At 39.0% G+C, this 115,343-nt stretch carries 87 protein-coding genes, 6 tRNA genes and 1 pseudogene (1 of these 94 cut by a window edge); 31 read left to right on the forward strand and 63 right to left on the reverse strand.

Annotated elements, in window-relative coordinates:
- Window positions 1-150 precede the first annotated feature (150 nt).
- Together yihI and A3Q33_RS07095 are read left to right on the forward strand one after the other, a co-directional pair.
- The gene (gene yihI / locus A3Q33_RS07090) at window positions 151-723 is read left to right on the forward strand and encodes a Der GTPase-activating protein YihI (RefSeq protein WP_081179350.1); all 573 of its coding nucleotides are present in this window, start codon (window positions 151-153) and stop codon (window positions 721-723) included.
- Between the two features lie 9 nt (window positions 724-732).
- Window positions 733-1,233 carry a DUF2489 domain-containing protein gene (locus tag A3Q33_RS07095; protein ID WP_081179351.1) on the forward strand — a complete coding sequence of 167 codons (501 nt, stop codon included), beginning with the start codon at window positions 733-735 and terminating at the stop codon, window positions 1,231-1,233.
- Between the two features lie 9 nt (window positions 1,234-1,242).
- Here A3Q33_RS07095 and A3Q33_RS07100 read toward each other — a convergent pair whose 3' ends face one another.
- Entirely contained in the window at window positions 1,243-1,791 is a 549-nt protein-coding gene (locus A3Q33_RS07100) for a DUF1285 domain-containing protein (RefSeq protein WP_081179352.1), read from the reverse strand.
- A 214-nt stretch (window positions 1,792-2,005) separates the two neighbouring features.
- Between A3Q33_RS07100 and A3Q33_RS07105 the strand changes: the two genes are divergently transcribed.
- Window positions 2,006-2,081 (forward strand) — tRNA-His (locus tag A3Q33_RS07105).
- Window positions 2,082-3,141: 1,060 nt separating this feature from the next.
- Window positions 3,142-4,206, forward strand: coding sequence for a hypothetical protein (locus tag A3Q33_RS07115; RefSeq protein ID WP_081179354.1), 1,065 nt, complete (start codon window positions 3,142-3,144; stop codon window positions 4,204-4,206).
- Window positions 4,207-4,904: 698 nt separating this feature from the next.
- Here the strand turns inward: A3Q33_RS07115 and A3Q33_RS20725 are convergent.
- Window positions 4,905-5,057, reverse strand: coding sequence for a YMGG-like glycine zipper-containing protein (locus A3Q33_RS20725; RefSeq protein WP_196798064.1), 153 nt, complete (start codon window positions 5,055-5,057; stop codon window positions 4,905-4,907).
- Window positions 5,058-5,308: 251 nt separating this feature from the next.
- Between A3Q33_RS20725 and A3Q33_RS07120 the strand changes: the two genes are divergently transcribed.
- From A3Q33_RS07120 to A3Q33_RS07135, 4 genes are all read left to right on the forward strand, one after another.
- A complete protein-coding gene (locus tag A3Q33_RS07120) occupies window positions 5,309-5,581 on the forward strand; it encodes a type II toxin-antitoxin system Phd/YefM family antitoxin (protein ID WP_081179355.1) in 273 nt (90 codons plus the stop codon).
- Window positions 5,578-5,865 carry a type II toxin-antitoxin system RelE/ParE family toxin gene (locus A3Q33_RS07125; protein ID WP_081179356.1) on the forward strand — a complete coding sequence of 96 codons (288 nt, stop codon included), beginning with the start codon at window positions 5,578-5,580 and terminating at the stop codon, window positions 5,863-5,865. The genes A3Q33_RS07120 and A3Q33_RS07125 overlap by 4 nt, the downstream gene beginning before the upstream one ends.
- A 385-nt stretch (window positions 5,866-6,250) precedes the next feature.
- Complete coding sequence (locus A3Q33_RS07130) at window positions 6,251-6,442, forward strand: NF038104 family lipoprotein (RefSeq protein WP_081179357.1); 192 nt, start codon at window positions 6,251-6,253, stop codon at window positions 6,440-6,442.
- A gap of 531 nt (window positions 6,443-6,973) precedes the next feature.
- A complete protein-coding gene (locus A3Q33_RS07135; RefSeq protein ID WP_081179358.1) occupies window positions 6,974-7,534 on the forward strand; it encodes a lysozyme in 561 nt (186 codons plus the stop codon).
- A gap of 124 nt (window positions 7,535-7,658) precedes the next feature.
- Here the strand turns inward: A3Q33_RS07135 and A3Q33_RS07140 are convergent, their stop codons facing one another.
- Window positions 7,659-8,603: a response regulator gene (locus A3Q33_RS07140; protein WP_081179359.1), complete on the reverse strand. Its 945-nt coding sequence runs from the start codon at window positions 8,601-8,603 to the stop codon at window positions 7,659-7,661.
- Between the two features lie 188 nt (window positions 8,604-8,791).
- Complete coding sequence (locus A3Q33_RS07145; protein ID WP_081179360.1) at window positions 8,792-9,283, reverse strand: NYN domain-containing protein; 492 nt, start codon at window positions 9,281-9,283, stop codon at window positions 8,792-8,794.
- Between the two features lie 262 nt (window positions 9,284-9,545).
- On the opposite strand from A3Q33_RS07145, the gene plsB reads away from it, so the two are divergent.
- The 4 genes from plsB (at window position 9,546) to A3Q33_RS07165 (ending at window position 20,121) form a co-directional block, all read left to right on the forward strand.
- Window positions 9,546-11,990 carry a glycerol-3-phosphate 1-O-acyltransferase PlsB gene (gene plsB, locus A3Q33_RS07150; RefSeq protein WP_231295799.1) on the forward strand — a complete coding sequence of 815 codons (2,445 nt, stop codon included), beginning with the start codon at window positions 9,546-9,548 and terminating at the stop codon, window positions 11,988-11,990.
- A 639-nt stretch (window positions 11,991-12,629) separates the two neighbouring features.
- On the forward strand, window positions 12,630-17,237 hold the full coding sequence (gene gltB / locus A3Q33_RS07155) for a glutamate synthase large subunit (protein ID WP_081179361.1): 4,608 nt from the start codon (window positions 12,630-12,632) through the stop codon (window positions 17,235-17,237).
- 20 nt (window positions 17,238-17,257) lie between these two features.
- Entirely contained in the window at window positions 17,258-18,748 is a 1,491-nt protein-coding gene (locus A3Q33_RS07160) for a glutamate synthase subunit beta (RefSeq protein WP_081179362.1), read from the forward strand.
- 356 nt (window positions 18,749-19,104) lie between these two features.
- Window positions 19,105-20,121 (forward strand): IS110 family RNA-guided transposase, encoded by a 1,017-nt coding sequence (locus tag A3Q33_RS07165; RefSeq protein WP_081178271.1) that lies wholly within the window; start codon window positions 19,105-19,107, stop codon window positions 20,119-20,121.
- 982 nt (window positions 20,122-21,103) lie between these two features.
- Here A3Q33_RS07165 and tuf (A3Q33_RS07175) read toward each other — a convergent pair.
- From tuf (A3Q33_RS07175) to argC, 31 genes are all read right to left on the reverse strand, one after another.
- A complete protein-coding gene (tuf, locus tag A3Q33_RS07175) occupies window positions 21,104-22,288 on the reverse strand; it encodes an elongation factor Tu (RefSeq protein ID WP_081179363.1) in 1,185 nt (394 codons plus the stop codon).
- A gap of 68 nt (window positions 22,289-22,356) precedes the next feature.
- The gene (fusA, locus tag A3Q33_RS07180; RefSeq protein ID WP_081151033.1) at window positions 22,357-24,453 is read right to left on the reverse strand and encodes an elongation factor G; all 2,097 of its coding nucleotides are present in this window, start codon (window positions 24,451-24,453) and stop codon (window positions 22,357-22,359) included.
- 140 nt (window positions 24,454-24,593) lie between these two features.
- Complete coding sequence (rpsG, locus tag A3Q33_RS07185) at window positions 24,594-25,067, reverse strand: 30S ribosomal protein S7 (protein WP_081151031.1); 474 nt, start codon at window positions 25,065-25,067, stop codon at window positions 24,594-24,596.
- A 109-nt stretch (window positions 25,068-25,176) separates the two neighbouring features.
- Window positions 25,177-25,551 (reverse strand): 30S ribosomal protein S12, encoded by a 375-nt coding sequence (gene rpsL, locus A3Q33_RS07190; protein WP_011045492.1) that lies wholly within the window; start codon window positions 25,549-25,551, stop codon window positions 25,177-25,179.
- A gap of 215 nt (window positions 25,552-25,766) precedes the next feature.
- Window positions 25,767-29,972, reverse strand: coding sequence for a DNA-directed RNA polymerase subunit beta' (rpoC, locus tag A3Q33_RS07195; protein ID WP_081179364.1), 4,206 nt, complete (start codon window positions 29,970-29,972; stop codon window positions 25,767-25,769).
- Window positions 29,973-30,078: 106 nt separating this feature from the next.
- Window positions 30,079-34,107 (reverse strand): DNA-directed RNA polymerase subunit beta, encoded by a 4,029-nt coding sequence (rpoB, locus tag A3Q33_RS07200; protein WP_081179365.1) that lies wholly within the window; start codon window positions 34,105-34,107, stop codon window positions 30,079-30,081.
- A 198-nt stretch (window positions 34,108-34,305) separates the two neighbouring features.
- Window positions 34,306-34,668 (reverse strand): 50S ribosomal protein L7/L12, encoded by a 363-nt coding sequence (gene rplL / locus A3Q33_RS07205; RefSeq protein ID WP_081151025.1) that lies wholly within the window; start codon window positions 34,666-34,668, stop codon window positions 34,306-34,308.
- Window positions 34,669-34,782: 114 nt separating this feature from the next.
- On the reverse strand, window positions 34,783-35,277 hold the full coding sequence (gene rplJ, locus A3Q33_RS07210; protein ID WP_081179366.1) for a 50S ribosomal protein L10: 495 nt from the start codon (window positions 35,275-35,277) through the stop codon (window positions 34,783-34,785).
- Window positions 35,278-35,577: 300 nt separating this feature from the next.
- Window positions 35,578-36,273 carry a 50S ribosomal protein L1 gene (gene rplA / locus A3Q33_RS07215; protein ID WP_081151021.1) on the reverse strand — a complete coding sequence of 232 codons (696 nt, stop codon included), beginning with the start codon at window positions 36,271-36,273 and terminating at the stop codon, window positions 35,578-35,580.
- 3 nt (window positions 36,274-36,276) lie between these two features.
- Window positions 36,277-36,705, reverse strand: a complete 429-nt coding sequence (rplK, locus tag A3Q33_RS07220) for a 50S ribosomal protein L11 (protein ID WP_081182378.1) — start codon at window positions 36,703-36,705, stop codon at window positions 36,277-36,279.
- Between the two features lie 637 nt (window positions 36,706-37,342).
- On the reverse strand, window positions 37,343-37,921 hold the full coding sequence (nusG, locus tag A3Q33_RS07225; protein WP_081151019.1) for a transcription termination/antitermination protein NusG: 579 nt from the start codon (window positions 37,919-37,921) through the stop codon (window positions 37,343-37,345).
- A 9-nt stretch (window positions 37,922-37,930) separates the two neighbouring features.
- Window positions 37,931-38,314, reverse strand: coding sequence for a preprotein translocase subunit SecE (secE, locus tag A3Q33_RS07230; protein ID WP_081151017.1), 384 nt, complete (start codon window positions 38,312-38,314; stop codon window positions 37,931-37,933).
- Between the two features lie 108 nt (window positions 38,315-38,422).
- Window positions 38,423-38,499 (reverse strand) — tRNA-Trp (locus A3Q33_RS07235).
- Between the two features lie 246 nt (window positions 38,500-38,745).
- The gene (locus A3Q33_RS07240; RefSeq protein WP_081179367.1) at window positions 38,746-40,461 is read right to left on the reverse strand and encodes a potassium/proton antiporter; all 1,716 of its coding nucleotides are present in this window, start codon (window positions 40,459-40,461) and stop codon (window positions 38,746-38,748) included.
- A 928-nt stretch (window positions 40,462-41,389) separates the two neighbouring features.
- Window positions 41,390-42,574 (reverse strand): elongation factor Tu, encoded by a 1,185-nt coding sequence (tuf, locus tag A3Q33_RS07245; protein ID WP_081179368.1) that lies wholly within the window; start codon window positions 42,572-42,574, stop codon window positions 41,390-41,392.
- 82 nt (window positions 42,575-42,656) lie between these two features.
- Window positions 42,657-42,732 (reverse strand) — tRNA-Thr (locus A3Q33_RS07250).
- 16 nt (window positions 42,733-42,748) lie between these two features.
- A tRNA-Gly gene (locus tag A3Q33_RS07255) sits at window positions 42,749-42,823 on the reverse strand.
- 27 nt (window positions 42,824-42,850) lie between these two features.
- Window positions 42,851-42,935, reverse strand: a tRNA-Tyr gene (locus tag A3Q33_RS07260).
- A gap of 35 nt (window positions 42,936-42,970) precedes the next feature.
- A tRNA-Thr gene (locus A3Q33_RS07265) sits at window positions 42,971-43,046 on the reverse strand.
- A gap of 134 nt (window positions 43,047-43,180) precedes the next feature.
- Complete coding sequence (locus A3Q33_RS07270) at window positions 43,181-43,915, reverse strand: type III pantothenate kinase (protein ID WP_081179369.1); 735 nt, start codon at window positions 43,913-43,915, stop codon at window positions 43,181-43,183.
- Entirely contained in the window at window positions 43,912-44,886 is a 975-nt protein-coding gene (gene birA / locus A3Q33_RS07275; protein WP_196798065.1) for a bifunctional biotin--[acetyl-CoA-carboxylase] ligase/biotin operon repressor BirA, read from the reverse strand. The genes A3Q33_RS07270 and birA overlap by 4 nt, the downstream gene beginning before the upstream one ends.
- On the reverse strand, window positions 44,886-45,917 hold the full coding sequence (gene murB / locus A3Q33_RS07280) for a UDP-N-acetylmuramate dehydrogenase (protein ID WP_081179371.1): 1,032 nt from the start codon (window positions 45,915-45,917) through the stop codon (window positions 44,886-44,888). Before murB ends, birA begins: the two co-directional genes overlap by 1 nt.
- 70 nt (window positions 45,918-45,987) lie before the next feature.
- Complete coding sequence (locus tag A3Q33_RS07285) at window positions 45,988-48,147, reverse strand: GumC family protein (protein ID WP_081179372.1); 2,160 nt, start codon at window positions 48,145-48,147, stop codon at window positions 45,988-45,990.
- Window positions 48,144-48,653: a polysaccharide biosynthesis/export family protein gene (locus A3Q33_RS07290; protein ID WP_231295800.1), complete on the reverse strand. Its 510-nt coding sequence runs from the start codon at window positions 48,651-48,653 to the stop codon at window positions 48,144-48,146. The genes A3Q33_RS07285 and A3Q33_RS07290 overlap by 4 nt, the downstream gene beginning before the upstream one ends.
- A gap of 36 nt (window positions 48,654-48,689) precedes the next feature.
- Window positions 48,690-49,853: an outer membrane beta-barrel protein gene (locus A3Q33_RS07295; RefSeq protein WP_081179373.1), complete on the reverse strand. Its 1,164-nt coding sequence runs from the start codon at window positions 49,851-49,853 to the stop codon at window positions 48,690-48,692.
- 218 nt (window positions 49,854-50,071) lie between these two features.
- Complete coding sequence (gene argA / locus A3Q33_RS07300) at window positions 50,072-51,379, reverse strand: amino-acid N-acetyltransferase (RefSeq protein ID WP_081179374.1); 1,308 nt, start codon at window positions 51,377-51,379, stop codon at window positions 50,072-50,074.
- Between the two features lie 51 nt (window positions 51,380-51,430).
- Complete coding sequence (gene argH / locus A3Q33_RS07305; RefSeq protein ID WP_081179375.1) at window positions 51,431-53,392, reverse strand: argininosuccinate lyase; 1,962 nt, start codon at window positions 53,390-53,392, stop codon at window positions 51,431-51,433.
- A 22-nt stretch (window positions 53,393-53,414) separates the two neighbouring features.
- Window positions 53,415-54,659 carry an argininosuccinate synthase gene (locus tag A3Q33_RS07310; protein ID WP_081179376.1) on the reverse strand — a complete coding sequence of 415 codons (1,245 nt, stop codon included), beginning with the start codon at window positions 54,657-54,659 and terminating at the stop codon, window positions 53,415-53,417.
- A 116-nt stretch (window positions 54,660-54,775) separates the two neighbouring features.
- Window positions 54,776-55,684, reverse strand: coding sequence for an ornithine carbamoyltransferase (locus A3Q33_RS07315; RefSeq protein WP_081182384.1), 909 nt, complete (start codon window positions 55,682-55,684; stop codon window positions 54,776-54,778).
- A gap of 54 nt (window positions 55,685-55,738) precedes the next feature.
- Window positions 55,739-56,530 (reverse strand): acetylglutamate kinase, encoded by a 792-nt coding sequence (argB, locus tag A3Q33_RS07320; RefSeq protein ID WP_081179377.1) that lies wholly within the window; start codon window positions 56,528-56,530, stop codon window positions 55,739-55,741.
- Window positions 56,527-57,567: an N-acetyl-gamma-glutamyl-phosphate reductase gene (gene argC, locus A3Q33_RS07325; protein WP_081179378.1), complete on the reverse strand. Its 1,041-nt coding sequence runs from the start codon at window positions 57,565-57,567 to the stop codon at window positions 56,527-56,529. The genes argB and argC overlap by 4 nt, the downstream gene beginning before the upstream one ends.
- A 309-nt stretch (window positions 57,568-57,876) precedes the next feature.
- Between argC and argE the strand changes: the two genes are divergently transcribed.
- Window positions 57,877-59,037 (forward strand): acetylornithine deacetylase, encoded by a 1,161-nt coding sequence (gene argE / locus A3Q33_RS07330; RefSeq protein WP_081179379.1) that lies wholly within the window; start codon window positions 57,877-57,879, stop codon window positions 59,035-59,037.
- Window positions 59,038-59,107: 70 nt separating this feature from the next.
- Here argE and A3Q33_RS07335 read toward each other — a convergent pair whose 3' ends face one another.
- Window positions 59,108-60,556: a hypothetical protein gene (locus A3Q33_RS07335; RefSeq protein WP_081179380.1), complete on the reverse strand. Its 1,449-nt coding sequence runs from the start codon at window positions 60,554-60,556 to the stop codon at window positions 59,108-59,110.
- A gap of 274 nt (window positions 60,557-60,830) precedes the next feature.
- Here A3Q33_RS07335 and A3Q33_RS07340 point away from each other — a divergent pair, with 274 nt between their 5' ends.
- Window positions 60,831-61,022 carry a DUF2970 domain-containing protein gene (locus tag A3Q33_RS07340; RefSeq protein ID WP_081179381.1) on the forward strand — a complete coding sequence of 64 codons (192 nt, stop codon included), beginning with the start codon at window positions 60,831-60,833 and terminating at the stop codon, window positions 61,020-61,022.
- Between the two features lie 81 nt (window positions 61,023-61,103).
- On the opposite strand, the gene A3Q33_RS07345 is transcribed toward A3Q33_RS07340, so the two are convergent.
- The 9 genes from A3Q33_RS07345 to A3Q33_RS07385 all read right to left on the reverse strand — a co-directional run bounded on the left by A3Q33_RS07345 (window position 61,104) and on the right by A3Q33_RS07385 (window position 69,950).
- The gene (locus A3Q33_RS07345; protein ID WP_081179382.1) at window positions 61,104-61,919 is read right to left on the reverse strand and encodes a Dam family site-specific DNA-(adenine-N6)-methyltransferase; all 816 of its coding nucleotides are present in this window, start codon (window positions 61,917-61,919) and stop codon (window positions 61,104-61,106) included.
- A 79-nt stretch (window positions 61,920-61,998) separates the two neighbouring features.
- A complete protein-coding gene (locus A3Q33_RS07350; RefSeq protein WP_081179383.1) occupies window positions 61,999-63,348 on the reverse strand; it encodes an SPOR domain-containing protein in 1,350 nt (449 codons plus the stop codon).
- Between the two features lie 22 nt (window positions 63,349-63,370).
- Window positions 63,371-64,435, reverse strand: coding sequence for a 3-dehydroquinate synthase (gene aroB / locus A3Q33_RS07355; RefSeq protein ID WP_081179384.1), 1,065 nt, complete (start codon window positions 64,433-64,435; stop codon window positions 63,371-63,373).
- A gap of 11 nt (window positions 64,436-64,446) precedes the next feature.
- A complete protein-coding gene (gene aroK, locus A3Q33_RS07360; protein ID WP_081150979.1) occupies window positions 64,447-64,965 on the reverse strand; it encodes a shikimate kinase AroK in 519 nt (172 codons plus the stop codon).
- Between the two features lie 144 nt (window positions 64,966-65,109).
- Window positions 65,110-67,113: a type IV pilus secretin PilQ gene (locus A3Q33_RS07365; RefSeq protein WP_231295801.1), complete on the reverse strand. Its 2,004-nt coding sequence runs from the start codon at window positions 67,111-67,113 to the stop codon at window positions 65,110-65,112.
- A 53-nt stretch (window positions 67,114-67,166) separates the two neighbouring features.
- Window positions 67,167-67,700, reverse strand: a complete 534-nt coding sequence (locus A3Q33_RS07370; RefSeq protein WP_196798066.1) for a pilus assembly protein PilP — start codon at window positions 67,698-67,700, stop codon at window positions 67,167-67,169.
- On the reverse strand, window positions 67,700-68,305 hold the full coding sequence (locus A3Q33_RS07375; protein ID WP_081179386.1) for a type IV pilus inner membrane component PilO: 606 nt from the start codon (window positions 68,303-68,305) through the stop codon (window positions 67,700-67,702). The genes A3Q33_RS07370 and A3Q33_RS07375 overlap by 1 nt, the downstream gene beginning before the upstream one ends.
- Window positions 68,305-68,883 carry a PilN domain-containing protein gene (locus tag A3Q33_RS07380; RefSeq protein WP_081179387.1) on the reverse strand — a complete coding sequence of 193 codons (579 nt, stop codon included), beginning with the start codon at window positions 68,881-68,883 and terminating at the stop codon, window positions 68,305-68,307. Before A3Q33_RS07380 ends, A3Q33_RS07375 begins: the two co-directional genes overlap by 1 nt.
- The gene (locus A3Q33_RS07385) at window positions 68,871-69,950 is read right to left on the reverse strand and encodes a pilus assembly protein PilM (RefSeq protein ID WP_081179388.1); all 1,080 of its coding nucleotides are present in this window, start codon (window positions 69,948-69,950) and stop codon (window positions 68,871-68,873) included. Before A3Q33_RS07385 ends, A3Q33_RS07380 begins: the two co-directional genes overlap by 13 nt.
- A gap of 131 nt (window positions 69,951-70,081) precedes the next feature.
- Here A3Q33_RS07385 and A3Q33_RS07390 point away from each other — a divergent pair, with 131 nt between their 5' ends.
- Both A3Q33_RS07390 and pckA read left to right on the forward strand, forming a co-directional pair.
- Entirely contained in the window at window positions 70,082-72,658 is a 2,577-nt protein-coding gene (locus A3Q33_RS07390; protein WP_155866726.1) for a penicillin-binding protein 1A, read from the forward strand.
- Window positions 72,659-73,118: 460 nt separating this feature from the next.
- On the forward strand, window positions 73,119-74,729 hold the full coding sequence (gene pckA, locus A3Q33_RS07400; protein ID WP_081179391.1) for a phosphoenolpyruvate carboxykinase (ATP): 1,611 nt from the start codon (window positions 73,119-73,121) through the stop codon (window positions 74,727-74,729).
- Window positions 74,730-74,958: 229 nt separating this feature from the next.
- Here the strand turns inward: pckA and envZ are convergent.
- A pseudogene (gene envZ / locus A3Q33_RS07405) lies at window positions 74,959-76,256 on the reverse strand (two-component system sensor histidine kinase EnvZ).
- A gap of 140 nt (window positions 76,257-76,396) precedes the next feature.
- Window positions 76,397-77,122 (reverse strand): osmolarity response regulator transcription factor OmpR, encoded by a 726-nt coding sequence (gene ompR / locus A3Q33_RS07410; RefSeq protein WP_081150962.1) that lies wholly within the window; start codon window positions 77,120-77,122, stop codon window positions 76,397-76,399.
- A 172-nt stretch (window positions 77,123-77,294) separates the two neighbouring features.
- Here ompR and A3Q33_RS07415 point away from each other — a divergent pair, with 172 nt between their 5' ends.
- A complete protein-coding gene (locus A3Q33_RS07415; RefSeq protein WP_081179392.1) occupies window positions 77,295-77,660 on the forward strand; it encodes a hypothetical protein in 366 nt (121 codons plus the stop codon).
- Between the two features lie 16 nt (window positions 77,661-77,676).
- Here A3Q33_RS07415 and A3Q33_RS07420 read toward each other — a convergent pair whose 3' ends face one another.
- On the reverse strand, window positions 77,677-78,177 hold the full coding sequence (locus A3Q33_RS07420) for a hypothetical protein (RefSeq protein ID WP_081179393.1): 501 nt from the start codon (window positions 78,175-78,177) through the stop codon (window positions 77,677-77,679).
- A 219-nt stretch (window positions 78,178-78,396) separates the two neighbouring features.
- Here A3Q33_RS07420 and A3Q33_RS07425 point away from each other — a divergent pair, with 219 nt between their 5' ends.
- Entirely contained in the window at window positions 78,397-78,852 is a 456-nt protein-coding gene (locus A3Q33_RS07425; protein ID WP_081179394.1) for a TlpA disulfide reductase family protein, read from the forward strand.
- A gap of 130 nt (window positions 78,853-78,982) precedes the next feature.
- Here A3Q33_RS07425 and A3Q33_RS07430 read toward each other — a convergent pair whose 3' ends face one another.
- From A3Q33_RS07430 to A3Q33_RS07455, 6 genes are all read right to left on the reverse strand, one after another.
- Window positions 78,983-81,160, reverse strand: coding sequence for a TonB-dependent receptor family protein (locus tag A3Q33_RS07430; RefSeq protein WP_081182389.1), 2,178 nt, complete (start codon window positions 81,158-81,160; stop codon window positions 78,983-78,985).
- Window positions 81,161-81,305: 145 nt separating this feature from the next.
- Window positions 81,306-82,415, reverse strand: coding sequence for a glycosyltransferase family 4 protein (locus A3Q33_RS07435; RefSeq protein WP_081179395.1), 1,110 nt, complete (start codon window positions 82,413-82,415; stop codon window positions 81,306-81,308).
- Window positions 82,416-82,505: 90 nt separating this feature from the next.
- On the reverse strand, window positions 82,506-84,017 hold the full coding sequence (locus A3Q33_RS07440; RefSeq protein WP_081179396.1) for an oligosaccharide flippase family protein: 1,512 nt from the start codon (window positions 84,015-84,017) through the stop codon (window positions 82,506-82,508).
- A complete protein-coding gene (locus tag A3Q33_RS07445) occupies window positions 84,018-85,343 on the reverse strand; it encodes an O-antigen ligase family protein (RefSeq protein ID WP_081179397.1) in 1,326 nt (441 codons plus the stop codon).
- Window positions 85,340-86,434 carry a glycosyltransferase gene (locus A3Q33_RS07450; protein ID WP_081179398.1) on the reverse strand — a complete coding sequence of 365 codons (1,095 nt, stop codon included), beginning with the start codon at window positions 86,432-86,434 and terminating at the stop codon, window positions 85,340-85,342. The genes A3Q33_RS07445 and A3Q33_RS07450 overlap by 4 nt, the downstream gene beginning before the upstream one ends.
- Window positions 86,421-87,551, reverse strand: a complete 1,131-nt coding sequence (locus A3Q33_RS07455; protein ID WP_081179399.1) for a glycosyltransferase — start codon at window positions 87,549-87,551, stop codon at window positions 86,421-86,423. Before A3Q33_RS07455 ends, A3Q33_RS07450 begins: the two co-directional genes overlap by 14 nt.
- A gap of 320 nt (window positions 87,552-87,871) precedes the next feature.
- Between A3Q33_RS07455 and A3Q33_RS07460 the strand changes: the two genes are divergently transcribed.
- The 4 genes from A3Q33_RS07460 (at window position 87,872) to A3Q33_RS07475 (ending at window position 92,345) form a co-directional block, all read left to right on the forward strand.
- A complete protein-coding gene (locus A3Q33_RS07460; RefSeq protein WP_155866727.1) occupies window positions 87,872-88,474 on the forward strand; it encodes a sugar transferase in 603 nt (200 codons plus the stop codon).
- Complete coding sequence (locus A3Q33_RS07465) at window positions 88,471-89,109, forward strand: acetyltransferase (RefSeq protein WP_081179400.1); 639 nt, start codon at window positions 88,471-88,473, stop codon at window positions 89,107-89,109. The genes A3Q33_RS07460 and A3Q33_RS07465 overlap by 4 nt, the downstream gene beginning before the upstream one ends.
- A 17-nt stretch (window positions 89,110-89,126) precedes the next feature.
- On the forward strand, window positions 89,127-90,308 hold the full coding sequence (locus tag A3Q33_RS07470) for a DegT/DnrJ/EryC1/StrS family aminotransferase (RefSeq protein WP_081179401.1): 1,182 nt from the start codon (window positions 89,127-89,129) through the stop codon (window positions 90,306-90,308).
- A gap of 138 nt (window positions 90,309-90,446) precedes the next feature.
- Complete coding sequence (locus tag A3Q33_RS07475; protein WP_081179402.1) at window positions 90,447-92,345, forward strand: polysaccharide biosynthesis protein; 1,899 nt, start codon at window positions 90,447-90,449, stop codon at window positions 92,343-92,345.
- Between the two features lie 46 nt (window positions 92,346-92,391).
- Here the strand turns inward: A3Q33_RS07475 and A3Q33_RS07480 are convergent, their stop codons facing one another.
- Complete coding sequence (locus A3Q33_RS07480; protein WP_196798067.1) at window positions 92,392-93,504, reverse strand: MltA domain-containing protein; 1,113 nt, start codon at window positions 93,502-93,504, stop codon at window positions 92,392-92,394.
- A gap of 258 nt (window positions 93,505-93,762) precedes the next feature.
- On the opposite strand from A3Q33_RS07480, the gene A3Q33_RS07485 reads away from it, so the two are divergent.
- Window positions 93,763-94,368, forward strand: coding sequence for a DUF1294 domain-containing protein (locus A3Q33_RS07485; RefSeq protein ID WP_081179404.1), 606 nt, complete (start codon window positions 93,763-93,765; stop codon window positions 94,366-94,368).
- Between the two features lie 78 nt (window positions 94,369-94,446).
- Here A3Q33_RS07485 and A3Q33_RS07490 read toward each other — a convergent pair whose 3' ends face one another.
- Window positions 94,447-97,749 carry a DEAD/DEAH box helicase gene (locus A3Q33_RS07490; RefSeq protein ID WP_081179405.1) on the reverse strand — a complete coding sequence of 1,101 codons (3,303 nt, stop codon included), beginning with the start codon at window positions 97,747-97,749 and terminating at the stop codon, window positions 94,447-94,449.
- A 508-nt stretch (window positions 97,750-98,257) separates the two neighbouring features.
- Here A3Q33_RS07490 and A3Q33_RS07495 point away from each other — a divergent pair.
- From A3Q33_RS07495 to A3Q33_RS07515, 5 genes are all read left to right on the forward strand, one after another.
- Window positions 98,258-99,571 carry a DEAD/DEAH box helicase gene (locus tag A3Q33_RS07495; RefSeq protein ID WP_081179406.1) on the forward strand — a complete coding sequence of 438 codons (1,314 nt, stop codon included), beginning with the start codon at window positions 98,258-98,260 and terminating at the stop codon, window positions 99,569-99,571.
- Between the two features lie 105 nt (window positions 99,572-99,676).
- Entirely contained in the window at window positions 99,677-100,870 is a 1,194-nt protein-coding gene (locus A3Q33_RS07500; protein ID WP_081179407.1) for an aromatic amino acid transaminase, read from the forward strand.
- 93 nt (window positions 100,871-100,963) lie between these two features.
- Window positions 100,964-102,043, forward strand: a complete 1,080-nt coding sequence (locus A3Q33_RS07505) for a metalloprotease (RefSeq protein ID WP_081179408.1) — start codon at window positions 100,964-100,966, stop codon at window positions 102,041-102,043.
- A gap of 123 nt (window positions 102,044-102,166) precedes the next feature.
- A complete protein-coding gene (locus tag A3Q33_RS07510; RefSeq protein WP_081179409.1) occupies window positions 102,167-102,571 on the forward strand; it encodes a hypothetical protein in 405 nt (134 codons plus the stop codon).
- A gap of 110 nt (window positions 102,572-102,681) precedes the next feature.
- Window positions 102,682-103,854, forward strand: coding sequence for a retropepsin-like aspartic protease (locus tag A3Q33_RS07515; RefSeq protein WP_081179410.1), 1,173 nt, complete (start codon window positions 102,682-102,684; stop codon window positions 103,852-103,854).
- Window positions 103,855-104,057: 203 nt separating this feature from the next.
- Here A3Q33_RS07515 and A3Q33_RS07520 read toward each other — a convergent pair whose 3' ends face one another.
- The 4 genes from A3Q33_RS07520 to greB form a co-directional block, all read right to left on the reverse strand.
- Window positions 104,058-104,735: a YceH family protein gene (locus tag A3Q33_RS07520; protein WP_081179411.1), complete on the reverse strand. Its 678-nt coding sequence runs from the start codon at window positions 104,733-104,735 to the stop codon at window positions 104,058-104,060.
- Window positions 104,736-104,928: 193 nt separating this feature from the next.
- Window positions 104,929-106,167 carry a sensor domain-containing phosphodiesterase gene (locus A3Q33_RS07525; protein ID WP_081179412.1) on the reverse strand — a complete coding sequence of 413 codons (1,239 nt, stop codon included), beginning with the start codon at window positions 106,165-106,167 and terminating at the stop codon, window positions 104,929-104,931.
- 166 nt (window positions 106,168-106,333) lie between these two features.
- The gene (locus A3Q33_RS07530; RefSeq protein ID WP_081179413.1) at window positions 106,334-106,921 is read right to left on the reverse strand and encodes a YqaA family protein; all 588 of its coding nucleotides are present in this window, start codon (window positions 106,919-106,921) and stop codon (window positions 106,334-106,336) included.
- 130 nt (window positions 106,922-107,051) lie between these two features.
- The gene (gene greB / locus A3Q33_RS07535) at window positions 107,052-107,525 is read right to left on the reverse strand and encodes a transcription elongation factor GreB (RefSeq protein ID WP_081182394.1); all 474 of its coding nucleotides are present in this window, start codon (window positions 107,523-107,525) and stop codon (window positions 107,052-107,054) included.
- A 623-nt stretch (window positions 107,526-108,148) separates the two neighbouring features.
- Between greB and A3Q33_RS07540 the strand changes: the two genes are divergently transcribed.
- The 3 genes from A3Q33_RS07540 to A3Q33_RS07550 all read left to right on the forward strand — a co-directional run bounded on the left by A3Q33_RS07540 (window position 108,149) and on the right by A3Q33_RS07550 (window position 111,018).
- Window positions 108,149-108,730 (forward strand): outer membrane beta-barrel protein, encoded by a 582-nt coding sequence (locus tag A3Q33_RS07540; protein ID WP_081179414.1) that lies wholly within the window; start codon window positions 108,149-108,151, stop codon window positions 108,728-108,730.
- Window positions 108,731-109,314: 584 nt separating this feature from the next.
- Window positions 109,315-109,866 carry a BON domain-containing protein gene (locus A3Q33_RS07545; protein ID WP_081179415.1) on the forward strand — a complete coding sequence of 184 codons (552 nt, stop codon included), beginning with the start codon at window positions 109,315-109,317 and terminating at the stop codon, window positions 109,864-109,866.
- Between the two features lie 165 nt (window positions 109,867-110,031).
- Complete coding sequence (locus tag A3Q33_RS07550; protein ID WP_081179416.1) at window positions 110,032-111,018, forward strand: GGDEF domain-containing response regulator; 987 nt, start codon at window positions 110,032-110,034, stop codon at window positions 111,016-111,018.
- A gap of 339 nt (window positions 111,019-111,357) precedes the next feature.
- On the opposite strand, the gene A3Q33_RS07555 is transcribed toward A3Q33_RS07550, so the two are convergent.
- From A3Q33_RS07555 to A3Q33_RS07565, 3 genes are all read right to left on the reverse strand, one after another.
- The gene (locus A3Q33_RS07555) at window positions 111,358-111,798 is read right to left on the reverse strand and encodes an MgtC/SapB family protein (protein WP_231295802.1); all 441 of its coding nucleotides are present in this window, start codon (window positions 111,796-111,798) and stop codon (window positions 111,358-111,360) included.
- Between the two features lie 272 nt (window positions 111,799-112,070).
- Entirely contained in the window at window positions 112,071-112,700 is a 630-nt protein-coding gene (locus A3Q33_RS07560; RefSeq protein WP_081179417.1) for a YiaD family glycine zipper/OmpA-like lipoprotein, read from the reverse strand.
- A gap of 381 nt (window positions 112,701-113,081) precedes the next feature.
- Window positions 113,082-115,343: the 3' portion of a M16 family metallopeptidase gene (locus tag A3Q33_RS07565; RefSeq protein ID WP_081179418.1), read on the reverse strand. 627 nt of this gene lie beyond the right edge of the window; 2,262 of the gene's 2,889 nt are visible here — the last part of the coding sequence; its start codon lies beyond the right edge, outside the window — the gene reads right to left on this strand; its stop codon occupies window positions 113,082-113,084.

Here is a 115,343-nt window from a genome sequence, read left to right on the forward strand (position 1 = left end):
GCCACTTAAGAATCGGGACTATACATGTTGGCATATGCCACATATTTCTCCAAAAGCGACGTTAATAACGTCGCTTTTTTTCTTTCTATCGCTGTTTAGCGTGGAATGTCGTAAAATAGCCCTAATTGTTCATTATTTTAAGTTATTACTATGTCTCGTACGAAAAAATCACGCAAGCCGGGCACCGGCTCTATTGGCATCCTTAAAGATGACAAAAAAAAATTAGTAGAACCGAAGCCTCGCAGAGCAAAAAAAGCGAATGGTAACGAAGCGGGAAATCGCCAAAAAGAAGCCACACCAAAAGTCATCAATAATCAAAACTCCCCTAAAAACAAAGATCCTCGCATTGGTAATAAAACTCCAATTGATTTAGGTAAAAAAGTTGCTGCGCCGATTAAAGCTAAACCCGTTAAAAAGGTTCAAGATAACTCACCTATAGCAGCCATTCGCGTGGTCGAAACCGGTGAGACATTGGAAGCACAATTAAGTCGCATAGAACAAGACCCTAGATTGCTTGAAATACTTGAAAAGCAAGATGCTGACATCGCGCTAACACCAGAAGACGTTAACTATTTTAATACGCTAATGGAACAGCATGAAAAAATCAGTGAAGAATTAGGTCTAGATGATGATGAAGAAATTGTAGCGCCAGCTAAAAGATCGGACTCTGAAGATGATCTATGGGACAAGTTTGATAACAGTGATTTATCAAAATTTGAATAGGTATCGATAATGCTATCAAACCCTTGGATTTATCTAGCTTTATTAGCCCTTGTTATTATTGGCGTATTAGCCGCAATAGCCACCAAGCTGTTACGCCAATTGAAACAACAAACACTTGAGCAAGAGCAACAAAAAGCCGATCAACAACTTGCATTGCAACAGCATGATAAAAAAATAATTTCGAGTGTTGTTATTATTGTTCGTGCATTGAAAGAAGAGCAATGCGATATTGCTGAAGGTTGTTGGCGCTTAAGCGTTCTGCTTGACTCACTGAAGTTAAGCCAAGACCTAAATGTGCAATTTCCAGCGATATTCAAGTTTTATGAAGCCATAAAGCATATGCCAATTTTAGCTGCACGGAAGAAGCTAGATAAAAAATCTCGTATGAAACTAGATTTCGAGCGAATGAAACTAGAAGCAGAAATGGTAGACGATATTCGCAAAGATATCGAACTGCTACACCAATATGCTAATGAGCGTAATAGCATGCTAAGTGAAGCTTCTGCTTAATACTTTTAGTTAACCTTCTAGCTGACCTAAACTAAATCGACAATCGGCGCTGAAAAATACCATTTCAGTGCCATTGCCATTGTTATCTTCACGGGCTAAATCTACCCATTGATAATAAACATTGCGATGTACCTTTGCCTGTAAATTTCGTCTAACGGTGACAAATAAACCGCCATCATCAGTAATTTCTAATGGATGTTCAGTATTTAAGATAAAGCTGTCATCTAAATTGGTCGTCACTTGCATCTGAGTCTTTTGCTCATCTAACCATTGCCATTGTGTTAAAACAAAAGGTGCGTCTTCGACGACAATACCGACCTTTTCAACCGGAGTTACTAAAAAGTATTTATCTTCTTCTTTTTTTAACACTGAGGCGAATAACTTTACCAAAGACAAACGTTTAAATACTGTGCCGTTGTAAAACCAACTACCATCCGACTTTATTTCTAAATCGATATCACCACAAAAAGGTGGATCCCATAATTCAACCGGTGGCATTTTCTTAGCATTGCCCTGTTGAGAATCAGAAATTTGCGCAGAAATTTTTTCTAATGACATAATAATCAACTTAAATAAGTAGCTTTACCTCATATTAGCAAGTTAACAGGAGAAGTTGAAATAGCTAAATCATTACCCACTGAATTATAAATTCAGCTTTGGTAGGTTTAATTTAAAAAAATGAAGTAAAACAAAATATTTTTCTTGTCAATTAGCGCATAAATGCAATATACTCCTCGCGCCTTATCACTGGGCGCTTCAAGTAATATCAGTGGTGGCTATAGCTCAGTTGGTAGAGCCCCGGATTGTGATTCCGGTTGTCGAGGGTTCAAGTCCCTTTAGCCACCCCATTCTTTCCTTTTAAATTAAAGCCTCTGGACAATACCTTACTATAATTAGCACTTTCTGATGAATGCTCCTGTGCATATTCTGTGAGTATTTGAAGCTAATTAGGTCTAATTGCTTACACGACTATCCAACTTCCAGCTCATATATTCAACATCGACCAGAACTGATTAACTTTGCCTGTTTAGGGAATTTACTGTCCATTTCCTGTGTTTTTTATTGAAAAGTGAAATATAGACTAAGATGAAAACGTCAGGAGAGTGCGCTTAGCTGACGTTATCTAGTGATTGTTCTTTAGGTCAACAGCTAGCCATTAGGTGAAATTAGCTTTTGAGTTACTAACAGCAGCTCAGAGCCTATAGCAGTAATTAATCGCCGCAATAAAGAGCTAAGTAACAGTTGTCCATCTCAGGACGTGTTGTTATGCTGCCGATACTGCACTAATGGCTTTTTATAACTCACCCGAAAATTGCTTGATATCATTAATTACAAGTAAACCTTCTGCACTGACATGAAGACATGAACATTTCCACCATTTATATCAAATTTAAAACATAGCACTTGTTCAAACATTTCAATTACATTAGGAATGTTGTGAAAAAAACTAGTTATATCAATATATTGGGATGTTGACAAAATAAAGATAAAAATATATAAAGATAACGCTATAAAGGACAAGGAAAGTTGGTTTTATTTATGAATGGATACAATTATGCACCGTATAGTTCCCTTTTTGTAAAATCTACCTTCCTCTATGGTGCTACACCGACTGACCCGCCTAAAACACCTCGTCAAATTTGTCTAGAAGATGTTGATATCAGGTATACGACTTGTAGAGGGGTAGCTAGTGCCTACTACTCGACATTTCTATCTACAACTTGCAGCGGACAAGGTAGCGTGTCAGTTAATGGTGGAGTACCTATTTTTAATGGAACTATATCTGTTGATCAATATAATCAATGTAAAGATATAGCTGAATCTCGAACAAATAATGCGATGGATGTTTGTAGCGTTCTAAAAGCAGTTCAGACAGCATCTTGCCCTTAATTTAGCTAAAGGTGATTAATGAAAAAATTTAGCAAAAAGTTGCTTTTAGGGGGAGCCGCACTCTCTTTGATTTGCTACACCTATTTCAGTGGAAATTGCTTATCATGTGCCGAAATAGAAGGCACGGTTGATAACAGCAAAACTCTTTCTGCTGAATCTGTTGTAGCAAAAACAAACTTAACTAAAGAGAGTGCCTCTACTATATTGATTGAAAGTAGAAGTGAAGAAGCTTTGATATCGCAATCAATAAATCAAAAAATTAGAAATTTGCCAAAAGAAAAGCAATATTCTGATGATTGGTGTATCGCTGACACAGAGCTAAATGAGAGAGATTTTGCTTATGCGAAAACACAAGTAAATGATTGGAATATTTTACAGGGTGAATCAAGGGCTAAGAGTCCTTATTCGTCTTATGTAGAGGAGTCAGGTTACCCCAATAATAGCCTGATTGTTTCTTATGAAGAGTTACCGCTTGCAGAGTTGAGAGAATTAGCTGTTAAAGGCGATAAGTGGGCTATGGTTGCATATGTGCAAAATCCCTTTGCAGATAATAAAACTAAGGACGAGATTGCTAAAGAGCTTTTAATACAGGGAGCTTCTTATTACGCTCTAGAACACTTAGTTCTTAGTTCGATATCTGCCGCGAAAACAAGTTACCGCAAAGGTGGAGCAGATAAAGAGACTCTTGAACATATTGTTGAGGCTGTAAAGTACGTATATTGGGGAGCAGAAAACTATAACCTAGGAGGTGTTGGCCCTTTTGTTTCTAATATTTCGCGAGAGCCACTAAAATCTAATTTACCAATGGAAATTTTGTTGCCAACTTTGGAGAATGAGATAAAAATTAGTTATCAAGCGCTTGCGTCTTGGGTTCAAAGAGAGCGTGAGGAGCGTGGCTTAGATGTACCAGATGTACCTAAGGCCGTAAAGAATGAATATGCTAAGAATATAGCTATTAGAAAACAAATATCTAGTAATGAAATAGAGTTTTTAAGTGGATTAAATATTACTAATGATAATTCTTTCGGTAACACATCTTGTGTAAATGAATACTTAGCTCACCTGAATAAACATGCAAATTGAACAAGTATATTTACAGATATATCTTTGAGGAGTAGACCGATACTTTACTCTTACAAACTTTAGGCTGTTTGTAAGAGTATTTTGTTATTTGCATTAGTGTGATTACTGGACTTCCCCGCTTTCACTAGACAGTGTGTAAATGCTTTAAATAATGGATTGAAAATACTTGTAATTTCAAATAAAAATCAAGGAAGTTGTATTATTCCATGGCGTAACATACAAATGTGGAGACGTCAGCACTAATATGATGCCGACAACCCAACACCTCTAATCGAGATAGGTATTGCAAATAACCCCATTACCCCCTAGGCGTGAATCTTTTAATGAATTGGTTCCTGATGCGGTAGGTATTTCCTAGTAAAATCCATACAAGAATTTAAGGAGTCCTGACTGTTTAGCTGCCCATCAAGATGAAAAAGGTTCACGTATTTTGACTGCCAAAAGTAGCTCAAAATGTAATTATTCTTAACGACCGCTGTGTCGGATCACTTGTCGCTAGATATACCAAGGCTATCGTCCGCTTTCGTATCTAAGGGAACATAAATCTGCCTAATTTTGAGGACTAATTTAGGACAGCAAAGTGGCAAAAATAGACCTCTCCAATATTTAAATAATTATAAAATACATGCCCAAACGCCCAACATGCCCGTTTGTAAGGATTGGCTAACTAATAAAGTTAGCCTGCATTTTATATTTAATTAATCATCAAATATAAAACCAACAATTCCGCCAATGGCTGCTCCAATTGCTATACCCTGTGGCCCAAATCTCGCACCGATAGAAGCACCTGTAGTTGCTCCTTTCATGGCGCCATTTGATATGACGACATCGTTTGAAATATTGTCACTCATTTAATTATTTTCCTTAGTTTTTTTTAGTTCATACTACAGCCGAATATTTAATACTTCTGCCAGTGAAAATTATTTTAGGTAAGTAAATCATTACACTTTAGATGTAATCGCGTAATGACCACTGAGTTTTAATGAACCACTTTCTGTAGCTAAGCCCTGCCCATAAAAGGACGTGTTGGCCATTTCATTTATAGATAAAAACAAACAGGTGCTGTAAACTGGTATCATTAAGTGACCATTAGGGCTAGATTATGCAATCAAAATTTTCAGAAGATGTCATTCCATTATCAGATCTTAAAATCAATCCGGGTAAGGTAGTTAATCATGCTAAAGATTCACATCGACCGATATTAATAACAAGTCGTGGCCGTGGTATCGCTGTCGTTCAAGGCTTAGATGATTATGAAAAAGCGATTGAAGAACTCGCTTTTACTAAAGCGATAGCTAAAGGCATGTTAGATATTAAAGAAGGTAATAAATCTAGTCTCAACGATGTTAAAGCAAGGCTTGGTTTAACATTGTGAATATTGAGTTTTCAGAATCTGCTATATATGATTTAGAGGACATCAGAATATATTACACGGAGCAACAAGTACCGCTTGTTGGCGAGAGTTTTATTTCTGCAATAATCGCTCATATTGAAACATTACCTGCTAACCCTAAAATAGGCAGACAGGTGCCTGAGTTTGCCATGTCATCAATCAGAGAGTTAATTCACTCTCCCTTTCGTATCGTTTATGTATTAAACGATACGAATATTCAAATAATCAGGGTGTGGCGAAGCGAAAGACTAATGCAATTACCATAAAGTAATCTGGTGCTATTCTGTGAGTTTACCAAACCAATTGATAACGTTTTATTCCAAGTTATAACATGAGTAACAAACTTAGGTTCTAACGTTATACAGCTTAATCTAAGTAAATCCTATACCGACATCAGGATTGTGATTCCGGTTGTCGAGGGTTCAAGTCCCTTTAGCCACCCCATTTCTTCTTTTCCCTTTAAAAATAAAAAACAGTTCATTACCGACAATCTTCTTTTTGGTTTGTGTTTTACAACTTTGCTTTGTTTAGTTTCTTTACTGAACTATAAGTATATTTTTCATCCTCATATGGCAGTAAAACAACGGTTGATTAGCCAATAAATTAGCGTATTCTAAATAGTTCTGTATTTATTCGTTTAGGAACATCATATTGAAAAAAGTTACGCTAAGCATTTTTATGCTCTCTGTGCTTGTTAGCTTATCTGGTTGTATTGCGGTTGCTGTTGTATCCACTGCAGTAGGTGTCACTACATCAGTTGTTGGTGGTGCTATCGACGTTGTAGACGCGGTAACTCCGGATATAATTGACGATGACGATGAACAAGAAGACGACGTTCAATAATGCAATATTCAATTACGCTGACAAGCCATTGTTAGTCGTAGTCAATAAACCCGTTCCTCTTTCACGGCTTTATAAACCGCTATGGCGGGCTTAATATTTTCAGCTACGATTAACGCCCAAGTTAAACACTTATCACATGTGCTATCTTCCTAAAATGGTCACTTATCATGCTTACCCATTCCTCGAATACTCATACCAAGCTAATTAATTAGCGGCTCATTTTTAATGGTTAGAATGTATAACGCCGTAGTTATCCATTTACCCTCATAAAAAAGTAGCACTCTTAATTAACTAGATTGGTATAAAACAAATTTGGCTAAATCGATAACAGCGGCTTTAATTAAGATATATGTCATTGCTCATTTGAACTTTGTTTATATCTGCTCGGTTTCAAAATTCAGACAATGGCGAGTGGCGAGTGTCGAATTCATATTATTCATGAGCAAATTAGAACTGAAATATTATCGCTCAACCCGCGCCATGCACATTAATGGTAATTTTGCTTTTGCAAACTAAGTTCAAGGAAAAATGATGAAATTTAAATATTTTGCTCTCTATGGCTTAATCGCTTTACTTGGCGCTTGTAGTCAAACACCTAAAGTGCCCGATCAGTCTAGCCCATCGAATCGAAGCCCTTCGATAAAAACAAGCGACCCAAGTATCTTTAAAACAAACCAAGCCTGCATTAATATTATTAAAGAATTTGAAGGCGTGCGCCTCAAAGCTTATAAAGGCCTTTCGGGTGCTTTTCTCATTGGTTATGGCCATATGCCTGGTGTCCATAAAGGGATGAAAATATCGCAAAAACAAGCTGAGAAGTTGCTTAAAGAAGATTTAAATCGCTTTGAAAGAGACGTTACCCGACATGTGAAAGTACCGATAACTGAAAATCAGTTTAGTGCCATGGTTTGTCTCTCGTACAATATTGGAAGCGGTAATTTTCATAAGTCGACAGTACTGAGAAAAATTAACAATAATTTACCAACAGAAGCAGCTGATGCCATTTTAATGTGGAATAAAGTGAATAAAAAAGTAAACCCTCATCAAGTTAAGCGTAGAGAAAGGGAAAGAGCTTTATTTATTATGCCTTAAACAGACATACATAATATATAAGGGGTAAGTTGCGCATCACCACAACTTACCCCTTATTTTGTAAAATCACACTATTATTAACCGTTCAATAGAGTCATTAAAATCGAAAACTTGAGTTTTAAGCTTACGCTATTTTTAGGTAATCTTTGATGATTTTCGCACCATTATCGGCCTGAATTGGTTTAAAAATAAAACCAGAAATACCCAGGCTTTCACAGCTCTTAATTAACGTTTGGTCGGTTACTGAAGACAACATGACCACGGGTACATTGCTGCCGTTATCACGAATTTTAGCTAAGGCTAAGTCACCATTCAATTCACCCATCACGACATCCATAAACAGAAAATCAGGATTTTGTTCTTGCACCATAGTTACTGCTACCGCGCCGTCGTCGGCTTCAATAACATTGTTATAGCCCAACTGTGATAAGTAACGTTTTAGAGCTTTGCGGATCATGCCGCTGTCATCCACTAAAAGTATTTTACTTTCTAGTGGTAATGCTGTGGTGTAAGGGTTACTAATACCCGTGCTAGCTTCTCGCTTAATGCCTATCGATTGATATTCAACATTACGGATCAACAAGTTAAAATAATAACGACCAACACCATCTATAGAAATAGGCACAGTAATAACTTCAGTTACACCCGCTAAGTATTTCTCCATGTCATTAACATTATGAACAAAATAAGGACTAGAAAATTTATAATCTAAACTATAACGGCCATGTAAATCGGTTGAGCGACCCACTATTGTATTACCCCATTCTGCTAGGGCATTACTTAACTCTTCATTTATTTCAGTAAATTGATATTTTTCTTCAAACATATGTTCACAAACAGAATTACCAATAGCAACGGCGGTTTCTGGGTAATGATGCATCATGATTACGCCATCTAAACCACCGGTAACTTCAGAGCATACGGCATAGCCTTTAAAGCGAAAGTCATCAACGTTATCTACAAAAGCTTCTCCAGCTTCGCCAACCAAGTTTGTCATTGCTTTTAAACTAGCAAGTGATTCATTGATAAATGGGTATAAAATAACTTTATATAGCGCTTCTACTGACATGATCATTCCTTTTTTATGATTAATGCTAAGTCAATTTTGCTCGAACGATACTAAGCTAAAACAGTTAATACAAATTTAGCTGAAGTCGTGAGTAAAATCATCTTGTATAACAAAATACTCTTCATATTCGAGACAAGTATTCTTTCAGTATGGACAAAAAATCGAAATTTACCTAGCTAAAATATACACTACAACAATAGATTACGATCGATAGGAAAGAATTCAGTCGCGGCATTAATTAATGACTGTGCGGTTAAAGCTGTAACGCCATAAACATGAGTTTTTACACCGTCTCGTTGCATAATTTTTCTGAGTAATAAGTCAAAGTCACCATCACCAGAAAGTAAGATAACAATATCGACTTCAGGTGCTGCTTCCATAACGTCAACCGCTATACCCACATCCCAATCGCCTTTTGCAGAGCCGTCTCGTCGCTGAATAAAAGGCTTGAGTTTTACATCGAAACCAATGTGTTTTAAGGCTTTTTGAAATTTGTGCTGTTGATCATCACTGCGTTGTATTGCATAAGCATTAGCCAAAACAATTTCACCCTGCTGGCTGATTTCCTGCCAAAAGGCGCGATAATTAAATTGCTGTTGAAAAGTATCCCGTGTGGTGTAATAAATATTTTGTACATCCACAAATATAGCAATTTTGGGTGATTTTGAGCTATTTTGCATAAAATTCCTTTTGACTAAATCAAGTAAGATTTGCCATCACTTCAATTATTTCGTTATATTTCATTATGGTACTTGGTTTACGTGTTTTTAACAGTTAATTATTAACATCGAAAAACTACCCATCGCCAACAAGAATGAAGTACGAGTATAATAGCTATTAAAGTATTAAGTTGAGAACCTAGCTAGAATAACTCTAAACGGATTAAGAGATGAGTTTCATGTTAGGTATTACAATCGACAGTCAAATAAAACTGAGTAAAACATGATGTTAGCCATTCGTAAATTATTTTATTTATTATTACGTTTACCGATAAAGTTGTTGGTGCGTTGCAAAGTTGTTGCCGACGAAATAATTAATTCAGGTCAATTGACCACTGAGCAGCCGGTATTTTATGTACTGCGCCATCAATCAGCTAGTGATGTTTTATCGCTGCGTACCGCCTGTAAAAAAGCTAACTTACCTGATCCCTTAGCGCCGGTAAATGTTGATGGCGAAACCTTCTCTCGTTTATTGTTTTTAGAAAAACCCAAGGCTTTATTTAATTGGCGAAAACCGCAAAAAACCACGGCAATAGCACAAGGCTTTGAACTACTTAATGCTCACGCTAATAATGAAGAATTAGATGCTCAACTAATTCCTGCCAATGTTATTTGGGGACGCACCCCAACAAAAGAGAAAAACAACACCAACGTTGGTGCGCTGCTAACCGATCAAGAATCGCCGACCTGGTTAAGAAAGTTTTTTATCGTATTATTTTTAGGTCGCCATACCATGGTGCGCTTTAGTGAAGCTATTTCATTTCGCCACATGGCAGATAAACATGGCAGTGATGAAGCCAGTGCACGGAAACTAATGCGTATTGCGCGTTTTCATTTTCATCGTCAAATTATTGCGGCCACCGGGCCTAGGCTTATGCATCGCCAGCAGATGTTCGCTAATTTGATGGTTAATCCCGCTATAAAACGGGTGATCAGTGAAGAAGTGAAAAATAAAAACATCACTGAAGCAGAAGCGAAGAAACAAGCTTTAGCAATTATGGACGAAATTGCCGGCGATTATCGTGATGTTACCGTACGTTTCGGCGAACGAATTCTCGGTTGGCTATGGAATCGACTGTATAACGGCATTGAAGTTAATAAAGCTGAACGGTTAAGAAACTTAGCGCAAGAAGGTCATGAAATAATCTACGTACCTTGCCACCGCAGTCACATGGATTATTTACTCCTGACCTATGTTATTTTTCAACAAGGCTTAGTAACCCCGCGCATTGCTGCCGGTATTAATTTAAATTTCTGGCCTGCGGGCCCTATTTTTAGGAAAGCAGGTGCCTTTTTTATTCGCCGCAGTTTTAAAGGCAACAGACTTTATTCGACTATCTTTCGTGAATATTTAAGCTTACTTTTTGAACGTGGTTATTCTGTAAAATATTACTCGGAAGGTGGCCGAAGCCGAACAGGTCGTTTACTTTCACCTAAAACGGGTATGTTGGCGATGACTATTCAAAGTATGCTGAGAGGCATCGACCGACCGTTAACCTTAGTGCCGGTTTATTTGGGTTATGAACATGTAATGGAAGTGGGTACTTATCACAAAGAATTGAGCGGTAGCCAAAAGAAAGGTGAATCGATATTTGGCGTGATTAAAGCGATTCGCAATTTGCGTAATTACGGTAAAGGCTACGTTAATTTTGGCGAACCCATCAATATTAATCAGTTTTTAAATAATCAGGTTCCTGACTGGAAACAAGCAATAGACCCTATTGACCCACAAAAGCCAACATGGTTAAACCCCTGCGTTAACGTGCTTGCACAGAAAGTTATGACCTCAATCAACCAATGTGCCGCGTTAAATGGCGTTGCCTTAGTTTCATTAATTTTACATGCGACAGAAAATAAAGCACTGACTAAAGCCGAGTTAATAAGTCAACTTGATTTTTTCATCGATATACAACGTGCTGCGCCTTACCACACCGAGTTAACCATACCAAATGAAAGCGGCGCAGAGCTTTTAGCGCATGTCATATTATTGAATAAAGTGACCATTAACCAAGACAGTTTTGGTGACATTATTTCTTTAAGCGAAAGCGCAATATTAGAGCTACGCTACTATCGCAATAATATTATTCACACCTTTATATTACCGTCATTGGTGTGTCGTTTATTAGAACGTAATGCAAAAATTAGTCAAGATAGTTTGCTCGGTCAAACTCAGCGTTTAGTCGCATTATTGCAGACCGATTTATTTTTATGGCAATCAGTAGAAGACGTAGAGCACCAAGTGCTCGCCGTTTGTCAGTTCTTGGCTGAAAAGGGAATTGTAAAACAAAGCAAGTCAGGGGCTTGGTCATTAAGCAGTGACGATGACAATAGAGCGAAAATACGGTTAATCGCAGAGTGTGTTAACGAAACCATGCAACGATTTGCCATAATAACATCATTGCTTGGCCAATTAGCTCCGGTTAAAAAGTCTGAATTAAATGAAAAGGTTGTTGCTATCGCTCAACGTTTATCCGTACTAAACGACATCAATGCGCCTGAATTTATTGATAAAAAGGCACAATCAACCTTAATTACAGCAATGAAAGATCACGGTTATATCGTATTAGATGACGATGATAAATTAGTAGATAGCAGCACATTAAGCTTATTAAAAAGCTCGGTCAGTAATTTAGTCGATATCGAAGTTCTGCAAAGTATCGTGCGTTAATTTTATAGTAAAGATTATTAACAACTAACTAACTAACTAACTAAGAAGACAGGCTTATAATGGTGATAAAGATTATAACGCCTGTTTTTTAAGCAACACACCAATACATAATGTTGATATAGGCGTTTTAAAGATAATTCCTCATCAGTAGCGCTGTAAATCGATGCAGATTTATTTCCTGTTCCCTTTATTACTGACTGTTTATCTTCAGCATGTTTTTCACACGCTAAGCACTGTCTGATGGCATTTTATATACCTTAAAATAAAACGTAAAGTATATGCTCAAGTACCTAAATACATAGCTATAATATAAGATATAAATAACTTATAGTGTCAATATAAAGGGCTTTTAATAATAATTCATCACTATTTATATTCAAATAATTAGCATATAAATTCACTTTATTGTTGACTCAGAGGCGTTTTACAGATAATTTTCCCGACCGCTTTAAATAATGATTTTCATTAATGACATGTCGTCTTATAAAAACTCAGTAGAAGTTTGCGATAGAAGTTCAAGAAATTCAAAGTAATATTCTGAAGGATCAGTAGCGCACACTTTGAGCATTAAAAATATATGACTGAATTAGCTAGCAGTATTTAGCTAATAGTAATGGTTTGATGAAATAGGAATAAGCAATGAATGATATGAGCAAAAAATCCCAAGGTCTTTATCGCGCCGAGTTTGAACATGACAGTTGTGGCATTGGCTTTGTAGCCAACCTAAAGGGTAAAAAATCTCACGATATTATTGAAAATGCACTCACCATGTTGAGTTGTATGGAACATCGTGGTGGTACTGGATTCGACGTAAAAAGTGGCGACGGTGCCGGCATTCTTATTCAAATCCCTCACGAATTTTTAAGCCAAGAAACGGCTAGCTTAGGGTTTACCTTACCAGACGCAGGAAATTACGGCGTTGGGATGATTTTTTTCCCACCTGAGCAAGCGCAGAGCGACGCGTGCAGAAAGACATTAAACCAAAATATTACTGATCTGGGCTTAACCTTATTAGGTTATCGAAATGTCCCGGGTGATAACTCAATGTTAGGTGCTGCTTCACTTGAAAGCGAACCAAACATTGAACAAGTGTTTATTGCCAAGCCAGAAGGATTATCAGCTCAAGCGTTTGAGCGTAAGCTATTTGTGCTGCGTAAATACACCTCTCATCAAATTAATGACACTATTGCCAACGAACGTGACGAATTTTATGTCACCTCAATGTCATCAACCAAAATTGTTTATAAAGGCCAATTTACGACCCAACAAGTTCGCCAATATTATCTTGATCTACAAGACGAGCGAACTATCTCTGGTTTGGCGATGTTCCATTCTCGTTTCTCAACTAACACTTTTCCCGCTTGGCGTCGTGCACAACCATTTCGTTATATCGCCCATAATGGCGAAATAAACACTGTTCGCGGTAACATTAACTGGATGAATGCCCGTGAAGCATTGTTTAGCTCCGTTAATTTTAGCGACGCTGAATTAAAAATGTTAACACCCATTTGTAATAACGATAACTCTGACTCTGCCAACCTAGATATGGCCATTGAGTTATTGGTACTAAGCGGACGTTCGCTAGCACAAGTTATGATGATGATGGTGCCTGAAGCTTGGCAAACACAAACCGATATGGATGCCACTAAGCTCGCATTTTATGAGTATTATGCTTGTATCATGGAACCGTGGGATGGCCCTGCCTCGTTATCGTTTACCGATGGTAATGTTATCGGCGCGACACTAGATCGTAACGGTTTACGTCCTTCGCGTTACTTGTTAACCGACGATGGTACGTTAGTCATGGGGTCTGAAACAGGTACCTTATGCGTTGATCAATCAACGGTTGTTGAAAAAGGTCGCTTGCAGCCAGGTAAAATTTTTATTGCTGATTTAGAGCAAGGTCGTATCATCAGTGATGACGAAGTAAAGCAGCAAGTAAGCTCGGCACAGCCTTATGGCCAATGGCTAGCGAAAAATAAAATTGAGTTAGATAAGTTACCTGTACCTAGGGCTTCTATCGCACAGCCGCCATTAACTGAGCTACGTAAAATACAAAAAGCCTTTGGTTATACCAGCGAAGACCTTAATTTAGTGCTTGCTGGCATGGTTGGTACGTCTAAAGAGCCGCTTGGCGCTATGGGTACAGATACACCATTAGCCGTGCTCTCGCATCGCCCACAACAGTTATCACATTACTTTAAGCAGTTGTTTGCTCAGGTGACTAACCCACCAATCGACCCAATTCGTGAAGAACTGGTGATGTCATTGCGTGGTTATATCGGTAAGTCACTTAACTTACTTGAAGAAACAGCCGCCCATTGTCATAAGGTTGAAATTGACCAACCCGTGCTAACCAATGAGCAATTACGCAAGTTGCAGTATATTGATAATGACCATCTGCAATCAAAAACGATCAGTATTACTTTTAAAGCCAACGGCCAAGCCGGCGCGCTTAAAAAGGCACTTGATCGAGTTTGTTTATATGCAAAAAATGCCGTTGAAGATGGTTATGCCATCTTAATATTAAGTGATCGTGAAGTTGATAGTGACCATGTCGCTATTCCGTCAGTTTTAGCGACAGCAGCGGTGCATCATTATTTAATTCGTGAAAAGTTACGTTCTTACGCAGATATTATTCTTGAATCTGCTGATATTCGTGAAACACATCACTTTGCTACTGTTATTGGCTATGGCGCAGCAGCCGTAAACCCATACCTAGCACTAGAGAGTATGTATGGTTTACGTGATGAGGGCGTACTTGATACTACGTTAACCAACGAACAAATTGCCGACAAGTACACTGCCGCTGTGGGCAGCGGTTTATTGAAAACTTTTTCTAAAATGGGTATTTCAACGTTACAGTCTTATTTAGGCGCACAAGTTTTTGAAGCTTTAGGCATAAACTCTGACGTTGTTGACCAATACTTTACTGGTACTGTCAGTAGAATCGAAGGCTTAAGCTTAGATCAAATCGCTCAAGAAGCGCTTTTACGTCACCGTGAAGGTTTCCCTGAGGCGAGCCGTATCGCCATTGAGAACCTATTACCCACCGGTGGTGAGTACTCGTGGCGTCATGATGGCGAACGTCATCTATTTAGCCCTACGGTTATTCGTTTACTTCAGCATTCAACAGCGAGTAACGATACTAATCAATTTAAGCAGTATACAAAAACCGTTGATGAACAAAGCAAAGAAGCCTTTACCTTGCGTGGCTTACTTGAGCTAAGCAGCGATCGCCCTGCTATACCATTGAGTGAAGTTGAACCGATTGAAAATATTTTTAAACGCTTTGCATCAGGCGCCATGTCATTTGGCTCAATCTCTTGGGAAGCACACACAACTTTAGCCATTGCCATGAACCGTATTGGTGGTAAGAGTAACAGTGGTGAAGGTGGTGAAGACCCTATTCGTTTTACGCCGTTAGAAAATGGCGATTCAATGAATTCACGTATTAAGCAAGTTGCTTCGGGTCGTTTTGGCGTAACTAGCCATTACTTAACGAATGCTGACGAACTACAAATAAAAATGGCGCAAGGCGCAAAACCAGGTGAAGGTGGTCAATTACCGGGTGATAAAGTAGATGCTTGGATTGGTAAAACACGTGGTTCAACACCAGGTGTAGGCTTAATTTCGCCACCACCACATCACGATATTTATTCTATTGAAGATTTATCGCAACTGATTTTTGATCTTAAAAACGCCAACCGTGACGCTCGTGTTAATGTTAAATTGGTTTCTGAAGCCGGTGTAGGTACTGTCGCATCAGGTGTGGCCAAAGCCTATGCTGATGTAGTACTTATTGCGGGTCACGATGGCGGCACAGGTGCTTCTCCATTAAGTTCAATTAAACATACTGGTTTACCGTGGGAACTTGGTTTGGCTGAAACCCATCAAACCTTGGTACGTAATAAATTGCGTAGCCGTATTACCGTACAAACTGATGGCCAACTTAAAACACCGCGCGACTTAGCCATTGCAACCCTGCTTGGTGCTGAAGAGTATGGCATGGCAACTACAGCACTTGTGGTTGAAGGCTGTATTATGATGCGTAAGTGTCATTTAAATACATGTCCTGTTGGCATTGCAACACAAGATAAAGGCTTACGTGATCGCTTTACGGGTCGTGCCGATATTTTAGTTAACTTCTTTACCATGATGGCGGAAGGTTTACGCGAAATCATGGCTGAACTTGGCTTTAATAGTATCGAGCAAATGGTTGGTCAAACTCAGTGTCTTAAGCAGCGTAAAGACGTTGACCATTGGAAATACAAAGGTGTTGATTTAACACCGCTATTGCACAAAGTAGAGTGCGATGAAAACGAAACACTATATCAATCCATTAATCAGAAACATCTAATTGACGATATTATTGATCGTAAGATGATAAAAGATGCCAAAGCGGCACTTGATAGTCAGCAAAGTGTTGCACTTGAATATGATGTTATTAACACCGATAGAACCATAGGTGCAATGATTTCAAATGAAATATCTAAAAAGTATCAAGCTGAAGGCTTACCAGAAAATACTATTAAAGTTAAGTTTAACGGCTCAGCAGGTCAAAGTTTTGGTTGTTTCTCAGCCAAAGGCTTACATTTTGAACTTGAAGGCGATGCCAATGATTACTTTGGTAAAGGGCTTTCTGGGGCAAATCTTGTGGTATACCCGAGCAAGCAAGCTAAATTCTCAGCCAGTGAAAACATATTAATTGGTAATGTTGCGTTCTTTGGCGCAACGTCAGGCAGTGCCTTTATACGGGGAATTGCAGGTGAGCGTTTCTGTGTTCGTAACTCGGGTGCAACCGCTGTTGTTGAAGGCGTTGGCGATCACGGTTGTGAATACATGACCGGCGGTAAAGTCGTTATATTGGGCTCAACGGGTCGTAACTTTGCCGCAGGTATGTCTGGTGGCGTCGCTTATGTACTTGATAAGAACAATGACTTTGCACCTAAATGCAATATGGAAATGGTAGCCTTAGAAACAGTAGATAGCGCTGCAGAAAGTCTTGAATTAAAAGCACTAATCACCCAACATTTTGATGCTACAGGCTCAGATGTCGCGAGTGATTTACTAAAAGATTGGGACAACAGTGTTAAGCGCTTCGTTAAAGTAATGCCTATTGATTACAAACGAATGCAAGGTTACATGAATGACGTGCGCAGCAGCGGGAAGTTTGAGTCAGAGTATGACATTGCCGTTGAAGCATTCGATATCCATTTAAACAACATAGCTAGCGCTAAAGCTTAAGCTGCCAAGGAGAATATATTATGGGAAATCCAACAGGATTTATCAACGTAGGTCGTGCCTTGCCAACTGAACGCAACGCAGGTGAACGTTTAATTGACTGGCTTGAAGTCTATGAAGAAATACCACTAAAAGATGTCGAGAAACAAGCTTCTCGCTGTATGGATTGCGGTGTACCTTTTTGCCAATCAGCAAAATCAGAGTTTGCCCCAGTAGTAGCAGGTTGTCCGGTGAACAACGTTATTCCTGAATGGAATGACTTAATTTACCGAGGACGCTGGAAAGACGCGATCGAGTTATTGCATAAAACCAACAACTTCCCTGAGTTTACTGGTCGAGTATGTCCAGCACCTTGTGAAGGCGCTTGTGTACTTGGTATTAACGCTGACCCTGTTGCTATTAAGCTGCATGAAAAAGAAATTATTGATCACGCTTTTAAAGAAGGATGGGTAGTAGCTCAACCACCTTCAGCACGTAGTGGTAAAAACGTTGCGGTTATTGGTTCGGGCCCTGCAGGCCTTGCTGCGGCAGCACAGCTGAATAAAGCAGGCCATATGGTGACTGTTTATGAACGTGCCGACCGTATTGGTGGTTTGCTCATGTACGGTATCCCGAACATGAAGCTACAAAAAGAATTAGTGCAGCGTCGCGTTGATATTTTAGCTCAAGAAGGCATTGTTTTTGTCACTAATACAGAAGTAGGTAAAGACATTAGTGTTGAGCAACTCGAAACAGATTTTGACTCAGTAGTGCTATGTATTGGGGCTACGGTACCGCGCGATTTACCTGTTGAAGGCCGTGAACTTAACGGTGTGCATTTTGCCATGGACTTCTTAAAAGCGAATACTAAAAGCTTGCTGGACAGTGAACATAAAGATGGTCAGTATATTAATGCTCAAGGCAAAAATGTTGTCGTTATAGGTGGCGGTGATACGGGTACTGATTGTATTGGTACTTCATTGCGCCATCAGTGTAAAAGCGCCATACAGCTAGAAATAATGCCACGTCCACCAGAGAAACGTGACGAGAATAGTAACCCTTGGCCAGAATGGCCAAAACGCTTGTTAGTTGACTACGGTCAAAAAGAAGCGATTGAGATGCAAGGCCAAGACCCACGTCAATACTTAGTAATGACTAAGAAAATTGAAAGTGACGGCCAAGGTAATGTTAAAGCAGTTCATACTGTCGATATTACCTGGGAGCGCAATGACAAGGGACAAATGTTCCCACAAGAAGTTGCCGGTAGTGAAAAAGCTATTCCTGCTGATATCGTCCTTATCGCAATGGGCTTTATGGGCCCTGAAGGCGGCCTAGTTGAACAATTTGGCCTTGAACAAGACAATCGTACTAATATTGCTGCAGAGTACGATAAATTTGCTACCAGTAAGCCTGGCGTGTTTGCCGCGGGTGATGGTCGTCGCGGTCAAAGCTTAATCGTTTGGGCCATTGATGAAGGTCGCCGTTGTGCTCGCGAAGTAGACACTTACCTAATGGGCAGTAGCTACTTGCCATAACCAATAGCTTAAACAGCTACATATTAATAATAAGCCCTACCGTTGTCATTTCGGTCGGGCTTTTTTATTATTTGCTGATTACAACAATACCAAGTGACTTATACCAATTGAAATAAATAATCGATCATTTTAAGGCGGTTTAAATCGTCAATAACTGCGTTGTTTTCAATCACACACGCCCGCTATTACTCGACAATTGCTCCTGCATTGTTCTACTTACCGGCATCCATGCCCTAATCAATAAAACGCCTTGCCTGCAGGGATAATGGTATGGACCCACTCCAACTTTATTTCCGGCCTCTTTAGGGCCAAAATGAAAGTGATAACAATCATTTATAAAAGCGGAGTGGATCAACATGAAGATTACTACAATCGGTTTAGACATTGCAAAATCAATTTTTCACATGTTCGCTGTGAATAAAAATGGGCGATTTGTAAAAAAGAAACAATTAAGAAGAAAACAAGTGTTGAGTTTCATGGCAACATTAGAGCCTTGCCTAATTGTAATGGAAGCTTGTGGCAGTGCGAACTACTGGGCTAGAAAATTTATTGAATTGGGGCACCAAGTAAAACTTATTGCGCCTCAATATGTAAAACCCTTCGTTAAAGGCAATAAAAATGATTATAACGATGCCGAAGGTATTGCAGAGGCAGCGCAACGCCCGACCATGAGGTTTGTGCCAATTAAATCGATAGAACAACAAGATATTCAAAACTTCCATCGACAACGTGAACGCATAAAGAAAGAACGTAAAGCATTAGCAAGTCAGGTACGAGGCTTGTTAGGAGAATATGGCATTGTCATCAATAAAGGTATTTCTGCAATTCGCAATGAACTGCCGGATATTTTAGAGGATGCGACAAATGAGTTAACGTATTTAAGTCGGGAGATATTTAATGAGTTATGGCTTGAATTTCAAGTCACAGAAGTGAAGTTTAAAGCGTGTGAAGTTCGCTTAAACACGATGAATAAAGAAAATGAAATATGTGTTCGCTTAGATGAAATATTAGGTATTGGAGCAATCACAGCTAGCGCTACTTATGCAGCTGCAGGAGATGGAAAAGACTTTGTAAATGGTCGACATTTTTCGGCATGGCTTGGGCTTGTTCCTGGGCAGCATTCAACGGGTGGAAAGGCCACCTTACTCGGTATAAGTAAACGCGGTAATAGTTATTTAAGAACACTATACATCCACGGGGCCCGGGCAGTATTAAGGCACAGTGAAAACAAAACTGACCGATTTAGTTTGTGGGCACAAGCGTTAAAATCCCGACGAGGACACAACAAAGCATGCGTTGCTGTGGCGAATAAAATAGCAAGAATGGCTTGGGTAATAATGGCGAAGGGGGAAAGTTATCGCCCGGCTATATAAATAAAGCTCAAAACTGAAGCAAGTTAGATTGGTTTCAGTGATGAGATAACAGTAAAACCCTTTTACTTCAGTTGCAAAAGATAAATTAATCGGATGGTAAGATAGTCAGACTGGCTTGCACAAAACCTGGTACCTGCATTGGCTAATAAAAAAGCCGGAGGGATGATGAGGAGTGTGAGCGCAAACAACCATCGGGGCCAGAAGGTAAAAATCCTTCATAAACAGGCCGGATATATGAGAGCAATGATTTTCTCTTACATAACGATTAAATGTCTTGCAAACGGAGTGGGTCCATATATGCAGGTACTTATGTTTAGTCTGGAACAATAAACATGTATTCTTGAACAATTTATCCTCGCTTAAAATTGGTCAATAACTTATTACATTTGGTATTAATTAGCTGCTCATTTTAATGGTTAAATGAATAAATACGGCGTTATAAAATTAATAAGTAAAATAACGACTGACTACATATTATGCATTGTCATTATTATGATGTAAGAACATCTAACGATACGGCAGCCAATATTCCGTAAGCAAAGCAGGTGTTGGAAATTTAGCCTAGATTATAATGATAGATTATTTAGTCAAATCTCTATACTAGCAACATCACTCATTATCCGATCATTCCTACCAGTTCACGCCATTCCGGCGGCTAATGAACAACATTAACCTACCCAGAAAATAAAAAAGACGCCGAAGCGTCTTTTTAAAGGGTGTTTCTAATATCTGCTATTAAGCGATACATTCTTTAAGGTAAGCGCAGATACAACACCAGCACCCGAGCCAAGTTTATTAATCTCTTAATAACAAAAAAGACGCCGAAGCGTCTTTTTAAGGTTTGGTGTCTAAAAATTATTAAGCAATACTTCTCTAAGGTAAGAGCAGATACAACACCAGCACCCGAGCCAAGTTTATTAATCTCTTAATAACAAAAAAGACGCCGAAGCGTCTTTTTTAAGGGTGTTTCTAATATCTGCTATTAAGCGATGATTTTAGATACAACACCAGCACCAACAGTACGACCACCTTCACGGATAGCGAAGCGTAAACCTTCGTCCATCGCTACTGGGTTGATAAGCTCTACAACAAACTTTAAGTTGTCGCCTGGCATTACCATTTCAACACCTTCAGGAAGCTCTACAGCACCTGTGATATCTGTTGTACGGAAGTAAAACTGTGGACGGTATCCTTTGAAGAATGGCGTATGACGACCACCTTCATCTTTACTTAACACGTATACTTCAGATTCGAATTTAGTGTGAGGTAAAATTGAACCAGGTTGACATAAAACTTGACCACGTTCTACGTCTTCACGCTTAAGACCACGTAAAAGAACACCACAGTTCTCGCCAGCACGACCTTCGTCAAGAAGCTTACGGAACATTTCAACACCTGTACAAGTCGATGTTTGTGTATCACGGATACCAACAACTTCTACTGAATCGCCAACTTTAACGATACCACGTTCAACACGACCTGTTACAACCGTTCCACGACCTGAAATTGAGAATACATCTTCGATAGGCATGATGAATGCACCGTCGATTGCACGCTCTGGCTCTGGAATGTATGTATCTAATTGGTCAGCAAGTTCAATGATTTTAGCTTCCCATTTCTCGTCGCCTTGAAGAGCGCCAAGTGCTGAACCTTGAATTACCGGTAAATCATCACCTGGGAAGTCATATTCAGAAAGAAGTTCACGAACTTCCATTTCTACTAATTCAAGTAATTCATCGTCATCTACAACATCACATTTGTTCATGAATACGATGATGTAAGGAACGCCAACTTGACGTGATAACAAGATGTGCTCACGTGTTTGTGGCATAGGACCATCTGTAGCAGCAACTACTAAGATAGCACCATCCATTTGAGCAGCACCCGTGATCATGTTTTTGATGTAATCAGCATGGCCAGGACAATCTACGTGGGCATAGTGACGTGCCGCTGTATCGTACTCGATGTGAGAAGTATTAATAGTAATACCACGCTCACGCTCTTCAGGAGCATTATCGATTTGTGCGAAGTCTTTAACTTCACCACCGTGTACTTTAGTTAATACTGCAGAGATAGCAGCTGTTAAAGTTGTTTTACCGTGATCAACGTGTCCAATAGTACCAACGTTAACGTGCGGTTTATTACGTTCAAATTTTGCTTTAGCCATTTTTCAATTACCTTAAAGTTTATTAAAAGCCCGGCCAAAAGACCGAGCCAGACTTTCAAAAAGCCTTACTAAGATTCAATTATTTTGTCGGCAACTGCTTTTGGTGCTTCGCTATATTGCTGAAACTCCATTGCGTATGATGCGCGACCTTGAGTTGCACTACGTAATGCCGTAGCGTAACCAAACATTTCAGATAGTGGCACAAGTGCATTCACTACCTTCGAACCAGCTGGACCTTCGTCCATGCCATCGATCATGCCACGACGACGATTTAAATCACCGACAACATCACCCATGTTTGCTTCAGGCGTTATAACTTCAACTTTCATCATAGGTTCAAGGATCACCGGTGATGCTTTTAGCACCCCCTGTCTAAAACCTATTGATGCAGCGACTTTAAACGCCATTTCGTTAGAGTCAACGTCATGAAAAGACCCATCGTAAAGCGTAACCTTGATGTCTAATAACGGGTAACCCGCTAAAACACCACTGTCCATCTGCTCTCGACAACCCTTTTCAATTGATGGGATAAATTCTTTTGGAATAGTACCACCAACAATTTCGTTAACAAACTCAAAACCTTTACCTTCTGGTAAGGGTTCCAATTTCAACCAAACATGACCAAATTGACCACGACCACCTGATTGACGAACAAATTTACCTTCCACTTCTACTGATGAACGTATGGTTTCGCGATAAGCCACTTGTGGATTACCGACATTACATTCAACGCCAAATTCACGTTTCATGCGTTCAACTAAAATATCGAGGTGTAATTCCCCCATACCAGAAATGATGGTTTGACCCGTATCTTCATCAGAGACTACTCTAAATGACGGATCTTCTGCGGCCAATTTACCTAACGCAATACCCATTTTTTCTTGGGCTGCGACAGTTTTTGGCTCAACTGCTACAGAAATTACTGGCTCAGGAAATTCCATACGCTCAAGTGTGATCACGTGATTCGCATCACATAAAGTATCACCTGTGGTGACATCTTTAAGACCGATAGCCGCAGCTATATCACCTGCACGTACTTCTTTAATTTCCTTGCGGTCATTCGCGTGCATTTGCACAATACGACCTAAGCGCTCTTTTTTGCCTTTCACAGGATTGTATATACTGTCGCCAGTTTTTACTACACCTGAATATACGCGAAAGAACGTTAATGTACCGACAAACGGGTCTGTCGCAATTTTAAATGCTAAAGCAGCAAATGGCGCTTTATCATCGGCTTCGCGACAACCTTCAGTTTCGTTTTTGTCATTATTAATACCTTTTATTGCTTCAACATCTGTTGGTGCAGGTAAAAATTCTATGACAGCATCAAGTACTGCTTGTACGCCTTTATTTTTGAAAGCTGAGCCACAAGAACAAAGGACAATTTCATTGTTTAGCGTACGGGTACGTAGCGCAGATTTTATTTCTGCTTCGGACAAATCGCCTTCTTCAAGGTATTTATCCATTAGCTCTTCAGAGGCTTCTGCAGCTTCAGAGACAAGATTTTCATGCCAATGATCGGCTTGTTCTTGCATCTCTGCTGGAATATCTTCATAAGTGAAGGTCATTCCCTGGTCACTTTCGTTCCAGTTAATGGCTTTCATTTTTATTAAGTCGATAACACCAGTAAAGTCTTCTTCAGCACCAATTGCTAAATGAATAGGTACTGCATTGGCTTTCAAGCGAGAATTAAGTTGCTCAACAACAGCTAAGAAGTCTGCACCTGTACGGTCCATCTTATTAACAAAAACTAAACGCGGAACAGAGTATCTCTCCATTTGACGCCAAACAGTTTCTGTTTGTGGTTGAACTCCTGAAGATGCACACAATACTAGTACAGCACCATCTAATACACGTAAAGAACGTTCTACTTCAATCGTAAAATCTACGTGACCAGGGGTATCAATAATATTGATATGGTGATCTTCAAATTGTGCTTCCATCCCTTTCCAGAAACAAGTAGTAGCCGCAGAGGTTATGGTTATACCACGCTCTTGCTCTTGCTCCATCCAGTCCATAGTGGCTGCGCCATCATGAACTTCACCGATCTTATGTGAAAGACCAGTATAGAAAAGTACCCTTTCTGTTGTTGTCGTTTTACCGGCATCGACATGAGCACAAATACCAATGTTACGGTAACGCTCAATAGGGGTTATACGTGCCACAATTTCTTCCTCTTTCTGAGATTTTTCCCAGATTATAAAACAGTTGTGGCTATCACTTTGTATCTTTACAGATACTCGGTGATAACCACGGCAATACGCTTGCTACTATATTACTAGCAATTTTTGCTAGTAAATAGTATCTACCAACGGTAGTGAGCGAATGCTTTGTTAGCTTCGGCCATACGGTGAACGTCTTCACGTTTCTTAACCGCTGAACCTTTGCTGTCAGACGCATCTAACATTTCGTTAGCTAGGCGCTGAGCCATTGATTTTTCACCACGTTTACGAGCTGCTTCAACTAACCAACGCATGGCTAGTGCATTACGACGCACAGGACGAACTTCAACTGGAACTTGGTAAGTAGAACCACCAACACGACGAGACTTTACTTCCACTTGTGGGCGGATGTTGTCTAACGCTGTTTCGAATAACTCAAGATGAGATTTCTCAGTGTTTTTCTCAGTTAAAATGTCTAATGCACCGTAAACAATTTTTTCTGCAGTAGATTTTTTACCATCAACCATAAGGATGTTGATGAATTTTGCTAAAAGTTCGTTGTGGAACTTAGGATCTGGCAATATTTTACGTTGCCCTACGACGCGTCTTCTTGGCATCTTAATTCTCCGTTATATTCAGGATAAACCCAAAATGTAATATGTTATTTGGCCTTACTTAACGTTTCTATTCTTTTACTTATCTTTTGATAAGTACAGAAAGGGAAACTTAAGATTTAGGTCGTTTAGCACCGTATTTAGAACGGCCTTGTCTTCTATCGCTTACGCCTGAACAATCAAGTGCGCCACGAACGGTGTGGTAACGCACACCTGGTAAATCTTTAACACGACCACCGCGAATCAAAATAACGCTATGCTCTTGTAAGTTGTGACCTTCACCACCGATGTATGAAGTTACTTCGAAGCCGTTAGTTAAACGAACACGAGCAACTTTACGTAATGCTGAGTTAGGTTTCTTTGGTGTAGTTGTATACACACGAGTACATACGCCACGACGTTGTGGACAAGCTTGTAACGCTGGAACGTTACTTTTAGTTACTTGTCTTACACGTGGTTTACGTACTAATTGGTTAATAGTTGCCATTAAATAGCTCCCGATTAGTTAAATTTGTGTAAATTCCAATCAATGGGGAAATTTACACCCTTATAAACGTGAAAATCCGCGACTCTAGATTCAATACACAAAGGTACGGAATATAGGGTCGCGGAATTCTATAGGTCAAGCTTTAACCTGTCAAGCTTTACTCGCATTAGACAGGTTAATCATCTGCTTTTTAACCGATTTATCTTTATCATTTACTATGAAGATAAATCTGCATTTAAAGCATCTGTTAATGCTTGCGCTGCGTCGTCAGCTGATACTGTTACTTCTTCTACCGGAACGGCGTTTTTAGCACGCGCGCGTTCTTGATGGTAAGAGTAACCTGTACCTGCTGGGATTAAGCGACCAACAATAACATTCTCTTTCAAGCCACGAAGTTTGTCTTTCTTACCAGCTACTGCTGCTTCAGTAAGTACACGTGTCGTTTCTTGGAAAGATGCAGCCGAGATGAATGACTCAGTTGCTAATGATGCTTTAGTAATACCCATCATTTGCATTTCGTATTCAGCTGGTTGCTTGCCTTCAGCTTCTAACTCACGATTAGAGATGTTTACACGCGCAACTTCCAGGATTTCACCTTTAAGGAAATTACTATCACCGGCATCTAAGATCTCACACTTGCGGATCATTTGACGTACGATAACTTCGATGTGCTTATCGTTAATCTTAACACCTTGTAAACGGTATACTTCTTGTACTTCGTTAACAATGTAGTTAGCCACTGGTGCAACACCACGTAAACGTAAGATATCGTGTGGAGACTCTGGACCATCGGCAATAACTTCACCTTTAAGTACAGATTCACCTTCAAACACGTTTAATTGACGCATTTTAGGGATCATCTCTTCGTATACTTCACCACTTGGTTGAGTGATAAGTAAACGCACTTTACCTTTAGTCTCTTTACCGAAAGCGATAATACCTGTTTTCTCAGCTAAGATAGCTGGAAGCTTAGGTTTACGTGCTTCAAATAAATCGGCAACACGTGGTAAACCACCGGTAATATCACGAGTTTTTGACGATGCTTGTGGAATACGCGCTAACGCATCACCAATACCAACTTCTGCACCATCTTCAAGGTTAATAATCGCGTTACCTGGTAAGAAGTACTGTGCTGGAATTTCAGTACCAGCGATCATTACATCATTACCTTTAGCATCAACTAACTTAACCGCTGGGCGCATTTCTTTACCTGCAGTGTTACGTTGACCAGCTTCAGTCACGACAATACTTGATAAACCAGTAAGTTCATCAGTTTGACGAACCATAGTTACGCCATCGATAAGCTCAACGAATTGAACCTTACCACCAACCTCAGTAATAATTGGATGCGTATGCGGGTCCCAATTAGCAATGATGTCGCCTGCGGTAATTGCTTCGCCATCTTTCTTATTCAAGATAGTACCGTAAGGTACTTTGTAACGTTCTTTCTCACGACCAAGCTCATCAATTACTGTCAGTTCAGATGAACGTGAAGTAATCACTAAGTGATCTGCTGAGTTAGTTACAAACTTAGCGTTTTGTAGTTTCAGTGTACCTGTGTTCTTAACTTGTACGTTGTTTTCAGCAGATGCACGAGATGCAGCACCACCGATATGGAACGTACGCATGGTTAACTGAGTACCAGGTTCACCGATAGATTGTGCTGCCACAACACCAATCGCTTCACCTTGGTTAATCATATGACCACGAGCCAAATCACGACCGTAACAATGAGCACAAATACCAAAATCTGTTTTACAAGTAATGATTGAACGAACTTTCATTTGATCAATTGAGTTTTCTTCAATGAAATCACATAAAGCTTCGTCAATAAGTGTATTACGAGGTAATAACACTTCATCAGTACCAGGTTTAACAACATCTTCAGCTACAACACGACCAAGAACACGTTCACGTAACGGCTCAACAACATCACCACCTTCAATCAATGGTGTCATTTGTAGACCGTCTAATGTGCCACAATCATGTTCGGTAACAACCAAATCTTGTGCAACATCAACTAAACGACGAGTTAAGTAACCCGAGTTAGCTGTTTTCAATGCCGTATCAGCCAAACCTTTACGCGCACCATGAGTAGAGATGAAGTATTGTAATACGTTCAAACCTTCACGGAAGTTAGCGGTGATTGGTGTTTCGATGATTGAGCCATCTGGTTTAGCCATCAAACCACGCATACCTGCAAGCTGACGAATCTGAGCGGCACTACCACGAGCACCAGAATCCGCCATCATGTAGATTGAGTTGAAAGAGTCTTGCTCTTCTGGCTCACCATCACGGTTTATTACTGTTTCTTTTGATAAGTTGTCCATCATCGCTTTCGAGATTTTCTCGTTGGCAGAAGACCAAATATCAATAACTTTGTTGTATTTTTCACCCTGAGTTACAAGACCTTGCTCGAACTGAGTTTGAATTTCTTTAACTTCTTCTTCTGAATCTTCGATGATGGTGTATTTCGCCGCTGGAATAACCATATCGTCGATACCAACTGAAGCACCCGCGATCATCGCGTAGTGGAAACCTGTGTACATAATTTGGTCAGCAAAGATAACAGTATCTTTAAGACCTAAGTTACGGTACGCATGGTTAATCAGTTTTGAAATTGGCTTTTTACCTAGTGGCTGATCAATAAGATCATAAGGCATGCCATCTGGACATACTTGCCATAAGATCGCACGACCAACAGTCGTATCGCGAAGCTTAGTAATAGGCTCAAGTACACCTTCAGCATTACGCACATGTTCAGTAATACGAATTTTTACACGCGCATGAAGTTCAGCAAAACCTGTACGGTATGCTTTTTCAGCTTCTTTGATGTCGGTAAAAATCATACCTTCACCTAAACCATTTACACGATCGCGTGTTAGGTAATATAAACCTAATACAACATCCTGTGATGGTACGATGATAGGGTCACCGTTCGCTGGAGAAAGTACGTTATTCGTTGACATCATCAACGTACGTGCTTCCATTTGTGCTTCGATTGTCAACGGTACGTGTACCGCCATTTGGTCACCATCGAAATCGGCGTTATATGCCGCACAAACCAACGGATGCAAATGAATCGCTTTACCTTCAATCAATACAGGTTCAAACGCTTGGATACCCAATCTATGAAGTGTTGGTGCACGGTTAAGCATAACCGGATGTTCACGAATTACTTCGTCAAGTACATCCCAAACTTCAGCGCCTTCGCGCTCTACCAATTTCTTAGCAGCTTTGATTGTTGTGGCTAATCCACGCGCTTCTAATTTACCGTAAATAAATGGCTTGAATAATTCTAGTGCCATTTTTTTCGGTAAACCACATTGATGCAAACGTAATGTAGGACCAACAGTAATTACAGAACGACCAGAGTAATCTACACGTTTACCTAGTAAGTTCTGACGGAAACGACCTTGCTTACCTTTGATCATATCGGCAAGTGATTTAAGAGGACGTTTGTTAGAACCAGTAATTGCGCGACCACGACGACCATTATCTAGCAATGCATCAACAGACTCTTGCAACATACGCTTTTCGTTACGTACGATGATATCTGGTGCTACTAGGTCAAGAAGACGTTTTAAACGGTTGTTACGGTTAATTACACGACGGTATAAATCGTTTAAGTCAGACGTTGCGAAACGGCCACCATCCAAAGGTACCAACGGACGTAAGTCTGGTGGTAAAATTGGTAAAACGTTCATGATCATCCACTCAGGTTTGTTACCTGATGCTGCGAATGCTTCCATTAATTTTAAACGTTTAGTGATTTTTTTACGCTTAGTTTCAGAACCAATCTCAGGCAATTCTTCACGCATTTGCGCTACTTCGCCATCAAGATCAATCTGTTGTAATAACGCAAGTACCGCTTCAGCACCCATAAGGGCGTCGAATTCGTCACCGTGCTCTTCTAACGCATCAAGATATTCTTCTTCAGTTAGAATTTGGCTTTTTTCTAATGTCGTCATACCAGGTTCGGTAACAACATAAGATTCAAAGTAAAGTACACGCTCTATATCACGTAACGTCATGTCTAATAATAGACCGATACGTGATGGCAATGACTTTAAGAACCAAATGTGAGCAACTGGGCTTGCTAATTCGATATGACCCATACGGTCACGACGAACTTTAGTTAATGTAACTTCAACGCCACATTTTTCACAAATTACACCACGATGCTTAAGGCGTTTGTATTTGCCACAAAGACATTCGTAGTCTTTAACTGGACCAAATATACGCGCACAGAACAAACCATCTCGTTCCGGCTTAAAAGTACGATAGTTAATCGTCTCAGGTTTCTTTACTTCACCAAATGACCATGAACGAATCATGTCAGGTGAAGCTAGCCCGATGCGAATTCCATCGAACTCTTCTGTTTGATTTTGTTGCTTAAGAAACTTAAGTAAATCTTTCACACACTCTCTCCTGTCGGAGTTAAATACCGGAGAGAACAGTTATCTGTTCTCTCCCTGTACTGACTTATAGCAGCTGCTAAGTGTCAGCAATGTAGCTTAAGGTAGCCTAGTCCTGATCTAATTCGATGTTGATACCCAACGAACGAATTTCTTTCAACAATACGTTGAATGATTCAGGGATGCCCGGTTCCATACGATGATCACCGTCAACTAAGTTTTTATACATCTTAGTACGACCGTTAACATCATCAGATTTAACCGTTAGCATTTCTTGCAAGGTATAAGCGGCACCGTATGCTTCAAGTGCCCATACTTCCATCTCACCGAAACGCTGACCACCAAACTGTGCTTTACCACCAAGAGGCTGTTGCGTTACTAGCGAGTATGAACCCGTAGAACGCGCATGCATTTTGTCATCAACTAAATGGTTCAGTTTCAACATATACATGTAACCAACAGTCACAGGACGCTCAAAGTTACGACCAGTACGGCCATCAGTAAGCGTAAATTGACCACTTTCAGGCATATCAGCAAGTTTAAATAAGTCTTTAATCTCTTTCTCACTTGCACCATCAAATACTGGAGTAGCAATTGGAAGACCTGCACGTAAGTTACCTGCTAAGCGCATAATTTCATCATCAGAGAATGAATCAATATCAACTTCTTGGCGAGACTCACCTAAGTTGTAAACTTCTTTTAAGAATTCACGTAATTTGTGAATTTCTAATTGAGCTTCCAACATACGGTTAATTTTCTCACCAATACCACGCGCTGCCATACCTAAATGTGTTTCTAGGATCTGACCAATGTTCATTCGTGATGGTACACCCAACGGGTTAAGTACAACATCAACTGGAACACCGTGCTCATCGTAAGGCATGTCTTCAACAGGTACTACGTTTGAAATAACACCTTTGTTACCATGACGACCGGCCATTTTATCACCTGGCTGGATACGACGTTTAACAGCTAAGTAAACTTTAACTATTTTCAATACGCCTGGCGCTAAATCAGCACCTTGAGTGATTTTACGACGCTTAACTTCATACTTCTTATCAAAGTCTGCTTTAATGTTGTCGTATTGTTCAGCGATTTGTTCAAGCTCTGACTGTTGACCTTCATCAGCCAAGTTTTGAACTAACCACTTATCACGAGACATACTGTTTAGATCAGATTCATTTAAACCTGACGCTAATAACAATTTCTTCGCACGAGCGTATATACCATCTTCTAAAATACTGAACTCATCACCCAAGTCTTTCTTAACTTGTTTAAGTTGCATTTCTTCGATTTCAACAGCACGAGCATCTTTTTCTACACCGTCACGGGTGAAGATTTGTACATCGATGATAGTACCAGACACTGAGTTAGGGACACGTAAAGAGCTGTCTTTAACATCAGCGGCTTTTTCACCAAAGATTGCACGTAAAAGTTTTTCTTCTGGTGTTAATTGTGTTTCACCTTTAGGAGTAACTTTACCCACTAAGATGTCGCCACCATTAACTTCAGCTCCAATGTAAACAACACCCGCTTCATCTAATTTAGATAATGCAGATTCGCCAACATTTGGAATATCAGCAGTAATTTCTTCACTGCCAAGTTTAGTATCACGAGCGATACAAGTTAATTCTTGAATATGAATCGTAGTGAAACGATCTTCTGTAGCTACACGCTCAGATAACAACATTGAATCTTCAAAGTTGTAACCATTCCAAGGCATGAAAGCGATACGCATGTTTTGGCCAAGTGCCAATTCACCCATATCTGTAGAAGGACCATCTGCTAAAACATCACCACGAACTACAGGCTCAGCCATACGACACAATGGACGTTGGTTGATACAAGTATTTTGGTTTGAACGGGTGTATTTAGTTAAGTTATAAATATCAATACCCGCTTCACCAGCGTGCATTTCATTTTCATTAACTTTAACGACGATACGTGAAGCATCAACGTAAGTAACAACACCGCCACGTTTAGCAACAACTGTTACACCAGAATCAACCGCAACAATTTTCTCCATACCCGTACCAACAAGTGGTTTATCCACTCTTAATGTAGGTACAGCTTGACGTTGCATGTTCGAGCCCATCAAGGCCCGGTTAGCATCATCGTGTTCTAGGAACGGAATAAGTGATGCCGCTACTGAAACGATTTGTTGTGGTGAAACATCCATATACTGAACTTGTTCAGCAGACATTAGTGTAAATTCGTTTTTATGACGACAAGCAACTAAGCCTTCAACCAATTTACCATCGGCATCAACTGCAGCTGTAGTTTGTGCAATAACGAAATTACCTTCTTCAATTGCAGAAAGGTAATCTATGTCATCTGTCACTAAACCATCAACAATTTTACGGTAAGGAGTTTCCAAGAAACCGAAATCGTTAGTACGTGCATAACACGATAACGAGTTGATCAAACCAATGTTTGGACCTTCCGGCGTTTCAATTGGACAAACACGACCATAATGCGTTGGATGTACATCACGTACTTCAAAACCTGCACGTTCACGTGTCAAACCACCTGGCCCTAAAGCAGAGATACGACGCTTATGCGTCACTTCTGACAATGGGTTGTTTTGATCCATAAATTGTGACAATTGTGATGAACCAAAGAATTCTTTAACGGCAGCAGAAATCGGCTTAGCGTTAATTAAATCTTGTGGCATGATCGCATCTAAGTCACCAAGACTTAAACGTTCACGAACAGCACGCTCAACACGTACTAAACCAACACGGAATTGGTTTTCTGCCATTTCACCAACAGAACGGATACGACGGTTACCTAAGTGATCGATATCATCAACTTCACCTTTACCGTCACGAATGCCGATCAAAGTTTTCATTACTGAAATGATATCTTCTTTAGATAATACACCAGTACCGACATCATCAGCATTGCCAACACGACGGTTGAACTTCATACGACCAACTGTTGATAGGTCATAACGTTCTAGTGCGAAAAATAAGTTATTAAATAACGTATCAGCTGCATCTTTTGTCGGTGGCTCGCCAGGACGCATCATACGGTAAATTTCAACTAGTGCTTCTAAGCGGTTAGTTGAGTTATCTACGCGAAGTGTGTCTGACATATATGAACCAACATCGAATTCGTTCATATATAAAGTAGAGAGTACTTTGTGTCCCGCTTGGCTTAATTCAGCTAGTAATTCTAGCGTAATCTCAGCATTCGCTTCAGCGATTACTTCACCAGTAGACTCATCAATGTATGCTTTAGATAGTACTTTACCTACAATATACTCTGCAGGTACTTCTAAAATTTTCATTTTCTCTTTTGATAAAGAGCGAATATGACGTGCGGTAATACGACGACCCTGTTCAACTAAAACATCACCTTTAGGGAGTTTTATGTCGAAAGTAGCTGTTTCACCACGTAAGCGTTCTGGAATTAAATCCATTATTAGCTTATCGCCTTTAATCGTAAAATTAGTCGTATCGTAGAAGATATCTAAAATTTCTTCAGTTGAGTACTCTAAGGCACGCAAAATGATTGACGCCGGTAATTTACGACGACGGTCAATTCGAACAAATAAGTTATCTTTTGGATCAAATTCGAAATCTAACCATGAACCACGGTAAGGTATAACGCGAGCGTTATATAACACTTTACCTGAAGAATGCGTTTTCCCTTTATCATGATCGAAAAACACACCTGGAGAACGGTGTAATTGAGAAACAATAACACGCTCAGTACCATTGATGACAAACGTACCGTTGTCAGTCATTAATGGTATTTCACCCATGTATACTTCTTGTTCTTTGATATCTTTTACTGTGCCTGCCGCCGCTTCTTTATCATAAACGACTAAACGTAATTTAACGCGTAATGGCGCAGAGTAGGTGATACCGCGGATTTGACATTCTTTAACATCAAATAACGGCTCGCCCAAACGATAGCTTACGAATTGTAATTCTGAGCTACCAGAATAAGCTTTAATTGGAAAAATAGAATGAAATGCAGCCTCTAGGCCTGTTTCACCTGTTGGATCAATATCAATAAACTTACGGAAAGATTCGAGTTGGATTGATAACAAGAATGGATAGTCCATTACTTGCACACTTTTACCAAAGTCCTTACGAATACGTTTCTTTTCAGAGTAAGAGTAAACCATGGGGTTCCTCAGCTTGCTGGTTATGGCCGATCTGCCTTCAAAAAAGACAGGATATTGCAGTGATACTTCTTTTATCAAGTATCAAATAATGCACTGTTTTGGTTTAAAAAAAAACCACTTTCTTTAGCGCAAAAAGGCCGGTGACGTTTAAATCACCAGCCATTGCCTTTTCAGGCAAATAATCTGTTTAAAAACAGATTATTTGATCTCAACAGAAGCACCTGCTTCTTCAAGAGTTTTCTTAAGCTCTTCAGCTTCAGCTTTGTCAACGCCTTCTTTAATCGCTTTAGGAGCTGATTCAACTAAATCTTTAGCTTCTTTCAAGCCAAGACCTGTAGCGCCACGAACTGCTTTGATTACAGCAACTTTCTTCTCGCCGAAGCTAGTCATTACTACGTCAAATTCAGTTTTCTCTTCAGCAGCTTCAGCTGGGCCAGCAGCAGCAACAGCAGTTGCAGCAGATACGCCAAACTTCTCTTCCATTGCTTCGATTAGTGCAACAACGTCCATTACTGACATTTCAGCAACTGCGTTTAGGATATCGTCTTTAGAAATAGACATTTTAAATTTCCTGTTTTTTAATAAACAGCCTTTGGCTGTTTGAAATAACTATAAATACAAAAAGTGCGAATTGTGCTCTGCATATGTTTAAGTAATAGCAGAGGAAAACAATTATTAAGCAGCTTCTTGCTCTTTCTGATCGCGTACTGCAGCAATTGTGCGGACAAGTTTGCCTGCAGATGCTTCTTTCATAGCGCTCATTAAACGTGCAATTGCTTCGTCGTAAGTAGGTAGCTTAGCTAACATGTTTACGTCTACTGCGTTACCTTCAAATGCTGCTGCTTTTAATTCAAATTTTTCGTTAGTTTTAGCGAAATCTGTGAATAAACGTGCTGCTGCACCTGGATGCTCGTTTGAAAATGCAATTAATGATGGACCAACTAATGTGTCAGAAACACATTCAAAGTCAGTACCTTGTAATGCACGACGTGCTAACGTGTTACGGATAACTTTCATCCATACGCCGTTTTCACGTGCTTGCTTACGTAATACAGTAATTGCTTCAACTGAAACACCGCGTGAATCCGCGACTACAGCTGATTGAGCGCCATTGGCAGCTTCTTGAACTTCAGCAACAATTGCTTTTTTGTCATCAAGATTGATAGCCATTGGCTTTACTCCTGGTTCACCGGCAAAATATAACCGGTATTTACTATCCCTAAGCCAATTAATATTCGCTTAGGCCGTTACGGCGAGGACCAGAATTAGGAAATACTGGGTAATCACCATCTACGTAGGAAATATTAAGCTTTCAACGAAGAATCGTATCAGCTCCTACGGTCTTTGACGGGGTTGTCTATAGCAAATAAATGCTAATAGTTAGACAACACCTACCAAAATTTAAGGGGCGAAATTATAGTCTACAATTTCGCCCTTGTAAAGTGTCGATTTTCGACACCCTACAGAAAACTATACTGTCAAGCTAGCTTGGTTAACGGCAACGCCGGCACCCATAGTAGTTGAAACAGAAATTTTCTTAATGTACTGGCCTTTAGCATTAGCTGGTTTTGCTTTTTTAAGCGCTTCCAATAATGACTCAAGGTTTTCCTGCAATTTAGCATCGTCGAAATCAGCCTTACCAATAGTAGTATGGATGATACCGTTTTTGTCATTGCGGTAGCGAATTTGACCCGCTTTAGCGTTATTTACAGCAGTAACAACGTCAGGTGTAACTGTACCAACTTTCGGGTTAGGCATTAGACCACGTGGACCTAAAATCTGACCTAGTTGACCAACAACACGCATAGCGTCTGGTGTAGCGATTACAACGTCAAAATCCATTTTACCGGCTTTAACTTGCTCTGCTAAGTCTTCCATACCTACGATGTCTGCACCGGCTTCTTTCGCTTTATCAGCGTTAGCGCCTTGTGTAAATACAGCAACACGTACATCACGACCAGTACCGTTTGGTAACACAGTAGCGCCACGAACGTTTTGATCAGATTTACGAGCATCTATGCCAAGGTTTACTGCAACATCTACGCTTTCGCGGAATTTAGCAGTAGCTAGCTCTTTAAGTAAAGCGATAGCTTCAGCGATGTCATATTCTTTTAATACGTCTACTTTTTCACGGATAAGACGAGTGCGTTTTGATAATTTAGTCATTGATTAGTCCTCTACCACTAAACCCATTGAACGAGCAGAACCCGCAATGGTACGCACTGCAGCTTCCATAGAACCAGCAGTAAGATCAGCTTCTTTAGTCTTAACAATTTCTTCAAGTTGTGCTGTAGTAACAGTACCAACTTTATCAGTGTTAGGACGACCAGAACCACTCTTAACACCAGCAGCTTTAAGAAGTAAGTAAGCAGCAGGTGGAGTTTTGGTTTCAAACGTGAAAGAACGATCAGCATATACAGTAATAACTACTGGAACTGGAGCGCCTTTTTCCAAAGAATCTGTTTTTGCGTTAAACGCTTTACAGAATTCCATGATGTTCACACCGTGTTGACCTAGTGCAGGACCAACTGGTGGTGACGGATTTGCTGCACCAGCAGCAACTTGTAGCTTGATTAAAGCTGTGACTTTTTTAGCCATGGTTTTAATACCTTTAGTATGGGTTCTAACGCTGATCATTAAAATCAGCTCCCCGTTAACAAAAAATCGATTTTCTCTTCATCAGATAAAATCGGCAGCGGATTATATATTATTCAAAGGTCGTTGTGCAAGATTAGATTTATATTTGTATAAAAAAACATCGCGAAGCGTTAGTACTGCACCTAAATAAGGAAAATTTCTGGGCTTTATGTAAAATTAAAAGTCACTTAATAAAATTATTTACAGGGAGAAAGGAAGGAGGACTAAATAAGAAGTGAAAAATAAAATCTATACAAAGCTCAAATCTTTCCTCATTCTTTCCTTCCTGTTAATTATTAATCAGAGTCTAGAGATGGACAAATGTCATTCTAAAAATTGCACATAACTCGTGCGCTTTTCATTGATTTCACATTCACATAAAAAAACTATTCACAGGGAGAAATGAAGGAGGACTAAATGAGAAGTGAAAAGCAAAATCTATAACCGATAAGAGCCTTAAATCTTTCCTCATGCTTTCCTCCCTGTAAAATATTAATCAAAGTATCTACAGAGAACAAAGAACAAATATAGGAAGTACTAGACATAAAAAAGCCAGAGTAAAAACTCTGGCTCTTTAGGATTTAGTAAGTACTTGATACTAGCCTTTTTCGACTTGACCAAATTCCAAATCAACAGGTGTTGAACGACCAAAAATAAGCACCGATACTTTAATACGGTTTTTCTCGTAGTCCAGCTCTTCAACAACACCGTTAAAGTCAGCAAATGGACCGTCAATAACACGTACCACTTCGCCTGGCTCAAATAATGTTTTAGGTTTAGGCTTATCTGTATCTTCTAGACGCTGTAAAATTCTATCAGCTTCTTTTTGTGTAATAGCAGCCGGTCTTTCTTTAGTACCACCAATAAAGCCTAATACTCGTGGCACACTTTTAACTAAATGCCACGACTCATCGTCTAATTCCATATGAACTAATACATAGCCTGGGAAAAATTTACGAGCGCTTTTGCGCTTTTGCCCAGCACGCATTTCAATAACTTCTTCAGTTGGCACTAAAATTTCGCCAAACTTTTCTTCTAAGCCATGAATGCCAATATGCTCTAGTAATGTTTTTTGTACACGACCTTCGTAACCAGAGAACGCTTGTACTACATACCAACGTAATTTAGGATTATTGTTTTTTTCAGGCGTATCTGTAATTGTAATTTCTTCAGTCATGACGGTACCTTAACCTACTTTTAATCCAGTAATTAATCCAACTACCCAGAAAAGAACTGAATCTAAACCCCAAAGCAATAAAGACATAATTAATGTTGCCACTAATACTATACCCGTTGTTTGCACTGCTTCTTGACGTGTTGGCCAAACCACTTTACGTACTTCTGTACGAGATTCTTTAGCGAATGCTACAGCAGTACGACCTTTAACTGTTTGCATAGCAACAAGACCTGCAATAACAATAGCAGCAACTACAGCTAAAGCGCGAACAAGAATTGACTGTTCAGCAAAAATGTAATTACCGACAACTGCGCCAGCTAAAAGTAAAACAATTACGCCCCACTTTAAAAAATCAAATGAACCACTTGGTTCAGTTTCAGTACTTGCATTCATATCTACTACCTGTAATTACGTGTCTAAGCTAAGACAAAGCACCTCGATAAAATCGAGGTTAAAATCTAAAGCCCCTATTATTTAACTAATAAGCACTTTACTAAAAAATGGCAGGGGTAGAGAGATTCGAACTCCCAACCGTCGGTTTTGGAGACCGCTGTTCTACCAATTGGAACTATACCCCTTCAATTTGTACTTACACTTACCGAGTGATTCTTAGTTGTTTGGGAATTAAGAGTGACTCTAGAAGTGAGGCGCTATTATACTTAGTCAATCATTTTACTCAAGGGAAATTTACAAGATAATCTTTAGTGGTCATAGGGCATGAACTCTATGCTGATAAAATTTTAGCTAATGACACTAAAAAATAACAATATTCACAGCCCATTATATGTTTAAGCACATTAGCAGACAAACATAAAAATTTAGTTTTATTTTCCAGCTGTCACTAAAATACCGACAGTAATAATCCGCTCCTCTACCATTTCTCGAACATATAATTTAACATTATTAAGTTCCGCAACGGCATTAATAGCGGGTGCAATAATAAGATGAGATTTTATCACCTGTTCAAGAGTCTCTTCTGCACCACCTGTAATATCAATATTATAAGAATGTGCTATATCGATGATATGGGTATTACCTTTAACCATTAACTCTTGCGCAGGTAACTCATTTTTTTCACCATCTACTTCCCCTGAAAAAACACAGTCGACAAATGCTCTAGTAATAGGTTTAAGCACGATAAACAACTGATCTTCCGCCTGTAAAAGAGTCGAACCACGCGGTGCGATAATGTTATTATCACGGGAAATCATCGCCATAACTGCACTCTCAGGTAATGCCAACTGAGATATACGATAACCAACGGCCCGCGATGTGCTGCCTAAAGTATATTCAACAATATCGGCATCGACATCGCCCAGCGCGGTTATTTCTAATGTCGCTGCTGGCGTCACTGGTGGAGGTAAGGTTAACTTTAACTTTCTTGCCATCCAAGCCAAGCTAGAACCTTGTAAAGTCGCCGAAATTAATACCACAAAAAACACGACATTGAAAATAAGTGCCGCACCCGGCAAACCGAATATAAGCGGAAAGATGGCCAGAATAATGGGCACAGATCCTCGTAACCCTACCCAAGAGACCAAGGTAATTTCACGGAGGTTAAAACCAAATATCGCTAAAATTGGTACAACAGCAAGTGGTCTGGCGATGAAGATCAAAACAAAGGCAATGATTAGTCCCTCAAGCCAAACATCAAGTAAAGATGTGGGCGTGATCAATAAGCCCAACACAACGAACATGGTTATTTGGCTTAACCACGCTAAGCCATCGTGGAATAAAAAAGTACTTCGTTGAAAAACAAATCTGCTGTTGCCAATAACGACGCCTGTAATAAAAACAGCTAAAAAACCACTACCGCCTATATTTGCAGTAATACCAAAAGAGAGTAAGCCACAAGCTGCTACTAATACTGGATATAGCCCTGCCGCCACTAACTGAATTCGATTGATAAGTCGTAATGATAGCCAGCCTACGGCTAAACCAACAACTGCGCCTAAGCCCATTTGTGATAAAAACATCACCAACAAACCTGAGCCAGGCTTCATCTCGTTAACTAAAACTTCTAACAAACCTACCGTTAGAAATATTGCCATAGGATCGTTTGAAGCACTCTCTATTTCTAGGGTAGCTTTTAATTTTCCATTTAAATGAATGCCGGCATTACGCAATAAGGAGAAAACGGCAGCAGCATCCGTCGACCCAACAATGGCACCTAAGAGCATGCCTTGTAGCAAAGGGATTTCTAAAATATATGCTGCAGCGTAACCTGTTACTGCACCAGTAATAAGTACCCCTAAGGTAGCGAGGGCTGATGCAGGCTTCCAGACTAATTTAATTGCTTTTAAGGGGGTTTGTAGGCCGCCGTCAAATAAAATCAAGGCTAATGCGAGTGTTCCCAAAGAGTGTGCTGCTTTAGCATTATCGAAAAGAATACCGCCAGGACCATCTTCGCCCGCCAACATCCCGACGATTAAAAATAGCACGAGCACAGGTAAGCCTAAACGGGCTGATAATTTACTCGAAATGATACCCAGTAAAATAAGCACTGCGGCCAACAATATTACTTGATCAATAAAAAACATATATCACTCCATTGAGAATGCAGAGGGGAAGCCAGCATGATAACGAGATAGTCCTTTATGTTATCTAAGTATCAAAATACTTTAATTGAGTAAAGTAATAAATATGGATTAGCATTTGACTATGGTAATAATTAAATATGAGTAACTGACTATCTGTTTTTGAAGATCAAAGTAGATACTATCACTCTATTTTATCAAACTATGATACTTAATAATGTTTCATTTTGTTTGTTTAATATCAAATTTTTATATATTAAACGTTATACCAATTGAAATAAATAATCGATCATTTTAAGGCGGTTTGAATCGTCAATAACTGCGTTGTTTTCAATCACACACGCCCGCTATTACTCGACAATTGCTCCTGCATTGTTCTACTTACGGGCATCCATGCCCTAATCAATCAAACGCCTTGCCTGCAGGGATGCAGGTACTTATGTTTAGTCTGGAACAATAAACATGTATTCTTGAACAATTTATCCTCGCTTAAAATTGGTCAATAACTTATTACATTTGGTATTAGTCTAGAAGGTGCGCCATGCTGTCGACGCCGTAAAATTTGATGCTGATTATCTTTTAGAAAATACCATCAGTATTTTTAATACGATCAGGCAGAAAACTGTTAGACAGTCGTCTAAAAAATACGCATCACCTTTTTTAAGGGTGTTTCTACTATTTTCTATCAGCGATACATTCATTAATGTAAGAGCATATACAACACCAGCATCTACCCCGCCACACTAATCGCTTAAAAACAAAAAAGACGCCGAAGCGTCTTTTTTAAGGTTTGGTGTCTAAAAATTATTAAGCAATACTTCTCTAAGGTAAGAGCAGATACAACACCAGCACCCGAGCCAAGTTTATTAATCTCTTAATAACAAAAAAGACGCCGAAGCGTCTTTTTTAAGGGTGTTTCTAATATCTGCTATTAAGCGATGATTTTAGATACAACACCAGCACCAACAGTACGACCACCTTCACGGATAGCGAAGCGTAAACCTTCGTCCATCGCTACTGGGTTGATAAGCTCTACAACAAACTTTAAGTTGTCGCCTGGCATTACCATTTCAACACCTTCAGGAAGCTCTACAGCACCTGTGATATCTGTTGTACGGAAGTAAAACTGTGGACGGTATCCTTTGAAGAATGGCGTATGACGACCACCTTCATCTTTACTTAACACGTATACTTCAGATTCGAATTTAGTGTGAGGTAAAATTGAACCAGGTTGACATAAAACTTGACCACGTTCTACGTCTTCACGCTTAAGACCACGTAAAAGAACACCACAGTTCTCGCCAGCACGACCTTCGTCAAGAAGCTTACGGAACATTTCAACACCTGTACAAGTCGATGTTTGTGTATCACGGATACCAACAACTTCTACTGAATCGCCAACTTTAACGATACCACGTTCAACACGACCTGTTACAACCGTTCCACGACCTGAAATTGAGAATACATCTTCGATAGGCATGATGAATGCACCGTCGATTGCACGCTCTGGCTCTGGAATGTATGTATCTAATTGGTCAGCAAGTTCAATGATTTTAGCTTCCCATTTCTCGTCGCCTTGAAGAGCGCCAAGTGCTGAACCTTGAATTACCGGTAAATCATCACCTGGGAAGTCATATTCAGAAAGAAGTTCACGAACTTCCATTTCTACTAATTCAAGTAATTCGTCGTCATCTACAACATCACATTTGTTCATGAATACGATGATGTAAGGAACGCCAACTTGACGTGATAACAAGATGTGCTCACGTGTTTGTGGCATAGGACCATCTGTAGCAGCAACTACTAAGATAGCACCATCCATTTGTGCAGCACCCGTGATCATGTTTTTGATGTAATCAGCATGGCCAGGACAATCTACGTGGGCGTAGTGACGAACTTCTGTATCGTACTCGATGTGAGAAGTATTAATAGTAATACCACGCTCACGCTCTTCAGGAGCATTATCGATTTGTGCGAAGTCTTTAACTTCACCACCGTGTACTTTAGTTAATACCGCAGAGATAGCGGCTGTTAGTGTTGTTTTACCGTGATCGACGTGACCAATAGTACCAACGTTAACGTGCGGTTTATTACGTTCAAATTTTGCTTTAGCCATCTTAAAATACCTCTGGGTACATTAAATAAATTAATTTATTGTGTAAAACATTGATTAATCTATAGAAGGTCTAAAGAAGAAGTGGTGCTGATAGGCAGATTCGAACTGCCGACCTCACCCTTACCAAGGGTGCGCTCTACCAACTGAGCCATATCAGCATTTCTCTATAAAGACTGGAGCGGGTGGCGGGAATCGAACCCGCTTCATCAGCTTGGAAGGCTGAGGTAATAGCCAGTATACGACACCCGCTAATCTATCAGATTATCTCTGTTAAAATGGTGGAGGGAGGTGGATTCGAACCACCGAAGGCTGAGCCGTCAGATTTACAGTCTGATCCCTTTGGCCACTCGGGAACCCCTCCAAATTTTATTTTTCACATTACAAGTAATGTATTAATGGTGCCGACTGCCGGAGTCGAACTGGCGACCTACTGATTACAAGTCAGTTGCTCTACCAACTGAGCTAAGTCGGCACTACATTAAGTGATGCGAATTCTAGAGTAATGTTTTCTAGCTTGCAACAGCAAAATGCAAAAAAAAGCATGTTTTTATGCGTTTGATGGTTTTTTAAACACAATCGTAATTATTTTGCTGTGCGCACTCGTGCTTAACTGACTTGAAAACAACTTAAACCGTGAAATACTAGCTTAGGCTCTAGCTGGCAAGTATCAGTCATTAAATTTGCAATTGCTTGCCCATTACCACCTGTGATCAACACTTTGTCTAGTATCAACTGGCTATTTGCTTGAATAATGGCTTCTTTTATTGCGCCTATAGTCATCGCCCAACTACCATGATTTAAACAATTTGAGCTGTTCATACCAAATGACAGACTAGCGCTAGTTTTGGGCGTAGCAATAATTTTACTCGTCCGCGTTAATAAACTATCAAAAAGAGTTTGCACACCGGGCATTATCCAGCCGCCACAATGCTGACCGTTTGCATCCAAAACATCAACCGTTGTTGCAGTACCGGCATCAATAATGAGTAGGTTTTGTTGTGGGTATATTTGCTTCGCCCCTATCATAGCCAACCAACGATCAACGCCTAGCCGCTCAGGCTGTAGATAGGAGGATGTTACACCAAATGCTTTTGCCGTACTGTGTACTTGCACAAAGGCAATGTTATTAAGGGCTGCCCACTTTTCTATCGAATCGTGTACTGCGTTTCCATGAACGTTGGCAAGGATAACGGCGCTGACTTCTGAAAATTTTCCTTGTGACAATTGCGCTTGGAATGATTGATAATCAAGGTAGACAATATCAGAGAGTGTTGAAGTATCCTCTGTCGCTTGAAAGACATATTTTACTTGAGTATTACCAACATCAACTAACAGTCTCATAATCCAGTCCTTAAACTAACTTCACCACCATATACGGGGCTAACTTGACCATTAACCTCTAACATTAATGCACCTTGGGCGTTTATACCACGACAGATACCGCGGGTAATTTTTTCACCGGTAATTAAAGCAACAGGTTTATTGAAGTAGAAGTCGTGTGCTTGCCACTGAGCAATCATAGTATTGATACCCGTTTCACTATGTGTTTTTAAGCGCTTTAATAATGCTGCAATTATGCTAGCCGCTAAAATATTGCGATCTATATCGACCCCAATAGCACTCGATAAATCTATCCAAGGTTGGTCGACTAGCGCCGCACTTTTTTCTGGCATTTTAATATTTAAGCCAATGCCAATAACACAATGGCAAGGCTCCATTGCCTGACCTTCGAGATCAATTAAAATACCCGCAAGCTTTACACCGTTGAAGTAGATATCATTTGGCCATTTCAATTCAACATCTACATCATACAAGGCTTTTATCGCATCACTAACCGCCAATGCGGCCACAACACTTAAGCCCATAGCTGCTGACATGCCTTGTTCTAAATACCAATACATTGATAAATAAATATGTGAACCAAAAGGTGAAATCCATTGCCGCCCTCTTCGCCCTCGTCCAGCACTTTGATATTCGGCAATACATACCTGCCCTGGAGTATTTTGGTTTGGTAAACGACGCATTAAATAGCTATTGGTTGAATCTATTAAGCTATGCACTTCAACTTTTGCATGGGTATTTTGTTCAGTTAATAGCTCGACGATACGCGTTTCATTTAGCAGCTCAATAGGATTAGCTATTCGATAACCTTTTCCCGTTACACTAAAAATATCAAAGCCAATTTCTTGCAAGGCACTAATATGTTTTGAAATAGCCGCTCGACTAACGCCCAGTTCTTCGCCTAAAGCTTGGCCTGATAAAAACTCACCTTTAACCAGTTTCTTAATCAACTGCTCACGAATTGCTTTCATTATTTACACCCTGTGCTGGCATGACTTAACTCACCATCTACGCCGATAAACCTAACTTCTGGCACTAATTGAATGTTAAATTTAGCCTTAACTTTTTTCTGAATATGGACCGACAAAGCCACAATACTTTCACCTTGCTTACTTTCATAGTTAATGACCACTAAGGCTTGGTTTTCATGTACACCAACACCGTCACGACGAAAGCCTTTAAGGCCTGCTTGCTCTATCAACCAGCCTGCAGCCAATTTAACATCACCATTATCTTGTAGATAATGAGGCATATGAGCATATTGTTGATGCAACTCGTTAAAAACATCTTTACTGACGATGGGGTTTTTAAAAAAACTACCGGCATTTGGGTGCTGTTTAGGCTCAGGTAATTTGGCTTGGCGAAGTTGTATAACTTTTGCCATTATGGCTTGAGGTGTCACTGGAGAGACAAGTTCATTCAACCCTTGATAGCTATCGACTGCTTGCCAAGCTTTAGGAAGTAAGAAGTGCACGTGCGTAATAATACCAGTACCATTTAATGCTTGTTTAAAAATACTGTCGCGATAACCGAATTGACACTCAGCATTGGTAAAATCAACCTGTTTTTTCTTAGCAAAATCAAACCAAGTAACACTGGTAATAAAGTTACTCACCTCAATGCCATATGCACCAATATTTTGTACCGGAGCCGCACCAACACTACCAGGGATCAAAGCCAAATTTTCTAAACCGTAAATACCACTATTAATACAAAACAAGACAAATTCATGCCAGTTTTGTGCGCAAGCCACTTTCACTTGAAAGTTATCATCGCTTTCAATGACTTCAATCCCCATAAGGTTGGGTTTGATAATCGTGGGCGCATTATCATGACAAAATAAGGTGTTGGTTCCTTCGCCGAGAATATAAGACGTTGAAGCTTTTTCAATGGATATTTCAGCTAGCTCTTTTATAGTCGATGGAAAAATAATTTCAGCCGTAACAACTGGTAAATTAAAACTATTGAACGCTTGTAGGGAGAAGTTGGTACGTATTTTCATAACAGTGACTATTGAAGATTTGCGCTATTATACGCAAAAACAGCCGGGGCATAAACTGGTTTGAGTTAAGTTAACCGCGCTTTCTCGCAGCAAGCTTAATAATGTTATTACGGTCGTTATAGTATTTATTATGATATTTGTCGGTGTCTATGTTTTCACTGTGGTTAATCACCACGCCCTCTATGGGTGCGTTAACTTGTTTCAGCATTCTTAAGCCTGACGAAATCTGCTCCCGCTTAGTTTTATTACCGTGCACAATGTAGATGACGCTATCAACTAACTTCGAAATAATAACCGCGTCACTAACAGCATGGACAGGTGGTGTTTCAATAATAATACGGTCATAAAAGTTACCAAAAACCTTTATCAGCATATTAAAGCGCTTCATGGAAAGGAAAGCTAACGGATTAGCAGGTGTAACACCTGAGGTCAAAATATCTAATTTGACATTTTTATCGCGGATAATACACTCATTAATTTGATGAGTTTTAGCTAATAAATTAGAAAGACCAGGGCGATGCTCATTCAAGTTCATATTCTTAGCGATTGTTGGATGACGCATATCGGCTTCAATGAGCAACACTTTTTCCATTTCACTGAACGACCGCGCAAGGTGCAGCGCAACCGTTGACTTCCCTTCATTGGGTACGGAAGACGTTATGGCAATGATTTTAGGTGCCGTTTTTTCACTGTTAAATAGTAAAGCTGTTCTTAACGTTCTTATCGCTTCAGTAAAGCGGTTATCCGTGCTGTAGGTATCTTCTTGTCGTTCACGTGAGCTGGCTTTAATTTTTGGTAATACGGCAAGGATTTGTGCCTCATTAAAATTATCTAATTTACGACGAGAGTTTAATGTATCCATTAATAGCTCACGCATGATAATAATGAGAGAGGTCAAGGCAATCGAAAGGACGAAAGTGAAGGCAATGATCAATATTTTATTAGGCGCAATTTGGCTTTTAGGAATTGTCGCCTTATCAATAAAGCGTACATAAAAATTAGAATTATAATTACCCATAGCATCAGCTTCTTTCAAGCGCACTAAATAATTATTATAAAGCTCCTTGTTGGTGTCAACTTCACGAGTCAGCTGGGAGAATTTATTTTGTAAACGGCTTAAACGCAGATAGTCTTTTTTGGCAATTTCCAAGCGTTGTTTAGTTCCGTTAACCCTTTCAACTGCACTAAAGTACTCTTTTTCAATTGATGTAACAATATCGTAAACTTGTTGGGTAATACGCTTTTGTAGCGAGATTAATTCAGCATTAACCGCAATTTTTTTCGGATGTTTAGGGCCGTACCGTTGCGACAACTCAAACATTTTACGTTCAATTTTTTCTTCTTCTCGGCGCAATTGCATTAACGTAGCATGGCTACTAATTTCATGTAGATCACTTAACTTTTCAATATCACCTGCGTACTTTTGTATATCTTGATATGAAATCGCAAGATCATCAGCTAATTTAGCCGCCTTCAATGTTTCAGATGTTAACTCGGTTAGTTGAGACCCAACCAAACCAACCACACCGTGAATATCAACAATTCCTTCAGCTTCTCGATATGTTTGCAAAGACAGCTCAGAAATTTGTAATTTTTTCCCCAGCTCTTCAAGTTGATCAACCAACCACTGAGAGGTCGTTTCTTTTGAAGCACTATGAATTTCATCTTGATATTGCAAGTAAGTAATACCTACCTGATTCGCTATTTTTTGAGATAGTTGAGCGGAAAAAGACACATAAGATATTTTTACCAACTCGGTCCCCGCAATAGGAACGATAGTTAATTTTTTCTGAAACTGGCTAACAACATCACTAATTGACGGATTTGACTGGCCCTGACCCACTTGGGCAAGAATAGCTAATTTATCGTTATATTTTCCACTATTGAATTCTTCATGATGAACCAGATTCAGCTGAAATATTACGCGTTCAGCAAATTTGCGTGAGCGTAATAACTCAAATTGTGTTTGGATTTGCTCTTTCGTAGCATTTGATTCATTAAAGGCGTCATTAATAGACAACGTGTTAGCTGGCTTATTAGTACCAATTTGTAAAATTGCTGTGGCACTGTATGAAGGTTTAAGTAAGGTAAGATAAATGGCAGCTAAGAAAGTCACCACTAAGGTAAAGCATAAAATTTTCCATCGACGCGACCAAAGCGGCGTTAAAATTTCTTTTAAGGCAACGTCTTCATTAATGGAAATAAAATTTTTATCTTCTAGTGTCTTCAAAAAAAGCTTTGCTCAATTTCTATGATATCGTCTGGTAAAATCGCACTGGAAACATTAGCGTCAAATACCGCTTTTTTACCATCCACTAATCTAGTGATGTTCCAAGACGACTTCGATGCTCTCGCTGCTAACCCGCCGGCGATTGCTATGGCTTTATCTAGTGTTAAATCTTCCTGAAAGGGGTAACCGCCGGGGCGTTTTACTTGTCCATGAATAAAAAAAGGTCTGTACATTACAATAGAAACGGTTACTTGTGGGTCAATTAAATAATCACCGCGTAGCCCGTTTGCTATTTTATTCTCTAAAATTTTTGGCGATAAGCCCGCTACTTCAATATCAGATAAAAATGGAAATGAAATAACGCCCGACTTATCAACTTTAATCTTCGTGGTTAAGTCGTCTTCACCATAGACCGTGATCTGAATCTGATCTCCAGCACCTAACCTATAATCATCTCCTGTTGCTTGATCGAGAAAAAACAACAAGCAGAACATCAAAAATCGCATATTTTTATTCCATTTTTCAACAGCTAAATCAAAGCACTAAATTCTAATCTTTATATTTAAAGCCAATCTATTGTGTAAATAATCAATATTATCGGCTTTGGCTTCCAATGACTTATAGTGATAACTCAATTGTAAACTTACTCTTTCACTGTGCTGAAAATCTAAGCTCAAGGTTGAAAATATATAATCCTCAGTTTCAGTCGTTTCAGGACTAATAAATTTTTCATTATTAAGGCCAACCGTAACTAAAGCATGCCAATTTCCGGTGAAGGCATGTTTAATATCTATTTGATGGCTTTGAGATAAACGGTAACGACTCAGTAATCGGTAACTTTCATCAAAGTGACGATTTGACCTAATATGCACTTCGCTAAAATCTGAAGGACGCCAGATATAATCAAAGCGCCACTTAAAAGCATGGTCAGCGTTTAATCGCTTATCTTCAAATTTCAGTTGTTGGTAACCCACCAATAAATTAAGCTCACTTATCACCGTGGTATACCATTTAACGCCAACTAAGCCGGCAAGGCTATCTCTGTTGATAATGGGATCATTCGGGTACTGGGTCTTTTTGTAGTCAACGTCAAAGGCAAGAAAGGTTTTACCGGATAACAGATAATCAAAGCTCGATTTAATATTAAGTATCTCAGTATCTAACCGCTTGGTATCTGTGCGGCGAGTGGTAAATGCACTTTCACTATAGGTAACGTCAAAATTTAATTTACCTTGCGACTCCAGCGTGCCGTATTCGTAGCCAATACCCGCACCTTGATTTTCTTTTACGTCACCCTTTGAGAGATCTTCAGCCTGACCTAGTGATAAGCCCGTACCTCTATAGGTGTAACTATTCAACCAAAGTGCTGAAATATGAAGACGTTGATTTTGGCTAAGCTTGAATTGATATTTTGGCGAGATGCTAAAGTCGCTATGATCATCGTCGGAAAACTTATCAAAAAAGTGCGAGGCAATGCTTGCGTCAAAATCGAATGCTGATTGTTGGCTTTTTGAGGAAAAAGCTAAATCGGAAGACAGGGTAAAGTAAGCCGTAGTTTGTTCTTGACTAGATTGATATAAAAAATTATCTATATAGCCAGCTTCAGACGCTACATTGAGCGCAACATTATTGTCTGATTCTGCCAATACTGTACTACTAAATGCACAATAACTTGCGCACACAGCCACAAGCCGTGAAAATTTCATATCTAAAAATTGCCTATTTTTATTATTATACGGACAATTAAACTCATCCGATTGACATTTTAGCCGTTTATGCTATCCAGTATGCACAAAAACTAATTCTATTGAAATCATTTTGTTATTGTAAATAATACCAAGTTGATTAAATCGGCAGATCGATATTTTAAAACCAAAAAAGCAACCGTTGCGGTTGCTTTTCATTTAAACACTGTCAAAACTGATTAAATACTTTTGGTAAATGCTTTCGATTTACGCTGAATATTATACATTTTTTGTTTACCTTCTGGCAGCTTATCAATGGCTTGCTCAACATAGCCTTGTTCAATAAACCAATGTGCACTCACCGTAGTTAAAACAAAAATAGACGCAAGACTTTGTATTTTAGCTTCCTGCTCGAGTGCTTGAATCAGCCGAAGTCCACGGTTACCACCACGATAGTCAGGGTGAATAACTAAGCAGGCTATTTCACCTGTTCTAGCCTCAGGATATGGATAAAGTGCGGCACAAGCGATAATAACATCTTCTTTTTTAATCACGGTAAAGCGATCAATTTCAATTTCTAGCAACTCACGAGAACGTTTAACCAGCACGCCTTCCTCTTCTAGTGGCGCAATTAACTCTAAGATACCGCCAACATCATCAATACTGGCAGCGGATAATTGCTCCTGATGATCTTTGGCTATCAAGGTTCCTGCACCATCACGAGTAAAAAGCTCTTGTAACAGCGCACTATCACTAGCGTAACTAACGCTATGACAACGTTCAACACCTTGCTTTCCACACTGTATAATTGCTTTTAACAACAGCTGTTTTACATGGTCTTCTTGTTCAATAAGCAATTGGCTAACCGTTGCAACACCACAACTGCGAATCAAGGCGCCCTCTTTATCAAGTAGCCCTGCTTGTTCCGTCAAGGTGATCAGCTTGTCCGCCTTTAACGCTATTGCTGTTTGTGCTGCTACATCTTCTAAAGCTAAATTAAACACCTCACCAGTAGATGAATAGCCGATCGGTGACAATAACACGATAGAGCCAAAATTCAGCTGAGTATTAATACCTTCAGCGTCAATTCTCCGCACTAATCCGGTATGTTTAAAATCAATACCATCGCGCACACCTATCGGCTTAGCAATCACAAAATTACCTGTACTGACCCGTATTTGCGCGCCATGCATAGGTGAATTAACCAAGCCCATGGTTAAAAGCGCTTCAATATGAATACGTAATGAACCGGTGGCGTCTTTTACCGCCAACAAAGTTTCTGCATCAGTAACACGAACATTACCTTCAATTTGTTGCGGTAATGCTTGAGCAGCTAAGCGTTCTTCGATTTGCACACGTGCACCATGCACCAAAACCAACTTAACACCTAGGCTTCTTAACAAAGCAATATCGTGAATGATATTAGCAAAATTAGGATGCTGCACGGCCTCGCCACCAAACATTAAAACAAAGGTTTTACCACGGTGCGCGTTAATGTAAGGCGCAGCATTTCTAAACCATTTAACATTATCTTCATTACTATTCATGACATTTAATCACTACTATCTATCACTAAATTCAATATTGACGTAAAAAAGCTAAACTTCTTCGGCGCAACGATTAACAATATATTCCATTGCTACTTCATCATCAGGGTCTTTATGCGGACTTTGCTCACTGTCTTCAATGATATTGTCGGCCAAAGAATTTTTATCAATTAAGTTAAAACCTAGTTGTTCAAAGTAGTTTGGAATATAAGTCAGTACAATAATTTTCTGTAGTTGAATTTGATGAGCAAATTCTAACAAATATTGCACTAATGCTTGGCCTTGGCCTTGGCTATGTGCGCTTTTATCAATCACAACTGAACGTATTTCAGCGAGTCCCGTTTGATAGATATAAAGTGATGCACAACCCACCACAGCACCGTCAACTTCTGCAACAACAAAATTTTGTACGTCATGAATAATATTATCGCGACTACGCGGCAGTATTTCGCCACGTTCAGCCCAGTAATCAACTAACGTTGAGATACTGTCAATGTCTGACATTCTTGCTCTGCGAACCGACATAGCAGCCGCACGTTGCGCATTTAAACGTTGTTTAACTTGTTTTAAGGTTAAGTTAATTTGTGTTTTACTTGGCGCGCCTAAAACTTGCGTATTCAAAGTGTCTTGATTGTCAGATAAAAGATTACCTGACTGCACTTCTGCTAAGGCTTTTTCAACTTGCTGACGCGAAGTGCCACCGAGTGCGCCACGTTTATCTAAACAAGACTCTATGGATAAATGTTGATAAACATCTTGCTCGATTCTGTCACTAAATTTTTGTAATTCCGCTATGGTGAAGTCTTCCAATGCGTGGCCAGCGTCGATAGCAGCCAGCACAACTTCACCGACAATATGATGCGCTTCACGAAACGGAATATCTTTACTGACAAGGTAGTCAGCAAGCTCAGTCGAGTTAGCATACCCTTGTTGAGCCGCCGCTAAAGTGCGGGCACGATTTACTGTTAAGCCTTCAGCAACGAGCACCGCCATTTGCATACATTCTTGCCAGGTATCAAGGGCGTCAAATAAGCCTTCTTTGTCTTCTTGCATATCTTTGTTGTAGGCAAGCGGTAAGGCTTTCATTGTCATCATCATACCGGTTAGAGAGCCCATTACTCGGCCCGCTTTTCCACGCAGTAATTCACAAGCATCAGGGTTTTTCTTTTGCGGCATTAATGACGAACCTGAGCTGACTAAATCGCTCATTTCAACAAAACCGGCTTCACCTGAATTGTAGAACACCAAGTCTTCAGCAAAACGCGACAAATGCATCATGCTGATACTGGCGGTCGATAATAATTCAATGACATGATCACGGTCTGAAACTGCATCTAAGCTGTTCAGTGTTGCACTGCGAAAACCAAGATTATGAGCTAGTAGCTCACGATCAATAGGATACGCCGTACCTGCCAATGCGCCTGAGCCCAATGGTGAAGTGTCAGCACGATATAAAGCGTCTTTTAAACGACCAATATCACGGTTAAACATTTCAACATAAGCCAAACACCAGTGACCAAAGGTAATAGGTTGAGCACGTTGCAAATGGGTATAACCTGGCAGCACGGTATTACGTTCACGCTCAGCAAGGTCTAACATTGCTTGTTGTAAATTTACCAAAGCGTAAAGTAAGTCACTACCGGTTTCTTTGCACCACAGTTTTAAGTCGGTAGCAACTTGGTCATTACGGCTGCGACCGGTGTGTAACTTCTTACCTAAATCACCGGTTTTTTCGATGAGGTTAATTTCTACCCAACTGTGAATATCTTCAGCATCCGACAATAAAATTTGCTTCGGATTTTCTTCAACTGACGCCTTTAATTCTAATAATGCCGCTTTTAATTCTTGAAATTCTGCTTGGCTTAGCACATCAACTGTAGTTAATGCTTCAGCCCAAGCAATTGATCCAACAATGTCTTGCACTGCCATACGATAATCAACAGGTAAAGAGTCATTAAACTTTTTAAACTGTACACTCGCTTGCTCTTTAAACCGTCCGCCCCATAATGCCATGGCTAAATTCCTCTACCTTTTTTTATTTCTTTTCAGTTAATACTGAGTCTGCCTGTTTAAGTGCGGTTATTCTACTTGATAAACTGAACAAACGAATAAAACCTTCTGCATGTTTTTGGTCGTAAACATCATCTGCACCAAAGGTAGCAAATTCTTCTGAATATAAGCTGTTTGGCGAGCGACGTTGCGTCACTTGTGCCATACCTTTATACATTTTAACAACCACATCACCGGTAACTTTTTCTGCAAATGACGCTGCTGAAGCAAGTTGCGCTTTCGCAAGCGGCGTAAACCAACGACCGTCATAAATTACGTGTGAGAATTCATGGCCAACAGATTCACGATATTTTAGTGATTCTTTGTCTAATATTAAGGTCTCTAAACCTTTGTATGCTGCCATTAAAACAGTACCACCTGGTGTTTCGTAACAACCACGCGACTTCATACCGACTAAACGGTTTTCAACAATATCGATACGGCCAACGCCATGGGCAGCGGCTTTTTCGTTCAAATACATTAATGACTGATACGCTGACATTGGCTTATCATCAACGGCAACTAATTCACCGGCCTCAAAGCTCAACATCACTTTGCCAGCTTCGTCTGGTGCGTCCATTGGATCAACCGTCATGGTCCACACTTCTTTTGAAGGCTCACACCAAGGGTCTTCTAACTCACCACCTTCATGTGATATATGCCACGCATTTGCGTCACGGCTATAAATTTTAGTTAACGAAGCTGCACATGGGATATTACGCTCAGCTAAGTAGTCTAATAAGTCTTCACGTGAAACCATGTTCCACTCACGCCATGGCGCAATAACGGTTAATTGTGGCGCTAAAGCCGCAAAACAAGCTTCGAAACGTACTTGGTCATTTCCCTTACCGGTACAACCGTGACAAACCGCATCAGCGCCAACTTTTAAGGCAATTTCGATATGGGCTTTGGCAATCACTGGACGTGCCATTGACGTACCTAATAAATATTGTCCTTCATAAACCGCACCGGTTTTGATAATAGGATAAATATAGTCTTTAACGTATTCTTCTTTAAGGTCAACGACATAACATTCTGAAGCACCTGACGCGATAGCTTTTTCTTTAATACCAACAAGCTCTTCTTCGCCTTGTCCAACATCAGCACAAAAAGCCACGACTTCACAACCGTCATAATTCTCTTTTAACCAAGGGATGATTGCAGAGGTGTCTAGACCGCCTGAATACGCCAATACTACTTTTTTAATGTTTTTCTTTGCTGCTAATGCCATGATTTTATTCCTTCACAATTTTTTATCATCAGTCTAGTCAATAATGAAAAATTGACTAGACTGAAAGGTATTTTTTAAATTTAATTTGATTCGGCTGTTTTATAAAAACAGCGTGATTAATCTGCTAATAAGCTAACTAACACCGCATTTTGCGCCCACATACGATTTTCAGCTGACTGAAACGCCACTGACATTTCGCTGTCGAACAACTCGGTGGTAATTTCTTCCTCAAGATGTGCAGGTTGGCAATGCATAACAATACTTGCCCCTGCTTTAGCCATCAGTTTATGGTTCACTTGATAAGGTTTAAAGGTCGCTAAAATATCAGCAACATTGGTGTTATCACCCATAGATATCCACGTATCTGTGTATATTGCGTCTTGTTGCCCTAATGCTGTTATATCCGTGGTTAATAATAGTTTACTACCTGATACTTGGCTAAATTTTAGCGCTTGAGCAAACATTTTATTTTCAGGACCATAACCTTCTGGACAGACGATAGTAAAATCAACACCTACGATGGCCGCCATCAGCATTAATGAGTTCGAAACATTGTTTGAATCACCAACATAGGCGAGCTTTACTTTTGTAAGGTCAGGGAAGTTTTCCGCTAGGGTTACAAAATCTGCTAATGCTTGGCACGGGTGATATGCATCACACAAGGCATTAATAACCGGGACACTACCATGCTCAGCCAATTGTTCTATCGAGCTATTATTAAAAACACGAGCAACAATTGCGTCGGCATAGCATGAAAGGTTTTTTGCATAATCGCTGACACGCTCACGCTCACCTAACTTGCCATTTTGTTGGCCTAAATACAGCGCGTGACCACCTAATTTATTAATGCCAATATCAAAACTAACATGCGTTCTTAATGACGGTTTTTCAAAAATCATCGCGACTGACTTACCCGCTAAAGCCTTACTGTAACGTTCTGGCTTCTGCTTTATATCACGCGCTAAAGCAATGAGGTCGAGTATTTGTTGTTTAGTTAGCTGATCATCAGCTAAAAAGTGTTCAATGTTCATCAAAATTATATCCTGGGCAAAAATGCGTTAGCAACGTGTGGTATCAAATTAACTACCACTAGGTTGTATACGAGTGCCAATACTGGCACCGTTGAGCAATTCGACAATTTGCTCTGGCGATTGCCAACTGGCAACCGCGATACTTCGTCGTAACTTATTCGCCGCTTGTAATGCTGCATTGACTTTTGCGGTCATGCCTCCGGCAATAACACCGCTATTAATAAGTGCTTCGGCTTGCTCACCATTAAGTGAACTTAAATATTCACCCGTTGCGCCTTTAACGCCATTGACATCAGTTAACAATAACAACTCAGCATTGAGTAGCTGGCATATTGCAACGGCGGCGTCATCAGCGTTCACATTGACTAACTCACCATTTTCCAATGCTCCAATGGATGAGACAATAGGTAAAAAGTTGGCTTTTAATAACGTATCTAATAATGCGCTACTAAAAGGCTTAGGTACACCGACTTGTCCTAAACCTAAGGGGCTTAATTGACACTGTACCATTTGTCCGTCAGTCAGCGACAAGCCTACAGCGGGTAATTTTAAACTTGCCGCACTCGCGACAATCGCCTTATTAACACTTCCCGCAAGTGCGCCACTAATAATCGGCATTTGCGCTTTCGGCGTTACCCGTAAACCGTGCTTCTTCTCGGTAACAAATCCGGCTTGGGTCAGCATTTCATCAACGACACAACCACCACCGTGCACAATCACTACCGGTTGCTCTTTCAAACTAGCAATTACTTTTAATAGCGCGGTTAAAGCCGATGTATTACCTTGGTTGTAGCCATCTAAAATAGCCCCACCAATTTTTATCACAACAGGCTTTTTCATAAATCTCTCCCTGGCATCAACAAGCTATATTCACTCGGTAAACCTAAGCTAATATTAGCGCATTGTATTGCTTGCGACGCGGCACCTTTTAATAGGTTATCAATGGCGCAACTGACAACTACAACGTGCTTATCTTCGTCTACCTGCCAATGTACATCAGCAAATGGCGTATGAGCGACATTGTCAATTTTAGGCCAAGTATTCACTATTCTTACCAAAGGAGTGTTTTGATAGGCTTGTATAAAGGCTTCATCGACTTGTTGACTGGTCACTTCAGGCTTTAACTGTAATGTTATCGTCACTAATAAGCCACGTTTATAAGGCGCTAAATGCGGATTAAAGATAACCTCAGCATTGGCTTCTTGGCTAATTTCAGGCTGATGTCTGTGTTGTAGAATATTGTACGGCGTTAAGCTCACTTCACAAAAACTGGTGGCTAAAGATGCTTTACGACCCGCCCCCGTAACACCACTGATACCATTAACAACAATTAACGAGTTTTCTTGATGAAGTGCATTACTGGTGATGGGTTTTAACGACAATAGGCTCGCGGTTGGATAACAACCCGGCACAGCTATGAGATCACTCGCAGCAATTTCATTGGCTTGCCATTCAGCTAAACCATACTGAGCTTGTTGAAGTGCTTTTAATGATTGATGTTCAAAACCGTAATGTATTGGGTATTGCGTAGCGTCTTTTAAGCGAAAGCCACCAGACAAATCGAAGACTTTAATACCTTGATCAATAAAGGCTTGTGCCCATTGAGCACTGAATTCATGAGGGGTGGCGAAAAAAACCGCATCAATACCATGTTCAGATGAACTAATATGTTGCTCAAACCAATGCGGCGAAAAAGAATGCAGGGGTACTGCACAAATCCCCTGCCAGCGAGCATGCAACTGTTCAAAAGTTTTACCACTAGAAGTGCTATTTTCAGACACTAACAGATGTTGAATTGATATTTTATTGTGTTGCGTTAACAAACCAATTAATTCAGCACCTACATAACCACTTGCACCAATAACTATGACGTTCATTTGCTTACCATTATATTTACGATTAGAAATTACAACGGCTATTGTTATTAACACGCAAATTTTGTAATTCTATTCAACTTTGACTAATGACCTTCTAGCGATTAAAACATAACACCTGCTAGAAAATTATGACTACTAATACCTAATATTTACTCTATCGTCGTCGGTTAGTTGAATTCATTACAAACATTTTCATAGTGTGATTAAATTAGGCTATTTACATTGTGAATGTTAAAGTATCACCATATAACTAGTTATGCAACTAAATAGCATAACTACCCATGAATTAATTTTAGGTTGTTAAATATAATGAAAAATACACATCAAAAACTGCCCAACTTTACCCAAGCTATTACTCAGCTAATCGCACAACCAAGTATCAGTTCATCACAAGCTAGCTGGGATCAAAGTAACGAAAGTGTAATAACCTTACTAGCAACTTGGTTTGAAACACTTGGCTTTACTATCACTATCCAAGCAGTTCCAAAGGTTAAAGGTAAATTTAACCTGCTAGCTAAGTTGGGTACTGGCGACGGTGGCCTATTACTCGCAGGCCATAGTGACACAGTACCATTTGATGAAAATCGCTGGTTATCCGATCCTTTAAAAGTTACCGATAATGATAATAAGCTGTTTGGTCTTGGTAGCTGTGACATGAAAGGCTTTTTTGCTTTTATCTTGCAAGTTTGTCAGCAAATAGATTTAAAATTATTAAAGAAACCACTATATATTTTAGCCACTGCGGATGAAGAAACCACCATGGCAGGCGCGAGATTTTTTGCTAATAGCGGGGTAATTAAGCCTGATGTAGCTATTATAGGTGAGCCGACAAACTTAGTACCCGTGATTATGCATAAAGGCCATATGTCGCATAAAATTAGTATTAAGGGTCAAGCTGGCCATTCAAGTAAGCCTGCCAGTGGCGTCAATGCTATTGAGATCATGTACCAAGTCATTAGCGAATTATTCAAACTGAGAGAAAAGCTTAATCTTAGTTATCAAAATGAAGCTTTTGATGTTCAAACGCCAACAATGAACTTAGGCGCAATTCATGGTGGCGATAATGCCAATAGAATATGTGGTCATTGTGAGCTAGATATTGATATGCGTTCTTTACCTGGCATGAAAGACGAAGAGTTAGTTTCTTGGTTATCAAAAGCATTGCAACCCATCGCAGAAGAATATCCTGGGCGCCTAACCATTAATGAACTTGATCCAAGCTCTCCTAGCTTTCAGCAATCAGTTGACAGTGACTTAGTTCTAACCGCTGAAAAGCTTTCAGGTCATAGTTGCTGCGCAGTAAACTACGCGACAGAAGCGCCTTTTATTCAGCAACTGGGTTGCCAAACGATCGTTTTGGGGCCAGGTTCGATTGATCAAGCGCATCAGCCTAATGAATATTTAGCCCATAGTGAAATTAATAAAACTGAGGTATTGCTGACTAAATTAATTCATCATTATTGTTTTTGATCAGCCGAAAAAGGGGCTGCGTTGATGCAGCCCTATGTCTCACTAAAATTTGACTAGTCGCTAATGAAGTTTAGCGGATGCGATTCCAAAGCTTTTGGTTCACCTTTTTTGTGAAGAATTCTTCTGGCTGCCAACAACGCGGCAATAAATCCAACTCTTTTCGTTCGAGGTAATTTGATGATAACAACTCTAAAATTTCATTTAGCCTTTCCTTATTTATGCTAGAAAACTCTCTCGCCGTTTCTACAAAATAAAGATTATTAGTTTTTTTAACAACTAAATCATGACCATGACCAATAAATGTTAACTGCCTAGTGGCTATCCGGCAAATGGGTTCATTCGGTACATCAGGATATAGTTGGGTCACAATCGCATATTCGTAACGTGCGTCTTGATCATTATCATTGGGGATGTAAATAACGCCAAATCCTTGCGGAAAATCACCCGTTATTTGATATAGGCTGTCAACAACGCTTCGGCAACAATTGCCGCGTTCCGCGTTCTGGTATAGGGCTTGATAAACTTTAGGTAATAATTTGTAGTTATAGTTATCTTTGGTAGATAAAACTATAGCAGTATATATTTGTGGTATTTTTAAGAGATTACCAACACCTAGCTTGGGTTGAATACTGCTCTTTAATAGTTGTTTTACAAATCGAAGTTTATTAGTTTCGACTTTATTAAATGTGTCTCTCTCTTCTTTAGAGTTACCAACATATATTACAACACCGATGCCATTAATCAGGTACTTAATAGTTTCTCGATAATTTATCTGCAGTAAAGTTTTACGCTCTTCTACTGTTAAAGCGCGAAACATGCTTTTCTTACCGTCGACGCCATGCATTATTTTCTGTGCATCGGGATGGTAATTACCAATATCTTGTAAAATAGCAGCCATCAGCATAGGAATTTTTACATGATCGACGAATTCAAGGTAAGCCGCTTCGTTCTCGGTCCGTAATTCTTTATAATTATAATCTGAAATTTTAGATAACTCTTTAGCGAGATACGCTCCTGATGAAAGAGTTTTTAAACAGATTTGATCGAGTAACCTTAATACCAGCACACCTCTGTATAAGGGTTTATTGCGCTCATTTGCAAAGGCAACTTTGCTCCCTTCTGTTGGAGATATTAGCTGAATAGTCCCCAATAGCTCCGCAGATTTTTTGTTAGTTTCTGCACTGGTTTCGCCTTCACAAAGCTCGATAATATCACGACATATCAGCTGTAAGTGTTGCGCGCGACTATTGCTTTCTAAACGTAACTCTTGCAAGCTATCACGCTGTTCACATTCAAGATTATCAAGTTTCGCTTTGCTTCGGTCGTCATTAATTTTAGCTAATCTTACAATATCTTGATTAAGTTTTTCGAGTTTTTGGTGTGAGGATTGTTCTAGCTCGTAATAGGTAATAGCTCTTTCTAATACAGAGTCTTTTAAAGTACTACGCCCATAAATTTTACTTAATAAAACTTTTACTTTAGCAGTAAAATTTGTATCACCAGTTAAATGTTTCGACATGAATTCCGTTCATATAAAGAATACCAATAGGTATCATGCTAAAAGGGAGCAATTTTTTAGCCATTGCTTGAGTGTTAAATCACGTTATTTAATTATTCGGAACAATAGCAACATTAAGCAAATTAATTTAAATATCAATATAAATGTAGCTAATTAAATGTAATTTTACAAAATGTTATTAAATTAGCAACACTTGATCGCCACTCCGCATTAGAACATACTGATTATACTCTGATGCGATAATAATTTATCAAACTGGCAATTAAGGATAATGATGGCTTCAAACAACTTTAAAGAAACACTAAAAAGTGTTGGTGCTGCTTTTTTTGGTGTTCAAAGTGATAAAAATAGAGAACGCGATTTTACCCAAGGAAAATTTAGTCACTTTATTATTGCCGGCTTAATTGCCGTGGTATTATTTATAGGCTCGTTAATTGCTATCGTTAGTCTCGTTTTACCCAGCTAATTTCATTTTATATGCCGCTAACGTTAAACACGAATAACGGTCCAATTTATCAGCTCATGCTTGTGAATCGCTCTTTTATAGTTAATAAAGTGCTAGAAGCTCTGACACTTTATTGCGTTTATCACCTTTTTGGCTAATCGTTCGAGACACTTCTATTGAATGTTGGTTTTTAGCATGTTCATAGATCTTTCGCGTCCAGATAGTATCGTGGTTACTGATTAACACGGATATTTTACGATTTTTTGTTACTTCCTCGGCTGCATTAGCCAAATCTGCTTGTTCATCTAATCCAAAGCCATTACCTGAATAGCTGGTAAAACTTGCTGTTTTACTTAAAGGCACATAAGGAGGATCGCAATAAATGACATCACCAGTCTTTGCATGCGCAAAGGTCTGTCGATAACTATCACAAATAAATACCGCCTTTTCCGCTTTTTGAGCAAAGTAGATAAGTTCAGCTTCAGGGAAATAAGGTCGTTTATATTTTCCAAATGGCACATTATAGCCACCAGACTTGTTATATCGGCAAAGACCATTGTAACCATGACGGTTCATATAGAGAAAAACTAAAGATCTAAAATAAGGATCTGAGCTTTCATTAAATTCTTTACGTAATTGATAATACTTTTCTGCTTGGTTATTTTCAGGCGAAAAAAAACGTCGCGCATCAGCAATAAATTTCTCAGGTGTGCGTTGAACAATGCGATAAAGGTTAACGAGGTCTTGATTAATGTCACTGAGTAAGTATTCGTCATAATCGCTATTAAGAAATACCGACCCTGCACCAACAAAAGGTTCAATTAGACGGTTACCCGTTGGCAACATAGAATTTATGACATCGGTTAGCGCGTATTTACCACCCGCCCATTTTAAAAACGCTCGATGTTTTTTCTTCATGGCACCTACAAACTCTAAAATTTAACATCAGATGCTTAACACCTGAAAAGTAAGCGGGGATTGTATCCTGAATCAGCCTTTATTGGGAGAGCATAAATGCATTGATTTCGTTATTAATAACCCTAACGGGCTTAATCCATGGTTGCCGTGATGATAACGATTCAGGTAGTTGTGATAAGGCAGATTGTGCGGCTGATTTATCAGCATACGTAGCACTAGTAATCACCATCAGTGCTTTATCATTTAACAATCGTTGGTAGATATGATGCTCAATCGTAACTAAAGCTTTTAAATAGGCATTCGGTAATTTCAAATCGCTAAATGCCGCTAACTGAATTACGTAACCTGTTTTATTAGCGTAGTAATCATTATTTATGGGTAAAAGACCTGTTGTGTTAATCGGCTTTTCTATTGCTTTAACTTCAACCTTTTTTAATACCGGGTTAAGTATCATATTTTCTACAGATACAGTGTTTACTGTTTCTGTTGATATGGCTGACATGATGTCGCTTGGCGATGCAGGCAAGGCTTCATCTTGCTTGGTTAATTCGGCTATAGGTGTAATTAATGATGCGTAAATATCATTAGGCATGGCTGCAAAACCAGCACTAGCGACTTGTCTTGCTGGCTTAGCTGTGTCTGCCGCATTTTCCGAGCTATTTGATAGCACCATAGTTTGTGGTTTCGCTAGCACTTTTGTTAAGGATACGGCTTCTTTATTGTTTGCGACTATAGATTGAGCAAAATTGAAGTTATCGAGCTGTAATAAGTTAATAACTAAAACCGTAAGACCAACTAAAAATAATAAGGCGCTAATTAGCCATTTATTTTGTTTTAAGAAATGCCATTTTGGTTGGGTATTTTTAAATAGAGTTGATGACGTTGACAGTAATTGTCCCGACTGTGCCGATAATATTGTCAGTTTGTTATCAAATAGACTTTTATTCACCGCGACAGTTTTTCCAGCTTGTGCTGATCCAAACATCACAATATTAACCACCAAATTAGCTTTTTTAGCAATGGCCGCTAATTGTGATAGTTCGTGCAAAATCTGTAATGATAAATGTTGAGCACTATTAAGTATAATACTAATACTCTGCTGCGATTTTTTGGCTAAATTAATAACACTAACCGCTAAAGAAATCTCAGGATCAAATAATTCACCCGTATATAATTGTTCAATTATACGGCAACGAATTTGAATATTATTAAACTGCGAAGAAAGTGAAATATAAGCAGCATTGTGCTGCTCGGGTAAACTTGCCAAAAATTGGCTAGAAATAGGAGCGTTTTGCTCTACGCTTTCATCAATAACCAGAATGGCTTGTTTTGAAAAGCGAAGAATATAGTCTATGCGTGCTTGAGCACTAATTTTAGTGACACTTGTATTATCGTTCGATATGCCAATATTATTTTTTAACGCCGACATGCTTCACCTATTCTGAATATAATTACAGAATTTGCTGAAGGAGCTCCACACTAACGTCGTCGTTAATTTCAGATTGACCTATAGCCGTCGGGAGAATAAAGCGAAGTTTACCGGCTAAATTCTTTTTATCGCGACGCATATGGCAAATAAATTCATCAAAACCCATATTCTCTGGTGCAATTAACGGTAAATCAAATGCAGACAGTAAAGTTTCAATACGACGAAGATCTGACACTTCAAGCAAATTCATTGTTACTGATAACTTAGCAGCAAGTACCATGCCAGTAGCAACAGCTTCGCCATGTAACCACACACCGTAACCTTGATCCGCTTCAATGGCATGACCAAAAGTATGTCCTAAGTTCAATAAAGCACGAACACCGGCTTCTGTTTCATCTTCAGCAACAATATTGGCCTTGCACTGGCAACAGCGCTCGATCATTTGCATTAAGATCTCAGTTTCACCAGCTTTAATAGCATTAGTATGCTTCTCAAGCCAAGTAAAAAACTCACCATCACCTAAGATACCGTACTTAATAACCTCAGCCATACCGGCATTAAATTCTCTTACGGGTAAAGTAGCTAGGCTAGCCAAATCGATAAAAACGGCTTTAGGTTGATAGAACGCACCTATCATGTTTTTACCTAATGGATGATTTACAGCTGTTTTACCACCTACAGATGAGTCAACTTGCGACAGTACTGTGGTAGGTATTTGAATAAAATCAATACCACGCTGATAACACGCAGCAGCAAAGCCAGTTATGTCACCAATAACACCACCACCTAATGCGATTAAGGTCGTATCTCTACCATGATTACCCGCGAGAAGGTGTGACATTATCCGTTCAAAATTTGCTAAGCTTTTTTCAGCTTCACCATCAGGCAAAATGATTTCATCGAGCTCGAAATCCCTAAGGCTATGCTGCATTTGCTTAAGATAAAGTGGTGCAACAATGTTATTACTAACAATGCACACACGCTTAGAGCGGATATGACTAGACAGCAGATCACTATTTGATAATAGTCCGCTGTCTATATAGATTGGATAGCTGCGCGTGCCAAGCTTAACGTGAAGTGTGGTCATAGATATCTTGTTTAAAAGTCTAAACGTTCTACTATTTTACTTGCTACAACTTTCGCACTTTGATCGTCCGTCTGCACGATAACATCGGCAATTTCTTCATATAACGGATTACGTTCAACTGCTAAGTTTTCAAGTACAGTTCTAGGTTCTTCATCAGTTTGCAGTAGCGGACGACGTCTGTCTCTTTGCGTGCGAGCCACTTGTTTATCAATTGTTGTTTCTAGATATACCACAATGCCGCGAGCTGATAAGCGATTACGTACTTGAGCGCTAATTACAGAACCACCGCCTGTAGCCAAAACAATCCCTTGTTTTTCACTTAAGTCTTCAATTACTGATTCTTCTCTTAAGCGAAAACCTTCTTCGCCTTCAAGATCAAAAACCCAAGCGATATCTGCACCAGTGCGACGTTCTATTTCTTGATCGGAATCAAAGAACTCTAAATGTAGCTTATCCGCTAATTCTCTACCAATGGTGCTTTTGCCTGCGCCCATTGGGCCTACAAGGAAAATGTTACGTTTTTCTGCCATTAGATTAATTAATACTCGTTTATTTATTACGTGAACAGGTAAGAGGGAACCTCCCTCGAAAATTTCAAGGGCGCAATTATCGCAATTGTTGGGTACAAATTGCAAGCATGTAAGATGAAAACACCACCTTACATGCAAATTAACTTAAAATCTTTCCGTAACTATGCGTGGTGTAACGAATATTAGCAGTTCTTTTTTCTCATTGAAGTTACTACTATTCCTAAACATCCAGCCAAAATATGGAATATCACCTAAAACGGGCACTTTTGACACTGAACTAATAATTTGTTGTTGGTAAATACCACCAAGTACGATGGTTTCACCATTATTAACTAAAACTTGTGTGCCTATTCTCTGTGTATCTATCGCTGGTGCCGTGCCATTTGAAACATCTGAGACTGTATCTTGCGTTACCACTAAGTCTAATATAATTCTATCATCAGGGGTTATATGAGGCGTCACTGTTAAGCTCAATACTGCCTTTTTAAATTGTGTAGATGTAGCACCACTAGAAGCCGCTTCTTGGTATGGAATTTCAACACCTTGCTCGATATACGCTTCTTTTTGGTTTGCAGTAGTAATACGTGGACTGGCAATTATTTCGCCTTTATTTTCTTTTTCCATCGCACTTAATTCAAGGTCAAGAATAGTACCGTCAGCTAAACGAGCCACTTGAAACGCAATACTACCCGCAGGACTTGCGACCGGTAAATTAACATTCAATCGGTCACTTAACGATGGGATTGTTCCGTTTCCGGCACTTTCGGCACCTGACAAAGAGCCTGATGTAGATGAATCTGAACCTGTGTCTGTTACACCCCAACGAATACCTAGTTCTTCGTTGATATTATCTTTTACCGTTACCATACGAGATTCGATAATAACTTGGCGAACCGGAATATCTAATACCGAGACCATACGTTTAATATCTTCGATACTTGTTGCTGTATCTCTGATTAGCAAGGTGTTAGTTCTTTCATCAACACTGACACTGCCACGTAGTGATAAAATACTGTTGTCTTCATTTTTAATTAATGCGGCAAATTCAGCCGCTTTTGCATAGTTAACTTGCACATATTCTGAATATAGTGGCGCCAGTTCTTCTACTTGCTGCTTCGCTTGTAAGTCTCTAGCCTCTCGAGCTGCTAGCTCGTCACTTGGGGCAACCATAAGAATGTTGCCTTCCATGCGCTTGTCTAAACCTTTAACTTTTAGAATAATATCTAAGGCCTGATCCCAAGGAACACCATCTAATCTTAAGGTGATATTGCCTGCTACGGTATCACTGGTCACTAAGTTAAAACCATTATAATCAGCAACAATTTGCAAAACAGTACGAACAGAAATATCTTGGAAGTTTAATGATATTGCTCTACCACTAAAAGTTTCTTCTTCACCGAGGTATCCGTCCTGTTGCACTTTAGCCTCAACTGTTAATGAAAAGACATCATTAAACTGTTGATGTTTGTATTCAAACGGTCCATCAATATCAACCACTAAACGCGCGTTCTGTCCTTCTTTAAACGTTTCAATACCGGTAACAAGCGTACCAAAATCTGTAACATCTAATTTATAAATGTAATCTTCTAAAATCTCAGTATTGTGAAATTCGATATAAAGCTTACCTAGTTTATCACTGACATCGACCGCTACTTTACTGTCAATAAGCTTAACTAAAAGTTGTGCTTCGTTCTGTTGACCGCGTTTAAAATCAATATTATCTATCTGATTAATAAAGCCATGCCCCAACGGAATTAACTGCGTTACCGTTTTATTTACTTGTCCGGTATTTAACGTTAAAGAAAATGTATTATCTTTTTGAATAACATCAAAAATAGATAAGTGCTGCAAATTAACATTAGCAACAACTTTGCCTGCTATTTTTTGCACCGTGATATCTTTTACACCGGCGTGCTCAATCAGTGTCTTAGCGACATCCGGATTAAATTGCTCAGCATCAAAAGTAATTCTAACTTGAGCTGGTGTCATAGATGTTGTCACTTCAGGTGGCGCAACTATGTTATCTGATAGCTCAAATACCAATTCAATTTCATTATTTTGAATGGTGTTGTAGGTAATCCCTGTTAATTCGTTCGCCCACGAGAAAGTGGATAACACGCATAAATAGGCGGCTGTAATTAACTTCATTTTTTTGCAATGTGTCATAAGATTATCGTTTTTCATTTTATTAAATAGCAACATTACTTCCTTTGCCCCTCTGCACTTGTCTCCGTCATGGTAACGACAGTTTCACGTTCCACCCAGCACCCAGCGCCATCTGGGATTAACTCTAATACTTTTACATTATCTTGGCTTACTGTGGTAATTTTACCGTGATATAAACCAACATAGCTTCCAACGGCAACTCTGTGTAAGGTATTGTCAGACGCCTCAACCAGTGCCCATGTAACGCCTAATTCACCTAATGTGCCACGCATGACTAAATCGCTCAGTGAAAACTTTTCTAAAGGCTGTTTTCTTCGACGCGGGTCGGGGCTTAAACAGCCTGACATTTGTTGAATTTTCTCTTGAATAGCTTCAGGCTTAGGCACATCAAACGGGCTTCGTAGTACATCAGCCGAATAATCAAAATGATCAAACACTCTCACTTCAGGCATCGGGTCTATCGTGCTAGAAGTACCTGATTGTACATCCACAATATGTTGCTTCAAGTCATCAGTGTCACTAAAGCAACCCGTTAACAATACAGCACTTAATAAGATTAACTTTTTCATTATTCAGCTGCCTCCCGATAACGATATGTTTTAGCTTGCAGCTTCAACTTTAAGTCGCCCGAGGCTTGCTTTTGCAAATTAATGTCAAAATTATGCAGGGTAACTATGCGTGGTAAACCAGCAATTCGACTAACGAATTGTCCAAATTCATGATAAGAACCAAGCACTTCAATATCGATAGGTAACTCGATATAAATTTCTTGCTCTATTTCTGGCTGCCAATTTAATTTAACAAAATCAAGCCCGGTGGTTGTACCGACAAAAGTAATGTCATCTAGCAAGCCAGGAGTTTCATGGCTTTCAGGTAAACTTTTCAACTGATTTGCAAACATAGCTTCAGCTTCAATCATTTGCGCTTCAAATAGCTCTAAATTAGCCGCTATATGATACTTAGCTTGGTATTGTTGCTTTAAGGTAGTTTCCTCTGCTGTTACGCGTTCAAGCTGCTTAATTTGGTCACTGACCATTAACGCATAACCCAGACCTAATACCAATATAACCAAAAATATTGATAAAACAATTTTAGCGGCCTTAGGCCATTGTCCAATATTATCAAGCTCTAAGCCATCAAATTGCTCCATAAATTCCGATAAGTCAAAATTCATTATGGCGCTCCTTGCGTTGTCGGTTCGTTTAAGTTGATTAAACCTTTAATTCGAACACGCATTTTAAAGTCACTTAATAATTTACTTTTTGCATCATTAGAAGTTATCGATTCAAGTATCGCATCTTCGAACAAATCAGAACTTTCTATCTCTCTGATCATATTAGCCAGATGGTTATTCGATTCACTTTTACCGATAATATTTAAGCTATTATCTTGTTTTTCTAAGCGCGTAAGATAGATACCATTTGGTACTATTTTTGCTATTTCGTCTAAAACTTGTGTGGCTACATTGCGACTTCGTTGCAGTTGTTCGACAACACTGGTGCGTTTTTCAAGTTCTTTTTTCTTTTCGTTTAACGACTTTATCTTCGAAATGCGTAAATCAAGTATTTGAATTTCATTTTTTAAAAACTGATTACGGCTATTTTGGCCATCAATTCGCACTTGGTAAAACTGATTCACTGAAAATACAATAATAAAAGCAACTAATGCTACTATGGTTAATACCGTAAAATATTCTCGTTGCTTGGCTTTTTCAGCTTCTTCACGCCATGGTAATAGATTTATATATGCCATGGGGTAAAACTCCTTAATGCTAAACCGGCGGCCACCATAAAGCGTGGCGCTGTGCTGGCTAACTCTTCTTGATTAATATTGCTAGAAATTTCCATACCTGCGAAAGGGTTTGCTATGACGGTATGAATACCCAATTCTTCGGTGAGGAGTTGTTCAACGCCTTCCACTGAAGCACTACCACCTGAAATAACCAGATAATCAATTTTTTCTTTACCGCTAGTCGTCAGAAACATTTGTATGGCTCGACGAATTTGCTGCACAAGTATCGTGTGAAATGGTGCTAAAACTTCGAAGGTGTAATTGGGGGGTAGATCATCGCTTAACTTCGCTACTTCTGCTTCTTCAAACGATTTATTATAATAAGAAACAATGGAGCGAGTATATTGTTCACCACCGAAGAGTTGGTCGCGACTGTAAATATGCTTACCGGCTTCTGTAACCGAAAATAATGTCATTGTCGCGCCTAAGTCTACGGTAGCTATCACTTTACCCGCGGCGTCATCTGGTAACTGGTTTAATGTTAAGTCATACGCACGACTAATAGCGTAAGATTCGACATCAATCACTTTAGTTTCAAAACCACCCGCTTCTAATGCAGCAACTCTAGCTTCAACAGATTCTGTGCGTGCTGCACTAAGTAAAACATTGATTTTACTTGGATCCGATTCATTAATATCGAGTGATTCAAAATCTAGACTGACTTCATCAAGTGGGTAAGGAATTAAACTATCGGCTTCAATTTCTATCTGGCTGGCCAATTCTTGTTCGGTTAACGCAACATCCATGTAAATTATTTTTGTGATCACCGTTTGCCCTGATACAGCCGATGCAGCGTGACTGACAGACGAGGAGATTTTTTTGCGAATTTTGGCAACCACTTTACCAACGGCATCTATGTCCTGAATTTCTCTATCGACAATCGCACCTCTTGGCATCGGTTCAATAGCGACAGTTTCAAGAACATATCCGTTTTCGTTTTGGTTCAGTAAAACGGCCTTAATAGAGTGAGAACCGATGTCAATTCCAACCATTAAGGAGGTCTTTTTTTTCCATAAACTACTTAACATAGAATCCTACTAGAACATTTTATTATAATAATATTAGGTATAAAGTTCGTATAAATACATTTATTACATGCTTTTACAGGATATACTAGTACTATTACGTCAATTTTATAACTTTTATCGAGCATTTTTTTGTGTTTTCTATAAAAAACCTGTTAAAAACGGGTGCTGTGTTGATATTTATCGGATTTTTGGCTCTTGCTGGGATCTACCTATCTATGCGCGCTAATTTACCCAGTGTTGAATCATTGAAAGATCTACAATGGCAAACACCCATGCAAATTTTTAGTGCTGACGGTAAACTCATTTCCCAATTTGGTGAAAAAAAACGTATTCCGTTAACGTTAGATGAAATGCCGCAGCAATTAATTAATGCGATATTAGCGACAGAAGACGACCGTTTTTATTTACATTTTGGTGTTGACCCTATTGGTATGGCTCGCGCCATTATGGGCCAATTAACCGGGCAAAATAAAGGTGGTGCAAGTACCATCACTATGCAAGTTGCACGAAACTTTTTTCTATCTCGTGAACAGACTTATGTCCGTAAGATTCGTGAAATCTTTATTTCTTTTCATATTGAAAGCCTGTTAACAAAAGATGAAATACTCGCGCTTTACATGAATAAAATTTCCTTAGGGCATCGCTCTTTCGGATTTGGAGCTGCAGCTCAGGTTTATTATGGTAAAGACGTTAAAGAACTGACCTTAGCTCAAATTGCCGTATTGGCTGGCTTACCTAAGGCACCTTCAACCATGAACCCTATTAGCCGTCCTGATCGAGCATTACAGCGAAGATCTGTGGTCTTACAGCGCATGTATATCTCTGATTATATCACGGCTGAAGAGATGTCAGCCGCAAATAAAGAGCCTATTACAGCGATTAAACACGGTGCTGAAATTGAGTTAAGCGCGCCTTATATTGCGGAAATGGCCCATCAAGAGATGGTTGACCGCTTTGGCAAAGAGGCTGCATATACCGGTGGTTACAAAGTATTTACCACCGTAACCTCAACGCTGCAATATGCTGCTCAACAAGCGGTAGTTAATAATATATTTTCTTACGATCAACGCCATGGCTATCGCGGACCTATTAGTACACTACGCCCCCTTGATGACCAAGCAAAAACGATTAGTACAAGTGATTCGAACCAAATTACGATTGCACCAATAACTAAGGAAGAGATAATAGCCGCATTAGCTCCGCTCTCAAGTTATCACTCAATTGAACCTGCGGTTGTTACTGCTATATTTGAACGTGCTGCGAAAGTGACACTACAAGATGGTTCAGAGGTCGATATCAATTGGCAAGGATTAGCTTGGGCACGCGCGTTTATTAATGATGATAAACAAGCGACACCTCCAACGCTTACGAGTGATATTTTGGCACTTGGCGATATTGTTATGGTTGCTCCAGCGGAGGTTGGTTATCGGCTAAGTCAATTACCAGAAGTCAGCGCGGCATTGGTCTCCCTAGCACCAGATAATGGCGCTATCAAAGCGGCTGTAGGTGGTTTCAGTTTTCAGCAAAGCCAATTTAACCGTGTTACTCAAGCAAAACGTCAAGTAGGCTCTAACATTAAACCTTTTATCTATTCTGCAGCGCTAGACAGCGGTTATACTTTGGCCTCTATCGTCAATGACGCCCCTATTAACCAATGGGATAGAAGCTCTGGTGTGGTTTGGCGTCCTAAAAATTCGCCACCGGTTTATAGCGGCGAAATCCGATTTCGTTTAGCATTGGCGCAGTCAAAAAACGTAATTGCTGTTCGTTTACTTAGGGAGGTCGGCTTAGATAAAGTTATTCCTTATTTAGCCCTTTTTGGTTTTAATCCCGAGGATTTACCGCGTAACGAGTCCTTAGCACTTGGTTCTGCCTCTTTAACACCAATGGAAGTTGCGACTGGCTTCGCGACATTTGCCAATGGTGGTTTTTTAATAAAGCCTTACTTAATTGAGCGTATCGAAGACTCATTTGGCCAGGTATTATTTCAGGCGAATCCAGCCATTGCATGTGACCGTTGTGACGAGACTATTGAAACATTACCAAAAGCAAACAATGTCAGCAGTGACAGCGTTGAGTTGGTAACTTCTGAGCATGAGGCACTAGCACCAATACCAATCATTAAAGCCCCGCGTGTTATTAGTGCTCAAAATGCCTTCTTAATGACCGAAGCACTTAACTCTGCAATATGGGGTGCCGACTGGAATATAAAACCTTTTTGGCAGGGCACTGGTTTTCGTGCACGTGTACTTAAGCGTAAAGATATCGCTGGTAAAACAGGCACTACAAACCAGGCAAAAGATGCATGGTTTTCCGGCTATAGTCGTCGGATAGTCACAACATCTTGGATTGGTTTTGACAATCCCAGTCGTAACCTAGGCCAAACAAGCTACAACAGTAACCTGGGTAAAGATCAAACCACAGGTAAAGAATTTGGTGCTAAATCCGCACAACCCGCTTGGATCAGTTTTATGAGAGAAGCACTTGCAGATCTGCCGGTTGAACACTTTGAACAACCTGAAGCGCTTATGTCTGTTCGAATAGATAAGTTATCAGGAAAATTGACGACTAAAACAGATCGCTCAAGCCGATTTGAGTATTTCGAATTAGGAACAGCACCGACTGAATATATAAGCCAAGATATTAGCAGTGAGATTCTTGATGGTAGTGATTCAGATATAAGTACTGAAGATGGAATATTCGATTAAAGCGTATTTTTTTAACTTTCGCACAGGTTTTTACAATCACATATATCCTCGCTAAAAGTTTAACAATCGCTATTAAAAGTTTCGTTAGGTAAGTATGCGAATGACAATTTTGTGTTCATTCGCAATTTATAACGACATTTTTTAAATTTTTTTTCAACTTTACAAAGTAATAACAAACTCATTTTCTTGACCATCCAGTCAACTCAAGCAGAACAGTAACCACCTGTTATTGTTAGTTATAATTACATAACACAGAACATACCCTCTTTAGTAGCATGGTTATTAATACAGCGCTTAATAATCTCAAGCGTGAAAATACTGAAAGTAACTATGAAAACTTTCACAACGAAAGAAAAAAAACTTTCGTTTTGCTCATCGATCACCTAAAATTGCTGTCCAAACTCGGAAAACCGAAACTAATCATACAAAAAATAGTCATACCTTTAGGAGCGAATTCGCAATGGCAGCTTTAGAAAACTCAATCGATTTATCTTCATACGGCATCAGTAATGTTGCTGAGATAGTTTACAATCCTTCTTATGAGTTACTCTTTGCTGAGGAAACAAGATCCGACCTCACAGGTTTTGATAAAGGCATTGTCACCGAACTCGGCGCTGTTTCAGTAGACACCGGAATTTTTACAGGTCGCTCACCGAAAGATAAGTATATTGTTCGTGATGATACAACTCGTGATACGGTTTGGTGGTCAGATCAAGGTAAAAATGACAACAAGCCAATGACACAAGAGACATGGACTAGCCTTAAAGGTTTGGTTACTGAGCAGTTGTCTGGCAAGCGTTTATTTGTTGTTGATACTTACTGTGGCGCTGATGAGGCTACACGTTTAAAAGTACGCTTTATTACAGAAGTCGCTTGGCAAGCTCATTTTGTTAAAAACATGTTTATCCGTCCTACCGATGCCGAGCTGGAAACTTACGAACCTGATTTCATCGTAATGAATGGCGCAAAAACAACTAATCCGAATTGGCAGGAACAAGGCCTAAATTCTGAAAATTTCGTTGCCTTTAACTTAACTGAACGTATTCAGCTAATTGGTGGTACTTGGTACGGCGGCGAAATGAAAAAAGGTATGTTCTCAATGATGAACTACTTACTGCCGCTAAAAGGCATAGCCTCAATGCATTGTAGTGCCAACGTTGGTGAAGATGGCGATACAGCCGTTTTCTTTGGTCTATCAGGTACGGGTAAAACAACTTTATCAACCGATCCTAAACGCCAACTTATCGGTGATGATGAACATGGCTGGGATGAAAACGGTGTATTTAACTTTGAAGGCGGTTGTTACGCAAAAACCATCAACTTAAGCAAAGAAAGTGAACCTGATATCTACAACGCTATTCGACGTGACGCCTTACTAGAAAATGTAACCGTTGACGCGAAAGGTAAGATTGATTTTGACGATAATTCAAAAACTGAAAACACTCGTGTTTCGTACCCTATTCATCACATAGATAATATTGTTAAACCTATATCTCGTGCTGGCCATGCAAAAAAAGTTATTTTCTTAACCGCTGATGCTTTTGGTGTATTACCGCCTGTTGCAAAATTAACACCTGCACAAACAGAGTATTACTTTTTGTCTGGTTTCACAGCGAAACTTGCTGGTACTGAACGTGGCATCACAGAACCAACGCCGGCATTCTCAAGTTGTTTTGGTGCAGCATTTTTAAGCTTACACCCAACACAATACGCTGAAGTACTTCGCAAGCGTATGCAAGCTGTTGGCGCCGAAGCTTACTTGGTTAATACCGGTTGGAATGGCACAGGCAAACGTATTTCAATTAAAGATACGCGCGCGATTATTGATGCTATTTTAGATGGATCAATTGATGATACCCAAACTCAAGTATTGCCATTATTCAATTTAGATATTCCAACCAGTATCAACGGTGTTGACGATAGTATTTTAGACCCACGTAATACTTATGCTGAAGCATCACAATGGCAAGAAAAAGCAGAGGGCTTGGCCACTCGCTTTGTGAATAACTTTAATAAGTTTACTGATACGGATAACGGCAAGTCATTAGTCGCAGCTGGTCCAAAGCTATAATCAAAATATTACTGCACTAAAGTAAAAAATTAAAAAGCCGTCATATTTATGACGGCTTTTTAATGCGCTATTGCTTTAAGAACCACTCACTTCTAAACCTTTTACTATCAGTACAAGTTATACCAAGTTGAATATTAGCTGCTCATTTTTAATGGTTAAAAAGAAAAAGTAGATCACTTAATTGGTTAATTTGGTTAAGTTGGTTAAGTTGGTTAAATTAATGGTATGACTAACCATGGCTTATAGGTAAACACACTTTAGCCTGCAGCCCACCTTCAATTCTATTAGACAATTCTACTCGACCGCTGTGGGTATCAACAATACGTTTAATAATGGCTAAGCCTAAACCACTCCCTTCTGTGCCTCTTGCGATATCTCCTTGTGTAAAAGGTTGAAATAAACGTTCGATATCAACTTCAGGAATACCGGGCCCTTCATCACAAACACAAAAGCAAACTTCCTGCTTACGTTTGTCAAATGACGTAGTCACCGTAACTTTACCATCAGAATAACGTAAAGCATTTTGGATTAAATTGGCCAGAGCACGCTTCATTGCAACGTAACGCAATGGAACTTTGGGTAAAGGTTCCGCATTAAATATAATCTCTCGCTCTAAAATACTTTCAGACTGCACCACCTCGTCTATCAAAATATTAATATCATCTAACTCCGCTTTGTCTTTACTGTCGTGGCGAATATAATCAATGAACTGATCAATAATGGTATTCATATCTTCAATATCGCCTTCAATGCCCTCTTTTAGAAATTCATCTTGTTGGGAAATCATTTCAGTTGCTAATCGAATGCGAGTTAAGGGTGTACGTAGGTCATGCGATATCCCTGCCATCAATAAATTTCTGTCATCTTCAAGCTGCTTAATGCCTTTCGACATGCGATTAAAAGCCCGGGTTACTGCAACTATTTCAGTGGTACCTCGCTCCGTTAATGGCTCAGGAAAGTCACCACGGCCAACATCAAGGGCAGCATGCTGTAAAGCACTGAGTGGACGATTAAGTTGTCGAACAAAGATCCAGCCCCCATCACACTTAAAATACCTAAAATTATTAACACGAAAATCAAAGGTGAAAAGTTTTCTTCTTCTAAACCATTAATAGGGATTTTAACCCAGTAATCAGGTGCTTGCGGTGGGCGTATCCAAAATAAATACTCTTCACCTTGAGAGATCCTAACTTCCGCGGGGCCACCTAATAGATTAGACATTTCATCAGAGCGAAAGGCATAATACACCGCATCTTGTAAACCCAATTTCATTGCGGCAGCTTCACGATAAACGCCAATGCCGGTTTCTCGCTGAAATGCTTCCCCCATTGCAGGGCTTATCGCTTCATCGTCAATATCTATAAAAACAACTCGGACCTGCTTTGCCAGCAGTTGGTTCACTTGCTGGGCATTGGGTTGAATTATATATATCGACATCGATATAAATGACACCACTTGGTTTATTAACAGCAATACACCAATTAAGAGTACCGTTTGACCAAAGGCACTGCGCGGCAATATTTTCATAGACTTCTACTACGTTAGAATTATTTTCTGTGCATTTTATACCATTAGCACGAATAATTTGCCCAACTTTACGGGTTAATCCAGCCAAATACTGCGTGTAAAGTAGAGCAACCTTATGAATATAAGTGGTATCAATAAAATTATGCTACAGACTTTCCTTCAGGTACAAACACATATCCTAAACCCCAAACGGTTTGAATATAACGAGGTTTTGCAGGGTCTTCTTCTAGCATACGACGCAAGCGTGACACTTGAACATCAATACTTCGCTCTAAGGCAGAGTAATCTCTGCCGCGCGCTAAATTCATTAACTTATCTCGCGATAATGGCTCACGAGGATGCGTAATCAAGGCCTTTAACACCGCAAACTCACCGCTCGTCAATGGCATATTAATATCGCCTTTCACCATTTCACGCGTGGCAAGGTTCAACTGATATTCACCAAAAGAAATTATATTTTCTTCTTGTGATGGTGCACCGGGCGCTTCTTGCACACGTCGACGTAGCACGGCTTTAATACGTGCTAATAATTCACGAGGATTAAAAGGTTTTGGCATGTAGTCATCAGCGCCAAGCTCTAAACCGATGATACGGTCTACTTCATCGCCTTTCGCCGTTAACATCACAATTGGAATGTCATTCGAGTTTTGGCGTAAGCGGCGACAAATAGATAAGCCATCTTCTCCAGGTAACATTAAGTCGAGCACTAACAGGTGAAAGTTTTCGCGCTCAAGCAATCTATCCATTTGCTCAGAATTTGCCGCACTGCGAACCACAAATCCTTGCTCGACTAGATACCGCTCCAATAAGGCGCGTAAACGCATATCATCGTCTACTACCAAAACTTTCGGTGTTTCATGTCCCATACTATTCGTTCCACTTTTTATTTTTAAACTTGGCTTAACTATAAGTCATATTACTGCAAATATATAAAACTGTTCTACGTCAGCTTGATAGCATTTGTTACAAATTATGTTACACGTTCGTTCAGCTAATTGAATTACTTACTTTGGCTAAATATTGTGGGAGAATACGCGCATGAGAATTTGGCAGCACTTTCACAAAGTACCCTTGCGTGTTTTACGTATCAGTAAAAGGCGTAATATCATCCGCATTAAGCGTAGCATGATTAAAGTGAAAATTGCCTTAGCTCAAGAAAAGCTCGAAACCAGAGCAATGCTAAGTATTTACAAACGCTACACCAAGCGAGATGCAAGTCCTGAGGAAATGCGTATTGCCAACCAACAGTTTGTTGATATTTTAAAAGGCCTCGGCATTGGTATTTTCGCTATTCTGCCTTTTGCCCCAATTACTATCCCTTTAATGATAAAAATCGGTCGCTGGGTCGGGGTCGAAATTCTGCCTAGTGCATTTGTAGACGACAAAAAAACACCTAAACTTTAAACTTTAAAGCTAAAAACTATTTCAAATAATGAATAGCTTGATCGGTAACACACTGAGTAAAGCTTTTTTGGCGTTCACTTCTTGAAAGCCCAGCGATACTTTCAGTCACTAAACCCATTTTTTGCTGCTTTTCTTCTACAGATAAGTGTAAAAGTTGCTCATGAAAGCAGCCCTTCAAGCCATAATTTAATGCCGTATCAGATTTAGGTGACTCATCACCTAAGCAAGATATTAGCTTTTCAGCCAACTTATTTTTATCTAACTGGGTGATCATGGCTTTAATGGTTAAATTTTCATCTATTTGCTTTTGCTGTTGGCAGCTGTAAAGCATATCTGCAACCGCAACAATGGGGATAAGCGCCTCATGCTGGGCACCAAATCGTGCTTTTAGCCATTGATTCATATCCAGTGAATGGCTCTGCGTAGCGTGCAATGGTGTACTCAGAAACAAAGTGAATACACTCGACAATAAAAAATAATCATAGCTATTTTTTGGGTTAAAAAATTTGATGGTCATACGGTACCCTTAACATGTGACTGAACTCGACTTTACCAAGCTTATATTTAATCACCCAAAGTTAAAAACTCAATATTGAGTCATTGTGGTAAAGCTTAAAAAGCGTCCAAATTTTGCTATTGCTGACTAACGTGGTTAAATGACGATAAATAAGGTCTAAATAATGTTGTCTATATCGTGATACAAAACTTTAAAATATACTTTTTTCTTTTAACAATCATGACATTTTCTAGTCAGTTATCCGCTACTAATAATGTTAACGTAAATACTGATTCGAATACAATTGAGTTATTAGACCAGCATTTAAAAAATGAAATAGGCAATGTTGTTTACGTAGATTTTTGGGCTTCTTGGTGCATTCCATGTCGTAAATCATTTCCTTGGATGAATAACCTAAAAGCGCAGTATCAAGCACAAGGCTTAACCATCATAAGCATTAATCTGGATCATAGTCGTGAGTTAGCTGACGAATTTTTAATGACAATACCAGCCAATTTTCCGGTTATTTATGATCCTAAAGGCTTAATTGCTAGAAAGTATAAACTAAAAGGTATGCCAAGCAGCTTCATCATTAATCGACAAGGCCAAATTGTCAGTGGCCATGTTGGTTTTAATCAAGAGAAGCAATTGGCTTACGAAAAAGAAATTCAAACGCTATTAAGCAGCAGGCTTTAATAAGGCCAAGCTATCCTATTAACTTATAATAGCCATACCTTCACCGTTAATTTATTCAGTAAAAGCAAAAAGCGAGCTTATAGCTCGCTTTTTAAATCGTTAATACATAACTTAACAATAATACGATAACTTAAAAACTATATTTATAGCCTAAAGTTACACTGCGAGGCTTACCTGCCATAATTGAACCATGTGCACGTGTTGCCATGTATTCTTTATCAAGTAAGTTATCTACATTAAATGTAATTTCTTGATTATCTGCAATATTGTAATGCGCAGCTAAGTCAACCACAGTGCGACTGTCAATGGCTTCACTCGCAACAACACTACCTTGACCTGCTGTCGTACGCATTTTATCCATGTAACGTACTAGAATATCACTACGCCAATTTTCACCTAATAAGCCGACACTAAATTGTAATTGGTTTTCAGGTACATAAGGTAGTTCGTCACCAACAGCAACATTACCCCATGTGTCTAAACCTGAGTCAAACGCATTTTGAAACTCGGTTTCGGTAAATGTATAAGTTAAATCGACAGGAATTTTTATTGCACCTGCGGTAAATTCGTAACCAGTTTTAACTTCTAAACCCGAAACGTTGACTGCACCAGCATTATATTGGTTGCCGATAAGTTCTTCATCACAACCTTGGCTAGCCGTACAGTTACCATGCATATTTTCGTAATCAGAATAGAAATATAAAACTTCCGCGCTTAATGCATCTTTATTAAAGCGTAAACCTAGTTCGTAGTTAATGCTTTCTTCGTTTTCTGACTTATCATTACCTGGTGCTGGCGGCGCGAAGCCTTTTTGTACTCCACCAATAACCACTAAATCTTTGTTCACACGGTAAGTAACCGCAAGTGAAGGTAATAAAACCTGCACATCGTTGCTAACATCTTTTGTTAACGGCTCATTTCTATCAATAACGCCTTTTGCCCAATCTTTACGCGATATGGTCATATCTTCAAAGCGCAAGCCAGCATTAATAATAAAGTCACCTATGGTGAATTCATCATGTACAAATAAAGCTATAGCCTTTGCTGAATCTATACGATTAGAATCAGTACCTTGAATGCCTGCTTCAGTCAGGGTCATTTCATAAGCCGTATTATCTAAGCTGTACGTATCAACCCATTGGAAACGATCCATATTATCTTCATGGTAACGTGCACCAAATTTAACTTGATGGGCGCCAAAGTCTGCATCTAAAACGGTTTGTATACCTTGTGATTCGTAAACTCGACTGTTAGCTTTCACTTCAACACTGATATCATTACTCGCAAATGAACCGTTATCAAAAGCCGCAGCGTCATCAATACCGCCACTACTTAGGCTATTACCATTCACTTTATTCGTTTTATACCAATTGCGACTGAACTCATTATAGTAAGCTGACGTACCTAAAATGAAACGTTCTGACAATTTAATGTGATGATTCACTTGAAACTGTTTATGACTCGTATCCATGTTATCAAGCTGTGATGCAGAGTAACGCGTATATGGGTTAGCGTTAAAATCACTTTCAGTTAAGCCCATATAAGTTTCATCTGAGTTTTCATCTGAATACTTTAATTTAAACTCTAACTCCTGATAATACTTTGCGTCGACATCACTGTTGATCAACACTTTTGCCATAATGTCATTTTTTACGAAGCCCGTGTCATCACCGGTATGATTAACATTTTTAAAACCATCAGCTTGGTAGCGAAATACTTCGACGACTGACGATACATTTTTTCCTGCACCACCCACATAAGCATGAGCTTTAGCAAAGCCGTCTTCACCGGCACTTAAATTGACTTGCCCTGCAAGCGCCTCATTCGGAATACCGCGAGATACCATGTTAACCACGCCGCCTGTTGTGCGAGGTCCATACATGGCACTTGATGTACCTTTTAGTACTTCAATTTGTTGCATACGACCCGCGGTTGGGAAGTAATAAGCAGAAGGAGCTGAATATGGTGCTGGCGCAGCTAAAACGCCATCTTCCATAATGGTGACTTTTTCACTTCGGTTCTGGCCAGTTCCACGCATACCAATGTTAGGGCGCAAGCCGTAGCCATCTTCTTCTAAAACATAAACGCCAGGAACCGATGTTAAGGTACGCATAATATCGGTAAAATCGAATTTCTCTAATTCTGCCTGAGAAATCATGTGAGCACTGCCTGGTACATCATTAACCGACTGAGCATTACCGAAAATAGCTAAATGTTCCATGTCATCATCTGCAACAGCAGTATTTAACAAAACACTAACAACAGATAAAGCGATCAAAGCGGGTTGAAAAAGAGAAGAAGTTCGCATGCCTAAGCCTATAAAAGAAACAATAATTTTAATTGCCCGCATTTAATCACGAAACTAAATAGGAATCAATATCATTTGCATTATTTATCATTCCTAATTGATATATAACCCACTCATCAATATCACCGGCTTTTGTCAGTCAAGACTAACGCGTCATAATAGAGCTAATAGCTTCGTTAACCTGCACGACATTAAACTTATCTAGCACCATTTTACGACTGTAATCAGCCATGCTTTGCCATTGCTTTGGATGTTCAATAAACCAAATCATACGACTCGCTAATTCATCTACATTACGTGGCGGCACTAGCCAACCATTTACGCCATTAATTACCGTATCTCTGCAACCTGCAGCATCGGTAGTGAGTATCGGACGCCCTATGCTCATGGCTTCCAATACCGTTCTAGGTAAACCTTCATGATAAGATGGTAGTGTATAAATATGACAGGCCTCAATAAAAGGTTTAACGTTAACTGTTTCACCTAGGTATTCTATATGCCCTTGTGCTTGCCATTGTGTAACCTCCGTAACACTGATTTTATCTGGCGAGCTATCATAGGGGCCCAAAAGCTGAAACTTAGTATCTGGGTAACGTTGTTTCACTATTTTAGCGGCGTCAGCAAACTCTCTTATACCTTTATCGCCTAATAACCGGGCAATGAGGAGAAAGGTAGTGTCTTGACGAGGTAAAGCTTGTTGTTGGTACTCTGAAACATCAACCCCAGAACCAAAAACTCGGTAACATTTCTTAGACTCAGCCAAGCCTAACGCTATGAATAATTGTCGATTGTCTTGATTTTGAAAGATGACACTTTTTGCGTTAGCCAGCGAATATTTATATAAGTGCTTAACAATAAAGTTTACCGAATTACGCGTGAAAGAACCTTTCTCAAACGCGTATCCGAGTCCGGTGATCATGGCATGAAAATTTTTGAAACCAATCAAACGAGCCGCAATACCGCCCCAAATAATCGGTTTAATCGTATAGGCAAGTACGTGATCAGGCTTTAGAATTTGTAAGGCCTTTTTTATCTCAAATAGCGTTCTAATATCGGCAATTGGATTTAAGCCGTTGCGCTCAACAAGATAAGGTCGAAATGTAGCCCCTAGCGCTATGACTTCCCTAACAACATCGACTGAAGCGTCTGCCGTCATCACAGTCACCTCATGCCCCGACTTAATAAAAGCACTGATTAAAGGCCCTCGAAATCCAATAATGGAGTTTGGGTAAGCCCCAATAATAACTATCTTCAAAAATACGACCTTATAAGAGAGTACAACGAATTAAAAACCAAGCTTTATACTCATAGCCATGTTTCACAGCTATAGAATCAGCCTGTATCACTAATATTTACATACTAAACGGTTTATTTTTTTACGCTCACTTGGCACTAAGCTAATAACATAACTACATGCTGCGTAAATAATACCTGTAAGCCCACAAGCAATAAATAATCCCAACCAAGTGGCTGATATATATTCTGATACAACGAATGCCAAAGCTAAGGTCAAAAATATTGCGGGTAAAGAATAGCGTATTAATTCTCGATATAAATGCCACATATTCAAGCGAACAACACGATATAAATAAATATTAACCATGATTAACTCTCCCACAAATAAGGCAAGTGCCGTGCCCCATGAAGCGCCAATCATACCCATTTTTTTCACTAATATAATTGAAATAGCAATATTAGCCATCGCAGTTACAAGTAATAATAAACTGCGCACTTTATGCTTGTTCAAGGCTTGCAATACCGCATTAGTAGAGGTTTGAGCCAAAACAAACATCAGTGGCACCATAGAAATTAAGGCCACCCAATACGCTTGTGAAAACTCGGCCCCGACAAATAACTGGATAAATAATTCACCAAAGGCAGCAAATACCACAAAAACATAACCCAACACTATCATTTGATATCGACCGATAATGCAAAGCTGTGCCATTAGCGTGGTATTCGACACATTTTGATTGACCATTTGCACAATTTTCGGGGTAAATATATTCGAAATAGCACTGGCGAAGGCGATAAAACTGAACAGTAATTGACTGCCAATATTAAAAATACCTAATGTTTTACTATTGGTTAACGTGCCAATAATTAAGTTGTCTACACGCCAGTTAATTTGGTTAACAACAACATTGAGGGCTATAAAAGATGAATAAACAAATATCTCTTTCAACGTAGCTTTATCAGGTAATTTTGCCTTAAATTGAATATCAATAAATCGCTTAATATAAATAAATCGAATTAGGCTATGCAGCAGATTAGTAATGGTATCAATAATGACAATTGCCAAAACGCCAAAGCCTAATTGTAAGCAGACAACAACAGTTATACAGCGAGCGATAAACACCAGTATTTCAGTGCTTTTTTGAAACCGAAAGCGTTGATAAGTACTAATAATACCAGTAAGAGAATTACTCATTAAAGTAATAACCACGTTAACTAATAGCACTAAAAATGCCGTCTGCAATAGTTGAATTTCAACGAGGGTCATTGAGTGTTGAAATATAGTGGGTAATTTAAACCAAATGATCAGCCCAATACCGATAACAAATAATGCTAAAGCGCCATATAACACAATAATACTACTAATAAATTCTGATTCTTTAGCTTTATCGTTATTGGCCTGATAGACAGATAAGAAGCGAATGGTGGTATTCGCCAAGCCAAATTCTAAAACGATTAAATAACCTGCTAATGCAGAAACCAGACTATAAATACCATAATCGCTAACCCCTAAGTGGTTTATAATAAAGGGGATTAAAAGCAAAGCGGCAATATTTCGTATAGCTATTGAACAATAACTTAATAATACGCCATTACGCCTTTCACGGCTTAAGTTTGTCATCTACGTGTCTTTTCTATACGTGTGATAAACGATCAACATTAAAATAAAGTAGCTACTATATTTACCTAAGTTTTGTAAGCTAAAGCAGTACAAGAGAAATACTATAATGGGCAACCAAGCTAAGCGAAAAATATAACTACTAGCCACACGATTTCTTTCTGCCCGAAAGCCATAATAAATATAAGTGGCAAACAGAGCGAAACCCACTAAGCCAAAACTTATCATAATTTCAAGTAAAGTGTTGTGCGGACCCACCACTTCAGTAAAAAGCCCGGCCTGCAAAAAGTCATGATTGTAATAGGCTAAGTAACCATTAATGCCGGCGCCAAACAGCATAAAGTTATAAGGTAGCTCGAAGAAAAGTGTTATGTACGCTTGTAAAATATCACTACGAGAACCCGTTAAATCTGATAAATTATTACCACTAAACCGAACAAAGATATCTAACTCACCAATAAAAGTAGCTCCGCTGAACCAATACAGACAAAATAAAATCAGCAGACCATTCAATAAAATAAGCAAGCGGACAAACATATCCCCTATCGCCGAACGAAAATAAAAAATGAAATAAGTCAGTAAACTCAGCGTAGCGACAATAAAGAAGCTTCGAGATACGGTTAATGCCCCAAAGGTTAACATCATCAAAATGATCAGTAAGGTTGATCTCGGTATTTTTTCTCTTGGGACAATCGGCAAGTAAAAATAAATCAGTAGCAGACAAAGCAAACCAAAATTATTTGGATCACCCACGCCACCTGAAAAACGAGAAATGGCATTGAGTGAATGGGCGTTAGAAAGCACCAAATAATGCTGTGTTAAGCCGAATAAAGTTGACGTAATAACCCCGCATAAAAGTGCAAAACGTAATTGCGAAAATGAGCAGTACTTATTTTGATCGAACAATAGCAAAGACGTGAAAATAAAGAAAATTGACCAACGCACGGTTACAAAAGAAGCCATTGAAGGGTTATAAATAATGTGTGCCAACTCGTAAACCAATACCAACAACATTAACAATAATCCTGGCTGTGAATATTGAGTTTTTGCAACATGGGTCAGCAAGTATCGACCAAACATCGCCAAAAAAATACAGGTCAATAACGAAATTGAGATATAAGATGACTGAGTAAACACTTCGCTACTAGGCAGCAAAAAAAATGCTAGCTGAATACTGCGTCCAAATGGCAAGACGAATGCACAGACAACACCAATTAACACCACAAGTAATAACAGCAGTGCACTTGAGGTGATTGCATACAGTACGATAAGTAGAGCACAAAGCCCAATTTCAATATTAAGTAGCCGCGCTAACTTATTTAATATCATTCGATATCACACGAGCAATAAATATCCGCTAATTGCGTTAGCACGCTTTGTGTAGAGAATCCTTTTGCATCAAATGCCTGAGTAATATCCTCAGAGGTTAAGTTAACGCTAGGTAGTTTATTTAATTGCGCAAGCCAAGGCGACAGGTCTTCAAGCGGGTGAAATGAAATGAGTGCAAGACCCATATCTGACGCTTTCACTATAGTATTTGAAATTAAACAGGGTAAACCTGCGGCTTGCGCTTCTAATAAAGCCACGGAGATACCTTCAAATAACGACGGCATAATAAAAGCATCTGCACTTTGCAATAAATGAGGAATTTCCGGTGTTGCCGATAACAAAGTAAAACGAGCTTGTAAATTTTCGTGTTTAATTTTTTCGGCAAACTCCGCTTTTAATGGCCCCTCACCAACACAGACAAAATGTATCTGTGGATCTAACGCGTTATTCTGCGCGAGCTGCAACAAGAATTGATGGTTTTTCACTAATGAAAAGCGCCCTACATGTAGCACTAATTTTTTATGCTTAGGCAACAAAAACTGCTTTTTAATATGACAACTATCGTGCGAATGCGTTAAATATCGTTGCACGGAAATAGCATTGTTAACCACCGTAAAAGGCTTGTGGCCGTATAAAAATTCTCCCGCTTGTTTTCCGCACGCTAAGTGCACATTACTTGCCCGCGTAACAATCGCTTTAAACACCCCCATAAATGGCAACAAAAACTTATTTTCAACTCCACTGGTATGCGAATGACAAACGCGAACCTTTACGCCCTTTCGTTTGGCAAGCCAGAGTAATACACCATTTTTAAAACTATTATGCACATGCACAACATCATAGCTTTGCCCCGTTGATAGAATGTTATTCAATGCCTTTAAGTGCTCAAATGGCTTTTGCTTGATGGTAGGGATAATGTGAATCTTCCCCCCTAATGCCAAAATTTCGGCTCTTAACGGACCATCATTAAAACTAATAAAATCAAATTGGTACTTATGGGTATCTAAATGGCGATACCAGTTCATCACCACGGACGATATTCCGCCTAAGGTAAGTGCAGGAATAACTTGTAAAACTCTAATTTTTTTCATGGCGTGAATAGGCGTCCAAATATCGCTGACGGGTAGCAGATAAACTATAGCCACGGCGTTCAAATTGTTGATCTATTTCAACCTTACCCAAAGAGGAGATCAAGGCCTGTCGTTGAATTACATCTGCCCATGCCTCAACTGGAGAACTCAAATCAATATATCGACAAAGCCCTAAACCAATATCCGCTTCCAAAGGAATGCCCGCCGACAGCACACAAGGTATACCAGCAGCTTGCGCTTCTAACGCTGCCACTCCAAGCCCTTCGCTTTTTGAGGTCATCACCATGACATCAAATAAAGACAACAACTGATCAACGTCAGCTCTTTTGCCCCAAAACCTGACGTTATTTTCCAAACCTAATCGTTGAACTTTCACTTGCAGCGCTTCGTTTAATTCACCATCACCAATTAAGTGTAAACAAAAGCCGTTATTTTTTTGCGCTAAACTATGCATAACATCCAACAAAAAATCATGATTTTTAACCGTATAGAAACGACCTACACAAACAATATTAAGTACTTTTGTATTCAGTTCGTAATGTAATTTTTCATCTTCAATAACATCTTGTTTGTGTCTAATTTTGCGAAAATCAAAAGCATTAGGCACAACGTCAAAATGGGCTTTGTCGCCGTATAAAAAACTGCCGGCATCAGTTGAAATCGCAAATCGGCTAGTCGCAAATATTGCGCTTAACTTTCTACCAACTAACAACATAATGCTTGTTGATAAATTATCTGCACCGGTGCAGGTATTGCGGGCATGGGTTATTCGAGCTGAAATACCCGCGATAAAAGCAATAAAGACACATAAGCCAGAATAGTAAGAGGTATGAGCGTGTAGCGCAGTGTACTGCGGCTTTACTTTTAAAAGTTGATACAATTGCCAAAGATTTTTTACCATGCCATTTCGCGGGCTATCAATCACGTGAACCTCTCCACCTTTAGCGATCACCTCATCGGTAAAGTAACAGTGTTCGTTGGTCATAATAACAAAATCATTCACCAATACATTAGCATCTTGGCTACGAAATAAATCCATTATGCGACTTTCGGCTCCGCCAAGATTTAAATTCATAAATACATGCAAAACGCGTTTCTGCGTAGTGTTCTTCAACATATTAATGCCTTAGCCTTTATAAGTTAATCTAACTAGAGACATGAGCAAAATTACGTTAGCAGCAAGCACATTAAAATCAAATGCAAAATTAATACGGCTAAAGTGAAGCGTGAGCTTAGATAAGGCAGATGTTTTTTTGAAATAGCAGCAACGTAATAAATAATATAAACGAACAACAGCGTGCATAAGAAGACTTAGATATGAAAATCAATTTGTTATTATTGTACTGTTCAATTTACTCCTGTTATATTGGAAAATAAAGTCAAAAAGCGAAAACGGAACATTGCAGCTTTCGGTTTTCTGATTGCTGACTAGTTATTATGTATAAAATAATCAAACGCACTATAGATATATTAGCCTCCTTATTAACGCTAATTATACTCTCACCTTTATATCTTATTATTACCCGTAAAGTCGCTAATAACCTAGGTAGGCCGGTTATATTTAGCCAACAAAGGCCAGGTTTGTATGGCAAGATATTTACCATGAAAAAATTCCGTTCCATGCGTGATGCGCAAGATAAAAATGGTGTTCCATTGCCCGATAATGAGCGCTTAACCGATTTTGGTATCAAGCTTAGAAACTCAAGTTTAGATGAACTTCCAGGGTTATTTTCGGTATTAAAAGGTGATATGAGTTTGGTCGGACCTAGGCCCTTGTTGGTTGAATACTTGCCACTATATTCCAAACAGCAAGCAAGAAGACATAACGTTAAACCCGGTATTACAGGCTGGGCGCAGGTTAATGGACGAAACGCGATTAGCTGGCAGGAAAAGTTTGAGCTCGATGTGTGGTATGTCAATAATCAGTCTTTATGGTTAGATATTAAAATTATATACCTCACGATTAAAAAAGTTTTCTCGCAAGCTGATATCAGCGCCAACGGAGAAGCGACAATGAACAAGTTTACAGGTCAACAATGAAAAAGAATCAAACCTTAGTCATTATTGGCGCTGGCGGTCATGGCCTTGTAGTCGCTGATTGTGCAGAAAGTATCGGCCACTACAGTGAAGTTATTTTTCTCGACGACTGTTTAGACAAACTTAAAGATAAAAGCCACTGGCATATTGCTGGGCCTATCGCCAGCTGGGTTGAATATGGCGAAAACGTTGACTTTATTGTCGCCATTGGCAATAACACGTTACGAGCAAGTTTATTGCAGCAGTTATCTGCCGAGAACTGTTGCTTAGCGACATTAATTCACCCGACAGCCTTTATCAGTAAACATAGCTATATCGGCCCAGGCGTGGTTATTTTTGCCAAGGCTGTGGTCAATATCGGCGCACGTATCGACGAGGGTTGTATTATTAATACCGCTGCCACTATCGATCATGACTGTCATATCCAAGCTTATTGTCATATTTCTCCTGGGGTTAATATCGCTGGTGGTGTTAATGTTGGCAAATTATCTTGGTTAGGTATTGGCAGCAGTGTTGTCGAATATATAACTATTGCCGAAAACACCCATTCTGGCGCGGGGGCGGTGATAACAAAATCAACCCAGAGTAATAAACTTTATCTGGGCGTACCTGCCCTCCCTGTTCGTTCACTTATTTAATTTTTGTAGGATCACCTGTGCTCAATACGCAACTTTCCCCATGGCCAAGCTTTAGCGAAGAAGAAATTACAGCCGTTAGCCAAGTATTACAATCTAATAAAGTTAACTACTGGACCGGCCAACAAGGGCGAGAATTTGAAAAAGAATTTGCTGCTTACACCGATAATAAATATGCCGTAGCGGTTGCTAATGGCACTCTGGCGCTAGACCTTGCTTTAAATACTGTAGCTATTGTTGAAGGTGATGAAGTCATTGTTACTTCAAGAACTTTTATCGCGTCGATAAGTAGCATTATTAACGCTGGCGCCACGCCTATTTTTGCTGATGTTGAACTTGATAGCCAAAATATCAGTGTAAGGACAATCAAAGCCGTATTAACAGAAAAAACCAAAGCTATTATTTGTGTTCACCTAGCGGGATGGCCTTGTGAAATGGACGACATAATGGCGCTAGCCGAACAAAATAATCTCTATGTTATTGAAGATTGTGCTCAAGCACACGGCACAAAATATAAAGGCAGATCCGTCGGTAGCATAGGACATATTGGTGCTTGGTCGTTTTGCCAAGACAAAATAATGACTACAGGTGGCGAAGGCGGCATGCTCACCACCAATAACGAAACACTGTGGCGTAAAGCTTGGGCTTTTAAAGATCATGGCAAGTCCTATGCCGCTGTTTATGAAAAACAACACCCTCCAGGTTATCGTTGGCTACATGAAAGCTTTGGCACCAATTGGCGACTAACAGAAATGCAATCGGCTATTGGCCGCATCCAACTCAAGCGCATGCCCACTTGGACAAAAATTCGTAATGAAAATGCTGAAAAAATATTTCAAGTCTGTCGGCAATACCCTTGGTTAGTTGTGCCAACAGTGCCTGACTATATCGTTCATGCCTATTACAAATGTTACGTCTTTGTCGATAATGGCAAAGTCCCCGAGGGCATCTCTCGTGACGATATTATGAATATTATCAACGAGTTCAACGTGCCTTGTTATTCTGGAAGCTGCTCTGAAGTGTATAAAGAAAAAGCGTTCGATCAGACTGGTCTTCAGCCTAAAGTAGCATTGAAACATGCTCAATCTTTAGGTGAAACTAGCTTAATGTTTTTAGTTCATCCCACACTGACTGAAATTGAAATGAATACGGTTTGCCAAGGGCTGAGTCAAGCGCTTGATATTATTAGTAACAAGACATAAAACCATACATTTACAGTCATTCATTATACAAATGTTAAATTAAGTAATGACAATGTAACAATATGTTGCCAAAATACCTACCAAAGATCGTTAATGCAGTTTTTGTATTAAAAACGACGCGTAGTAGAGTATATTTTCATGGTTAGACCAATTGATTTAATTCCGAGTCCTATTAAGTTGTTACTGGCATTAGCCTACGACTTATTCTCTCTTGCTGTCGCATTCTATTTTGCTTACATCATCCGTTTAGGCATTGATAACATTGAGCTCTCTCGGTACGAAAACATTGCCTTTATCACTGTGGCGATATCAACCTTGGCATTATTCTACCTCTTCGATGTTTACAACTCTTTCGTCCGATTTTTCAACGCTAAAGCCTTACTAAAAATACAGTTCTTATTAATTATTGGCTGTATTATTTTCTACCTATGTAGCTTTATTTTTGATGCTTTTATTCCACGTTCTGTGCCAATCGTTTTTTTTGTTATTGCGAGTATACAAATTGCTGGCGCTAGGGCCTTAGTAAGCCTAATTTCTAGAAAACACTTGTTTGATGAACGTGAAGGCGTGGTTATTTATGGTGCTAGTAGTGCAGGTAGGCAACTAGTGCACGCTTTATCACTAGGTAAAAAATATCAACCTTTGGCTTTTTTAGATGAAAAAAAACGCTACGTCGGCCGACGAGTTTTAGGGTTAAAAATTCACTCCCATCACAATATTGCCAAACTTATTAAAAAGCATGGCCAGTTCAAAGTGTTGATTGCGATTCCAACCGTTGATCCGGCTCGATTGAAACAAATCGTAGCGTATTTAGAGCCTTATGCGCTTGAGCTTTTGATTGTTCCTGACATGTCTGACATTGTTTCTGGCAAACGTAATATCGATGAATTAAGAGAAGTATCTGTTGACGAACTATTAGGTCGTAAACCCGTTGAGCCCATTGCTGAATTATTGAGCGCAAATATTACTGATAAAATTGTGATGGTTTCTGGTGCTGGCGGCTCCATCGGTAAAGAACTCTGTCGACAGATTGTATTAAACAAACCTAAAGCGCTGATATTACTCGATGTTAGCGAAGCATTACTTTATGAAATACACCAAGAGTTAAGTGAAACGTTAGCAGAAAAATACAATAGTTTGCACGTTGAACCCCTGATCGGCAATGTGCAAAATGGCATGTTGATGAGCCATATTTTTAATAAGCACAAAGTACAAACCATCTACCATGCCGCGGCTTACAAGCACGTACCTATGGTAGAGAACAACGTAATAGCCGGTGTAACCAATAACGTTTTAGGCACTTATGAAATCGCACAAGCGGCTATTTATTGCGAAGTTGAAACCTTCGTACTTATTTCTACGGATAAAGCTGTACGACCGACCAATGTGATGGGGGCCACCAAACGCTTAGCTGAGCTGGTGTTGCAAGGTTTTGCCAAAAAAGAGCACAATACACGCTTTATTATGGTGCGTTTTGGTAATGTTTTGGGTTCATCGGGATCGGTGGTGCCGCTATTTAAAAAACAGATCAAAAGCGGTGGTCCAATTACCATTACACACCCTGATATCATTCGTTACTTTATGACCATTCCTGAAGCTGCACAATTAGTTATTCAAGCAGGTGCAATGGGCACAGGCGGAGATGTTTTTGTTTTGGACATGGGTAAACCAGTAAAAATAGTTGATCTAGCTTACAAAATGACGCATTTAATGGGCTTAACTGTTAAAGACGCCACGAACCCCAATGGCGACATTCCAATATTTTATAGCGGCCTGCGCCCTGGTGAAAAACTTTTCGAAGAATTACTGATTGGCGATCACCCTAGAAAAACCCAACATCAACGTATTTTTACCGCCAATGAGCGATCATTACATTACAGCGATGTCGCAAAAATTATTCACCAACTAAAATCGGCTATGTGTGATGAAGACGAAGCCCAAATTCGTCAAATCCTTATCGCTGCGCCACTAGACTATCAACCGAAAAATCGCGCAAATATCGCAAAAAAACCAACCAAAACGCTGGTAGCCATTTAGCATAAATTTATTTTCCGAGCTTGTTTACAATAATTAAATTCACGCTTTAAGGCTTCAACAGCATTAACCAAGCTTTAGTGTAATCAGGTAAGTGCTTATTGGCTTGATGGTAATCTTCCCAGCCGTAATAGCTATCTGCTAATAAATCGAGCTGAAATAAATTATTATCAAATGCGCCACCTTGATCGGAGAGTACGCCCAAGCGTGAGATATTTTCATTTGCTTGTGCGTAGCTCACCATAAACAACTTACCTAAACCAAGTTCAGCCACATTTCCGGCAAAAGAAACTTGCGGCGTGATCGCTATTTTACTGTCGAGCGTTTCTCCATAGCCCATAATGCTTGGCACTTCTGAAAAATACCAGTAACGTGCCTGTTCACGCTTACCTATCGCATAGTCATAAGCAATGCCATTATTACGATGAACATTAAAATAGCGTCGTTTGCCATTAACATCAACCACACCTGTACCTTGCAATAACACATCATGCAATGCTTCTTCGGTTAGCCAAATTAATGCCTTAGCTAGTTTTTTATCATCCAAAACGCCAGCAATAATATCTTGTCGAGTATATTTATTACGGGTAATGGTTAAATCATTATTCGCTTCAGTAAGTGTTAGGCCTAATTCATCATAAGGCAATGAATACAGTGCCTGATTATAGACTTGGGTTTTTACATCACTGGCAGTTAATAATTTAGTGTAATACTTAGTTAAAAATATTTTGTCACTGGGAATAGCATTTAGCATGCTAGTTTTTCTAGCATTCGTGCTTTTGATAGCAATTTTTCGTGCCGTGGCCGTATCAGGAGTCCAGCGATAAAAATCAAAGTTATCCTTTAAAAAACGTTGATCATGCAACCGACTTTGGCGCTTTGCTCGCACATCTTCGCGATATGTTTGACAGATAAACTCGAGGGTTTTTTCCACTTTAGCGAGTGTTACGCTTTCATCAAATACTTTGCCTGCATGCACAGCAAACTTATCTTGTGGAGTATGAGTTATATAGTGTTGAGTTTCTTTTGCAACATCACACAAAGCACTGGCTTTAAAGCTTGCCATTTTTCCTAGCTCAGGCGCTTTATCGAGATTAAAAAATTTAGCCGATGCATCGGCAGAATGATGAAACGTGAGCAAAATAAAAGTGAACAAAAACAAACAAAACTGCATAAGGAAAAGTCATTAAATTAAACGTGCCACCATGGTATGACAATCAGAAAAGCTACGCTAGCTTGCTCATTCAATAATTTATAATAAAATGAAGTTGCTAAGTTTTTACATACTAAAAATTTGTTTACAGTTATAGTCTTTTATTCAATGTTATGAGATATTTGCACTTAATATCAAAATATAAATTCATAAGATACATTGATATAAACTCATCAGGATGATGCAAAGTAGCAAGGACAGAAAAATATGCGCTTAAAAGGGAAGTTAATTAAATGGCATGCAGATAAAGCTTTTGGTTTTATTGCACCCAATGGCGGTGGCAGCCATGTTTTTATACATAAATCTGCTTTTACTAATAAAAATAGAGTACCGAAAGTTAGTGAAGTCATTACTTTCTCAATCACAAAAGATCACGCCGAAAGATATTGTGCTTGTGATGCAACCTTTGCAGGTGAAAAGCTAAAGCGAAAACAGCCGAAGAAAATCAGTAAATTCTCTATTTATTTACCCTTACTATTTTTAGCCACTATCATCATCACTTATACCCTAGGTCATTTACCGCAAAAAATAATGTATCTGTATATCGGGTTAAGTGTCATCACTTATCTAACCTACGCCTTCGATAAATCAAAAGCACAGCGCGGGGTATGGCGAACATCAGAAAGTACACTGCATCTGCTTGCTTTAGCGGGCGGTTGGCCAGGTGCTGCCTTGGCACAACAACACCTAAGACATAAATCCTCGAAGCAAGAGTTTCGAAATATTTTTTGGCTAACAGTAATGCTGAACTTGGGCATTTTAATATGGCTGCATACTTCTTTAGGCACTCAATATTTAACATTACTGACATGACGGGGCTTTGAACGAGGTTATTTCAGGGGGTATACAAGAAGATAATACCTACTAATTCAATAGGTATTATCTTTTATGCTAGCTAAGTGGTGCAAGCAGCGAGTTTAAAATATCATCAGTTAAACTGAGTTTATTATCACTCACTTCTTCAGACAATAACGCTTTTGCTAGCGCAGCTTTATTCTGCTGTATTTTTTGAATCTTTTCTTCTATTGAATTTTCAATAATATATTTATAAACAAAAACAGGTTTGTTTTGCCCAATACGATGCGCTCTGTCTGTGGCTTGGTTTTCTACCGCAGGGTTCCACCATGGGTCAAAATGAATAACAGTATCAGCTGCCGTTAAGTTTAAGCCTACGCCACCTGCTCGTAAGCTAATTAAAAATACCGGCACTTCACCGCGTTGAAATTTATCAACCACTTCTTGTCTTTTGGTCGTAGAGCCGGTTAATTTAACATAACCAATGCCAGCATCTACTAGCTCTTTCTCTATTAAAGCGAGCATGCTAGTAAACTGAGAAAAGATCAGTATTTTACGGCCTTCATCAATTTGCTCAGGCAGCGTTTCCATTAAATAATCAAGCTTAGCAGATTGGTTTACTTTTTTAGCGCCCTCAAGCGACAATAACTTAGGATGATTACACACTTGTCTCAACTTCAGTAACGCATCTAACACTTCTATCTGACTGCGCTTTAAACCTTTATCCGCAATAATATCTTTTAAGCGACTGTCCATTGCTAAACGTACCGACTCATAAAGCTCAGCCTGTTTACCTTCGATACGAAGGGTTTGAATAATCTCAGTTTTTTGGGGTAATTCTTTGGCAATTTTATCTTTAGTTCTGCGTAAAATAAACGGTTTAATACGCCGATTTAATAACTGCTTACGCTCTTGATCACTGTGCTTTTCTATCGGTGTTCTAAACAGCTTAGTAAATTGTCTTTGTCCGCCTAAAAACCCCGGCAGTAAAAAATTAAATTGCGCCCAAAACTCACCTAAATGATTTTCCATAGGCGTACCCGTTAAGCACAACTTATGCTGCGCTTTCAGTGACATAAATGCTTGGTATAATTTAGTTTTGGTGTTTTTTATATAATGGGCTTCATCAAGAATAAGGTAATAAAAATTTTGTTCAGCATAATGCTCTAAATCTTTAATAATTAGCGCATAGCTGGTAATGATGATATCAACCGGCGTTCCACCTTCTTCAATACTTTCAAAGCAATCAAAGTGTTGCTGACGTTTACTACCGTGCAATACCTGATAAGACAGTTGCGGGGTAAATTTTTCTATTTCATTCGCCCAGTTAAAAATAACACTGGTGGGCGCAACAATTAATACCGGCTTATTTAATCGACCTTGTTGTTTTTCAATTAATAAGTGCGCCAAGGCTTGAATAGTTTTACCCAAACCCATGTCATCAGCCAAAATACCGTTTAATTGATACTCTCGTAAAAACTGTAACCAATTTAGTCCTTGATGTTGGTAGGTTCTTAACGTGGCGTTTAAACCGGTCGGCACAGGCACAGTGGTGACTTTTTGAAAGTCTTTTAGTTTATCGGCCAACGCTCTTAACTTGCTGGTTCCTGTGGCGATCATGCCTTGGTCATCTAACATCGATAACGTTTGATGACCCTGAAAGCGCGAAAGCTCCATAGTGCCATCTTTATTTAAGGCATTGGGCATAAACAGCTCAATAAATTGTTTTAATATGGGCTGCACGCTTTGATAACGCAAGGCAACAAAGTCACCATTATCCAGATCAACATAAATAGGTGAGTCTGGTGCGATCAGCTGCTCTTTATCACGATCAAGTAATGCTGATTTAGGTAATTGTTCTATAGCCCCAAGCAAAATAGGAAACGCCGGCATTTTTTTACCATCAATGGTTAAGTTCAACCCTAATGAGAAAAAGTCGTGGTCATCGGTTTCAATAACTTCGGCATCAAAGACACTATCCGTGCTCAGCGCCTTATAATAAAAATTATCAGCAAAGCTAATATGCCAACCTAAGTCTTTAAGTAATTGTAATTCTTGATGTAAGAAGTGATGCCAGAAAAATCGTCCTTGCATTAGCATAGAAAACTTAGGCACTTTGTCTTTATTTAAGTAATCTTCATTGGTAAAAGTGTAACGCTTGGGCTTAGGCTGAGCGACAAATTTTAACGTGGTCAGTTTATCAATAACCATTTGCTCAAAGGCTAAGTCTCGATACAGCTTTATCTTGCTATCAGTCAGGTTTGATGGTGATACCGTAAGTCGCTCATTATGCGGATTAACTAAACTGCCTTGATAAGAAAAATTAACCCGAACATTACCAGATTGCGGATTAGCTTCTGCAGGCGTTGTAAAGTGCAAATATACTTCAGGTTTTGTCAGTTCTTGTGAATATTCTGTTTTTGGCTTAGGTAAGCGCTGTACCGCGTCACCCAATGACATTGACAGCTTACTCATGATCCAAGGTAATTTATCTTCTTCAAAAATGGGGGAATTGAGTAAGTCTGCTTCAAAATCGCATTGAGTATTGGTGTTAATTTTTCCAAAGCAGTTTTGCGCTTCATCGTAATAACAAAGCGGTTGCGCTTTAATAATAAGCACACTGCTTGAAGGCTTTTCGAAAACAAGCTGTAAGGTGTGTAATTGATTTCCCAGTGCTAGCCACTGCCATTGTGCCTCTATTGGCTCACCTAAAGTAACCGCTTCGTTCAAGTCGAAGTTAGTATGCCAAAAACAGCGATTGGTTTTTATAATACGTTCAAATAAATCAAAATACTTAATGTTATCGCCAAACTGATTAGTACGCATAAGCTCAGTCAGTACATCAACATCTTCGTTATTAGCATAGGCACTATTAATTAATGAACTCGCCGTATGCTCGCTACCAAGCGAATGACTCCAGCCGCCACTATTTTTTGGTCGAGCCGATTTAATCCCTAAGGTGAAGTAATCATCGTCGTTATAGCTATTCGGCTTTAAGAAATATAATAATGATTTTTGTTGGCTATTAGGTTGATATCTACTGGGCTGAGCTTGAAAGCGGTTAAGCCATTTATCAATGACTTTTTCAGATGATGCCGTGTTATTTTGATCAAAGTGTTCATGAATAAAACACTGCGCTAAAGCTGCACCATGCTTACAATCTCGACCAATATAACAATCACAATAACTGGCAATATCATCATACTTACCTTCGAAAACTAAACGCGTTAAATAACTCGACTGGTTAGAGCGCTCACTAGACACTACACCACGAATTGTTTCACCATCAAGGGCGCAGGTTTTAATGCCTTTAGACTGAAAAATTCTCGTGCCTTTTTTCCATTCATTTTTAGTAAAGTGTTGCTCAAGCAATTCAGGGGTAAAGGTGTTTTTAGCCATAAGGTTTTAATTATTAAGAACTCAAATAGATGGATAAGTTGAAAAGTCAGGTCGTTATCTCTTCTCAATAAGATGAAAGTATCAATAGAATGACAAATATCAATTACAGCAATATAACCTGTTACGGTTTGCAGCTAATAGCGGATTACTCATATTTCATACGAATAATACCACTGAGGCTTACAACCTTCAATGCAGCTTATTATCCCAATGCTAAAAAACGGTCTAAGCAGCTTTGAATCAGGCTGTAAAACATTATACTAATTAAGTTTAGTAATTGAACTATGATAAATAAAAATAAATACCTAAGAACCAGACACTTGATTGAGTAATAGCTGGCTATTGGGATTGAAATTAACGCCGATATTAGGTATTTAGGCCAGCTTAAAATGATGGATTATTTATTTCAATTGGTAGAGATCAGAGTTTCAGCGATTTCACTAACTAAACAGGTAATAAATACGCTAAAATAGTCAGTTATTACCCTAGCTTTGAGCCCTTTATATTAATGTCTTCTGTCACAACGCCAGCCAATTTTACAGAACTTGGCCTTATTCCACCTTTGTTAGCGCGCTTAACGGAGCTAGAATATCAACAGCCAACGCCCATTCAAGCGCAAGCTATTCCAAGTGTCTTAGCCGGACGTGATTTAATTGCCGGGGCAAATACCGGTTCGGGTAAAACGGCCACCTTTGCATTACCTCTTTTGCAAAAAATTCAGGAAAAACAATTATCGAATAGTGAAAAAAACACTAAAGGTAACTACGTTACTGGCCTTATTTTAGTGCCTACTCGTGAATTAGCTAAGCAAGTGGCAGACAGTATTAAATCTTATGCCGTACATTTTAACGGCGCGATTAAAACAGTAGCAGTTTTCGGTGGTGTCTCAGCCAATACGCAAATGCTAGCATTACGCGGTGGCAGCGATATTTTAGTGGCTACCCCAGGACGATTACTCGATTTAATTTCAAGTAATGCCATTAAACTCGACAGGGTTAACACCTTAGTACTTGATGAAGCCGATAGAATGTTAAGTTTAGGCTTTACAGAGGAATTATCTGCACTGTTAGCTTTACTACCAAAGAAAAAACAAACCTTATTATTTTCAGCAACGTTCCCTGATCAAGTAAAAGCGTTAACACAAGAGTTACTGAATAATCCTATTGAAATACAAGTACAAAGTGCCGATGCTAGCACCTTAGTGCAGCGAGTATTTACCGTCAATAAAGGTGATAAAACCGCGGTATTAGCGTATTTGATTCAGCAACATAAATGGCGACAAGCCCTTATTTTTGTTAATGCTAAACATCATTGTGAACACCTAGCGGAAAAACTCGCTAAACGTGGCATTACTGCGGCCGTGTTTCATGGCGATAAAGGTCAAGGCGAACGCAGCCGAGTACTTGACGGATTCAAATCAGGCGAGATTGACGTATTAATAGCCACAGATATTGCTGCCCGCGGTTTAGACATCGAAAAACTGCCGGTCGTGATCAACTTTAACTTACCCAGAAGTCCATCAGACTATATGCATCGTATTGGCCGAAGTGGCCGAGCAGGAGAAGTTGGCTTAGCAATATCATTGATCGACTATGAAGATTATCATCATTTTAAAGTGATAGAAAAGAAGCATAAAATCCGTCTTGAACGTGAGCAAGTCGAGGGTTTTGAAGTCGATGAAGCTATAAATGACGCGCTATTAGCCGAATTAATAGCTGAAAGTAAACCCATGGCAGCGCCAGAAGGTAGCGGCAAGAAAAAACGCAAAAAGAAAAGCACCATTAATGCTGATATTTGGGCCGGTCATTCCGATACTGAATAACACTTGAAGTTTCATGTTGCTTGTTCCTTAACAACTAAATCTTCATTAATATTAAACTAAATTCAAAGCTACTCGCTTTCGATACTATTTAATTAAAGAGAACTCATGTTTGCCAATATTGCTCTACCTGCCGCCGACGAAATTGTCGAACTAATGGCGCGTTCATCTCAAGATGAAAGACCTTTTAAAGTTGATTTAAGCGTAGGTGTTTATAAAGATGCTAACAACAACGTGCTGTTGATGCAGGCGGTAAAAGCCGCTGACCAGCAACTTGCTAATGCTGGACGCAACAAAAGTTATGTTGGCTCAAAAGGTGATCTTGAATATGTGCAAATATTACAAGAGTTAGTGTTTGCAAACCAAGCGGTTGACGGCTTTATTAGTGGCGTGCAAACAGCAGGTGGCAGTGGCGGATTACGCGCCATTTTAGATTTAATTAAGCTGGCCAATCCTGAGGCCAAAATTTGGGTAAGTGACCCAACCTATGCCAACCATATTCCCACCATTAAAGCCGCAGGTTTGGCCTATGAGGAATACCCTTTTATTGACCATAAAACCATGACGCTTGATGAACGTGGCATGTTCAATACTCTCGAAAAATTAGGTAAAAATGACGTTGTGCTACTTCATGGCTCTTGCCATAACCCTTCTGGCTTGCGTTTAACTTTGCAACACTGGCAGCAAATAGCTCAGTTAGCGCAATCAAATAACTTTTTACCCTTAATCGACACCGCATATCAAGGCTTTGCCGATGGTTTAAATGAAGATGCTGCAGGCTTAATTACTATCGCCAATACGGTTGAGCGCTTAGCCCTTTGCGTGAGTTGTTCGAAAAACTTCGGTTTATACAGTGATAGAGTCGGCGCGGCTTATATTCTAAGTCCAACACAAGCAGAAGCAGACAAAGCCCAAGCTCAACTCGCGATTATGAGTAAAGCCACTTATTGGGTACCACCGTCTAACGGCGCTGAAATTGTAAAAACTATTGTTAAAAATCCTGAATTTAAAAAACTGTGGTCGGACGAACTTGCAGAAATCAATGTTAAAATTAAAGGCATAAGAGCAAAGCTTTGCGCGGCATTTCGCCAGCACTCAGACGATAATTATTTTGATTATATTTTATCTCAAGAAGGCATGTTTGCTATGTTGCCAGCAACAGAAACAGAAATGGAAATACTGCGCGATAAGTATGCCATATACGGCTTGAATAACGGACGCATTAATCTTGCTTCTATTCCTGAGCAAAAGATAGATTACCTTGTAGAAAGTGTTTTAGCTGTCATACGAGTTAATAAGTAACACATAGTATTTATGTAATTTCTTTCAATTATCCTTGCCGTCATAATTAATGAAATGATAAACGGGCAAGGCTTTATATGCTGAGTCAATGAAGTGCAACTACTAGAAATAGACTGTTTAGGCAAAAAACTACGTTTAGAAGGTTCAATGGCCGGATGGCAAGCGCTATTTTGGGACAACCAATGTGTCTCACAAATTAATGCTAATGCTGACGGTGATGAATTTTCACATAAATTTTCGTTACAAAGTGAGCAAGGCGAGTTACCCGTTGAGCTTAATGGCACATTGCAATGGCAACCTTTTGCGCTGCAATTTCAGCTGCTAGTTAATAACGAACCGGTGCACGACAATACTCTGCATGAAAAAGACATAGAACAGCGACAAATCACTCCAGGGGAAAAACAACCGATAAAATTTAGTTTCGTCGGTATGGCTGGTCTTGGCTTAAAGTTATTTAAAAGTGCCAAGGTAATTAAAGTGCTATTTGCGGCCGGAAGTTTAGCGGCTTATAGTTGGTTATTCTCAATTGAATTTGCCATTGCTCTTATTCTTTGCCTTGTCTTTCATGAATATGGACATATCAAAGCAATGAAATATTTTGGTTTAAAAACTAAAGGTATATACCTCATTCCGTTTGTCGGCGGTTTAGCGCTCAGTGATGACAAAATCAATACCCGTTGGCAAGATATCGTTATTTCAATTATGGGACCCTTTTTCGGTTTAATACTGTCTCTCGCCTGCTTAATTGGCTATTGGGTAACCGATCTAGAAATACTCGCCGGTTTAGCGGTATTTAATGCCCTACTCAATTTATTTAATTTATTACCTATACTGCCGTTAGACGGTGGCCACGTACTAAAAAGCATCGCGTTTTCAATCAACTCTAAAGTAGGTTTAGTGGCTTGTGTTTTAGGTGCTGTACTCGGTGTTTATATCAGTTATTACTTTGGTTTAGCCTTGTTAGGCTTTTTACTCGCCCTTGGTAGCATTGAAATATTCTTTGAATATAAACGCCGACACTTAAGCGAGTTACTGCCACTTAATCGTTATGCGCAAATAGTCTCTGCGTTATGGTATGTCATTACCGTAGGTGGTTTAAGTGCCATTATTTATCTGGTTGGTCAAACAGGTAATGATGCACTTTCAGTGCCACTGAAAATATTAGGTAGTTAATCGTCTGTCTTAATTTTCAAGCTATAAATCAGCTGTAGGCCGGCATTTATGCCGTTAAATGTAGTTGATAAAATCGAGTTAACCCTAGCAACTCAGTCAATATTAAATAACCAGGAATAGTGCGTGATTTCAAAAAAAGTTAGAGAATTATTCGTCTCTTTAATGGCAGCAACCGATGATGCATCCGTTGCTTATGATATTGAAACGGAACAATACAGCGGTTTTTTCAATAGCACCGTTGTTGATAAGTATATTGAGTTAGGCGCACTTGAACTTGTTGAGAATGACACGGGCGCGACCATTATTTTGCTTAATAATCGCGATGATTTTTTAAGTTCATTCGCTGCAGGCGTAAGAGAAGCAAAGAACGGTAGTGATCAATCGTATGCCGACTACAACGCCAACCCCTTTGCCTTTTCTGTCGGCTTTGAGCATTTTCATCAAATATCGAAGAAACAAAGACAGTTAATCGGTTATATCTGCCATGGCTTTGAAAGAGATGATACCGGTTTAGTACATCAGCAATAATGCTATTACGTACTGTTATCATTTAGGCTTTTGAGATATTGTTAATACGTAACTTTAGTGCAACTGCATTATTTTTACAGTGACAATTATCAGTGCTTTTGGAAGAAATCATGTGGCGTATAACTTTATTTATTGGCTTAGCCTGTTCAATAGTGCTGAATATTTATCTGTTTATTCAATTAAACATACGCACAATCGAAACCAAAATTCAGCAACAGCCTCTTGTAAATTTACCGCAACGTGTCGTACACATAAAAGCAGATAATAACCAAAATAGCCTTTTTGAGCAGCCTGAATACGCTCAACAGATCGCGAACAACATTAAAAAGGCCATTAATGAGAGAGACTATTTTAACGCGAGTTATTTAATGAATACCTTAGCTAATGATCATGAAATGGCATTGCCTGAGGTGAGGCTATTTTGGTTACAAACAACCGTGACCTTAATTAAGCAGAAGTTGTATACAGATGCTGAAAATTCGATCAGTGCTTATTTAGCATTCCAGTCTGACGACAGTGACTTTCTTTATCAACAAGTTGACTTGTATTGGCAACAGCAATTGCCTTTAATGGCGATTAAGCTTGCCTATGAAGTGCAATATCATGTGTTTAATGAAGTTGAAAAGCGGAATGCACTTAATTTTGCCAGAGATCTTGTTCAACAACAGATTGACGTGCTAATAAACAACAACCACTGGCTTGAATTAAGAAGACTGATTGAAGAGGCGACTTTATTTGATCCCGATAACCTTAATTTACAATGGTTTTTTGTTCGCGCACATTACCAGCTGGGCGAATTTGACTATGCTCGCAATGCTATTGAGCCTTTGCTCACTCAGCCCAATTATAAAATAAAAGCGCAAGCCCTATTAGCCAAAATTGAAACCGCGTTAAGAAAACCTCAAAGCATTCCGTTAAGCCGTCAAGGCGAACACTTTATTGTGCAAGCTAACATCAACAATACTTTTAGCGTCTCATTAATGTTGGATACTGGAGCCAGTATTTCCTTGTTATCAGAACCGGCCTTTGAAGCATTAAGACAATATTCAGAAGTTGCTTATATTAAAGACGTCAACCTGAATACTGCTGGGGGAGTAGTAACCGCCAGTATCTACCAAGTAGCTGAATTTTCTATACAAGGTTATAGCGTTAGCGACTTTGTTTTTGCCGTAAGTCCTTATATTAGTGCAGGTAATGATGGTTTATTAGGGATGAATTTTTTAAAAGCATTTGATTTTCACATTGACCAAAGCAACAGTTTCTTAATTTTAAAGAATAAATGACAAGCTAATTGTGCTGTTAATTTTACATTTAACGCATTAATCTTACTTGTGGTTATTCATTCCGCTACTTATGACGCTACTTATGACGCAACTTATGACGCTATCTATGTCGCTAGCTATGCCGCACTGCAAGGTATAAAACTTTAGTGAGACTTTATTGGAATATCATTTAATAATGGCTCGCAAATAAATACAGGTACAAATCACTTACCTTCAAGCCGTGCACTTAAACATGTCACTTGCTCTGTTAATGAAGCTACCTGTTGCTCTAATTCTGTTACACGCTGGGCTAGTTGACTATTACTCTCTGAGGGTGTGCCCTGTGTTTCACACTCACTGAGGGGAGCGCTCGATGGTGCTATATAACTTTCATCAATCTCTGTGAATAAATGCACGTAGCGAGATTCACGTTTACCTGGCTCTCGTTCTAGTCTTTTAACCAGTATTTGGTTATTTAGGTTTTGTAATTGAGTCAACGCCAGTTCCACTTCACTGACATCGACAAAGTCAGCTAGGCGATTAGTTCGCGTTCTTAATTCTCCGGGAGTTTGCGGGCCTCTTAAGAATAAAACACAAATAATGGCTCTTTGCTGAGCTGTAAATTGTAAGTTGCCAAATTCAGTATTACAAAAGCGATGAAAGTATTTATTTACTCGACTGGAAGCTTTGTGATCGATCATTAACTGATTCATTTGTACCAGTTCATCAACAACATTTTGCAGATCATTTTCGGCAAGCGACATCACAGGTTCGCGGTTACTTTTTTGATTGCAACCTGCCGTAATGGCGTTTAATGAAAGCGGATATTGTTCGGGTGTTGTGGTTTCTTTTTCTAGCATCACGCCAATAACACGGCATTGCTCTGCGGATAATGACATCATATTCAAGGCATCCTTATTAAAGCTCTATTTATATCAAGCTATCAGCATCTTTACTATGTCATTACGCTTAATAACGTGTAAAAAATATAGCCTAATGATGTGCTTAACACTGATTTTTACATTATTGCACTGACGTCATTTTTATTTCGAACTTATCTAAGTGGCCCGAATTGACTGTCCCGGTTATTTTATTTTATGTTGAGGACGATAGTGTAGATGTTTGATATTTTATAGCTTCAGCAAATGGGGCTGGACGCCCAATAAAGTAGCCTTGAACCTTATCAACACCAAGCTTCCTTAATGTATCAAGTTCTTCCTGCGTTTCTATCCCCTCAGCAAGAATAATGCAATTAATGGCTTTAGCAAAACCGCATAAGGCCTTAGCTAATAGGTATTTACTGCGCTCTTTATTGATATTTTGCGTTAGGCTGATATCAAGCTTAATGATGTCCGCTTCAAGCTCCAATATATGTTGGAATGATGAAAAACCTGCACCTGCATCATCTATCGCCAAGCGCAAACCTCTATCGCGAAGTGGCTTCAGTGCTTCTCGCAAGGCGTTATAATCTATTATCTGTGTGTGTTCAGTGACTTCAAGGACTATTCTTTTACAATCAACTTGTTCAAACGTTTTCGCTAATGCGCCTGATAGGATATGTTCCGGTGAGGTATTGATTGATATATAACAAGCTTCATCAAATTTATCGATATATTCGAGCGTGTTGCGTATTGCTAGCATTTCGAGTGACTCCCCTAGACCAAGTTGGGCAGCTTCATTAAACCAAACATCTGGTGTTCTGTATGGCTCAGTAAAAAAACGTGACAGCGATTCAAAACCCGAAAGCGTATTAGTTGTTAAACTGAATATGGGTTGAAAATACATCTCAATTTTATTGCTGTTAATTATATGTTCAATAGCGGCTTTCGCATCATTGTGTAGTAACTCAAATTGGATCTTTTTTTCAATGAGTTCTGTCGCGATTTCAGAAATAAGCTTTAAAAAAGCTAAGTCTCTATCGTTCAAGCTATTATCTGCATGCGATTTATAGCAACAAAATGAACCGTACACTTCGCCATCAGAAAGCGTAATAGGTACTCCAAGATAAGAACCTATATTGAGCGCTTCAGTTGCCGGCATCACTTTAGTAATGGGGTTGTTTTTTGCATCATGGGTGATTGGGTCTAGTTTATTATCAGCAATTTTTTTACAATATGTTTCGTCAATCGGGCTAGCGAGCCCTGCCTGTACAGTGGTGTTTGTAGCGTCTTTATCAACTATTTTAAAAACGAGCTCGTCACTCATAAATTCTGAAATAAAAGCGACTTCCATGCCTAAATGTTTACGCACAAGGGCAAGCAAATTTGACAACTTGCTGCTAATTGAAGCATCGTCATTTGGATCAAAAATGTGATCAACGAATAGTCGGCTCATACTATATCCCTGTATTATAATTTATTGTTGTTATCAAATAATACTATTTATAAGAATCAAAAGTGTCAAGTTAAGGCGCAATGATGATCATATCGAGATGCTTTAGCTAAAATGCTATGTTCATTGATTTATTAAATATAGCAACGCTTTAATGACTAAACCCGGTTCATTGGATTAAACGGCTTAATCCCCAGATAGACAATATTATAATCGTTAAAGCGATCATGGTTTTGGTTTTATGCTTACTTATAACCCGCTCAGCTTGGTTACCTGCGTAATACACGACAAGCGCCAAACCAAAATAACGAATAGAACGCGAAATAGCAGAGGCTATTAAAAATAAAGTCAGCGAATATTTAGTGGCGCCAGCTGCAAGCATAGCGATTTGAAACGGTATCGGCACAATGCCTAAGGTGATCACAAACCAAAACCCTTGGTCATGCATTTTTTGTTTAACATTTTCAAATTGTTCGGGATTGGAAAAAGTATTTATAATCCACTCGCCAGCGCTATCAAATAAATAATATCCCATTGCATAACCTAATAAAGCACCAACAATACAGCCCAATGTTGCCATTAACGCAATAAGCCATATTTTCTCACGGCGTGCCTGCATTAGCGGCACTAATATCGCCTCTAAAGGAATGGGTACTATGGTTGATTCTAAAAACGATGCGATAGTAATACCCTGAAGCATGTTCTTAGAGTCTATAAACCGACGTGTTTTTTGTTTGAGCTTTTTCTGCATTGACATAAAAAATCCTTTTAATCGCAGGCTTAAGGGAATAAGCGATAATATTTTTCTAAAGTAAAGATGCAGTTCTAACAATATTGTTTTGCACTACAAAATACCGATGGCTAGCCCATGATGATATGTATGCTAGTTATTTTTCATATTGAATAGCATTAACGTACCAAATTTTTTCACCCGCTGGCGTTTTAACCACCACTTCGTCATCAACTTCTTTCTTTAAACATGCCCGTGAAATCGGTGAATCAATTGAGGAGTAGTCGTTACGTCCATAGATTTCTTCGGGACCAACTATGCGAAATTTTAATGTCTCATTCTCGTCATTTTCTAAACTTACCCAGGCGCCAAAAAACACTTTGCCTTCTTGTTGTGGGCCGTAGTCGACAATTTTTAATTCTTCGAGTATTTTACGCAAGTAACGCACACGTCGGTCAATTTCGCGTAGGCGCTTTTTGTTATATTGATAATCAGCGTTCTCACTTCGGTCACCTAAACTTGCGGCCCACGAAACTTTTCGGGTGGTTTCTGGACGGTCTTCTCGCCAAAGTTTATTTAACTCTTGTTGCAGTAAAACATAGCCGGGTCGGGTGATTAATTTTGTTTTCATATAGAAGTAGAGTAATTTCGATAATTGAAGATGAATAGCAGCGCAGTGATATTTTGCAAAAAACACGAAAAATAATACACTCATTAAGTAGTAATAATATAGTGAAAAATATTGCTTTGCTAGGATGTATTTATTGAGACAACGCCAAATAAATTTATTTTATAAATAATTACAGGCATCAATCTACAACCACAAAGCTATCCATAACGTTTTTGATTATCAAAAATTTTAATAATCAATGCAACGCTTATTACTATCACTCTAAACCTGCCGTTAGAATGAATAAACTTACGAAGAATCGTGTAACAGTCATCACGCTTTCGCAATATTCCTGTCGATAACTTAACAGACAAAGTTTTGTATAAAAATCAACCTGTCACTTTCTTGCAAGACCATGTAATATTTGCATTTTTATAGAAAACATTACACATTAGTTCTAAAACGCATAAATCCCCCTTAAATGATAAGAAAAATATAATATTTAAAATCAATAACTTAAAATACTGCCCCATCTTGGCATATACCTTGTATGAAGACTATTGAACCAAGAAGTTATATTCCCTATTTCACTTGTTATAACTTTTTAAATTACCGAAGTATTAAAGATTTAAACGGAGACTCTCATGAAAAAGACATTATTAGCCACTCTTACAGCTACATCCCTTATAGCAACATCAGGCTTAGCTTCTGCCGATCAATATTCTGACGTTGATCATCAAGGTATCTATGTGGGTGCGGGTTACGGATTACTCAAAGTCGATAGTGACGAAGGATTTGATGAAGACGACAATGCTGCCAATGCCTTTGTGGGTGCTCAAATTAATCAAGCATTCTCAATTGAGGCCGGTTATATAGATTTTGGTCGCCATGGTAACCAAGTATTTAATACTGAGGTTGATGGTTACACTTTAGCGCTTAAAGCCGGCTTACCAGTTAATGATCACCTAACAGTTTATATGAAAGGTGGTCAACTATGGTGGGACGCAGATATTAATGCGATTGAAGGTAGCAATAATGTTGATGGTAACGATTTTTTTTACGGTGCAGGGGCTTCAATAGCACTTACAGAAGGATGGGATTTACGCATTGAATACACACGCTTTGATATAGATTTTGAAAGAGATGAAATTGGTATCTTATCCAACATTGAAAGTTTCGATACTGATGTGGATTATGCAAGTATCAATATTCAATATACGTTTTAAGGTGATTGAAATATATCAACTTAAATCTTAGAGTTTGATGTTACCTTCCTCCCCTTAAATTAGGTAACCTTTGGGTTGGCACTTTGCCAACCCTTTTTTTATGTCTATAATTTATGTCCGATAGATATACTTAATCTCGTAGAAACAGGTTAATCGTAAAAAGTGTCTAGTATCAACCTTTAACAGGTCCTAAAATGCATACTCTTTAGACAGAAAACGTTTTCATCTAACTAATACAACTACAAACAGACTGTTTGAAGCCCGTTATAATTTAGCGTTGACATCGACTTATTCCTTGGTACAACAGCACCTCTGAAAAACTTAGAGAGAAGCTTAGTATTTTTAGTCAAAAAAATTCTGATTCAAAGGAAAATGTAATGGTCCTGAATCTTATAGATTTTTCATATCCTCCCTTTTACCCGCCATGTACTTTTTACAATCCGACCTGTAAATAAAGATAATATCTTTAAAAAAAAGTGCAACAAAAACAAAAAAATAATATACATATACTTATTAATCAATGCCTTATGCTTCTGGCATGGTTATAGCTTTAGTATCATTGACTTAACATAAAGGAGAATTATATGAAAAACTCAATTCGTTCAATTATCGCGTTAACATTATTAACAGTTGGTTCATCAGCAGCTTATGCTGAAAATACATGGAAAGACACTTCAAAAGACGCTTGGTTAGATGGTAAAGCTGAAAGCACTTTGTTATTTAACACGAATCTTAATTCTTTTGACATTAACACTGATGTTAAAAATGGTGTTGTAATTCTAACAGGTAAGGTTGAAAGCGACGTTGATAAAGCGTTGGCAGGAGAACTAGTTGCCAGCCTAGAAGGCGTAAATTCAGTCGATAACCGTTTAACTGTGATTAATGATGAGTCGCACAAAGACAGTAAAATGCTCACCGCATTGACAGACTCAAAAATTGAAACCGTTGTTAAGACAAAACTATTGTTTGAGTCAGAAGTCAGCGGCACAGATATTGAAGTAGAAGTAAAACAAGGCGTAGTGACGTTGTCTGGTAAAGTTGATTCAGATGCTGCAAAACAATTAGCCGTTACTTTAGCTAAAAATACAACTGACGTTAAGTCGGTTGTTGATAAATTGAAAATTTCTAAGCATTAATTTTTGCAATAGTTAGTTAAAAGCACACCTAAGGTGTGCTTTTATTTTTTTGAAAAATTCAAGTTGTAATAAACCGCTAACTATTATTATAGTGCGAGTTAGGTTTAGATTTAATATTCTTTCGATATTAATTTATTTCATTCTCAAAAAAATTGGCAGGATTGCATGGCTTCACCAACGCTCTCTCAAGATAATGTATACCCGATAATATCTAACTTAACAAATACACTGGAAGTACCCAAAAGTGACTCTCAGTTAACTTTATTACTTGTGCACAGATTTGAAAATCAACTGAATCATTGGAGTAATATTTTTGGTGCTCATTTTTTAATACAAACAGCTAATGATGGCTTAACTGCTCTAAAGGCTATATTAAACGGCAACGTTGACATAGTCCTGTCATCGACACAATTAGCTCAATTGACTGGTTTAGATGTTTGCAAATTTGTTAAACAACATAAGTCGACAGAGCATATTCAAATGATATTTGTGAGTGAGCATTATAGTGAATTGGAAGAGGAGAAAATGCTATCTTTAGGGGCTATTGATTATATTGCCTCAGATACTCTACCCAAAATATTATTTAGCCGTGTTAAAAACCATATAAAACTGGTTAAGCACACTAAAGAGCTTGAACTGGTTTCAAAAATCGATGCTTTAACCGGTATCGCTAACCGATGGTGTTTTGATAGTCAGTTAGCACTCGACTGGCAGGCAGTAATGAGAGGAGCAGGAGAAATATCGATAATTATGATAGATATTGACCACTTTAAACATTATAACGATGAGTTTGGCCATGTAAAAGGTGATGAATGCTTAACCTTAGTTGCCCAATGTTTAGTTGCGACTAAAAAGCGCACTACAGATCTTGTTGCTAGATTTGGGGGCGAAGAGTTTGTTATTTTGCTTCCATTTACCAACCTACTTGGCGCTAAAAAAATAGCCAAAAACTTAGTTAAATCGGTTAATGAGCTAAATATTTCACACGCGACTAAAGCAAAACACCCTAACGTTACGATTAGTGCAGGTGTTGCAAGTTATTCACCAACTTTTAAAGATGAAAAAAAGTTTGGTATTACAGACTTTATAAATAGAGCCGACGTTAAGTTATATAAAGCAAAAACTTACGGTCGTAACCAATTGTGTTGTTAATGAATAATTGAGGGGAAAAATTTTGCAGAACTATTTGAAAGTATTTGATCAGATATTTAAAAAAAACATTAAAAGCCGGCCGAGAAATCCTTATGTTCAATTAGGTCAATATTACTGCTGGTACAATCAGAAAAGCACACAATACTTTCAATCTGATAGCGCTGAATAATGCATTAGGCCGAGCACTATTATTTCCAGTATATGTATATGTATAAAGACTATAGTACAGATACTCTGTAACTAAGTAATATTAATAACGCAGTACTTAATATTACTTAGTTACAATGATTTATAATAGTATAGTGAGTAAGGCCTTTCTGAACTCATTCAAAAAAAGCATCAATCTTTAGGTAATTTTTTTTTCACCCGACCTATAACCTTTAGAGTTGCAAAGGTCATAATACTTAATGCAATAGCAATTTCTATACGTTCTAAGCCAACCGCAATACCAATAGCGCCAGTAGACCAGATAGCGGCCGCCGTTGAAGTACCGCTTACTTGCGATGAATCTTTTAAAATTGCACCACCACCGATAAAGCCAATACCTGTAACAATGCCTGCAATAACTTTAGATTGAGCGTCTTGGTCATTAAATATCGACATTGCAAGAATAGTAAAGGTACAAGCTGCCATCGATACTAAAGGAAAAGTTCTTAAACCCGCGGATCTACTGCTCGCTTCTCTTTCCCATGCAGTCATAAAAGGTAAGACTAATGCAATTAAAAGCTGCATTAGATTTTTCAATACATCATCCACATTAATGTTAAATAATTCCATCATCTATTTACCCTATATTATATTAATCTCACTAATACTCTGAGCATTTATACTGCTTAGCTCAACCAACTGTTGCAAATAAAAGTAGACCACCTAATGAATAAAGTTGGCATTATACCAACTCGGTCCTCGCAGAATCGAGTATTAAGGTTTGTTATTTATGACACTACCCGAGTTTTCTTTTTGTTACAATATATTGCTACGGACTTATGTTTATCCAAAAAAATACCGCGACAGCGCGCGGTATTTTAATGTTAATTATGCTAACAAATTAATTAGGCTTGGTTTGGAATAATTTGAATTTCTACACGACGATTCAATGCTCGGCCATTCGCGGTGGTGTTGTCAGCAACCGCTCGAGATTCACCGTATCCAACAGTTTGCAGTCTACTCGCCATAATGTCTTGGTTCGTTAAATATTGCTTAACACTACCGGCACGTTGCTCAGACAAATTTTGATTAAATTCAGCTGCGCCTTGACTATCAGTATGGCCTTCAATACTTAATAAGGTTTTCTCGTATTTATTTAACACCCGTGCAATATCATCCAGTGTACTGTAGAAACCAGAAGTAATATAAGCTTGACCTGTCGCAAATGTAATATTGGCAGGCATAATTAAACGCAGATTATCACCTTCACGCACTACTTCAATACCAGAGCCTGATAATTCGTCACGAAACTCTTGCTCTTGTTTATCCATATAATCACCAATCGCAACACCCGCAAGCGCACCGATTGCAGCGCCCCAAACAGCACGTTTATTTTTATGATTACTCGTCGACTTGCCGATAACTGCGCCGGTAATAGCGCCAATAGCAGCACCTTTTTCTTTGTTGGTGCTTGCACAACCGGTGAATGCTAAAGTCAAAACAACGACACTGATGATGGATTTTTTAAACTGCATAGATACGACCTTAAAAAAGAAAATAATACAAAATGAATAACTTGTTTTCATCATACCAAGGTTAAATGAATGGCCGATGAACGCGAGAACCTGATTGTATCAATTAACTACGAAGATATAACCTTTAAAGATCAATATGTACTTACCTTCAGTTAGTATGGGTATAGTGCCGAGCAATTTTCGAGATTCACTCATGGCTATAATCATCGTTTATGTAAAAAATATAGAACATCGCTAAGTTGTTCGTCATGTCCCCGCAATATACCTTACGCCAGAGACATAAACACCACGACAAGCGTGGTGTTTCATAATAAGAAAAATTATAAAGTTAGCGAGTAACTATACCGTAAAATATACCGTTAACTATACCGTAAAATATACCTATTCAAATACGGTATCAATCGCTTTGACTTCAACATTTTTACTGGGTAAAACAAGTTTATAGCTCTCAATAATGTTATCGGTTGCTAACAATTCAGCCGACTTTTCAGCATTATACTTCAATGGTGAAACTTGCTCTGACAATAAACGTTTTTTCATGTCTTCGCCGTCTCCAGAAATAAACACATAGTGAATATTATCGGTTTGTAAGTTGGCTTTAATCACTCTATTCACATCGGCTAACGATAGCGTTGCAAATTGTTCTCGTACATATTTAACAAATTCATCGGTTTGATAAAACTCACTATCAAGTGCATAACCTAACTGCTGATCCTGACTCGCTACAAGTTGCGGCGCATAGTTAGTTAAATAATTACGAGTCGCTTGAAAGTCTTTTTCGCTCATACCATTTTCAATCAATTTGTCCAATTCGTATAACGCCGCACGTGTTGCAAAATGGGCGTCATTATTTGAACGTAATGGTCGTAGCCATACTTGAAAAATTTGACTTGAACGGCCTAAATTGGCGTCGGGTTTTGTTTGGAACATACCACGTGGAAAATACTCAATATAAGCATAGTCACCGTAGTTCATCCCACGTTCTTGGCGTATTTGTTGATATAAGTAACTATTCGAACTTCTGTGCTCGCCAAAGTATGAACGCACTAACCATAGCGCGGCCCAATCTTTGTCATTACGAATAGTCTCGATTGGAAAACCGAAAGACACAGCGGTTGATTGTGCATTTTTTTCAACAATAGTTGCATGATGACCTTTTAGCACTGGCGCTTTTGCAATAGTTAAGCGTTTTTCATCACCAATGGGCAACGTTGTTAAATCACTAAACATTTGCGCTTTTAAATCACGCGATAGCGCACCGGTAATGCCAACATGCAATTTAGCTTGCGTGAGCTGTGTGTTATAAAAAGCCTTAATATCTTCAAGGGTAATTGCGTCTAAATCAGACAAGTCTCCACTGTTAAAATGCCCGTAAGCGTGGCCTTGATAAAGCTCGCTATAAAGCACTTCTTTACCTAGCTCTTCATCATTAGAAGCTTTCAACCCTGATTTAATGCCATCAATTAATTCTTTTTTCAGGCGTTTAAAATCATCTTCGCGCCAACCCGGGTTTAGCAACTGATCACTGATTAATTGATACCACGTTTCGGCATTGTCTTTATGGACACGGCCGGTAAACGACAGCATTTCTTTATCAAGTTGTGACGAAAACTGTCCAGCTAACGGGTATAAACCTTGTTGAATTTCTTTATAGCTACGCGTTTGAGAACCACCTTGGGTTAACATACGTGCCATTAAGGCTGCGACGCCTTTTTTGCCAGCAGGATCAGCAGCCGCGCCAGTATAAAACAGAAAGTTTACATCAATTAACGGCGAGTCATTCGTTTTGTCTAATACCGAAAATTGAGCTTTATTCGGTTGAGATTTTTTTATATTAAGCTTTGCAACCGCTGCGTTTAACGTAACTTCTTGTTCAAAACCCACCACCTTATCTAAAGCTGATAACGTTACGGTTGTGCGGTTTTCATCAATAAAGTATTTATTAGCGATACGTTTAATATCGTCAGCAGAAATATTATCGAAGCTGTTATATAAGTGGTTGATGGTTTCAGGATCACGATCAAAATGCATATAGCTAGCAAGTGTTGATGCGATTGACTCTGAAGAATCTAAACTATTCACAAAGCTATATTTTAAGTTAGATTTTAAATTATCAAGCTTTTCAGCAGATACCAGCTCTGTGCGCGCTTTGGCATAGGTGCGGTTAATAGCATCACGCACAGTAACTAAATCTTTTTCTTCGTTAACTTTAATAAATACGTGACGTAAACCGGCATCTTTGGTTGCCGGATTATAGTTAAACATTTGACTCGCTAACTGCTTATCAACAACTAACTCTTGATATAACGCCGAGTTACTTGAAAAGTACAATTGGGATATTAAGTCTAATGCAGCACGATCTTTTTTCTTCGGTTGCCAGTCTGCTCCCTTATATGACACTAATAACCAATGCCCCGGTAAGCCGTCAAATTTTTCATGGACATATTTCGGTGCTTGTTGTTTTGGCTCTGGCGTAATATTGCTTACAAAGTCGCCCTTTTGCCAATTACCCCAATGTTTTTCTACCATCGCCATGGTTGCTTCTGGCTCTACATCACCAACAATAACTAACGAAACATATTCTGGTTTATAAAACTGTTTAAAGAATTTTTCACCATAAGCTGATTGCTCAGGCATAGCTTC

Origin of the sequence: Colwellia sp. PAMC 21821 (assembly GCF_002077175.1) — a bacterium.
Classification (GTDB): domain Bacteria; phylum Pseudomonadota; class Gammaproteobacteria; order Enterobacterales; family Alteromonadaceae; genus Cognaticolwellia.

Bases quoted from the DNA above. Each gene is read 5' to 3' on its own strand.
- A3Q33_RS07385 (WP_081179388.1), bottom strand. From the start codon at position 69,950: ATGTTAAGTAGTTTATGGAAAAAAAAGACCTCCTTAATGGTTGGAATT.
- A3Q33_RS07095 (WP_081179351.1), top strand. From the start codon at position 733: ATGCTATCAAACCCTTGGATTTATCTAGCTTTATTAGCCCTTGTTATT.
- A3Q33_RS07145 (WP_081179360.1), bottom strand. From the start codon at position 9,283: ATGCAAAATAGCTCAAAATCACCCAAAATTGCTATATTTGTGGATGTA.
- rpsG (WP_081151031.1), bottom strand. From the start codon at position 25,067: ATGCCAAGAAGACGCGTCGTAGGGCAACGTAAAATATTGCCAGATCCT.
- rpsL (WP_011045492.1), bottom strand. From the start codon at position 25,551: ATGGCAACTATTAACCAATTAGTACGTAAACCACGTGTAAGACAAGTA.
- A3Q33_RS07530 (WP_081179413.1), bottom strand. From the start codon at position 106,921: ATGTCAATGCAGAAAAAGCTCAAACAAAAAACACGTCGGTTTATAGAC.
- A3Q33_RS07550 (WP_081179416.1), top strand. From the start codon at position 110,032: ATGGCTTCACCAACGCTCTCTCAAGATAATGTATACCCGATAATATCT.
- rplK (WP_081182378.1), bottom strand. From the start codon at position 36,705: ATGGCTAAAAAAGTCACAGCTTTAATCAAGCTACAAGTTGCTGCTGGT.
- A3Q33_RS07515 (WP_081179410.1), top strand. From the start codon at position 102,682: ATGTGGCGTATAACTTTATTTATTGGCTTAGCCTGTTCAATAGTGCTG.
- A3Q33_RS07340 (WP_081179381.1), top strand. From the start codon at position 60,831: ATGGCTTCAAACAACTTTAAAGAAACACTAAAAAGTGTTGGTGCTGCT.
- A3Q33_RS07365 (WP_231295801.1), bottom strand. From the start codon at position 67,113: ATGAAGTTAATTACAGCCGCCTATTTATGCGTGTTATCCACTTTCTCG.
- A3Q33_RS07270 (WP_081179369.1), bottom strand. From the start codon at position 43,915: ATGAGACTGTTAGTTGATGTTGGTAATACTCAAGTAAAATATGTCTTT.
- A3Q33_RS07490 (WP_081179405.1), bottom strand. From the start codon at position 97,749: ATGGCTAAAAACACCTTTACCCCTGAATTGCTTGAGCAACACTTTACT.
- A3Q33_RS07380 (WP_081179387.1), bottom strand. From the start codon at position 68,883: ATGGCATATATAAATCTATTACCATGGCGTGAAGAAGCTGAAAAAGCC.
- murB (WP_081179371.1), bottom strand. From the start codon at position 45,917: ATGAAAATACGTACCAACTTCTCCCTACAAGCGTTCAATAGTTTTAAT.
- secE (WP_081151017.1), bottom strand. From the start codon at position 38,314: ATGAATGCAAGTACTGAAACTGAACCAAGTGGTTCATTTGATTTTTTA.
- A3Q33_RS07345 (WP_081179382.1), bottom strand. From the start codon at position 61,919: ATGAAGAAAAAACATCGAGCGTTTTTAAAATGGGCGGGTGGTAAATAC.
- A3Q33_RS07290 (WP_231295800.1), bottom strand. From the start codon at position 48,653: ATGCGATTTTTGATGTTCTGCTTGTTGTTTTTTCTCGATCAAGCAACA.
- aroB (WP_081179384.1), bottom strand. From the start codon at position 64,435: ATGACCACACTTCACGTTAAGCTTGGCACGCGCAGCTATCCAATCTAT.
- A3Q33_RS07485 (WP_081179404.1), top strand. From the start codon at position 93,763: ATGCGCTTAAAAGGGAAGTTAATTAAATGGCATGCAGATAAAGCTTTT.
- A3Q33_RS07465 (WP_081179400.1), top strand. From the start codon at position 88,471: ATGAAAAAGAATCAAACCTTAGTCATTATTGGCGCTGGCGGTCATGGC.
- A3Q33_RS07525 (WP_081179412.1), bottom strand. From the start codon at position 106,167: ATGAGCCGACTATTCGTTGATCACATTTTTGATCCAAATGACGATGCT.
- A3Q33_RS07545 (WP_081179415.1), top strand. From the start codon at position 109,315: ATGAAAAACTCAATTCGTTCAATTATCGCGTTAACATTATTAACAGTT.
- A3Q33_RS07440 (WP_081179396.1), bottom strand. From the start codon at position 84,017: ATGACAAACTTAAGCCGTGAAAGGCGTAATGGCGTATTATTAAGTTAT.
- A3Q33_RS07445 (WP_081179397.1), bottom strand. From the start codon at position 85,343: ATGATATTAAATAAGTTAGCGCGGCTACTTAATATTGAAATTGGGCTT.
- argH (WP_081179375.1), bottom strand. From the start codon at position 53,392: ATGGCATTATGGGGCGGACGGTTTAAAGAGCAAGCGAGTGTACAGTTT.
- gltB (WP_081179361.1), top strand. From the start codon at position 12,630: ATGAATGATATGAGCAAAAAATCCCAAGGTCTTTATCGCGCCGAGTTT.
- A3Q33_RS20725 (WP_196798064.1), bottom strand. From the start codon at position 5,057: ATGAGTGACAATATTTCAAACGATGTCGTCATATCAAATGGCGCCATG.
- argA (WP_081179374.1), bottom strand. From the start codon at position 51,379: ATGAATAGTAATGAAGATAATGTTAAATGGTTTAGAAATGCTGCGCCT.
- A3Q33_RS07430 (WP_081182389.1), bottom strand. From the start codon at position 81,160: ATGCGAACTTCTTCTCTTTTTCAACCCGCTTTGATCGCTTTATCTGTT.
- A3Q33_RS07335 (WP_081179380.1), bottom strand. From the start codon at position 60,556: ATGTCGAAACATTTAACTGGTGATACAAATTTTACTGCTAAAGTAAAA.
- rpoB (WP_081179365.1), bottom strand. From the start codon at position 34,107: ATGGTTTACTCTTACTCTGAAAAGAAACGTATTCGTAAGGACTTTGGT.
- yihI (WP_081179350.1), top strand. From the start codon at position 151: ATGTCTCGTACGAAAAAATCACGCAAGCCGGGCACCGGCTCTATTGGC.
- argC (WP_081179378.1), bottom strand. From the start codon at position 57,567: ATGAACGTCATAGTTATTGGTGCAAGTGGTTATGTAGGTGCTGAATTA.
- A3Q33_RS07240 (WP_081179367.1), bottom strand. From the start codon at position 40,461: ATGTTTTTTATTGATCAAGTAATATTGTTGGCCGCAGTGCTTATTTTA.
- tuf (WP_081179368.1), bottom strand. From the start codon at position 42,574: ATGGCTAAAGCAAAATTTGAACGTAATAAACCGCACGTTAACGTTGGT.
- greB (WP_081182394.1), bottom strand. From the start codon at position 107,525: ATGAAAACAAAATTAATCACCCGACCCGGCTATGTTTTACTGCAACAA.
- A3Q33_RS07310 (WP_081179376.1), bottom strand. From the start codon at position 54,659: ATGGCATTAGCAGCAAAGAAAAACATTAAAAAAGTAGTATTGGCGTAT.
- A3Q33_RS07455 (WP_081179399.1), bottom strand. From the start codon at position 87,551: ATGTTGAAGAACACTACGCAGAAACGCGTTTTGCATGTATTTATGAAT.
- pckA (WP_081179391.1), top strand. From the start codon at position 73,119: ATGGCAGCTTTAGAAAACTCAATCGATTTATCTTCATACGGCATCAGT.
- A3Q33_RS07415 (WP_081179392.1), top strand. From the start codon at position 77,295: ATGAGAATTTGGCAGCACTTTCACAAAGTACCCTTGCGTGTTTTACGT.
- A3Q33_RS07370 (WP_196798066.1), bottom strand. From the start codon at position 67,700: ATGAAAAAGTTAATCTTATTAAGTGCTGTATTGTTAACGGGTTGCTTT.
- plsB (WP_231295799.1), top strand. From the start codon at position 9,546: ATGATGTTAGCCATTCGTAAATTATTTTATTTATTATTACGTTTACCG.
- A3Q33_RS07520 (WP_081179411.1), bottom strand. From the start codon at position 104,735: ATGATGTCATTATCCGCAGAGCAATGCCGTGTTATTGGCGTGATGCTA.
- A3Q33_RS07120 (WP_081179355.1), top strand. From the start codon at position 5,309: ATGCAATCAAAATTTTCAGAAGATGTCATTCCATTATCAGATCTTAAA.
- A3Q33_RS07500 (WP_081179407.1), top strand. From the start codon at position 99,677: ATGTTTGCCAATATTGCTCTACCTGCCGCCGACGAAATTGTCGAACTA.
- A3Q33_RS07420 (WP_081179393.1), bottom strand. From the start codon at position 78,177: ATGACCATCAAATTTTTTAACCCAAAAAATAGCTATGATTATTTTTTA.
- A3Q33_RS07295 (WP_081179373.1), bottom strand. From the start codon at position 49,853: ATGAAATTTTCACGGCTTGTGGCTGTGTGCGCAAGTTATTGTGCATTT.
- A3Q33_RS07135 (WP_081179358.1), top strand. From the start codon at position 6,974: ATGAAATTTAAATATTTTGCTCTCTATGGCTTAATCGCTTTACTTGGC.
- A3Q33_RS07115 (WP_081179354.1), top strand. From the start codon at position 3,142: ATGAAAAAATTTAGCAAAAAGTTGCTTTTAGGGGGAGCCGCACTCTCT.
- A3Q33_RS07495 (WP_081179406.1), top strand. From the start codon at position 98,258: ATGTCTTCTGTCACAACGCCAGCCAATTTTACAGAACTTGGCCTTATT.
- aroK (WP_081150979.1), bottom strand. From the start codon at position 64,965: ATGGCAGAAAAACGTAACATTTTCCTTGTAGGCCCAATGGGCGCAGGC.
- A3Q33_RS07160 (WP_081179362.1), top strand. From the start codon at position 17,258: ATGGGAAATCCAACAGGATTTATCAACGTAGGTCGTGCCTTGCCAACT.
- A3Q33_RS07350 (WP_081179383.1), bottom strand. From the start codon at position 63,348: ATGTCGGCGTTAAAAAATAATATTGGCATATCGAACGATAATACAAGT.
- argE (WP_081179379.1), top strand. From the start codon at position 57,877: ATGAAAAATACACATCAAAAACTGCCCAACTTTACCCAAGCTATTACT.
- A3Q33_RS07555 (WP_231295802.1), bottom strand. From the start codon at position 111,798: ATGATGGAATTATTTAACATTAATGTGGATGATGTATTGAAAAATCTA.
- A3Q33_RS07475 (WP_081179402.1), top strand. From the start codon at position 90,447: ATGGTTAGACCAATTGATTTAATTCCGAGTCCTATTAAGTTGTTACTG.
- A3Q33_RS07560 (WP_081179417.1), bottom strand. From the start codon at position 112,700: ATGCAGTTTAAAAAATCCATCATCAGTGTCGTTGTTTTGACTTTAGCA.
- nusG (WP_081151019.1), bottom strand. From the start codon at position 37,921: ATGACTGAAGAAATTACAATTACAGATACGCCTGAAAAAAACAATAAT.
- A3Q33_RS07375 (WP_081179386.1), bottom strand. From the start codon at position 68,305: ATGAATTTTGACTTATCGGAATTTATGGAGCAATTTGATGGCTTAGAG.
- rplJ (WP_081179366.1), bottom strand. From the start codon at position 35,277: ATGGCTATCAATCTTGATGACAAAAAAGCAATTGTTGCTGAAGTTCAA.
- argB (WP_081179377.1), bottom strand. From the start codon at position 56,530: ATGAAAAAGCCTGTTGTGATAAAAATTGGTGGGGCTATTTTAGATGGC.
- A3Q33_RS07425 (WP_081179394.1), top strand. From the start codon at position 78,397: ATGACATTTTCTAGTCAGTTATCCGCTACTAATAATGTTAACGTAAAT.
- A3Q33_RS07450 (WP_081179398.1), bottom strand. From the start codon at position 86,434: ATGAAAAAAATTAGAGTTTTACAAGTTATTCCTGCACTTACCTTAGGC.
- A3Q33_RS07100 (WP_081179352.1), bottom strand. From the start codon at position 1,791: ATGTCATTAGAAAAAATTTCTGCGCAAATTTCTGATTCTCAACAGGGC.
- rplA (WP_081151021.1), bottom strand. From the start codon at position 36,273: ATGACTAAATTATCAAAACGCACTCGTCTTATCCGTGAAAAAGTAGAC.
- A3Q33_RS07460 (WP_155866727.1), top strand. From the start codon at position 87,872: ATGTATAAAATAATCAAACGCACTATAGATATATTAGCCTCCTTATTA.
- birA (WP_196798065.1), bottom strand. From the start codon at position 44,886: ATGAAAGCAATTCGTGAGCAGTTGATTAAGAAACTGGTTAAAGGTGAG.
- A3Q33_RS07140 (WP_081179359.1), bottom strand. From the start codon at position 8,603: ATGTCAGTAGAAGCGCTATATAAAGTTATTTTATACCCATTTATCAAT.
- rplL (WP_081151025.1), bottom strand. From the start codon at position 34,668: ATGTCTATTTCTAAAGACGATATCCTAAACGCAGTTGCTGAAATGTCA.
- tuf (WP_081179363.1), bottom strand. From the start codon at position 22,288: ATGGCTAAAGCAAAATTTGAACGTAATAAACCGCACGTTAACGTTGGT.
- A3Q33_RS07540 (WP_081179414.1), top strand. From the start codon at position 108,149: ATGAAAAAGACATTATTAGCCACTCTTACAGCTACATCCCTTATAGCA.
- A3Q33_RS07165 (WP_081178271.1), top strand. From the start codon at position 19,105: ATGAAGATTACTACAATCGGTTTAGACATTGCAAAATCAATTTTTCAC.
- ompR (WP_081150962.1), bottom strand. From the start codon at position 77,122: ATGGGACATGAAACACCGAAAGTTTTGGTAGTAGACGATGATATGCGT.